The organism is Vreelandella neptunia (assembly GCF_034479615.1).
GTDB classification, from domain to species: Bacteria; Pseudomonadota; Gammaproteobacteria; order Pseudomonadales; family Halomonadaceae; genus Vreelandella; species Vreelandella neptunia.
On sequence record NZ_CP140255.1, the window covers coordinates 973,046 to 1,088,388 of the forward strand.

The 115,343-nt window shown below is 55.0% G+C and carries 104 protein-coding genes, 2 pseudogenes and 1 riboswitch (2 of these 107 running past the window's edge); of the genes and pseudogenes, 53 read left to right on the forward strand and 53 right to left on the reverse strand.

Annotated elements, in window-relative coordinates:
* Positions 1-1,555: the 3' portion of an ATP-binding protein gene (locus tag SR894_RS04455; protein WP_223287837.1), read on the forward strand. The gene continues 689 nt to the left of window position 1, outside the view; the window shows 1,555 of its 2,244 coding nt (coding positions 690-2,244); the start codon falls outside the window, past its left edge; it ends in the stop codon at positions 1,553-1,555.
* Here the strand turns inward: SR894_RS04455 and SR894_RS04460 are convergent.
* The 9 genes from SR894_RS04460 to SR894_RS04500 all read right to left on the reverse strand — a co-directional run bounded on the left by SR894_RS04460 (position 1,519) and on the right by SR894_RS04500 (position 12,560).
* Complete coding sequence (locus SR894_RS04460; protein ID WP_223287836.1) at positions 1,519-2,727, reverse strand: EAL domain-containing response regulator; 1,209 nt, start codon at positions 2,725-2,727, stop codon at positions 1,519-1,521. The genes SR894_RS04455 and SR894_RS04460 overlap by 37 nt on opposite strands.
* 143 nt (positions 2,728-2,870) lie before the next feature.
* A complete protein-coding gene (locus SR894_RS04465) occupies positions 2,871-4,547 on the reverse strand; it encodes a methyl-accepting chemotaxis protein (protein WP_223287835.1) in 1,677 nt (558 codons plus the stop codon).
* A 165-nt stretch (positions 4,548-4,712) separates the two neighbouring features.
* The gene (locus SR894_RS04470; protein ID WP_223287834.1) at positions 4,713-6,581 is read right to left on the reverse strand and encodes an ABC transporter ATP-binding protein; all 1,869 of its coding nucleotides are present in this window, start codon (positions 6,579-6,581) and stop codon (positions 4,713-4,715) included.
* A 128-nt stretch (positions 6,582-6,709) separates the two neighbouring features.
* Complete coding sequence (locus SR894_RS04475) at positions 6,710-8,317, reverse strand: gamma-glutamyltransferase family protein (RefSeq protein ID WP_223287833.1); 1,608 nt, start codon at positions 8,315-8,317, stop codon at positions 6,710-6,712.
* Position 8,318: 1 nt separating this feature from the next.
* Positions 8,319-9,815 carry a tripartite tricarboxylate transporter permease gene (locus SR894_RS04480; protein WP_223287832.1) on the reverse strand — a complete coding sequence of 499 codons (1,497 nt, stop codon included), beginning with the start codon at positions 9,813-9,815 and terminating at the stop codon, positions 8,319-8,321.
* A gap of 15 nt (positions 9,816-9,830) precedes the next feature.
* Complete coding sequence (locus SR894_RS04485) at positions 9,831-10,274, reverse strand: tripartite tricarboxylate transporter TctB family protein (RefSeq protein ID WP_244286517.1); 444 nt, start codon at positions 10,272-10,274, stop codon at positions 9,831-9,833.
* An 84-nt stretch (positions 10,275-10,358) separates the two neighbouring features.
* Positions 10,359-11,339, reverse strand: coding sequence for a Bug family tripartite tricarboxylate transporter substrate binding protein (locus SR894_RS04490; protein ID WP_166650358.1), 981 nt, complete (start codon positions 11,337-11,339; stop codon positions 10,359-10,361).
* Positions 11,340-11,463: 124 nt separating this feature from the next.
* Positions 11,464-11,994 carry a chromate transporter gene (locus SR894_RS04495; RefSeq protein WP_133731328.1) on the reverse strand — a complete coding sequence of 177 codons (531 nt, stop codon included), beginning with the start codon at positions 11,992-11,994 and terminating at the stop codon, positions 11,464-11,466.
* Positions 11,991-12,560: a chromate transporter gene (locus SR894_RS04500; protein ID WP_223287831.1), complete on the reverse strand. Its 570-nt coding sequence runs from the start codon at positions 12,558-12,560 to the stop codon at positions 11,991-11,993. Before SR894_RS04500 ends, SR894_RS04495 begins: the two co-directional genes overlap by 4 nt.
* A gap of 178 nt (positions 12,561-12,738) precedes the next feature.
* On the opposite strand from SR894_RS04500, the gene SR894_RS04505 reads away from it, so the two are divergent.
* On the forward strand, positions 12,739-13,443 hold the full coding sequence (locus SR894_RS04505) for a GntR family transcriptional regulator (RefSeq protein WP_223287830.1): 705 nt from the start codon (positions 12,739-12,741) through the stop codon (positions 13,441-13,443).
* Between the two features lie 75 nt (positions 13,444-13,518).
* Complete coding sequence (locus SR894_RS04510; protein WP_223287829.1) at positions 13,519-14,088, forward strand: DUF1415 domain-containing protein; 570 nt, start codon at positions 13,519-13,521, stop codon at positions 14,086-14,088.
* On the opposite strand, the gene SR894_RS04515 is transcribed toward SR894_RS04510, so the two are convergent.
* The 10 genes from SR894_RS04515 to SR894_RS04560 all read right to left on the reverse strand — a co-directional run bounded on the left by SR894_RS04515 (position 14,085) and on the right by SR894_RS04560 (position 26,462).
* Positions 14,085-15,740, reverse strand: coding sequence for a sensor domain-containing diguanylate cyclase (locus SR894_RS04515; protein ID WP_223287828.1), 1,656 nt, complete (start codon positions 15,738-15,740; stop codon positions 14,085-14,087). The two genes, SR894_RS04510 and SR894_RS04515, sit on opposite strands and share 4 nt — an antisense overlap.
* Positions 15,741-15,906: 166 nt before the next feature.
* Positions 15,907-17,568 (reverse strand): methyl-accepting chemotaxis protein, encoded by a 1,662-nt coding sequence (locus SR894_RS04520; protein ID WP_223287827.1) that lies wholly within the window; start codon positions 17,566-17,568, stop codon positions 15,907-15,909.
* Between the two features lie 230 nt (positions 17,569-17,798).
* Positions 17,799-18,293, reverse strand: a complete 495-nt coding sequence (locus SR894_RS04525) for a GNAT family N-acetyltransferase (protein WP_223287826.1) — start codon at positions 18,291-18,293, stop codon at positions 17,799-17,801.
* Between the two features lie 23 nt (positions 18,294-18,316).
* Positions 18,317-19,309 carry an LLM class flavin-dependent oxidoreductase gene (locus tag SR894_RS04530; RefSeq protein WP_223287825.1) on the reverse strand — a complete coding sequence of 331 codons (993 nt, stop codon included), beginning with the start codon at positions 19,307-19,309 and terminating at the stop codon, positions 18,317-18,319.
* A 138-nt stretch (positions 19,310-19,447) separates the two neighbouring features.
* On the reverse strand, positions 19,448-20,134 hold the full coding sequence (locus SR894_RS04535; RefSeq protein WP_133731320.1) for an SDR family oxidoreductase: 687 nt from the start codon (positions 20,132-20,134) through the stop codon (positions 19,448-19,450).
* Between the two features lie 131 nt (positions 20,135-20,265).
* On the reverse strand, positions 20,266-21,543 hold the full coding sequence (locus SR894_RS04540; RefSeq protein ID WP_223287824.1) for a nitrate regulatory protein: 1,278 nt from the start codon (positions 21,541-21,543) through the stop codon (positions 20,266-20,268).
* Between the two features lie 93 nt (positions 21,544-21,636).
* Positions 21,637-22,989: a NarK family nitrate/nitrite MFS transporter gene (locus SR894_RS04545; protein WP_223287823.1), complete on the reverse strand. Its 1,353-nt coding sequence runs from the start codon at positions 22,987-22,989 to the stop codon at positions 21,637-21,639.
* A gap of 342 nt (positions 22,990-23,331) precedes the next feature.
* On the reverse strand, positions 23,332-24,351 hold the full coding sequence (locus SR894_RS04550; protein ID WP_223287822.1) for a patatin-like phospholipase family protein: 1,020 nt from the start codon (positions 24,349-24,351) through the stop codon (positions 23,332-23,334).
* A 102-nt stretch (positions 24,352-24,453) separates the two neighbouring features.
* Entirely contained in the window at positions 24,454-25,572 is a 1,119-nt protein-coding gene (locus tag SR894_RS04555; RefSeq protein WP_223287821.1) for a CZB domain-containing protein, read from the reverse strand.
* 167 nt (positions 25,573-25,739) lie between these two features.
* Complete coding sequence (locus SR894_RS04560) at positions 25,740-26,462, reverse strand: murein L,D-transpeptidase catalytic domain family protein (protein ID WP_133731315.1); 723 nt, start codon at positions 26,460-26,462, stop codon at positions 25,740-25,742.
* Positions 26,463-26,568: 106 nt separating this feature from the next.
* On the opposite strand from SR894_RS04560, the gene SR894_RS04565 reads away from it, so the two are divergent.
* On the forward strand, positions 26,569-28,203 hold the full coding sequence (locus tag SR894_RS04565; protein WP_223287820.1) for a L,D-transpeptidase family protein: 1,635 nt from the start codon (positions 26,569-26,571) through the stop codon (positions 28,201-28,203).
* Positions 28,204-28,545: 342 nt separating this feature from the next.
* Here SR894_RS04565 and SR894_RS04570 read toward each other — a convergent pair whose 3' ends face one another.
* Positions 28,546-30,258: a peptidoglycan DD-metalloendopeptidase family protein gene (locus tag SR894_RS04570; protein WP_133731313.1), complete on the reverse strand. Its 1,713-nt coding sequence runs from the start codon at positions 30,256-30,258 to the stop codon at positions 28,546-28,548.
* Between the two features lie 419 nt (positions 30,259-30,677).
* Here SR894_RS04570 and SR894_RS04575 point away from each other — a divergent pair, with 419 nt between their 5' ends.
* Together SR894_RS04575 and SR894_RS04580 are read left to right on the forward strand one after the other, a co-directional pair.
* On the forward strand, positions 30,678-31,601 hold the full coding sequence (locus SR894_RS04575; RefSeq protein ID WP_133731312.1) for a LysR family transcriptional regulator: 924 nt from the start codon (positions 30,678-30,680) through the stop codon (positions 31,599-31,601).
* 88 nt (positions 31,602-31,689) lie between these two features.
* The gene (locus SR894_RS04580; RefSeq protein WP_133731311.1) at positions 31,690-32,700 is read left to right on the forward strand and encodes a glutathione S-transferase family protein; all 1,011 of its coding nucleotides are present in this window, start codon (positions 31,690-31,692) and stop codon (positions 32,698-32,700) included.
* Positions 32,701-32,834: 134 nt separating this feature from the next.
* On the opposite strand, the gene SR894_RS04585 is transcribed toward SR894_RS04580, so the two are convergent.
* Both SR894_RS04585 and SR894_RS04590 read right to left on the reverse strand, forming a co-directional pair.
* Entirely contained in the window at positions 32,835-33,266 is a 432-nt protein-coding gene (locus tag SR894_RS04585; protein WP_133731357.1) for a PRC-barrel domain-containing protein, read from the reverse strand.
* A 180-nt stretch (positions 33,267-33,446) separates the two neighbouring features.
* Positions 33,447-33,644, reverse strand: a complete 198-nt coding sequence (locus SR894_RS04590; protein WP_027959898.1) for a CsbD family protein — start codon at positions 33,642-33,644, stop codon at positions 33,447-33,449.
* A gap of 252 nt (positions 33,645-33,896) precedes the next feature.
* Between SR894_RS04590 and SR894_RS04595 the strand changes: the two genes are divergently transcribed.
* The 3 genes from SR894_RS04595 (at position 33,897) to nfi (ending at position 36,698) form a co-directional block, all read left to right on the forward strand.
* Entirely contained in the window at positions 33,897-34,088 is a 192-nt protein-coding gene (locus SR894_RS04595) for a hypothetical protein (RefSeq protein ID WP_133731310.1), read from the forward strand.
* Positions 34,089-34,176: 88 nt separating this feature from the next.
* Positions 34,177-35,892 (forward strand): DEAD/DEAH box helicase, encoded by a 1,716-nt coding sequence (locus tag SR894_RS04600; protein ID WP_223287819.1) that lies wholly within the window; start codon positions 34,177-34,179, stop codon positions 35,890-35,892.
* Positions 35,893-36,011: 119 nt separating this feature from the next.
* Positions 36,012-36,698, forward strand: coding sequence for a deoxyribonuclease V (nfi, locus tag SR894_RS04605; RefSeq protein ID WP_223287818.1), 687 nt, complete (start codon positions 36,012-36,014; stop codon positions 36,696-36,698).
* A 4-nt stretch (positions 36,699-36,702) separates the two neighbouring features.
* Here nfi and SR894_RS04610 read toward each other — a convergent pair whose 3' ends face one another.
* Positions 36,703-37,419 (reverse strand): glutamine amidotransferase, encoded by a 717-nt coding sequence (locus SR894_RS04610; protein WP_223287817.1) that lies wholly within the window; start codon positions 37,417-37,419, stop codon positions 36,703-36,705.
* A gap of 164 nt (positions 37,420-37,583) precedes the next feature.
* Here SR894_RS04610 and tpx point away from each other — a divergent pair, with 164 nt between their 5' ends.
* On the forward strand, positions 37,584-38,084 hold the full coding sequence (gene tpx / locus SR894_RS04615) for a thiol peroxidase (RefSeq protein ID WP_133731306.1): 501 nt from the start codon (positions 37,584-37,586) through the stop codon (positions 38,082-38,084).
* 9 nt (positions 38,085-38,093) lie between these two features.
* On the opposite strand, the gene SR894_RS04620 is transcribed toward tpx, so the two are convergent.
* Positions 38,094-38,774, reverse strand: coding sequence for a gamma-glutamyl-gamma-aminobutyrate hydrolase family protein (locus tag SR894_RS04620; RefSeq protein ID WP_133731305.1), 681 nt, complete (start codon positions 38,772-38,774; stop codon positions 38,094-38,096).
* A gap of 59 nt (positions 38,775-38,833) precedes the next feature.
* Entirely contained in the window at positions 38,834-39,844 is a 1,011-nt protein-coding gene (locus SR894_RS04625) for an amidoligase family protein (RefSeq protein WP_223287816.1), read from the reverse strand.
* A gap of 143 nt (positions 39,845-39,987) precedes the next feature.
* On the opposite strand from SR894_RS04625, the gene SR894_RS04630 reads away from it, so the two are divergent.
* Positions 39,988-42,522, forward strand: coding sequence for a mechanosensitive ion channel family protein (locus tag SR894_RS04630; protein ID WP_223287815.1), 2,535 nt, complete (start codon positions 39,988-39,990; stop codon positions 42,520-42,522).
* Here SR894_RS04630 and SR894_RS04635 read toward each other — a convergent pair.
* The gene (locus SR894_RS04635) at positions 42,439-42,870 is read right to left on the reverse strand and encodes a hypothetical protein (protein ID WP_133731302.1); all 432 of its coding nucleotides are present in this window, start codon (positions 42,868-42,870) and stop codon (positions 42,439-42,441) included. The genes SR894_RS04630 and SR894_RS04635 overlap by 84 nt on opposite strands.
* A 108-nt stretch (positions 42,871-42,978) precedes the next feature.
* On the reverse strand, positions 42,979-44,013 hold the full coding sequence (locus SR894_RS04640; RefSeq protein WP_133731301.1) for a J domain-containing protein: 1,035 nt from the start codon (positions 44,011-44,013) through the stop codon (positions 42,979-42,981).
* A gap of 114 nt (positions 44,014-44,127) precedes the next feature.
* On the opposite strand from SR894_RS04640, the gene SR894_RS04645 reads away from it, so the two are divergent.
* Complete coding sequence (locus tag SR894_RS04645) at positions 44,128-45,558, forward strand: hypothetical protein (protein ID WP_133731300.1); 1,431 nt, start codon at positions 44,128-44,130, stop codon at positions 45,556-45,558.
* Positions 45,559-45,723: 165 nt separating this feature from the next.
* Positions 45,724-46,413 carry a CBS domain-containing protein gene (locus SR894_RS04650; protein ID WP_133731299.1) on the forward strand — a complete coding sequence of 230 codons (690 nt, stop codon included), beginning with the start codon at positions 45,724-45,726 and terminating at the stop codon, positions 46,411-46,413.
* Positions 46,414-46,623: 210 nt separating this feature from the next.
* On the opposite strand, the gene SR894_RS04655 is transcribed toward SR894_RS04650, so the two are convergent.
* Entirely contained in the window at positions 46,624-47,748 is a 1,125-nt protein-coding gene (locus SR894_RS04655) for an aminotransferase class V-fold PLP-dependent enzyme (protein WP_133731298.1), read from the reverse strand.
* Between the two features lie 290 nt (positions 47,749-48,038).
* Between SR894_RS04655 and SR894_RS04660 the strand changes: the two genes are divergently transcribed.
* The 3 genes from SR894_RS04660 (at position 48,039) to SR894_RS04670 (ending at position 50,940) form a co-directional block, all read left to right on the forward strand.
* Positions 48,039-48,818 (forward strand): ThuA domain-containing protein, encoded by a 780-nt coding sequence (locus tag SR894_RS04660; protein WP_133731297.1) that lies wholly within the window; start codon positions 48,039-48,041, stop codon positions 48,816-48,818.
* Positions 48,815-49,864, forward strand: a complete 1,050-nt coding sequence (locus tag SR894_RS04665) for a Gfo/Idh/MocA family protein (protein WP_133731296.1) — start codon at positions 48,815-48,817, stop codon at positions 49,862-49,864. The genes SR894_RS04660 and SR894_RS04665 overlap by 4 nt, the downstream gene beginning before the upstream one ends.
* A gap of 74 nt (positions 49,865-49,938) precedes the next feature.
* Entirely contained in the window at positions 49,939-50,940 is a 1,002-nt protein-coding gene (locus SR894_RS04670) for a LacI family DNA-binding transcriptional regulator (RefSeq protein WP_133731295.1), read from the forward strand.
* Here SR894_RS04670 and cdd read toward each other — a convergent pair whose 3' ends face one another.
* From cdd to SR894_RS04705, 7 genes are all read right to left on the reverse strand, one after another.
* The gene (cdd, locus tag SR894_RS04675) at positions 50,941-51,348 is read right to left on the reverse strand and encodes a cytidine deaminase (RefSeq protein WP_133731294.1); all 408 of its coding nucleotides are present in this window, start codon (positions 51,346-51,348) and stop codon (positions 50,941-50,943) included.
* Positions 51,349-51,582: 234 nt separating this feature from the next.
* The gene (gene deoD, locus SR894_RS04680; protein ID WP_008957683.1) at positions 51,583-52,308 is read right to left on the reverse strand and encodes a purine-nucleoside phosphorylase; all 726 of its coding nucleotides are present in this window, start codon (positions 52,306-52,308) and stop codon (positions 51,583-51,585) included.
* A gap of 12 nt (positions 52,309-52,320) precedes the next feature.
* A complete protein-coding gene (locus SR894_RS04685; protein WP_133731293.1) occupies positions 52,321-53,565 on the reverse strand; it encodes a phosphopentomutase in 1,245 nt (414 codons plus the stop codon).
* Positions 53,562-54,908 carry a thymidine phosphorylase gene (gene deoA, locus SR894_RS04690; protein WP_133731292.1) on the reverse strand — a complete coding sequence of 449 codons (1,347 nt, stop codon included), beginning with the start codon at positions 54,906-54,908 and terminating at the stop codon, positions 53,562-53,564. The genes SR894_RS04685 and deoA overlap by 4 nt, the downstream gene beginning before the upstream one ends.
* Positions 54,908-55,702, reverse strand: coding sequence for a deoxyribose-phosphate aldolase (gene deoC / locus SR894_RS04695; RefSeq protein ID WP_133731291.1), 795 nt, complete (start codon positions 55,700-55,702; stop codon positions 54,908-54,910). The genes deoA and deoC overlap by 1 nt, the downstream gene beginning before the upstream one ends.
* A gap of 84 nt (positions 55,703-55,786) precedes the next feature.
* Entirely contained in the window at positions 55,787-57,070 is a 1,284-nt protein-coding gene (locus tag SR894_RS04700; RefSeq protein WP_071695605.1) for a NupC/NupG family nucleoside CNT transporter, read from the reverse strand.
* Between the two features lie 36 nt (positions 57,071-57,106).
* Entirely contained in the window at positions 57,107-57,952 is an 846-nt protein-coding gene (locus tag SR894_RS04705) for an outer membrane protein OmpK (RefSeq protein WP_133731290.1), read from the reverse strand.
* A gap of 376 nt (positions 57,953-58,328) precedes the next feature.
* Here SR894_RS04705 and SR894_RS04710 point away from each other — a divergent pair, with 376 nt between their 5' ends.
* The 6 genes from SR894_RS04710 to cyoE all read left to right on the forward strand — a co-directional run bounded on the left by SR894_RS04710 (position 58,329) and on the right by cyoE (position 64,319).
* Positions 58,329-59,105, forward strand: a complete 777-nt coding sequence (locus SR894_RS04710; RefSeq protein WP_133731289.1) for a DeoR/GlpR family DNA-binding transcription regulator — start codon at positions 58,329-58,331, stop codon at positions 59,103-59,105.
* Between the two features lie 358 nt (positions 59,106-59,463).
* Positions 59,464-60,489 (forward strand): ubiquinol oxidase subunit II, encoded by a 1,026-nt coding sequence (gene cyoA, locus SR894_RS04715; RefSeq protein WP_133731288.1) that lies wholly within the window; start codon positions 59,464-59,466, stop codon positions 60,487-60,489.
* Between the two features lie 3 nt (positions 60,490-60,492).
* The gene (gene cyoB / locus SR894_RS04720) at positions 60,493-62,487 is read left to right on the forward strand and encodes a cytochrome o ubiquinol oxidase subunit I (protein WP_133731287.1); all 1,995 of its coding nucleotides are present in this window, start codon (positions 60,493-60,495) and stop codon (positions 62,485-62,487) included.
* A complete protein-coding gene (gene cyoC / locus SR894_RS04725) occupies positions 62,487-63,107 on the forward strand; it encodes a cytochrome o ubiquinol oxidase subunit III (protein WP_223287814.1) in 621 nt (206 codons plus the stop codon). The genes cyoB and cyoC overlap by 1 nt, the downstream gene beginning before the upstream one ends.
* A 1-nt stretch (position 63,108) precedes the next feature.
* On the forward strand, positions 63,109-63,438 hold the full coding sequence (gene cyoD, locus SR894_RS04730) for a cytochrome o ubiquinol oxidase subunit IV (protein ID WP_133731285.1): 330 nt from the start codon (positions 63,109-63,111) through the stop codon (positions 63,436-63,438).
* Entirely contained in the window at positions 63,396-64,319 is a 924-nt protein-coding gene (gene cyoE, locus SR894_RS04735) for a heme o synthase (protein WP_133731284.1), read from the forward strand. Before cyoD ends, cyoE begins: the two co-directional genes overlap by 43 nt.
* 89 nt (positions 64,320-64,408) lie before the next feature.
* Here the strand turns inward: cyoE and pta are convergent, their stop codons facing one another.
* The gene (gene pta, locus SR894_RS04740) at positions 64,409-66,592 is read right to left on the reverse strand and encodes a phosphate acetyltransferase (RefSeq protein ID WP_133731283.1); all 2,184 of its coding nucleotides are present in this window, start codon (positions 66,590-66,592) and stop codon (positions 64,409-64,411) included.
* Positions 66,589-67,773 (reverse strand): acetate/propionate family kinase, encoded by a 1,185-nt coding sequence (locus SR894_RS04745; RefSeq protein WP_133731282.1) that lies wholly within the window; start codon positions 67,771-67,773, stop codon positions 66,589-66,591. Before SR894_RS04745 ends, pta begins: the two co-directional genes overlap by 4 nt.
* Before the next feature lie 191 nt (positions 67,774-67,964).
* Between SR894_RS04745 and SR894_RS04750 the strand changes: the two genes are divergently transcribed.
* The 4 genes from SR894_RS04750 to SR894_RS04765 all read left to right on the forward strand — a co-directional run bounded on the left by SR894_RS04750 (position 67,965) and on the right by SR894_RS04765 (position 71,585).
* The gene (locus SR894_RS04750; protein ID WP_133731281.1) at positions 67,965-68,885 is read left to right on the forward strand and encodes an EamA family transporter; all 921 of its coding nucleotides are present in this window, start codon (positions 67,965-67,967) and stop codon (positions 68,883-68,885) included.
* Positions 68,886-69,089: 204 nt separating this feature from the next.
* The gene (locus SR894_RS04755; RefSeq protein ID WP_133731280.1) at positions 69,090-70,151 is read left to right on the forward strand and encodes an HlyD family secretion protein; all 1,062 of its coding nucleotides are present in this window, start codon (positions 69,090-69,092) and stop codon (positions 70,149-70,151) included.
* Complete coding sequence (locus tag SR894_RS04760) at positions 70,141-71,265, forward strand: DUF2955 domain-containing protein (RefSeq protein ID WP_133731279.1); 1,125 nt, start codon at positions 70,141-70,143, stop codon at positions 71,263-71,265. The genes SR894_RS04755 and SR894_RS04760 overlap by 11 nt, the downstream gene beginning before the upstream one ends.
* Positions 71,266-71,399: 134 nt before the next feature.
* Positions 71,400-71,585 (forward strand): CsbD family protein, encoded by a 186-nt coding sequence (locus SR894_RS04765; protein ID WP_101145912.1) that lies wholly within the window; start codon positions 71,400-71,402, stop codon positions 71,583-71,585.
* A 220-nt stretch (positions 71,586-71,805) separates the two neighbouring features.
* On the opposite strand, the gene SR894_RS04770 is transcribed toward SR894_RS04765, so the two are convergent.
* The 3 genes from SR894_RS04770 to tenA form a co-directional block, all read right to left on the reverse strand.
* A complete protein-coding gene (locus SR894_RS04770) occupies positions 71,806-73,515 on the reverse strand; it encodes a hypothetical protein (protein WP_223287813.1) in 1,710 nt (569 codons plus the stop codon).
* A gap of 329 nt (positions 73,516-73,844) precedes the next feature.
* Positions 73,845-75,749, reverse strand: coding sequence for a phosphomethylpyrimidine synthase ThiC (thiC, locus tag SR894_RS04775; RefSeq protein ID WP_133731277.1), 1,905 nt, complete (start codon positions 75,747-75,749; stop codon positions 73,845-73,847).
* Between the two features lie 31 nt (positions 75,750-75,780).
* The gene (gene tenA, locus SR894_RS04780) at positions 75,781-76,464 is read right to left on the reverse strand and encodes a thiaminase II (protein WP_133731276.1); all 684 of its coding nucleotides are present in this window, start codon (positions 76,462-76,464) and stop codon (positions 75,781-75,783) included.
* A 78-nt stretch (positions 76,465-76,542) separates the two neighbouring features.
* A riboswitch (TPP riboswitch) is annotated at positions 76,543-76,704 on the reverse strand.
* Positions 76,705-77,002: 298 nt separating this feature from the next.
* On the opposite strand from tenA, the gene SR894_RS04785 reads away from it, so the two are divergent.
* Complete coding sequence (locus SR894_RS04785; protein ID WP_133731275.1) at positions 77,003-77,851, forward strand: sulfurtransferase; 849 nt, start codon at positions 77,003-77,005, stop codon at positions 77,849-77,851.
* 43 nt (positions 77,852-77,894) lie between these two features.
* Here SR894_RS04785 and SR894_RS04790 read toward each other — a convergent pair whose 3' ends face one another.
* Positions 77,895-78,131 carry a type II toxin-antitoxin system YoeB family toxin gene (locus SR894_RS04790; RefSeq protein WP_425348420.1) on the reverse strand — a complete coding sequence of 79 codons (237 nt, stop codon included), beginning with the start codon at positions 78,129-78,131 and terminating at the stop codon, positions 77,895-77,897.
* Between the two features lie 241 nt (positions 78,132-78,372).
* On the opposite strand from SR894_RS04790, the gene SR894_RS04795 reads away from it, so the two are divergent.
* Positions 78,373-78,978, forward strand: a complete 606-nt coding sequence (locus SR894_RS04795; RefSeq protein WP_133731274.1) for a porin family protein — start codon at positions 78,373-78,375, stop codon at positions 78,976-78,978.
* 245 nt (positions 78,979-79,223) lie between these two features.
* Positions 79,224-79,562 (forward strand): low molecular weight protein tyrosine phosphatase family protein, encoded by a 339-nt coding sequence (locus tag SR894_RS04800; protein ID WP_133731273.1) that lies wholly within the window; start codon positions 79,224-79,226, stop codon positions 79,560-79,562.
* 81 nt (positions 79,563-79,643) lie between these two features.
* Here the strand turns inward: SR894_RS04800 and SR894_RS04805 are convergent, their stop codons facing one another.
* The 4 genes from SR894_RS04805 to SR894_RS04820 are packed head-to-tail and all read right to left on the reverse strand — an operon-like array spanning position 79,644 to position 82,554.
* Entirely contained in the window at positions 79,644-80,315 is a 672-nt protein-coding gene (locus tag SR894_RS04805; RefSeq protein ID WP_133731272.1) for an MFS transporter permease, read from the reverse strand.
* Positions 80,312-81,271 carry an aldo/keto reductase gene (locus SR894_RS04810; protein WP_133731271.1) on the reverse strand — a complete coding sequence of 320 codons (960 nt, stop codon included), beginning with the start codon at positions 81,269-81,271 and terminating at the stop codon, positions 80,312-80,314. Before SR894_RS04810 ends, SR894_RS04805 begins: the two co-directional genes overlap by 4 nt.
* Positions 81,268-81,681, reverse strand: a complete 414-nt coding sequence (locus tag SR894_RS04815; protein WP_133731270.1) for a hypothetical protein — start codon at positions 81,679-81,681, stop codon at positions 81,268-81,270. Before SR894_RS04815 ends, SR894_RS04810 begins: the two co-directional genes overlap by 4 nt.
* Before the next feature lie 51 nt (positions 81,682-81,732).
* Positions 81,733-82,554: an aldo/keto reductase gene (locus SR894_RS04820; protein WP_133731269.1), complete on the reverse strand. Its 822-nt coding sequence runs from the start codon at positions 82,552-82,554 to the stop codon at positions 81,733-81,735.
* 209 nt (positions 82,555-82,763) lie between these two features.
* On the opposite strand from SR894_RS04820, the gene SR894_RS04825 reads away from it, so the two are divergent.
* The 8 genes from SR894_RS04825 to SR894_RS04860 all read left to right on the forward strand — a co-directional run bounded on the left by SR894_RS04825 (position 82,764) and on the right by SR894_RS04860 (position 89,861).
* Positions 82,764-83,051 (forward strand): hypothetical protein, encoded by a 288-nt coding sequence (locus SR894_RS04825; protein WP_133731268.1) that lies wholly within the window; start codon positions 82,764-82,766, stop codon positions 83,049-83,051.
* 172 nt (positions 83,052-83,223) lie between these two features.
* Positions 83,224-84,219, forward strand: coding sequence for a 3-oxoacyl-[acyl-carrier-protein] synthase III C-terminal domain-containing protein (locus SR894_RS04830; RefSeq protein WP_133731267.1), 996 nt, complete (start codon positions 83,224-83,226; stop codon positions 84,217-84,219).
* Positions 84,216-85,226 (forward strand): NAD-dependent epimerase/dehydratase family protein, encoded by a 1,011-nt coding sequence (locus tag SR894_RS04835; protein WP_133731266.1) that lies wholly within the window; start codon positions 84,216-84,218, stop codon positions 85,224-85,226. The genes SR894_RS04830 and SR894_RS04835 overlap by 4 nt, the downstream gene beginning before the upstream one ends.
* Positions 85,223-86,071 carry an MBL fold metallo-hydrolase gene (locus SR894_RS04840; protein WP_133731265.1) on the forward strand — a complete coding sequence of 283 codons (849 nt, stop codon included), beginning with the start codon at positions 85,223-85,225 and terminating at the stop codon, positions 86,069-86,071. The genes SR894_RS04835 and SR894_RS04840 overlap by 4 nt, the downstream gene beginning before the upstream one ends.
* Positions 85,998-87,320: a cell division protein FtsA gene (locus SR894_RS04845; RefSeq protein WP_166650356.1), complete on the forward strand. Its 1,323-nt coding sequence runs from the start codon at positions 85,998-86,000 to the stop codon at positions 87,318-87,320. The genes SR894_RS04840 and SR894_RS04845 overlap by 74 nt, the downstream gene beginning before the upstream one ends.
* Positions 87,313-88,473, forward strand: coding sequence for an ATP-grasp domain-containing protein (locus SR894_RS04850; RefSeq protein WP_133731263.1), 1,161 nt, complete (start codon positions 87,313-87,315; stop codon positions 88,471-88,473). Before SR894_RS04845 ends, SR894_RS04850 begins: the two co-directional genes overlap by 8 nt.
* Positions 88,473-89,486: an aromatic ring-hydroxylating oxygenase subunit alpha gene (locus tag SR894_RS04855; RefSeq protein ID WP_133731262.1), complete on the forward strand. Its 1,014-nt coding sequence runs from the start codon at positions 88,473-88,475 to the stop codon at positions 89,484-89,486. The genes SR894_RS04850 and SR894_RS04855 overlap by 1 nt, the downstream gene beginning before the upstream one ends.
* A gap of 210 nt (positions 89,487-89,696) precedes the next feature.
* Entirely contained in the window at positions 89,697-89,861 is a 165-nt protein-coding gene (locus SR894_RS04860) for a hypothetical protein (RefSeq protein WP_166650355.1), read from the forward strand.
* Positions 89,862-89,931: 70 nt separating this feature from the next.
* Here SR894_RS04860 and SR894_RS04865 read toward each other — a convergent pair whose 3' ends face one another.
* The gene (locus SR894_RS04865; RefSeq protein ID WP_133731261.1) at positions 89,932-90,312 is read right to left on the reverse strand and encodes a hypothetical protein; all 381 of its coding nucleotides are present in this window, start codon (positions 90,310-90,312) and stop codon (positions 89,932-89,934) included.
* A 160-nt stretch (positions 90,313-90,472) separates the two neighbouring features.
* Between SR894_RS04865 and SR894_RS04870 the strand changes: the two genes are divergently transcribed.
* The 5 genes and pseudogenes from SR894_RS04870 (at position 90,473) to SR894_RS04890 (ending at position 94,361) form a co-directional block, all read left to right on the forward strand.
* Positions 90,473-91,390: a LysR family transcriptional regulator gene (locus tag SR894_RS04870; protein WP_133731260.1), complete on the forward strand. Its 918-nt coding sequence runs from the start codon at positions 90,473-90,475 to the stop codon at positions 91,388-91,390.
* Between the two features lie 582 nt (positions 91,391-91,972).
* Positions 91,973-92,275 carry a VOC family protein gene (locus tag SR894_RS04875; protein ID WP_208862670.1) on the forward strand — a complete coding sequence of 101 codons (303 nt, stop codon included), beginning with the start codon at positions 91,973-91,975 and terminating at the stop codon, positions 92,273-92,275.
* 171 nt (positions 92,276-92,446) lie between these two features.
* Positions 92,447-92,632, forward strand: a pseudogene (locus SR894_RS04880) (aminoglycoside adenylyltransferase domain-containing protein); the annotation flags it as partial.
* A gap of 148 nt (positions 92,633-92,780) precedes the next feature.
* Positions 92,781-93,596, forward strand: a complete 816-nt coding sequence (locus tag SR894_RS04885) for a glutathione S-transferase family protein (protein ID WP_133731259.1) — start codon at positions 92,781-92,783, stop codon at positions 93,594-93,596.
* Between the two features lie 81 nt (positions 93,597-93,677).
* The gene (locus SR894_RS04890; RefSeq protein ID WP_133731258.1) at positions 93,678-94,361 is read left to right on the forward strand and encodes a DUF899 domain-containing protein; all 684 of its coding nucleotides are present in this window, start codon (positions 93,678-93,680) and stop codon (positions 94,359-94,361) included.
* A 125-nt stretch (positions 94,362-94,486) separates the two neighbouring features.
* On the opposite strand, the gene SR894_RS04895 is transcribed toward SR894_RS04890, so the two are convergent.
* Together SR894_RS04895 and SR894_RS04900 are read right to left on the reverse strand one after the other, a co-directional pair.
* A complete protein-coding gene (locus SR894_RS04895; RefSeq protein WP_208862668.1) occupies positions 94,487-94,618 on the reverse strand; it encodes a putative transporter small subunit in 132 nt (43 codons plus the stop codon).
* Between the two features lie 85 nt (positions 94,619-94,703).
* Positions 94,704-96,356 carry a sodium:solute symporter family protein gene (locus SR894_RS04900; RefSeq protein WP_133731257.1) on the reverse strand — a complete coding sequence of 551 codons (1,653 nt, stop codon included), beginning with the start codon at positions 96,354-96,356 and terminating at the stop codon, positions 94,704-94,706.
* A gap of 1,183 nt (positions 96,357-97,539) precedes the next feature.
* On the opposite strand from SR894_RS04900, the gene SR894_RS04905 reads away from it, so the two are divergent.
* Positions 97,540-99,255: a sensor domain-containing diguanylate cyclase gene (locus tag SR894_RS04905; RefSeq protein ID WP_133731256.1), complete on the forward strand. Its 1,716-nt coding sequence runs from the start codon at positions 97,540-97,542 to the stop codon at positions 99,253-99,255.
* 65 nt (positions 99,256-99,320) lie between these two features.
* Here SR894_RS04905 and SR894_RS04910 read toward each other — a convergent pair whose 3' ends face one another.
* Both SR894_RS04910 and SR894_RS04915 read right to left on the reverse strand, forming a co-directional pair.
* Complete coding sequence (locus SR894_RS04910; RefSeq protein WP_133731255.1) at positions 99,321-99,887, reverse strand: manganese efflux pump MntP; 567 nt, start codon at positions 99,885-99,887, stop codon at positions 99,321-99,323.
* Positions 99,888-100,123: 236 nt separating this feature from the next.
* Positions 100,124-100,348: a hypothetical protein gene (locus tag SR894_RS04915; protein WP_223287812.1), complete on the reverse strand. Its 225-nt coding sequence runs from the start codon at positions 100,346-100,348 to the stop codon at positions 100,124-100,126.
* A 45-nt stretch (positions 100,349-100,393) separates the two neighbouring features.
* Here SR894_RS04915 and SR894_RS04920 point away from each other — a divergent pair, with 45 nt between their 5' ends.
* Positions 100,394-100,723, forward strand: a complete 330-nt coding sequence (locus tag SR894_RS04920; protein WP_208862667.1) for a hypothetical protein — start codon at positions 100,394-100,396, stop codon at positions 100,721-100,723.
* Positions 100,645-101,673, forward strand: coding sequence for a GGDEF domain-containing protein (locus SR894_RS04925; RefSeq protein WP_208862666.1), 1,029 nt, complete (start codon positions 100,645-100,647; stop codon positions 101,671-101,673). Before SR894_RS04920 ends, SR894_RS04925 begins: the two co-directional genes overlap by 79 nt.
* A 61-nt stretch (positions 101,674-101,734) precedes the next feature.
* Here SR894_RS04925 and SR894_RS04930 read toward each other — a convergent pair whose 3' ends face one another.
* Complete coding sequence (locus SR894_RS04930) at positions 101,735-102,694, reverse strand: AraC family transcriptional regulator (protein WP_133731253.1); 960 nt, start codon at positions 102,692-102,694, stop codon at positions 101,735-101,737.
* A gap of 608 nt (positions 102,695-103,302) precedes the next feature.
* Between SR894_RS04930 and SR894_RS04935 the strand changes: the two genes are divergently transcribed.
* Positions 103,303-104,469: an efflux RND transporter periplasmic adaptor subunit gene (locus tag SR894_RS04935; protein WP_133731252.1), complete on the forward strand. Its 1,167-nt coding sequence runs from the start codon at positions 103,303-103,305 to the stop codon at positions 104,467-104,469.
* A 6-nt stretch (positions 104,470-104,475) separates the two neighbouring features.
* Complete coding sequence (locus tag SR894_RS04940) at positions 104,476-107,658, forward strand: efflux RND transporter permease subunit (protein WP_133731251.1); 3,183 nt, start codon at positions 104,476-104,478, stop codon at positions 107,656-107,658.
* Here the strand turns inward: SR894_RS04940 and SR894_RS04945 are convergent.
* Positions 107,631-108,590 (reverse strand): sodium-dependent bicarbonate transport family permease, encoded by a 960-nt coding sequence (locus tag SR894_RS04945; RefSeq protein ID WP_133731250.1) that lies wholly within the window; start codon positions 108,588-108,590, stop codon positions 107,631-107,633. The genes SR894_RS04940 and SR894_RS04945 overlap by 28 nt on opposite strands.
* A 108-nt stretch (positions 108,591-108,698) precedes the next feature.
* Between SR894_RS04945 and SR894_RS04950 the strand changes: the two genes are divergently transcribed.
* Together SR894_RS04950 and SR894_RS04955 are read left to right on the forward strand one after the other, a co-directional pair.
* Complete coding sequence (locus SR894_RS04950) at positions 108,699-109,721, forward strand: LysR family transcriptional regulator (protein ID WP_246638014.1); 1,023 nt, start codon at positions 108,699-108,701, stop codon at positions 109,719-109,721.
* 130 nt (positions 109,722-109,851) lie between these two features.
* Positions 109,852-110,322, forward strand: a complete 471-nt coding sequence (locus SR894_RS04955; RefSeq protein WP_133731249.1) for a GFA family protein — start codon at positions 109,852-109,854, stop codon at positions 110,320-110,322.
* Here SR894_RS04955 and SR894_RS04960 read toward each other — a convergent pair.
* A complete protein-coding gene (locus tag SR894_RS04960; protein ID WP_133731248.1) occupies positions 110,319-111,056 on the reverse strand; it encodes a CDP-alcohol phosphatidyltransferase family protein in 738 nt (245 codons plus the stop codon). The genes SR894_RS04955 and SR894_RS04960 overlap by 4 nt on opposite strands.
* Before the next feature lie 360 nt (positions 111,057-111,416).
* On the opposite strand from SR894_RS04960, the gene SR894_RS04965 reads away from it, so the two are divergent.
* From SR894_RS04965 to SR894_RS04980, 4 genes and pseudogenes are all read left to right on the forward strand, one after another.
* Complete coding sequence (locus SR894_RS04965; protein ID WP_133731247.1) at positions 111,417-112,436, forward strand: zinc-dependent alcohol dehydrogenase; 1,020 nt, start codon at positions 111,417-111,419, stop codon at positions 112,434-112,436.
* A 26-nt stretch (positions 112,437-112,462) separates the two neighbouring features.
* Positions 112,463-112,861: a 6-pyruvoyl trahydropterin synthase family protein gene (locus SR894_RS04970; RefSeq protein ID WP_133731246.1), complete on the forward strand. Its 399-nt coding sequence runs from the start codon at positions 112,463-112,465 to the stop codon at positions 112,859-112,861.
* Positions 112,858-114,810: a glycosyltransferase gene (locus tag SR894_RS04975; RefSeq protein ID WP_133731245.1), complete on the forward strand. Its 1,953-nt coding sequence runs from the start codon at positions 112,858-112,860 to the stop codon at positions 114,808-114,810. The genes SR894_RS04970 and SR894_RS04975 overlap by 4 nt, the downstream gene beginning before the upstream one ends.
* 4 nt (positions 114,811-114,814) lie before the next feature.
* Positions 114,815-115,343 (forward strand): annotated as a pseudogene (locus SR894_RS04980) (lysylphosphatidylglycerol synthase transmembrane domain-containing protein) (its annotated part continues 395 nt past the right edge of the window); the annotation flags it as partial.

A 115,343-nucleotide genomic window follows, 5' to 3' on the forward strand; every position in this document is an offset into this window, starting at 1 on the left:
AGCAGAGAAAGCGAGCCTGGCAAAATCTGAGTTTATGGCGGTGATGAGCCATGAAATTAGAACCCCGTTAAATGGCGTCGTAGGTATGGCGGATTTGTTAAGCGAGGAGGTTAAAACAACAAGTGCGAAGACTTATCTCGCGGCGCTTAAGCGCAGTGCAGAGAGCCTACGCGCGGTGATCAACGATATTCTCGACTACACCAAAATTGAGTCGGGTCGCCTCGACCTGAATATCCAGCCTTTTGATCTTCACCAATGCATCGACCAGCTTTGTGAAAGCTACGCTCTACGCGAACCGAAGGCGAAGGTCACCTTTAGTTATGCTATCGACCCGGCGCTGCCCCGCTATGTGTTGGGAGACATCGCGCGGCTGCGCCAAGTCATGATGAACTTAATCAATAATGCCTTGAAGTTCACGGAAGAGGGGTTCGTTAAGTGCCAGGTAAAACCTCTTGGAGACGATAATATTTTAGTGGAGGTGCACGATACTGGCTGTGGTATCACGGAAGCGGATCAAGCGCAGCTCTTCTCGGCGTTCTCGCAAGTGGATACCTCCATGGCGCGTCGTCACGAAGGCACCGGGCTTGGGCTCGCAATCTGTAAGCGCTTGGTCGATGCCATGCAGGGCGAGATAGGTGTTAATAGCCAGCAGGGGCTCGGTAGTCGTTTCTGGTTCACCGTCAGCCTACCGGAAACCGAACCTTTGACCATTTACCAAAGCGGTGAACACCCGCCAGCAATGACCCCCCATCACCATATCTTGGTGGTAGAAGATAATCCGCTAAATCAAACGGTGGCACGCGTCATGCTTGAGCGCCTTGGTCAGCAGGTGACGGTTGCAGATAACGGTCAGGAGGCGCTCGATCAGTTGAAAGCTGACCATGGTCGATTTGATTTGGTGTTAATGGATATGCAGATGCCCAAGCTGGATGGCACGGAAACTACCCAACGCTGGCGTGATTATGAAACTGTGCATCAACTGCCTAAGCTGCCCATAGTGGCGATGACCGCCAATGTGATGCCTGAGCACCGCGAGCGCTGCATGCAAAGCGGTATGGACGATATGATCCATAAGCCTTTTACCCGCGATGAGTTGCATCAGGTGATCTGCCGCTATCTCTCAAACGACGAAAGCGTTGATTCTGACAGCATTCGCGCTGCTGCTGCTCCTGCTAAAAAACCTGAATCGCTGGGCGATAGCGCTGGGGCAGTGCAAGTACTCGATAAGCGTCTCTGCGAAGAGCTGCAAAGTACCTTTGAACCCAAGGCACTGGATGCGCTGCTAACCACGTTTTTAAAACGGTTTGGTGAGCGTATCGCTCGCCTGAATGCCTACTGGCAGTTAGAGGATCGACAGGCCTTATGCCAAGAAGCCCATTCACTAAAAGGAGCCGCTTCCTCTCTAGGCTGTGCCGCGATTGCTGAGCAAGCAAGCCAATTGGAGCAAGCAGCGCTAAAAGCTCCACTTAGCGAATTGACCGTCTATCTGGAGCGTTTAGTTGCTCTTGAGGCCATTACTCAGCTGGCTTTGGAGCAAGAAAGTATGCTCGTTTGATGGGTTGTTGGTGCGGAAGGTGAGTATTCGCGCAACCAAGTGTTGAAAGCATCCGCGGTCAACGGATGAGCGATACAGTAGCCTTGTCCAACCGTGCATCCAGCTTCAACAAGCTGGGTGAACTGTGCCGATGTTTCGATGCCTTCGGCGACTACAGTCAGCCCCAGGCGTTTGCCTAAGTCGATAATCGACTCTGTTATTACCAGTGCTTCTTTGTCCTGATCGATCAGTGAGACAAAGCTGCGGTCAATTTTGAGCTCGCTGAAAGGCAACCGATAGAGCTGTGTCAGCGAAGAGTGACCGGTACCAAAATCATCTAGCGCCAGTTTGCAGCCCCGTTGTCGCAATGCTTTGAGCACGTAGCAAGCGTAACCCAAACACTCAACCTCCGCCGTTTCAGTGAGTTCCAGGGTGATCTTGCTAAGAACAGCATGATGCTCTTGGGTGAGTCGATCAAATGCTTCGAGTACGCCTTCTGCTTGAATAAAGGCCGCCGGTATATTAATTGAGACGTTTAAATCCCACCCTAGTGACAGCCATTGGGCTTGCTGCTTGATGGCAAGCTCAATAACGTACCAAGTGAGTGGAAGCATCAGGCCGTTTTGCTCTGCTAGAGGAATAAAACTGTCGGGGTATAGCACGCCGCGTTGAGGGTCTTGCCAGCGTACCAGCGCTTCAACGCCAATAACCTGACCGTGTTGTGTGCCTTGCTGGAGGTTTATTTGGGGTTGAAAAGCTAGAAATAGCTGTTGTTCACGTATGGCCTTCGCCAATTCATCGCCCGTAGGCGTTTTGGGCGCTTTTTTTAATGGCCCAAGGAATGTCGTTAGACCGGTGAGCAGCTTGGATTTAGATAGGAAACCGAGCATTTTCAAGCCTTTTGCTTCACCTGCTGCAAGAGCATGCGCGGCAGTTTCTTCCGTGCAACTACTAATTAATAAAATTGAAGCGTTTAAGCGTAAATCATACAGATATTCCAGAATATCAAGGCTGGTAAACTCACCTAGCCCGATATCAAGCAAGATCAGCTCGACATTGAGCAGGTCAGGTTGGCGCACCAGCTCGCCAAAACTACTTGCCGTCATCACCTGATAACCGTGTTGGCGTAATAGCATTCTGCCCAAGAGTTGGACGTTACAATCATCATCAATAATTAAAGCATCAGACAGCATACGCGTACCTTTGACGATTACGATGAGCGGCTGTGGTTAGACAAAGCGCTTGCTGAAATGGATACACATTATATAAGCCGGTAATAAAACTTCCTTGGGCTCAGCGTAAGTCCAAGGAAGCATAGAAAACTAAAGGAGGTTGCTTAGAACGACTCCCACTCAGGTTGCTGTGAGCTTGGCATACGACGCGGGGCAGCAGGCGTAGGCGAGGGCTTCTTCATCGTAGAGGCAAGAGCTGGTTTGACAAGAGCAGGTTGCTCACTAGCATTGCTGAGTTTGAATGCGCCCACTAGCACGCCCAGCCGGTCAGCTTGCTCCCTTAGCTCCGCCGCCGCAGCGCTGGACTCTTCCACCATGGAGGCATTGTGTTGGGTCATGCTATCCAGTTCGTTGACCGCGTCGTTGACTTGGCCAATACCCACACTCTGCTCCTTAGCTCCGGCGCTAATTTCAGCTATTACGTCGGCCACACGCTCGATGCTTTTTACCATCTCCTGCATGGTGGCTCCGGTTTGTTTCACTTGGTCAACGCCCGCCTTTGTGCGGCTTAACGACGTATTGATCAGAGTGGCAATGTTTTTGGATGCATCACTGGAGCGGCTGGCTAATATCCGAACCTCTTGGGCGACCACTGCAAAGCCTCGGCCATGCTCACCCGCGCGGGCGGCTTCTACCGACGCGTTCAGCGCCAGGATGTTGGTTTGAAAAGCGATGCTATCAATTAGGCTGACAATGTTACTGATTTCAGAGGAAGAGTCGTTGATCGTATCCATGGTCTGCTCAACGCTGTGCATGGAGTGCAAGCCCTGCTGAGCGAGGTCGCGGGTTGAAAGTGCCAGCTGGTCAGCTTGCTGGGCAGAGTCAGAGGCGTTGTTGACCACCGCCGCAATTTCCTCCATTGAAGCAGAGGTCTGCTGTAAATTCGCAGCAGCTTGTTCTGTGCGTGATGCAAGTTCTTGGCTGCCTTTAGCAATTTCATTTGAGGCATGCTGTAGGCTAACAGTACTGCTGCTAACTGACTGTAGCGTATCGTCAATACGTTTAATGAAAGCGTCAAACTGTTGTGCCAATTCACCAATTTCATCACGGCGTTGGCTCTCAATCCTCGCGGTTAAATCGCCATCACCTTCGGTGATCTCCTTAATACGCCCACTGATTTGACGGATAGCCCGCGACATCATTAGTGGCCCTAATAGTGCAATAAGGGTTGCCGCTATAAAAATGATTAAAGCAATGATGATAGTAGAGGTTTGCTGTACTTTGATTCTATCAACAACGGCTGCTTCTGCTTGATTAATGGCGGTCTCAGTATTCATGCCTGACACATCATATACATCGCGTAGTGCACTAAAATTAGAAAGTGATGAGCCGGAGAGTGTAGCGAATGCTGCCGCACTATTGCCGCTTTGATGCAGCTCAAATACACGTGTTGCCTCTTGTTGCCAATTGCTATACAAGGTTTCAAAGTTGTCTAGCTGCGTGGTTAATTCTGGGTAGTTCTGCATATATTCGGCATAGCGATGCATGCGATCGTAAGCCTGTTGTGAATTCTCTTCGAATTCGGCGATTAGCGCCGATGCGCGCTCTGTGCCTGGGTCTGCTAACAGGTACTCAATCTCAGCTACCCGAGCTTGGTACAGGTCTCTATCAGCATTGAGTACGGTGGAGCTAGCAGGAATATAATTTTTAATAAACGTGTCTAAGCGGCCCTTTACCATGTTAACGAGCAGCGCATCGGCTATGACAATAACCAGTAGCGCTAAGGCGACGCTGATAAATGCAAGAGCATACTTAAATTTTATCTGATGAAGGCGGTTCATATTGGCCACTCCTGTGGTGTATTACGATGAAAGAACCTTACCTTTAAAGGGTTAGCGGGAGCGACAATTTTGTAACGCTTGTGACGTTTGTTCACGTTCCAGATTTTAATTAGCGTTGTAACGATTTAATCATAATTGTAATAAGAATTGTTTATGTTTAAGTGGTTATTTATAACCTGCTGCTTGTAGTTGGAATAGTTTTGCATAACGGCCGGCCATGGCAAGGAGCTCTTCATGGGTGCCACGTTCAATAATATGTCCTTGATCAATAACTAGAATGAGATCAGCGCTGCGCACTGTGGAAAAACGATGGGAGATCAATATCGCCATTTTATCGCGGCTGTGTTCGCGAAAGCGGGCGAATATTTCGGCTTCTGCAGCTGCATCCATGGCGGCGGTGGGTTCATCCAGCACCAATATGTCAGCGTTTTCGCGCATATAAGCTCTTGAGAGGGCAATTTTTTGCCACTGGCCGCCGGAGAGCTCCTGGCCATTTTTAAACCAACGGCCAAGCTGGGTTTTGTAGCCGCTAGCCATGCGGGTAATAAACTCATCCGCCATACCGTGACGAGCGGCGTTCTGCCAACGTTCTTGGTCGTTAAAGGCATGGGTATCGCCGACGCCCAGGTTTTCGCCCACCTGCAACTGATAGCGCACGAAGTCCTGAAAAATCACGCCGGTGCGCTCACGTAGCGCCTGAGTGCTCCAATCCCGCAGATCGCTACCATCTAACAGAATTCGGCCTTGAGTTGGGTGATAGAGTCGCGTGAGTAGCTTGATCAGAGTGGTCTTGCCCGAGCCGTTTTCACCTACTAAAGCCAGGCTCTGTCCAGGGCAGAGGTGCAGCGATATATCGTGGAGAACCGGCTCTTGGAGAGAAGCGTCGCCGCCAGGGTAGGAGAAGCTAACGTGTTCAAAGCGTAGCCCGTCTCCGGGCAGTGCACCCTGAGTGAGTGTGCCGTTCTCTTCCTCCACTGGTTGTTCCAGATACTCATAAAGATTGGAGAGGTAAAGGTTGTCCTCATACATGCCGCTGATCGCGGTCAGGCTGGCGGAGAGCGCGGCCTGTCCCTGCTTGAAGACCATCAGGTACATGGTCATCTGGCCGAGGGTAAGCGCCCCGGCAATCGTTTCAATGACCACCCAGGCGTAGGCGGCATAAAAGGTTAAGGTGCCAAGCAAGCCGAGCAGAAACCCCCAGCTCTCTCTGCGCAGCGTTAAGCGCCTGTCCTCAGCAAACAGCTGGGTAAAAATATCCCGGTAGCGCTTAAGAAAGAGTCCTTCAAGGCCAAACAGCTTGACCTCTTTAATGCTGTCTTCCCGTGCCAGCACCGTCTCTAAATAGATCTGCATACGGGTTTGCGGTGAGCGCCAGCGAAACAGCCGAAAGGCATCGCCCGAGAATTTGGCCTCTGAAATAAATACCGGTAGGGCGCCTGCCACTAAAATCAGCAGCGCCCAAGGGGAGAACTGCACCAGCAGCACACCAAAGCTGCCCAGCGATATAGCGTTTTGCAGCAGGCCAAAGGTTTTATTCACCAGTGCAAGGGGGCGCGTAGACGCTTCACGCCGCGCTCGCGTGAGCTGGTCGTAAAGCTCTGAATCTTCAAACTGGCTAAGTGACAGTTGTCCCGCTTTCTCCAGAATCATCACATTGACCTTCTGTCCCAGCAGCGCACGCAGCAGTGACTGTTGGGCTGAGAGGCCGCGCTGGGCCAGGGCAATGAGCGCAATAATCACGGCTTCAATCCCCACCAGCGTTAGTACCGGTTTGATGGACGCTAGCAGGTCGGGATCTGAGGCTGCTTGATGAGACTCCATCGCACTTACGACCCCGTCCACAATCAGTTGGCCGACCCAGGCGGCCACGGCAGGCAGAACCCCCGCCACCAGCGTGCACAGTGCCAGCCCGAGCATCATCCAACGGGAGGTTTCCCAGACTAAGCCAAGTGCACGACGGCTATAGCGAAATACGCCAAAAAAGCCGCTTAGCGGTGAGGCGGGGGAGGTTTGAGAAGAGGGTGGCGGTGACATAGTGAAAAAGGCAAAACTCTAATAAAAAAGAGCAGCCATAATGCTGTGATTGAGAGGAGATAGCTAGCTAACAACCGCCGGTTGCCTTCAACGGCAACACGGCGGAGACGCAGTTCAGTGGTGAGCTGTTACCAGGGGAGCACAGCTCCATCGGTGCGTGGCTCGGTACCCCCTTGGAGTACACCGGTGTCAGGATCGCGAAGAATGATTTGGCCACGGCCAAAGCTGATTGAGTCGGCGACTTTGACGATGTCGTGGCCGCGGCGTGCCAGGGCAAGCGCTAAGTGGTTGGGGAAGTCGGCTTCCACTTCGATGGTTTTGCCTTTGGTCCATTTCCAACGTGGCATATCCAGCGCCGCCTGAGGATTCAGTTGATCCTCTAGCATCGCTGTTACCACCTGTACATGGCCTTGGGGCTGCATATAGCCGCCCATCACGCCAAACGGCCCAACGGCTTGGTTATCTTTAGTAATAAAGCCTGGGATGATGGTGTGATAGGTGCGCTTGCCGGGGGCTAGCGCATTGGGGTGCTGCGGGTCGAGGGAGAATGACCAGCCACGGTTTTGTAGACTTATGCCGGTGCCCGGCACTACGATGCCAGAGCCAAAGCCTTTAAAATTACTTTGAATCAGCGACACCATATTGCCATCGTTGTCAGCCGTTGCCAGGTACACCGTGCCGCCCTTAATAGGGTTACCGTGGACGGGATCAACGGCCTGTTCGCCAATCAGTTCGGCACGCGATTTCAAATAATCATCGTTTAGCATCTGTGCAATGCTGGGGCGCATAGCGTCGAGGTCGGTGATATGAGCAAAGCCATCAACGTAGGCAAGTTTGGTGGCTTCAATACGACGGTGCAGCGTTTCGACTCGATCTCGCCCCTCTTCGCCTAGATGTTCCAACATGCCTAGGGCTTGCAGCACAATCATACCGCTCCCGTTGGGAGGAATTTCCCAAATATCATGGCCTTTGTAGCGCACGCTAATCGGGTCGACCCACTCTGGCTGGTAAGCTGCTAGGTCTTCTTTGCGTAATAGGCCACCGTGTTCGCGGGAAAAGGCATCAATGGCCTCGGCCAGTTCGCCCTCATAGAATGCTTTGGCGCGGCTGTCAGCAATCGCTTTTAGGCTTTTCGCATGGCCTTCGGAGCGCCACAGCTCACCGGGCTCCGGCGCACGCCCTTCGGGAGCAAACGTATCAAACCAGGGTTTGAAAGAAGCCTCATCGTAAGCCGAGTAGGTGTTGAAGGCTTCTTTCCACATTTGATGAATGACGGGAGAAACCGGGAACCCTTCATCGGCCAGTGCAATCGCAGGCGCCAGCAACTCTGCGAACGGAAGTTTGCCGAAGCGCTCAGATAGCGCCGCCCAGGCAGCGGGCGCACCGGGTACCGTTACAGGAAGCATGCCGTGGTTGGGCATTGTGTCATGGCCGAGGGCTCTTAGCGCTTCAATGGTTGCCGCTTGTGGAGCAGGGCCACTAGCATTAAGGCCATGCAGTTTGCCCTCGACCCACACAATGGCAAAGGCGTCGCTGCCGATCCCATTTGAGGTGGGCTCCACCACCGTTAATGCAGCTGCCGTGGCAATGGCTGCATCAATCGCATTGCCACCTTGCTGCAAAATGCTAATACCTACCTGCGCAGCTAGCGGTTGTGAGGTGGCGACCATGCCGCGTTTACCGAACGTTGCCATCCGGCGCGAGGCGCTGGGGTAGTAGAGTGCATCTTGTTGCATATTAGAGTCCTTTTAAGCGCTGGATCTTGCGATCTTGATAGAGCGAAAACAGAATAGAGGCGACGGCTAACGCTAAGAAAAGTGCAGAGAGTGGTCGAGTTAAAAAGGTCATCCAGCTTTCATTAAGCTCAAGAGCTCGGAAGAGCTGTCGCTCCAGGTTATCGCCAAGTACTACGCCGAGTATCAGAGGCGTTAGCGGTACTTCAGCTTTCCAAAGCAGGTAGCCGATGATGCCGAAGATAAATAGCACCCAAATATCAAACAGGTTGTTATTCAGGGCATAAGCGCCAATGGCACACAGCATTAGCACAACAGGAACGAGGATCTGTTGAGGAATCAACGATATTTTGGCGAACCAGCGCACTAGCAGCAGGTTGCAAAGCACCATGACCACCGCACCGATCAGTAAGCTGGCATAAATAGCGCCCACCAGCACCGGGTTTTGCTCAAACATCATTGGCCCAGGCGTAATGCCGTGAAGAATCAACACGCCCATCATGATCGCCATAGGCAAATCGCCTGGTATGCCCAATGCCAGCGTGGGCACAAATGCACCACCAGCCACCGCGCTATTGGAGGCTTCAGACGCCACGATGCCGCTGGGCGTGCCAGTGCCAAACTTCTCTGGATGTTTTGAGAATTTCTTGGCTTGGTCGTAACTCAAGAAATTTGCCACGGTGCCACCCGTGCCGGGGAGTGCCCCCACTAAGCTGCCTATGAGTGAAGAACGCAGCGTGTTGAGCTTTTGTCCCGCCATATCTTTGATTATTTGGCCGTAGGGAATCGTTACATTGGTATCGATTTTTTTGGCTTCGCTACTCTCATCCTTCAATTTCTCAATATTTCCAAGTAGCTGTGAAAAAGCAAATATACCGATCATTACGGGAAGAATTTCGAAGCCAGACCCCATTGCCGGTAGGCCAAAATCAAAGCGAAGATTGCTGTTGCGGTCATAGCCAACAGTGGTAATCAAAAGCCCTAAAGCAGCGGCCATCAGGCCTTTGAGCAGAGCGCCGCTAGAGAGTCCTGCCACAAGTGTCAGAGCGAAAACAATCAAGGCGGTAATTTCCCAGGGGCGGAAATTCATACTGAAGCTAGCAATTAACGGTCCGAAAAAAACCAGTACTGCAACGCTTATCAAAGTGCCTAAAAAAGAGGCCGCCACACCAATGCCCAAGGCTCGGCCAGGCTCACCTCTCTGAGCCATCGGATAGCCGTCATATACGGTGGTGATTGAGGAGGGCGTGCCGGGGATCCCCAGCATAACGCCCGAGACGATCCCGCCTGAATAACCGCCTACAAACACACCAACCATCAGTGAAACGCCGCTTACCGGATCCATAGCAAAGGTAAAAGGGAAGACCACCAGGATGGCCGTAGTGACGGTAAAGCCTGGGATGCTACCGCCAATAATGCCAAACAAAACACCGATTACAATTAGGCCCATCACCGAGGGAGTACCGACCTCAGCGAGTGCTTGGAGAAAAAAATTGGTCATTATTTACTCCGCAGATTAGGGCAGCCAGACATTTAAGCCATAGCGGAACACCACAAATATCACGAGCGTCAGAGTGACGCTCAAGGTGAGATTAATGATCCATTTTCGCCGCGTATCTATACCCATAAGTAAAGCGAGTGAGGCGACTAAGAAGCTTATAGTGGTTGCGATATACCCCACTGCTGGGAGAAGTGCTGCATAAAGCCCAAACAGTAGAAACAGAGCGAGTATGGTGCGCCGGCTTTTAAACCACTCAGCAACAAGCTGCTTTGCGCTTGCTCGCTCAGGTGCTTTTACTAATAAGGAACGCACTAGTATCAGCAGTGAGAACGAACCGATCACTACCAACAAAATACGTGGGAAAAGTGCTGACCCATAAGGTTGCCAGCTGGTCGGTGGGGCAATGCTTCCTGACTCCACCCACATGACAGCCACAATCAAGAGCAGCGCCAGCGCCAAGGCGCGGTCTTTCGTTAGCATAAGCATTAGCGATGCCTCCGGTAGTTCTAGCCCCCGTACTTACGAGGGCTAGAGGGTGCGCCCTCAGTTCTGGAAATCGATGTTCTCGGCAGCGGCGGATAGTGCTGCTTCGTTTTCATCCAGAAACGTTTGGTAATCATCACCGGCCAGAAAGCGAACAACAGAGCCAAACTCATTTTCAATGCGGCTCTGTACTTCTTCATTTTCCAAGGCCTGTCCGTAAGCGTCAGCGATGGTATCTAGGACTTCTTGCGGAGTACCTTTGGGAGCAAAAATACCTCGGCTGGTGGAGTGATCCATCGCGATGCCTTGTTCTCGCAGGGTGGCTACATCTGGCATGCTATCAAGGCGCTCTGGATGAGCGATGCCGAGCGCGCGGAAGGTGCCATCTTCAAAAAAAGCACCGCCAGAAGGTAAATTGAACATTGCGAAATCAACTTCTTCCGCCATCAGAGCCGATACCTGTTCACCAGTATCTGGATAGCCGACTAGGCGTACGTCGGCCATATCAATGCCCGCCTCCTGGAAGAATTGGGCCCAGAAGAAGTGGTCAGTGGAGCTAGGAATCATACTGAAGCGCACTTGACCTGGGTTTTCGCTCACGTAATCAGCGATTTCATCAGCGCTCTGTACGGGGTGATTAGCATGGGCGGTTGGGATATTGATGGTTTGGGTAAGCAGCGCGATAGGTTCGAAAGCATCAAATGAGTAGTCGACGGTGCCCGCTAGCTTTGAAAGTGCAATGGTGTCGTGGCTACCGAGGAGTGTGTAGCCATCGGGTTCTGCGTCTTTTACATTGCGAGACCCAAGGGTAGCCCCTGCTCCTGCCATATTGACCGGAACGATGGATTCTCCCAGGTTCTTTTCTGCTTCCTGAGAAATCAACCGGAAGAGGATATCTGTTGCTCCGCCAGGCCCGTAAGGAATGATTAAGCGAATATCCTGCTCGGGATAGTCAGCTTGTGCGGTAGTGGCAATAGCCAAGCTAGACGCAAGTCCGATGGCTGCGAGGGTAGTGCTTAGAGTAAAAGTTGAACGCGTCATTCTTATACACCTTTATAGATTGAGGTTGGTGTTGTGGATTGCCGCCCTTAATGCAGCGGCGTAGTGAGCGCGTGATCCCTTTAACGGGTTATTGTTATCTAATAGATACATCTGCCAATGAGCGTTAGCCGAGAAAGACCCCCCCATAAACCAGGGCGCCCATAACCACAAAGGCGGGGTGCGTTTTGAAGCGAATCAGTGCAATAGCGGCGACTATGCCAATGATCAGGGTGTGAATCGTGCCGCTGGTGTTAAGGCTCTCGAGCAGAAACCCCAAGGTCAGCCAGGCCATCATCATGGCGATGACAGGGCGCACCCACTGGCTCATGCGCTTAACCCGGGGGGAATCTCGGTGACGGTATAGCAATCCTAGCGCGCCTAACATCAACAGCAGGGTGGGGATCACGGTAGCGGCCACAGCGATGAAAGCGCCGCCAATGCCTGCTACTTCATAGCCTACATAGCCAGCCATTTTGGTGGCGATAGGGCTAGGCAGCGCGTTACCCAAGGCTAATGTTTCCGCGAAGGTTTGCGCGGTCATCCAGCCATACCGGCCAACCACTTCGGCTTCGATTAGTGGGATAATGGCTGGGCCGCCGCCATAGCCGATAATGTTTGGGATAAAAAACGCCAGGAAGAGATCCCAATAAATCATGTCGTCCTCTCCGCTTTTTTGTTACCGGCAGGGCGCAGGAGAGCGGCAATTAGAATGGCGCCAATCACCCAGCCAGGGTGAATGCCAAGCCAGTAGATCAGCCCGGCGGCAATGATGGCCATGGCTATACTGACCAGCCAGCCAAGGGCAGCCTGGGATTTATCAAAAAAGTCCCAGGTGAGTTGCGCCATCATCACCATGACGACGGGCACTACCGCTTGGCCCATACCGCGAATCCATGCCACATCGCGGTAACGGCTGAAAATGCCTAACATGACAATCATCGCCACAATCATTGGTACGATGATGGCAATTACGGCAGCGATACAGCCGACGACTCCACCTACACGATAGCCAATATAGCCGGGCATCTTGGTGGCAATGGGGCCAGGTAAGGTATTGCCAATTGCCAGCACATCGGCAAACTCTTCATCGGTTAGCCAGTGGTAGCGGGTGACGACCTCGGCGCGCACTAAAGGAATCATGGCGGGCCCACCACCGAAACCAAAGATGCCGACGCGGAAAAAGGCCCAGAATAGTTGCCAGGAGACAGCGGGTGGTTTCATGAATGCATATCCCGCAAAGTCGACGAGGAGATCAGAAGCATACCCAGACCTTATTTATCGTTTGTAGGTTAAAAAATCGATTATCTTGTCTAAAATAGAATATAGGTAGTGCCCGACCCAACGTCAACACTCAAAACAGAATGGACAGCGGGAGCTAAGGTAAACAAAGGACATCGTGATGAATAATTCTCTACCTACGTCAGCCAAGTCACTAGGGCCAGTGGGGCCAGTGGGGCCAGCGGGTACCGCATCAAGTCGCGTGTTTGATCATTTACGCAAGGATTTGGTGGGCGGGCGTTTTGTGGCCGGTGAAAAGCTCGCTATCAATGCGCTCAAAGAGCGCTATCAAGTCGGCTTGAGCCCGCTACGAGAAGCGCTCAATAGATTGGCAGCTTATGGGTTGCTGGTGCAGGAGAATCAGCGCGGCTTTCGGGTGCCGAAGTTGTCGCGGGATGAGCTGGACGATATTACCCAAATGCGTCTGGAAATGGAGGGGATGGCGCTAGAGCGAGCTATTGCTAACGGTGACTCGCTTTGGGAGGCTGATTTGCTTGCCGCCGCGCATCGCCTGAAACGAGCCGATATAACCCTGGATAAAGGCGAAGAGTGGGAGCATCTGCATACACAGTTTCACCGTACCCTGGTGGCGCCGTGTGGGTCAGTCTGGTTATTGCGTTTTATTGAGCAGTTACACGACCAGTTCGATCGCTACCGCCGTTTGGGGCCCAAAATGCCGACGATACGTCAAGAGCTGGACGAGCAGCATCATCAGCTGGTGGAGCTGGCGCTACAGCGCGAGGCTAAAGCAGCGCGTGAATTAATGGACGACCATATCCATAAATCCTATGAAGTCGCTCTGAAGCGCTACCAAGAGCATGTGTAGTTGGGTATGAACAGTTGGTAAACTGCTGCGCACAGTGTGTCGGTCATCGCCGACCCAATAAGTAAAGAGGGTGCTATGCACGCAGATAACCAACACGCAGATTACCGAGTAGCCGCGCAAACGCTGAACTGGGTGCGCACCTTCATTGTCGCCCACGACATTTGCCCGTTCGCTCAACGTGAGCTAGCGCGTGACACCATCCGCGTTGAAGTAGTGCGCTCCAAGAAGATCGAAGTGGCACTTGAGGAGCTGATGGTGGAAGTCCAGTGGCTGGATGAGCATCCAGAAACAGAAACGACGCTGCTGGTATTCCCAACGCTCTTTAAAAGCTTTGATCACTACCTGGATTTTGTTGAGCTGGCAGAAAGCATTCTTGTCGACCAGGGGTACGAAGGGGTCTATCAGCTCGCCACTTTCCATCCCGATTACTGCTTCGACGGTGCTGAGCCCGATGACGCCTCTAATTATACCAATCGTTCTCCCTACGCCATGGTGCATCTGTTGCGCGAAGAGAGCGTCGAAAAGGCGATCGAGTTTTACGGCGATACCGACGCGATACCTGGGCGCAATATCGCTAAGTTAACGGCGATGGGCAGTGCCGCCGCGGAGCAGCAGTTGCAGCACTGTTTTGACGTAAGCGACTAAGGCTTGTGAATCACGAGCTGATGTTTACCTTTGCTTTTAGCCGCATACAGAGCGCTATCTGCAAGTTGTAGCACCGTTTCAATATGCAGGCCGTGGTGCGGCCACCAAGCGGCGCCCAAACTACAGCCCACGTGGGCGCGTTTATTTTCGGGTAATAAAATCGGTTGGGCGATAGCCGTAAGTAAACGCCTACTCACTTCGTGGGTAAGCATTTCCAGGTACTCCTGCTTGGTTTTGAGCACCATTACGAATTCATCACCACCCAGGCGCGCCACAACATCGCCACTGCGCAAGGCGTTTTTCAGGCGCTGGGTAATCTCAATAAGTAGCAGATCCCCTGCATGGTGGCCCAGTTCATCGTTGACCCGTTTGAAACCATCCAGATCGATATACATGACCACCATGCTTTGCTGGTTTCTTTCCGCTTCCGGAATGGCCAACTGCAGGTATTGATTAAGAAAGGCGCGATTAGGAAGCCCCGTTAGCGGGTCGGTATTGGCTAGATCCTCTAAACGGTTAATCGTTTGACGTTGATCCAGTAGTCGGCTAACCATGTTACGCATAGAGGTCGATAGACGTTTCATTTCTGGAGAGCCGTTTTCAAGAGGAATACAGTCGGCTTGCTCGCCATCCTGTATTTGATCGGCGGCGCTGGCTAAGCGGGTGAGGGGAGTTACCATTCGAGAGGCAATCATCCAACCAATCATTGCAAATAGCAGCGCCAGGAGAGTGCCGATGCCCATAATGGCTGTCTGCAGTTGCTCCACGGGGGCAAAGGCCGACGCAATGGGATTACGGGTAATCGCTATCCACCCCAATCCAGGAAAGTCCTCAAAGCCACTGCTGCGCGCATAGCCGGTGACAAATTGTTCGCCATTGGGCCAGGTTTCAATGGCCCATTGTGGCGATATATTGGTGGGGCCAGGTATGTGCCTAAGGCTGTCTAACGATTTTCCCATCAGCGCCTTTGGCCCTAGCAGTACGGTACCACCGGCTGAAAGGAGTAGTATTTCGTTATTTTGCCGCTTCTTCGCGGGCGAAAAAATGGATTGCTGGATATATTCGGCCCACTCCCAACTCAGGTGTACTGCCAGAACGCCCTGTAGTTCCTCGTTGCGGTCATATACCGGGGTCGCAATATCGACAAACTGGAGCTCTTCACCGCTAGGGTTAGGCAGCAGTTGAGCGAGTAGCACTGCCTCATGAACATCGCCTATCCAGAGCGACTCGCGTCCTTCAATAAACACGGGCCTTTGCGCGATTGAAACGCCTTCTAAAATTCCCCCAGTAGCTGCTTGAACAGTACCTTCGGGGTCAGTAAATCCGATCCACGACACAACGTTATAGTTGTCTTGTAAACGCTCCAGCTGTTCCCTCAGCGCGCTAGGGTTCGTATCAGTAGTGAGCGCCTGCATACCCAACAGTAGTTTTACCTCTTTTATGCGTGCGTCCATGTTGCGATCCAGCTTATCCACCATTTGGTAAGCTGCTTCTGAGGCGGCATTACCAATATTGGCTTCCATTTGCTGAGCCGACTCTCGCGACGCCACCCAGCCAAGTAGCAGAGTCGTGGCAAACACCAGTGTGGCAATCAAAGCGATAAACCGCGAGCGCAGCGAGAAGCGCGAGAACAACCAAGCATGCACAGACATAATTAGCCATCACCGATAAGGGGAGTTGCTTAATAGCGTATTGTGATTAGGTGAAGGAAAGTACCTTATCCTGGAGGCTTTTGCATTTAACTGATTGTGAATTTTTATTAACTTAAGCGGTGCTTCAATGAGAAAAGGGCCAGCATTGCTGGCCCAAATGGAGGAACTAAAACTCTTCCCAATCTGGCGTGGCACTAGGCAACTTTTTAGATGGATAAGAGTGAGCTGCTGCAAAGGCATGCTGTGAAGTAGTCACGGTGGGGATCGTACCCTTATTAGCTGCTCGCTTCAGTTTGAAGGTCGTGACTAACTCGGCCAAACGAGTAGCTTCATCCTGGAGTGAGGCTGACGCGGTGCTGGTTTCTTCAACCAGCGATACATTTTCCTGGGTCGCGGAGTCCATCTGGGATACCGCGGTGCTGACTTGGCTAATGCCCGACTCCTGCTCCTTTGCAGCTAGAGCAAGCTCTTGCATCATTTCCGTCACTTTGCGAATAGCTTCGTTGATATCTGCCATATCATGGCCATTTTTCGCTGCTTGCTCTGCGCCGACGACAATTCGCTGTGAGATATCTTCAATCATAGTGCGTATCTCTTTTGACGAGGTGGAGGTCTTTGTTGCTAATGAGCGCACTTCACTGGCGACCACCGCAAACCCCCTGCCATGTTCACCTGCACGAGCAGCTTCTACCGAGGCATTCAGTGCCAAAATATTGGTTTGAAAGGCGATAGAGTCAATCACCTGAACAATGTCATGGACTTTGTGCGAGGTTTCTTCTAATTCCCGCATCAGTAGGCTGGTGCGTTCAGATGCCTGCTTACCACTATTCGCCTGTTGCGCGGCGTCCTGGGTCAATTGCTGTGCTTGACTGGCAGTGTCAGCGTTCTGCCGCACAATTGATGAAATTTCATCCATACTTGCGGCGGTTTGCTGCAAAGCTGCGGCTTGTTGCTCTGTGCGTGAGGCGAGGTCTTGGCTGCCGCTAGCAATTTGCTTCGAGCTAGAGGCGACGGCCTCGCTACTTTGATTAAGCGTACCGATCATCTCTTCCAGGCGCTCCTGCATATCTTCCATGGCACTATAAAGACGGCCAATCTCGTTACGCCCTAGGACGTCGATATGACTTGTCAAATCTCCCTTTGCAATGTTTTCGCATATTCTGACGGCCCGCTGGAAAGGGTTAATAACAAGCCGATTAATTACTATTTGCACAACAACGTAGAGCACAATCGCGGTTAAGATGAGAACGCCTACGGTAATGCCAAAAATGACGCTTTCGCGCTGTGCTTCAGAGTGAACTTGGTTACCTCTACTCAGTGCATAATCATTAAAATGACTGATCGCAGTGCTAAAGCTGGAGAACTTCTGATTAATGGGGTCACGGTATTCATCCAGTGCCTCATAACGCTCATTGGCTAAATCACTTCGTAAGGTGTCAGTGACAATAAGGTTGTAACTATCGACAATTTCATCGATTAGTGGGCGACGATCAGAATCACTTGGGAGCTCAAGGCGAGTAAGTTCTGCGATACGTTGGTCGGAGTTCTCCAAACCCACCAGTGCTTCTCCTAGCGCACGCTCAGCATAGTTTTCGTTGCCATTGCGGTAGTGCTGTGACATACGCTCTAGCCTTACCCGTACTTCCATTAGGTTTGTTTCTGCACGGTTAGCAGCACTCGCTTGTTGAGCGCTGATCTCATTGATTTCTGCCAGCAGCTTTGCAGCTTCGCGTTCCGCCATGGCGCCCATGCCACCCAAAAGGATAAGCATGGCTAAAAGCACAATCAGTGCCCCAGCAATCACTCTCTTAACGGATATGTTTCGCATTGATACTTCTCCTAATACTCCCCGCACCTGAATTGGTGCTTAGGGGAGTTTTAAAAGGTATCAATTGACCGTTAACAACAGCGGCTTGATTAACTTATCTTTAGTTTGTGATATTAAAAAATGCTCAATCACGATAAAGTCGTATAGTTAAATGTTTTTTTTTAACTTGCTGTGGAATATCTTTGATAAACAGTTCTTTGGTAAAGATCTGTTTGGTAAGTGTATTGCCGCTAAAGCGCCTTATACATCACATAGGTGTCAACAAAGCCATGGCGCGCATGGCGGTAAGCGTTAGGCACGGTACCCACAATGCTAAAGCCAAGCTTTTGCCATAAGGCGACGGCCACTTCATTGGTGGCCACTACGGCGTTGTACTGCATGGCTAAAAACCCAAGTTCACGGGCCTGCTGCTGGGAGTGCTCACACATGGCACGCGCTACGCCTTTGCCCCGTGCGGCGGGGGTCACCATATAACCACAGTTACATATATGATCGCCGGGGCCAGCCGCGTTAGCTTTTAGGTAGTAAGCGCCCAGCAGTTGGCCATTTTCATCTTTGGCAACCACACTGGCGTTTGGCGTTTTACACCATAGATCGCGGGCGGCTTCAAAGCTGATATCCGGAGCAAACGCATAGGTCTCTTGCGCTGCAACAATGGCCTGGAAAGTAGGCCAGAAAGCAGCAAAATCGTCATCCGTTACTGGGGAAAACGTGAGTGTGGTCATAACTATCCTGTGCAGCTAAGCGCTTATCGGGCGACCTCAGCCACAATCTCGTAGCTCCGTAGACGGTCGGCGTGGTTGTAAAAATCGCTATTAATCATCAGTTCATCGGCACCCGTGCGTGCTTGGAACTCCTCAAGCTCTGCTTTAACCGTCTCTGGCCCGCCAATGATGGCCGCGCCTAAAAATTGGCTGACTTGGGCCTGTTCCATCGGCGACCAATCGAGCTGCTCAACCGGCGGCTGTGACTGAGTCGGCTTGCCGCGAATAAGGTTTAAAAACTTCTGCTGTGCTGTTGTGGCCAGGTAATGAGCCATCGCATCGCTCTCTGCGGCCATCACGGGTAGTCCGACCATGGCGTGGGGCTTATCCAGGTGCTCCGAGGGGCGGAAGTTATCACGGTATAAGCGCAGCGCTTCAAATAAATAGCCCGGCGCGAACTGAGCCGCAAACGCGAAGGGCAAGCCCAGTTTGGCTGCCAGCTGCGCGCTGTAACCGCTGGAACCGAGCAACCAAATAGGCACATGGGTGCCTTGGCCAGGCACTGCTTTCACGCGCTGTTGGGGCTCTGCATCGGCTAAGTAGCTGCGCAGCTCATTCAGCAGCTGTGGAAAATCATCGACCCCTGCGTGGGCGTTGCGGCGCATGGCCTGCATGGTGGCACCGTCTGAGCCAGGCGCACGGCCTAAGCCCAGATCAATACGACCAGGATAGAGCGTTTCCAGGGTGCCGAACTGCTCAGCAATCACTAGCGGCGGATGGTTAGGCAGCATAATCCCACCGCTGCCCACGCGGATGGTGGATGTTTGCCCCGCTATGTGGCCAATCAGAACAGCGGTGGCTGCACTGGCAATGCCGGCAATATTGTGGTGTTCGGCGAGCCAGTAACGGGTATAGCCTAGCCGCTCGATTAATTGCGCCAAGGCGACACTATCCCGGAAGGTCTCTGCGGCACTGCCGCCCTGGCGAATAGGCGCCAGATCGAGGACGGAAAGTGCCGTGGAAGCTAGTTGGCTCATGGGTCACCTGCAAATTAATTCGTGGGCGCGTAGCGTGAAAAATTACTTAGCGCGCTTGGTAATTACACGTTATGCGGCCAGTGTAGATGAATTGCAAGGTGTTGCCTGCTTAGGTGTACATTGGAGTAGTGCTAATCCTCACTCAAGCGGCGGTGTGGGGCGAATAAGGATTTCATTGACGTCTACATGGGCAGGCTGAGCAAGCGCATACACCACTGCATTGGCGATGTCGCGATCTTCGAGGGCATGGGCCGGCGGTTCATCAAAAAAGGGGGTGTCGACCATCCCTGGTTCAATCAGCGTCACGCGCATGCCAGTGCCACGGAGTTCTTCACGAAGGTTATAGCCGATGCCCGTTACCGCCCATTTGGTCGCGCTATACATAGAGCCTGGGATGGTCGTGCGGCCTGCCGCTGAGCCGGTGAGCAATACATGGCCTTTGCTGCGTTTAAGGGCGGGCAAACAAGCTTGAATAGTGAGGCCCACCCCATAGATATTGGTGAGAATCATCTCACGCCATGCTTCGTGGTCGGCTTCACTAAAGCCGCCGGGCGAGCCACCACGACCAGCGTTGGCAAAAATGCCATCCAGACGGCCAAAGGTTTCCAGTGCTTGCTCAACCATGGCCTGCTGCTGTTCCATATTGGTCACGTCCAGCCCGCAGGTCAGCACGTTTTCCGGCCCTAGCTCTTGCGCCAGTGCGGTGAGCTTGTCGCTAGAACGTGCAGCGAGTACTAACTTATAGCCTTCACGCGCGGCTGCACGGGCGGTGGCTGCGCCAATACCGCTAGATGCGCCGGTGATTAATAGCACGCGGTGTTGCATGGGGGTGCGCTCCTTGCTTGGTCAGTCAAGTGAGCTTTTAGCATGGCTAAGGTGACAGCATACTGCAAATATAGGCTTAACCAGCTTGATACTGTGCTGCTAACTGACGGCTAACGGGAACCCCATCTACTTTACGCTTTAGCATCTTTACGTTTTAGCATTGCGGAGAGATCGAGAATAGCTTGGGCCATATCCGCCATGCTTTTGCTTTGATCCATCGAGGTTTTACGCAGAAAGCGGTAGGCCTCCTCTTCGCTCATTTCCTGATGAGCCATGATCAGGCCCTTGGCGCGTTCAATCAGTTTGCGTTCTCTTAGCGCTTTGCGGGTATTTTCGAGTTCATCGCTAAGCCCCTGTAAGCGACTGGCCTGTGCCTGGGTGAGCTCAATCAGAGAGCGACCTAATGGTGAGGTTAAGGCGTTGGCGGTCAAATCACCTAACGGTTGCCCATCATTAAGCGCCAGCAGCTGTTCGCACGGAGCCGGTGCATACGTATAAGGCTGCGTTTTAGCTTTCTCTAAAGCATCCTCGGCTTGAGCAATTTTGCGGTGGCAAAGCACGCTCAGCTGTGAGATTAGCGCATCTTCCACCATTTTCATTGAGTCGATACGCAGAGTCGTCAATTCGTACCAAGTTTCACCCAGCTTGTCAGGTGTCTCTTTGGGCGGAGATTGCGTTGCCGACGAGCGCTGGCAGGCGATATCGCGCAGGTGGCAAATACCTGACAGCGTGCGCGGGGAAAGCTCCTTTTGCCATGCCTGCTGCGCTTCAGGTGTCGCAAACTCTACAAAGGTGTCAAAGCAGCGCTGCTGATCTGTCATTAGCTGGTTAAGCAGGGCACGGTGGGGCTCGTCGAAGTGACCATGGGTAAAACCAAAGGCGCCGCAGGCGCGCTCTTGGCCCGCCAACTCCTTGCCTTGCATCAAGTGGAAAATGGCTACTAGCGTACGGGTGATGTCGGGATCGATAGAGGTGTCAGCGGCCTCAAATACAATGGATAGCAGTCCGCTGGTCAGCTGGTTAAAGGCCTGAGTCGCCGCATCGGGCGTGATTGCAAAGGTGTCAATGGCTTGGCGAAGGGCGCCAAGTTCGTCAAGCGCATACCAAACGGCGGCGATCCGGCGCAGTAAGCGCGCGGCGGCCTGGGGACGGGCCTCCTCGCTGAGCGCTTCCAGCCGTTGGCGCATTAATGTTTCGGCTTGCTGGCTGTGCTGCCGGTAGGTATCGCGGCGGGTTTTGAAACGTTGCCCCTGGGAAACCAGGTAAATCGTCGATGCGCCCCGTTCACGCTGGAGCATATGAATAAAGCGACTGATGTCGCCAACAATATCGACGGTGGTGGCAAGGTGAGTAAGGTTGTCGATATCGCAACGAATGGCGGTTAAGAGCAGTTGCTGCGCTGAAGACATAGAAAGTTCCTTAGTGGCTTGCCACCTAAATGAATACACTCCCATACTGCTAAGTAGCTAGATGGGAGTGTACGCGAGTGTACTGGAAAGCGTTTAACGTAACGACAGAGCGCCCGCGCCTACATCATCACCTACTGCGTCGCTATACGCTTTAGCCTCTTCTGCTTCGGTAGCATCGCTAAAGCGTACCAGCAACACACATGAAGCCAGGATCAGTACCGTAAGGCCTAAATAGAACAGACCTTGCTGATAGGTCAGGCTTTCGCTGCGGAACAGAAAGGCAGCGCCTACAGCGCCCACGTTACCGCCAGCGCCAACAATCCCTGCGACAGCTCCCAAAGCTTTTTTGTTAATAAAGGGGACAACACCGTAGGTAGCGCCTTCAGCCATCTGCACAAATAGACTGAACACTAGCATGATGCCAATTGCGAGGCTCAAGACGTGCATCTGCGAGAACGCCACCAGCGCAATACCTTCGCAAACCAAGGCAATAAACAGCCAACGAACGCGTCCTTTTAGCCCCCCTTGCTTAGCGAAAAGATCCGAGAAGACGCCGCCAAGGGTACGCGCAAAAATGTTCATTAACCCGAACAAACCAGCGATCAGACCCGCTGTGGCCAGGGTAAGGTCAAATTTATCAAAGAAGTAGATGGCGGCGATATTGTTGATCGTCAGCTCCACGCCAAAGCAGAGACCATAGACAACGAACAGCGCCCAAACACGAATATCCTTGGCGGCGGCTAGAAAGCTTTGCGCGGCACCATTTTCGCCTGAAGCTTCAGGCAGTTCACCCCGTGCACGTAGATCGCTGAAATTACCGTTGGGCGCATCCTGGGTGAAGAACCAGTAGCCAATGCCGGTGAAGAACATCACTACGCCAGGCACCATCATCGCCAAGCGCCAGCCAAAGGCTTCATTAACGCCCAGCATCAGCATGCCAGAGAAGATCAGGGGCATCAGAATTTGCGTCGTGCCGCCACCCAAGTTGCCCCAACCCGCGCTGGTTGCATTGGCGGTGCCGACCACATTGGGGGCGAACATCATCGACGTGTGGTACTGGGTAATCACGAAGGAGGCGCCAATAGCTCCAATGGCCAGGCGCGCCAATAGAAAGGTTTCAAAACTGTCGGCCAAGCCAATGCCCATCACCGGGATAGCGCCCAGCAGCAGTAGCCCGGTATAGGTTTTACGCGGACCGATACGGTCACATAGCACGCCAATCGCTAGGCGCACAATCACCGTGATCGCCACCGAAGCAATAATCGTATTGCCGATTTGTGTTTGGGTTAGTGAAAGATCTTCACGAACGATCGCCATGAGGGGGGCGATGCCGAACCAGCCGAAGAAACAGATATGAAACGCGAACCATGAGAAGTGGAAAGCTCGCATCTGAGGGGTAGAGAAGTTAAATAACCGAATGCGGTTGGCTTTGTTGCGTATGTCCATGGGATGGCCTCACGGGGCATAAAACGAGTTGATCGCTACGCAACGCAAACGAGTTAGCGCGTTACGCAAACAATTGACGAGAACATGCCTTCATCGTTGAAGGTCAGGTTCGACGCACTCGTACCCAGCTGGGCCTGGTCCACGCCTACCACCACTGGTAGGAGTTATGCAGGTAGTTTGCCAATTGAATATTTATTTCTAAAAATCATCATCTTAATTTATTTTTGTTGTGAGTTTTAGCGACAAGTGATCAAGGCTATGCTGCATGATTGGGCATGCAGCGACTGTTTTGCGGCATCTTGGTGCTAGAGGGGTGTGATGCGTGAGCCGATCATGTAGCTATTATTCATGTAAATAGACGGCATCAATATCAAGGGTGGAGTGGTTACCGATGGCCTCAAAGTGCTCGCTTAGCCAGCGTTCAGCGGCGGCTTGGCCCTGTTCAAATAGATGGCATAGAAAAGGCCACTCGGAATTGGATTTACTCGAGACAGAGAGCCCCTCAAGCGCCTGCTCGCCGCTGATGCGGTGGAACAACGCCTGTTGGTAGCAGTTTTCGATGCCTTGTTCATCGAGGGCGTGCTTTAGCAGGGCTATCATGCGGATCTCTTTAATCAGTGCTGAATTAAAGGTTATCTCGTTGAGGCGGTTCATAATGGCCGAGGCTGAAGTGGGGACTTCGTTACGGCTGATCGGGTTGATTTGTATCAGCAGAATATCCCTTGCGCTGCACTCCTCCATGAGTGGGAATAGCGCCGGATTACCCATGTAGCCACCATCCCAATACGCTTCGCCGTCGATCTCCACCGCTTGGAACATAAAGGGCAAGCAAGCGGAGGCCATTACCGCGTCAACGCTCATCTCTTCACGGCGGAACACCCGCTGTTTCCCCGTGCGTACGTTAGTCGCCGCCACAAACAGCTTAAGTTGTTGGCATTGTCTCACTCGCTCAAAATCAATGTGATCGGCCACGATATCGCGCAGCGGATTTATGTTGAGCGGGTTGAGTTGATAGGGGGAGGCCACCCGGCTTAACAGATCCATCGCAATAAAACCGGGCGAGTGATCCAGGCTCCAGTTGCCGGTTAATATATCCATGGGGGAACGGCGGATAGGGCTGGCCATACCCGCACGACTCACTGCTTGCCAAAAATCGTGCAGCGCTTGCCGTGCGGTCTCTTTATCGCCTCTTGTTAGCGCATCGGCCATTACCACGCCATTCATTGCCCCGGCGCTGGTGCCGCTGATGCCCTCAATTTCAATTCGGTCATCTGCCAGCAGGCAGTCAATGACACCCCAGGTATAAGCCCCGTGGGCGCCGCCGCCTTGTAACGCGAGGTCTAGCTTTTTGACCTTTGCCATATGCTTTTCCCATTGCAGCTGGTGAGGAAATCGGTTCCAGTGACACCAGCATGGCATAGGCGGCGAGATAAGACGAAAGGCTATTTAGCGCACTGGGTTTATTTAAGGCGCACCCGCGAGCGGTGAGTGATGGTTGGTTGAGTATGGCGCCTCAAATATGGCGTGCTCCATGAGGTTGTCCAACTGCAGGGCGAGCTGCTGGCTGGCTTCTTCCATTACACCTAAGGCAGCCAGTTGGCCATTGCGGTCGCCCAAGCGGGCAAACTTCAGTGCTTCGGCACCGCTTTCGTGCATGCGGCGATGGGGTGCGGCCAGCGCTCGATAAGCATCGGTGCGAGCATAGCGTTGGTGGCCTTCACCGTGTTGATGCCAACGGCCCAAACGGCATTGGTGATGATCTTCTAGCAGGGTGTCTGTATTAGCAGACAGTAGCTGCTTATAAAGTCGGCATTTCCACACCGCATGATCAAGCTTAGCCGAGTGTAAAAAAGCAGCGGTGGCGCTGTGATGAATGACCTTATGCATATGCTGAGCCTGGTCAGCAAGCTGACCCACTGTCTGTTTAGCTGTTTGTGCCGAGCGGGCAATCTCATCGTCGGCCAAACGCTTTTTCAATACGGCTTGGGAGTGCTCTCTTACCTGGCTATTAATTTGCTCCATCAGAAGACTGAGCTGGTGGCTCAATTGGTGCATATTAAGTGCTAAGCGGTGAACGTCGTCAGCAATGGCTGCCAACCCTGGCGCTTCCTGGGCAGCGGCGTCAGCGCTACCCAGTAGACCTTGGCTATGGGCCGTTTCAAGCGCCGTGCTAACTGCTAACGCTTGGGCGTGGCCCGCATTACGTGCGAGGGCAACCTGCAATTGGCTTAGGGTATGTAAGGTTTTGGCTAGCACTAACGGGGGCAATGCTTCGGCATGCGCAGTGTCGAGGCAGCGCTGATCAAGGGTATTAACCGCTAGTTCAGCAGCGGCGATTAAATTACTAGTCTCCGTCAGGGTAGCGCGCTCTCCGGCAAGCTGGTCGGCGTATTCCTGAATGCCGCTGTTTAGCGCAGCCAGCATATCCGCGCCTCTCGCCTGAAGCATGCCAATGGATTGTGCTGGTTTCATCAGGCTTAACAGGCGGCAACTGGGGGTGGCAGCGTCAAGCTGAGTGCGTAACTCGGCAACTTCCTGCTCCAGGCGACGAATTTTTTGATACGGGTGAATAAAGGTGAACATGGCAGAGACACCTACGGCAGATAGCAATGCTTTGTGTTAATTTGTCACGAAGTATTGCAGAGGGTTCCCCTCTACGCTTGATCTAACGGCCGTAAATGATGAAATTGAGCTGTCAATTGCCTGCGAGACTGAGGTTGTTAACGCTCACCTTGACTAAAAGCCCCACATTAGCGCTGGGCAAGCTGTGCCGCGGCGGCCGTGCAGCCTAAAAATGCGGAAGTGGCCAGCCACTCGGCATCGGGATAATAAGCGAAAACGTACTGATCTTCTTTCAAGCTGTTTATTAGCGGGTACGTGACGTCTTCACGCACTGCTGGGCAGCCATGGCTGCGTCCGAGTCTTCCCGTTTGGGTGATAAAGGCATCGCTTACATAGTCAGCGCCGTGGATCACAATAGCGCGCTCAAACGCCAAGTCATTAACGTTAGGTTCAAGCCCCTCCAAGCGAAGCGAATAGCCGTTGCGGCCGTAATAGCTGTTCATGGTGCGAAATAGGCCGATGCTGGATTGGTGGCTGTCGGGGGTGTTGGAAAACGTCTCTGCTTGGGCGTCGCCGGAACCTTGGCCGTGGGAGACAAGCTCTTCGAAGAGTAACTTATGCTGGTGCAAATCAAATACCCACATGCGCGGCTCGGTAGACGGTAAGGAGTAATCGATCACCGCCAAGCGCTCGGCATTGGGTTCTGCGCAGTTAAGGGCTTGAGCGGCTAAACGCAGCGCATCGGGAGACGCCTGAGGGGCGAGCTGCTGCAGCTGATGGTGTAAAGGCAGTATGCCGCGGGGCGGCGTTGAATCAACTTGGGCAAAGAAACTGGCAGCGTGTAGCGGTAATGTAAATAATGTAAAAGGTAGAGAAAATAATAACGTGGCAACATTTAAACGCAGAGCCATAAAAGTCGATCCTTAAAGCAATATCAGTCATTATGAAGATTAGCCGACTAAGATAAAAAAACAGGGTCGGTGATGTGGAAGGCTATAGTAACGCAAGGAGAGGGCGATGAACGAGATACAGCCACTAAGACAATGGGCGATAGGGGTCGCTCTATGTCTCACGCTTACCCACAGCCCTTTAGGCATTAGCCATGCGTATGCGGATTCAGCGCCATTGCAACAGGCGCTGAATCAACAAGTAAGCGCGGTGGAAGCGCACCCGTTGCCCATTGCTGAATTTTACCAACTGCGCGATGGTCAGCCCGCTTGGCAGGCAGTCAGGGCGGTGGAATCACTGGTTGCCGCACTCAACAGCTTGGAAACCGACGGTTTAACGCCTGAGGATTACCATGCTGACAGGCTGCTTGATGAGTTTCAGCGCAGTCAGGCAAGCAGTGAATCCGCCCAGGCGGCGTTTGATATTAAAGCGACGCGGTCGCTACTGCTGGCGCTGGATCATCTAGAGCGCGGCAAGGTGAACCCGCGAGATGTCGAGCCCCAGTGGGATGCGCCACGCCCTGAACGTAGCTACTCTCTGATGCGCGTTGTGCATGCCGTCGATGATTATGCGCTTGATAACGCTATCGCGCTGGCCCGGCCTTCATCAGCGGCATATCAACAGTTGCGCGACGCTTTGAAGCAGCATTATCAACTGGTTAACTTGGGGAGCGTGCCCTACTTGGACGCGCGGGATGAGTCGCTTCGGCCTGGGGATGAAGACGACGATGTGAGCGTGCTGCGTCAACGGTTAGCGCTGTGGGGTGAGGCTGATTTACAGGTAGCTGACAGCAGTGCTTATCCCATGATTGGGGTACAGGCGGCGTCTAATCGGCGCATCTTTGACGCACCGCTGGAAGCCGCTGTGAGACGTTTTCAGCGCCGTCATCTGCTACAGGAGGATGGTGTGGTAGGCGAACAAACTCGCCTGGCGTTGAACACCTCGGTGGCGTCGCGAATCGATCAGCTGCGGGTCAATTTAGAACGCGCGCGGTGGATCCGTCCGATGCAGTCTTCCGAGCCACGGGTATGGGTTGATATTGCAGGCTACCGGATGCACTACGTGCGTCCTAACGGACAGCACTGGGATGCCCGTGTAGTGGTAGGAACGCCGCGTCGTGAGACGCCGATTATCCATTCCACGATCAGCCATTTAACCATTAATCCTTCCTGGACAATCCCACCGACGATTATGCGCGAGGATGTATTGCCCCAGGTGCGTGCCGATATCGACTACTTGGCGCGTAAAAATATCCAGGTGATTAGTCCCATGGGCGAACCGCTCGCTGCAGAGGAGATCGACTGGCAGCGCCCTGGCGGCGTTATGTTGCGCCAAGTGGCGGGTGCGGGTAATCCGCTAGGTCGCGTCGTGGTGCGGTTTCCCAACGATGACATGATCTATTTGCACGACACCCCTGCGCGTGGCTTGTTCCGGCGCGATCAGCGTGCACTCAGTTCAGGTTGTATTCGGGTTGAAGGTGTGGCTGAGCTGGCGCAAATGCTGCTGCAAGATACCGGCAGTCGTTACCAAATGAGTTCGCTGTTAAATGGGGGGAGTGATCGTAATGTGAACTTATCCCAGCGTATACCCATTGCACTGCATTACTTAACCGCGTGGCCGAATGCGGAAGGTGAAGTGGAGTTTAGGCCTGATATCTACCGCCGTGATGCAGCGCTACTGGCCGCCCTGCAGCGGCCAGTTTAGATAGGTGAAAATATCGTAAGGGTTCTTCGTCATTCAGTGTGGAATTATTTCTGACAGCCTGACAGTTAACCTGTGGGAGGGAGCTTTAGCTCGCGACCGTTTAGGCTGCCAGCCTGACAACATCGGGATACCTTCGGTACCCTTCGCCGAAGTGTCGGACTACCACTGTAAGCGGCCTCCCAGAACAGACAGTTGGCTTGGTGGTTTGTGTCTGAACCGTGAGAAATGTGCCGGTTAATACTAAATCCACTGTAGATGACGAATAACCATCGTAAGCCAATGCAAAACACCGCCTAGTGGCGGTGTTTTGCGTTTGAGTTTCCGGTGGCTATAAAGCGGTCGCTAGTCGTCGCTTTCCTGCTGATAATTAGCCACGCTAACCGGCCCTGTTTCGCCGCTTTCCAGTGTGGCTAATATTGGCGCTGCTTGGTTCTGGAACGCAATAAGCGTGTCGCCGCTCAAACTGGTGTTCTCGGGTAAGGGAACGGTCATCGCATTCACCGGCGAATTGTTAACGATGACTTCATAATGCAGATGTGGACCGGTGCTCCGGCCTGTGTTACCTGACAAGGCAATACGCTCTCCCATGGTCACGTGTTCACCTTGCTTCACCAGCGGGCGGGAGAGGTGCAGGTAGCGCGTCCGGTAGCCATTGTCATGACGGACGACAATATAGCGTCCTGCGGCGTGATGGTTACTGACGCGCTCAACAACACCATTGGCGGGAGCCGTTACCGGCGTGCCAATGGGCATAGCAAAGTCGGTGCCGTTATGGGGGCTAATGCGGCCAGTCACCGGGTGCTTCCGGCGTGGATTGAAACCTGAGCTTAACCGATAGCTGCCTTCAAACGGGTGGCGGGCAAAGGCGGGATCCAAACTTCCGCCCTCAGGGGTATAGAAATTATCGTCGTTGGCATTGCGCACTACGGTTAAGTCCATGCGTTCGCCGTCGTATTGCACCGCGAGTACGCGAGAATCAAGCGTTTCCCCATCGATCATGTCTGACTCGACTAGAACCTGGAAGCGATCACCGCGGCGGCTGTCACGCCGAAAATCGAGTTTCTTTTCGAGCAGCTTTGTTAGTTCCGTTACCGAGCCGCTGTTCAAGCCTGTTGCCTGGGCGGAGCGTGCAAAACTACCGCTGACGCTACCTGCATAGAGACGCTGAACAGGTTCGCCCTGGCGCTCTATAGTGGTAATGGCAAAGTGGTCTGCATCTTTCTCCAACAAAATGCCATCGCGGGTGTTTTTCATCATCCGCAGCGATAGCAAGCGCCCATCTTCATCTAACTGGTAATCGAAACTATGCCCGGCGCGCCAATTAGTTAACATGCGCTGGTCGGGTAAATCTTCCAGTAGGGCCATCACTTCGCTGTAGCCAAGGCCTAGTTCATTCTGCGCCAGTACGGCAAACGTTTCGCCGGATTCGACAATATGTGTTTCCCATTCAGGTACAAACGGCTCTTCTGCCGCCAGCTCTAATTCCAGGAAAGAGATATCATCAAATAGCTCAACCCCGTAGTCCTCATAAGAAGTGGCATCGGCTATTTCCACGGAGGAGGAGTCATCTACATCCAACATGCCACTGGATATCGTTCCCAGTACAATCGCCATATGCAGCGCGCCGTCATCAATACCGCTACTGGCTAGCGTTGTGGTGTTCAGTACTGCGGTATCGCTGCCCAAAACAGGTTGGTCTGCTATATCGGCTTCCGCACTAGATATATCGGCTTCCGCACTAGAAATGACGTCAAGATCAACGATCTCGGTTGCGGTGAGTTCACTGAGGGGGATATTTTCGCGGGTAGCGTCGAGGGCACGTGAGGCGCGGTCGATAGCTTCTGCCACCGGAGTGCGTTCCTGACGCAGGGAAGGAACACCCGGAGTAGAGTCGCTTGGAAGCGGTACCAGCACGCTTTCAAGCGGTGTGTTTATTTGATTTAAATCTTGGTATGTCGTCAATAATTTTTGTGTGCCCAGCACTGTGACCATTGTGGCCACGGGTAACAGTAATAATTTATGCGTACGGGGCAGCGAATGGAGGATTCGCAACATGGGTAAATGGACCGCCGAGTTCGTGATTAAAAGTAACTATAAAGTGAATAAACCCGGAAACCATACCCCATGAAGGCGGGAGTGCATAGACTGTATATCTATACATAAAATGTAATTAAATACAAAAATGGTAACAATAGATAGAGATTACTATTTATAAACACCGTTTGCTAACAAATGTAACCAATAGAGCGTGCTAACTAAATATTCTGAGTGCACTATAGACGAAAACTATGTTTTTAAAAACTCAAATATAACCTGTGTCGAATATTTTTCTGCCGCTAGCCGCTAATCTTAAGCATTTTACAAGCATGGGCGGAAGTGTTGGCTGTTTCCTGGCATCCTAGCCATGTTTTCGAACACAAGTTTTTTCGAACATTAAGCGCATTGTTTCGCTGTATTGCGTTGAGGAAATCGAAATGTCCCGGGTAACACTTTCACAATGGCAAATGCTGGCTGCCGTGGTTGACCACGGTGGGTTTGCGCGTGCGGCAGAGGCGGTACATAAAAGCCCCTCCACATTGAACCATGCCGTTCATAAGTTAGAAGAGCAGTTAGGTGTCCAGGTGTTGGAGCCCATTGGCCGACAAGTGCGTTTAACTGAAGCGGGCGAGCTGCTGCTTCGGCGTGCGCGTCAATTAATAGAGAGCGCGGCGTCACTGGAAGATGTCGCTACCCGGCTGGCCGCGGGCTTAGAAGCAGAAGTGGTGTTGGCAATCGATCAGGTGTTTCCTGCCGCCGCCCAAGCCAAAGCGTTAGAACGCTTTTCTGAGACATTCCCCCAAGTACGTGTTCAGTTACACGAAAGTGTGCTCAATGGTGGCATTGAAATGCTTTACGATGGCCGCGCAGACTTGGTGGTCTCCGGGATTGAGGCGCAGGGCTTCTTGGGCGAGCCGTTAGTAACCGTGCGTTTTGTTGCGGTGGCGCATCCCCAGCATGCGCTGCACCAGTTGGGTCGCTCGTTGGATCTGCGCGATTTGGCCCAGCATCGGCAGTTGGTAGTGCGTGATTCAGCACTGCGCCAATCAACTAACGCTGGCTGGTTAAAAGCTGAACAGCGCTGGACCGTCAGTCACCTAAACACCTCGCTGGATATGCTAAGGCGTGGTCTAGGCTTTGCCTGGATGCCGGAAACCCGCATTGCTGATGAGTTAAAAAGCGGTCAATTAAAGCCGCTGCCCCTGCCAGCGGGCGGTATTCGTGAAGTGCCGATTCAGATGATATTTCGCGACCGTGATCGGGCAGGGCCTGCGGCCCATGCGATGGCCGCCGCTCTGAAACAAGCTGTGGTAAGCGAGTGCGCGCTGCATGATTCGACTGACTCGAATGAAAGGCCGTAAAACATCCGCTTGAGCCTCCCTGAAGCGGGCGTATGCTGAAAAAAGTAACGCGATATAAGACCCCAAAAGACTTTTCAGGAGACGCCTCATGGGATTGCTTGTAAACGGCAAATGGCAAGATCAGTGGTATGACACCAAAAAACACGGCGGCGAGTTTGTACGCGAATCCGCTCAGTTACGCGATTGGGTGGGTGACCAGCCCGAAACAGAGGGTGACTGCTACCCAGCGGAAAAAGAGCGTTACCATTTATATGTCTCGCTCGCCTGCCCCTGGGCGCATCGAGCGCTGATTATGCGTAAGCTGAAAGGGCTGGAGCCAATGATCGGCACTTCCCATGTTAGCCCCTTAATGCTCGACCAAGGCTGGACGTACAACCAGGACGAAGGTGCCAGCGGCGACCCCATTAACGGCGTCGACTTTCACCACCAGCTGTATACCATGACCGACCCACACTATACCGGTCGTGTCACCGTGCCCGTGCTATGGGACAAGCAGCGCAGCGCCATCGTAAATAATGAGTCTGCGGATCTATTGCGTATGTTTAACCATGCGTTTGATGAGTTGACCGGCAATGATTTGGATTTTTACCCAGAAGACCTGCGTGGCGTCATTGATGATGTAAACGCCGATGTCTACGACCATATTAATAACGGTGTCTATAAATCAGGCTTTGCCACTGAGCAGGCGGTTTATGAGAAGCATGTGAAGGCACTGTTTGACGCGCTAGAGCGTATGGAAGCGCGTTTGGCCGAACATCGTTACCTAGCAGGAGAGTGGTTAACCGAAGCAGATATCCGTCTGTTTACGACGCTGATCCGTTTTGATGCGGTTTACTATGGTCATTTCAAATGCAACTTTAAGCGCATTGAGGATTATCCCAACCTTGCCAATTACGTGAGGGAAATCTATCAGTGGCCCGGGGTGGCTGAGACCGTCAATATGGATCACATCAAACGCCACTACTATTATAGCCACGACACAATTAACCCGACGCGGATTGTGCCAGCAGGTCCACTGCTCGATTTTCAGCGGCCCCATGACCGCGAGCGTTTGCCGGGCAAGGGTGTACGGCGTAAACAGGCTAGTAGAGAGGTATAAATAGGTCGGGTATCGCCAAGCGATGCCCATCAAATAAGCCCATCAAAAAAGGGCCGCCCAATTGGGTGGCCCTTTTTAATAGCGTTACGATTTTTGGCTAGCGCTAGGATATTCCTAAACGCTGCAAATTATCGTTAACCATTATCATCGATATCTAATGCTTCACGGGTACGCTGCCAAGCGCTTTCAGCACCTTCTTGTGTGGTTTGCCAAGCGTCGCGAGCGTTCGCTTTGGTCTGTTCCCACCACTCGTTGTTATAAGCGGGGAAACCTTCTACCTCTTCCTGGCTGGCTTCGACCATGATGCGATGTTCTGTATCACCGTCGGCTTCCGTTTCGGTTTCGAGGGTGAAGTAATCGGTATCTACAACGATCTCGCGACCACCGAGGCCCAATACTGAACCGCTTTCGATCACAATCGCGGTAATGCGCATCTCTTCATCAAACAGGATGTCATCGACGTCGCCAATCTCTTCACCGGAACCGCCAGCAAAATAGACTTCTGCATCGAGAATATCATCGGCAGAATACATGCCTTGGGGTTCGTTGGATGCATTGGCACTCATGGCGACGCTGCCCATTAAGGCCGTGCCGATAGCGGTTGTCAAAATCGTCTTTGTTAAAGTCGTCTTACGCATAGCATCTCTCCATGTGGCTACGATAGATGGTAGGCCGCCTATTGAGTGCGGATAAAATCGCCGACCTACTTAAAACGGAAACAGAGCATTGAAGGTGCAGTAAAAATGCTACTGCTTGTCAGCCCAGTCATCGGCTTGGCGCTCTGCTTCTTCGCGCTCAAGGCCATACTTTTGCTGAAGCTTGCCCACCAGCTGATCTTTCTTACCACCGATCTGATCCAATTCATCGTCGGTAAGCTCGCCCCAGCTAGAACGTGCTTTGCCCTTCATCTCTTTCCATTTGCCTTCGATTTGATCCCAGTTCATTGCGTCGCTCCTTGAGAATAGTGAACTTGATTAGGCACTTTCCAGGTTAGACCATATGTGCATGAGTGCAAGTCCTTGTTCCAATGTGGTGTAAGTTAAAAGTACTGGTCAGACGCCAAATGCAATGGTAGGATGCGCCCTCCTCGCATGTGTTGACCCCTCCATCACGACGGTAAGCGTTTAACTGCATAGTTATTAATGAGTAGATGTTGATAGTTATATGTAGTGTCGCTTGCGGGAACATCTCGCCAATTGCTAGATGTTCATTGCTGTGTAGATGGCGCGCCTCCAGTATTTCACCACACGGGTGAAATCGGCGCAGAAGGTCGCCACAACGGTTGGCCCGCTAATGCGTTGTTTGCCAACCGGATGCTAGGTGCGACCGGCGTCTCCGACTCCACTGATGGCTTTGACCGCTATGGCGGTGCCTGTTATCGACGATGACCACACGTTATGTCGTTGTACGATGACTGAGTCAGAGACGCTTATGATGTTTTTTGCCGGTACTTGCCGGCCTACCAAGGTGTGATTAATGACCTCGACTTCTGTCGCCTCGCCGAGCTTCGGCGATCTGGCTCTTTTGCCTGCCGTTCTGTCTGCTGTTGAATCACAGGGCTACCTAGTTCCCTCGCCGATTCAGGCGCAAACCATTCCTGCGCTGCTTGAAGGCCGCGATATGCTGGGCCAGGCCCAGACGGGTACCGGCAAAACCGCAGCGTTTGCATTACCGTTACTGTCACGTTTAGAACTAACTCGCCGCGAGCCGCAGGTGTTGGTAATGGCACCAACCCGCGAGCTTGCTCAGCAAGTAGCTGCCTCGTTTAGTAAGTATGGCCAAAACCTGAAAGGTCTCGAAGTGGCGACCCTATGCGGTGGTCAAGAGTACCGTGAGCAGTTGGGCGCCCTTAAGCGTGGTGCGCAAGTAGTAGTAGGCACCCCAGGCCGTATTATTGATCACCTGGATCGCGGTAGCCTGAAGCTTGATGGCCTCTCCGCCCTGGTGCTGGATGAAGCTGATGAAATGTTGCGCATGGGCTTTATCGACGACGTAAAACGCGTGGTCGCCGATACCCCGAAAGATGCTCAGCGCGTGTTCTTCTCGGCGACACTGCCGACTGAGATTGAGCGCATCGTTAACCGTTACTTGGTTAACCCTGTGAAAGTTGCGATTGAGTCGGGCACCACGACCGGCGAAAACATCGAACAGCGCATTGTCCGCGTTGACGGTGGCGCTAAGCTTGAAGCGCTTTCGCGCATTCTTGAAGTCGAGCCGGTTGATGGGGCCATCGTCTTTGTGCGTACCCGTGCAGCTTGTACCACGCTCGTTGAGCAGTTGACTGCTCGTGGCGTTAACGCCGCTGGCCTATCGGGTGATCTTGATCAGAGCCTGCGTGAGCGCACTATTACACGCTTGAAGCGCGGCAAAGTCGACGTGCTGATCGCTACCGATGTAGCTGCCCGTGGTCTTGACGTGTCGCGCATCACTCACGTTATCAACTACGATCTGCCTCAGGATGCAGAAGCTTACACGCACCGTATCGGTCGTACCGGTCGTGCGGGTCGTAGCGGTATCGCGATTACCTTTGCTGGCTTCCGTGAAGGCCGCAAAGTCGGCTGGATGGAGCAGGCGACTGGTCAGAAAATGACCGAAATGCCGCTGCCTGACGAAGCCGCTATTCGTGCCCACCGCGATGACGTCTTCTATCAGCGTGTCACTGCCTCCCTGACCAAGGGTGCAGAAGAGCAGCGTGCGCTGATTGAGCGTCTGATCGAAGAGGGCCATGACCCGATCGAGCTGACCTGTGCGTTTGCCGCGATGGCTCGCGCTGACGAAGCGCCTATCGGTCGCCTACAGGCGCCGCGCAAAGAGAAGCCCATGCGTGAAGGTGCGTCTGGTGGTAAACCGGGTGCACGCCGCGAACGCACTGGCGCGCCGACTGAAGGCATGACACGCTACCGCGTATCGGTTGGCCATAAAGATGGCGTCAAGCCTGGTCAACTAGTTGGTGCCCTCGCCAACGAAGGTGGCATTGAAGGCGCGCGTATCGGTCGTATCGATATTCGCAACGCTTTCTCTGTGGTCGAACTGCCGAGCGGCTTGCCCTCGACGATTCTGACCAAGATGGCCCGTGCCCGTGTGGCTGGCCGTCCGCTGGAAATCAGCGAAGACAGCGCACCGGCTGAGCGCGCCCCGCGCCGTCGTCGTGACGAAGGCGATGCGCCGGTTCGTCGTCGCGAACGCGCATAAGGATTAATCAGCTGCCGCCAAGCGGCAACTGAGGACATCTCAACGCCCCCGCACCTTTACTGGTGCGGGGGCGTTTTTTTGCTACCTTATTCATCATTAACCGTTTCAAGGAGGAAACCATGTCCTCACCACTACACGAATGGAGTTTGGCTCCGCGAGAGGCGAGGATGCTGCAGTCGCAACTGGCAAAGCGCTTGGAGCTAACTGATCGCCTGGCGCCGATAACGCATATCGCCGGGGTGGATATTGGGTTTGAAGAGGGCGGTGAAATCACCCGGGCAGCGGTGGTGGTATTGAAGTGGGATCCTGCCACTGCACCCGATTTAAGCGTGGTAGAGCAGGTGGTGCACCGCGAGCCCACCCGAATGCCGTACATCCCCGGTTTGCTTTCGTTTCGCGAAATCCCCGCCGCGCTAGGGGCGTTTGAAAAACTCAGCGTGATGCCGGAACTGGTGATGGTCGATGGCCAAGGGATTGCCCACCCACGCCGGTTAGGCGTGGCGGCCCACTTGGGGCTATGGCTGGATTTGCCCACCATCGGCATTGCCAAGTCACGCCTATATGGCCAACACGCTGAGGTGGGCGAGCAGCGTGGCGACTGGGAGCCGCTCTACGCGGGACAGGAAACCATTGGTGCCGTTTTGCGCTCCCGCACCAAGGTCAAACCCGTGTACGTATCGCCTGGTCACCGAATCACTTTAGAAACCTCGCTGACCTGGGTGCTGCGCTGCTTAGGGCGTACCAAGCTACCTGAGCCAACGCGCCTGGCGGATCGCTTAGCCTCGCGGCGCGATCAGCGGAGGTAGTCGGCTATAAAAACGCCAAAAAGCGCCGCAGTAGGCTCGAAGCATCGTGGCAGTCGGCAATGTTTGCCAGTAGGGTGTCCGGCTCTTCGCCTTGGTCGCGTAGGGCGACGCGTTGGCGTTCAAGGTAGGCACGCATCACCGGCGCAGTAAACTCGGGGTGAAACTGCACGCTCCACTGACGCGGGCCGTAGCGCAGCGCCTGATGGGCGTCGTGGCTGTTATGGGCCAGCACCGTGCAACCTTGAGGCGCCTGCATCACCGACTGGGCGTGGGTCAGGTGGGCGGCAAAGCTTTCCGGTAGTTGGCTAAACAGCGGGTCTTGTTGGCCTGCTTGAGTTAGCCGCACGGTGCGCGTGCCGGATTCACGGCCCGCCGGATGGTAGTCGCTCACGCCACCAAAAGCGGCGGCCATTAACTGGTGACCATAGCAAACGCCTAGCATCGGCGTGTCGCTTGCCAATGCCTCTTGCAGCCACGGCTTAAGCGCTTCGCTCCAGGGTTCGGCCTCGCTGACCATGCTGTGCGAGCCCGTAATCACAATACCCGCGAGTGTATTAAGCTCAGGAGCGCTGGGTTGCCGGGTTGCATCCCACACCTGTAATTCTAAATGCGCAGGTAGCGCAGTGCTAAGCTGCTTTATAAATAGCGTTTCAAAATCACCATGCTGGTCGGCAACTTCCGGAAAAGCGTCGCCGGTTTTAACGATTAATACGCAGGCCATATCACTCCCTCGGTAGGATGAAACGCAAACATTGAACAAAGGCCTTTCAGGAAGAGCGCAAAGGCGTGAAGATAGCCTACCATGGCTTCTCAGTTGGTAAGAACGAGTTGGTAAGAACGAGCTGGTAAGAACGCATCAATTATTAACGTCATAAGGAGACAATAATGCAACAGATTACCCGCGCAGGCGAACCGCTGGATGTGGCTGGCACTTTGCCCGCAAAAGGGCAGGCGGCACCTGAAATGACGCTGACCAACACCGATTTGCAAGACGTTACCCTCGACACGTACGCAGGCAAGCGTAAGGTGCTCAATATCATCCCCAGTGTGGATACGCCCACCTGTGCCATGTCCACGCGCCACTTCAACGAGCTGGCGTCTAACCTTGCTGATACCGTGGTATTGGTTGTCTCAGCGGACTTACCCTTTGCGGCCAAACGCTTTTGTGGCGCCGAAGGGTTGGATAACGTCGAAACACTGTCTACTTTCCGCCACCCCGAGTTTCGTGAAGCCTGGGGCGTGGCATTGTGCAACAACCCTATGGAAGGCCTTTGCGCCCGTGCAGTCGTCGTGCTGGATGCCGACAACCGGGTGCTGCACAGCGAGCTGGTGAGCGAGTTGAAGAACGAGCCTGATTACGAAGCTGCCTTAGCGGTGTTGGGCTAATTCGTACTGCTAGCCTCGCCGTTTAGCATGTCGTTTTGACGCCCTCACCAGCGCGCGAATCAAGCGCTGCTGGGGGCGATTGAAAATCAGCCACTCCGGATGCCACTGCACGCCAATCAAGAAGTCGTGCTCCCGTGACTCAATGCCCTGCACTAATCCATCTCTGTCGCGTGCAACGATTTCAATCCCTCTGCCCGCCTGATAAACGGCTTGATGATGCAGGCTGTTAACTCGGCACCAGGTAACCCCTAGCAGGCGGTGCAGCTTACTCGCTCCCACGATATCAACGGTTTTGCGCGGCAGAACGGTGCGTCGCCGTTTTAGCCCTTCATGGGTGGTGTAGATATCCGGATCCAGAGTGCCACCAAGATGCACATTGATTAATTGCGCCCCCCGGCAAATACCCAGCACCGGTGTATGTAGAGGAATAAAGCGTTCAAGTAGGGCTAGCTCTAGCTCATCCCGTGCGGGGTCTAAACGAACATCCAACTGCACTTCGCCCCCGTATAGGTGGGCCTGGATATCGTCGCCGCCGCCAATGATCAAGCCGTCCAGACTTTCCGGCTGCGGGCGCGAAGGTGATAAACGCAACGGTTTGCCGCCATGCCGCCAGACGGCGAACCAATCAAACCACCACGCTAAGTGGCTTTTTTTGTCAGAGGTAGTAATTCCGATAAGCGGCCGAGTCATGCGGGTAGTTACTCACTGTGACAGAAAATGAAAGATGCAACATTGGGCGCTTTAAAAAATTAGCGCTTACGACGAAGCCAACGAACCAGCTTCTCTTTTACACGGGTCAGCATCGGTCGGTTATGGTCGGCGATATACTTACCGCAGCGAGCAAGCAACACCTCAGAATTAGCGGCAAGTTTCTCAACTTCCACCCAGCGATTCCACTCGGTCACTGAGCCCCACCCCGGCTGGGAAAGCTGAGCATTGGGTAAGCGGTAGTGAAAGGTGGGGCGCGGCTTGGTAAGCTGCGTATGCAGCAATTCATGAGAGTGGTCGGGGCGTAGATAGGCAAATAGCGGCAGCATATCCAGCTCGCGATTGCGCGTCGGATTGTGGTGCAAGTAGTCGTCAATCAGTGTATCCAGATCAGGCGAATAGCGGCTATCCAGTACTTTTAGCGCATAAGCTTTATGGAATGGATTGGCATGGGGCAGCATCTCACGGGTAATATCGACTTTGATTTCGTCGCGCAGCCAGCCAGCCAGTAGCAGGTAAGCGCGCAGCATGGCGAGTAAGTAGTCAACGTCAAAGCGCTCCGCTTCAGGGTTTAGGTGCAACCCAAACCCATACAACAGGCTGGCATCGGTGCCCTTAGCGCCATGCTTACGCAGTGCTTCAAATAGCGCGTCTAAATCTTCCAGCTCATTCCAAGGTATCGGTGGGCAAACAATTTCGGTAGGTACCAGGCCGGTGACCATATCACCAATCAGTTCGCGGGTTTTTTGGTGAAACTCGATTCGCCGTTGATGCTGATGTCGGGCCCACTCGCTATCTTCTGCGTGAAGGTCATCGACCAGCGACTTGTCGGGGTGCGCGTACTGGGTGTCCAGCTCAATCCCAAATTCACCCCAACGGGTATCTTCAACTAGTAGCCGATGGGGGCTTACCACGTTAAGCTCCCCGCCAAACAGCTCACGTACGATCATCGCCGTGTCTCGGGGCGGCAGGCCAGCGAATTCAATTTCGACGCCAACTTGCCGGATTTTCCCGTGGCTATTTAAGCGATTAGGTGGAGCTTGAAGCGTCATCTCGGCATCCTTGAGGTGAACGTTTAAGCCACCAGCCTATCATAGTCACGCGTTGAGACTGAGCGTATCAGTGGTTTCAGTAAACCGTAGCGGCGGCAAACGATATGCAGGACGCCATCAAAGCTAATTTTCAGGAGTGAGGCGTGCGACAGCACTGGTTAATTAAATCGTTCATAGGTTTTGTCTTGCTTGTCTTGGCAAGCCTAGCAGTGACGAGCATGGCAATAACCCAGGCTCAGGCGCAAACGGTGTCGCTACCCGGGCTGAGCAGCAGTTCCGAAGAGCAAACGGCCGAGGTCAGTGGCGAAGAGTTTCAGCAGTCGCTAAATGACGTCATCACCATGCTCGAAAATGAGCAGCAGCGCACCGAGTTGCTTAAATCGCTACGTGAGTTGCAGGTCACTGCCGGCGCTGCCAGCGAAGATGAAGGGGTCGTGCATCAAGGGCTGCTGGGCGCACTCGCCGATACGTTAAGTGACTTGGGGGATCAGGCCCAATCCGGCGACTCGCCAGTTGATCAGTGGTCACGTCAATTGGTTCAGGGCGTAGAGGATATGCGCGCGCTTAACGATGATGCCGACCAGGGCGAGGCGGTGCGGGCAGTTGCCGAGGGCGCCGTGCTGGCCTTTATTTGGGGCGTGCTGCTGGTAGTAATGATTGCCTTTGGACGTATGGTGGCCACTCGACGGGAGTGGCCGCTGGATCTACCCAGGGATCCAAAGGGCTGGTTGATGGCGGTGCACTTCTTGCGCCGTATGTTGCCCTGGGCATTGTCGTTTGCCATTACGTTGGGTATCGGACAAGTGCTGCCCGATAGCCCTGGGCGAACGCTGGTACTGGTGGTGGCCTACATTTGCGTGTGTGGTCGTGCGCTCTCGGTGGTGTTTGAAACGGTCATCGCGTTCTTTAGCCGTGGCCACCGTTTTACCGCGGTTCAACTGCTTCAACAGCGCGCGCTGCGCGGGCTGTTTGTGATTGGTGCCTTGATTGCACTTGGCGATGCGGTCAACTCCTCACGCTTGGTCGAAATGCTCGGCAGCGAGCTATCGAGCCTAGTGTCGGTGCTTTCCAATATGCTCGCGGCGCTGCTCGCGGCGCGGTTTATTATCAAATTCAAACGGCCCGTACGTCATTTGATTTGCAACCGGCCGTTTAAGCAGCGCCGTGATGCCAGTACTGCCGTCGAGATGATTCGCTCGCTGGGGGGGCTATGGCACATACCCGCGCTGCTACTGGTGAGTGGTTCGCTGCTGGCGATTTTTATTACTGTCGGTGATGTGGGCACCGCGCTGGCGCGCTCGATTATTTCCGCCAGCCTGCTGGTGCTAACGCTGGTGGTCACTGGATTGTTGCGCCGCCAAGCGGAACGGATGGGCAAGCGTCGCCACCGACACCGCCAGAGCCAGTACCGTAAACGTTTGGAGCGTTTCGGCTTTGTTCTCGCGCATATTTTCGCATGGATGGTGTTTGCCGAGCTCTCGATGCAAGTGTGGGGCAGTTCGTTCTTTGGCCTGGGTCAGCAAGCAGTCGCTAGTGCCCGTATTGGGCAAGCGCTAGTCAGTCTTGGCGCCACAGTGTTGTTGGCGTGGCTGGTGTGGATTTTTGCGGACACTGCTATTCAGCGGGCGCTTACATCGTCGGCACGCTCACGCGGGCGACGGGTCAATCAGGCTCGAGCGCAAACTATTACGCCGATGATTCGTAACGTGATTTTCGTCACAATCCTGATTATTGCCGTTATCGCCGGGTTGGCCAATTTGGGCGTCAACGTTACACCATTGCTGGCCGGTGCCGGTGTGATCGGTTTGGCGATTGGCTTTGGTGCGCAAACGTTAGTGCAGGATTTGATTACCGGTATTTTTATTTTGATCGAAGATTCGCTAGCGGTAGATGACTTTGTACAGATCAATAACCATATGGGCACGGTCGAGGGGCTGACGTTGCGCACCGTGCGGCTGCGCGATTTGGATGGGATTGTGCATATCATCACCTTCAGTCGTATTCAGTCGATTCATAACATGTCCCGCCAGTTCGGCATTGCGCTGATGCGTATCCGCATTCCGTTTGATATGAAAATCGACGATGCGATTACGCTGATGCAGGAGACCGCCCAGGAACTGCGCCGCGACCCGATGATGCGCCACTACATCTGGTCGCCGCTGGAAATGCAGGGCGTTCAGGGCTTTGAAGATGGCTGCCCCATTTTACGCATGCGCTTTCGCACCGCGCCGGAGATGCAGTGGGATGTCTCGCGGGCGTTTAACCTATTGCTGAAGCAGCGTATGGAAGCACAAGAGATTGACCTGGGCGTGCCGCGTCTGAGTGTCAGTATGGAAGCGCGTGCCGAAGACCGCATGGAGGCCACCGCGGGTACTTCGTTCTCTTTAGAAGAGGGCTCGCAAGAGCAAGCCGGGCAAGAAAATGGCTCGTCTGAGAATGAGCAGGGCAAGGGGGAGGTGACGCAAACAGGTGATGCAAACCCCGAAGATCATAAGAAACCTGCACCGCCGAAGCCCGCACCGCGCCCGACAAAAGCCGAGATTCGCCAGGATGAGCAGACGCGTAAGCATGATGAGACGGCTAATCGTGCTGCGTCACATCGGCAAAAGCCCCAGGCACAGGGCAAGCCCCAGAGCGATTCCTATGCCAGCACCGGCGGCGAATACGGCGATGAGTAGCCATGGCCCGCGTAAACGACGCCAGCGGTTATACAGTGAGACCGCGTGGCTAACGCGGTCGACCAGTTCGTCGTGACGGGAAATGGCGTGATCCGGAGGCAGCGAAAAGTCGTTGGCGACATCGCCCTGCCAGTGGGCACCGTGGCTGAGTCCCAGGCGCGCTCGTAGCTTGCCGATATCGCTGACGGTGTCATGCAGCGTGTCGTAGGTTTCGCGGCGTTCGGCAACCGTGAAAACCGCCTCGGCATCCTGACGTAGCGCGCTATGCTGGCAGCTAGCAACGGCTTGGCTTATTTCTTGTTCGTTGGCCTCGGGGGAAACCGCGAGGCGCTGGTACAAATCGCGCATAGGGGGCTATTGTTTCTCTTGGGACTTGTTGCTCATAGGACTTGATTCTCATAGGGCTTGATTCTCGTGGCCCAGCGCATAGCGCGAAACCTCTAGCTTTACATGCTCTTAGTAAGTTTGCATCAAATAATCATAGGCGTTTTTAATACGCTGAAATCGCGCTGAAGCCAAGGCGACCTGTTGTTCGCTTTCCGAATAGAAGCGATCCGGATGGTGGAGCTGCGCCATCCGCCGATAAGCGTGGCGAACCTCTATCCGGGTAGCTCCTGGGGTGAGACCCAGCACCGAAAGCGCACGCGTGGTGCGGTCGGGTGGTGGCGGTGAAGCGCGCTGTTGGCGATGCTGTTGACGAGAGTCTTGCTGGCGAGAACGTTGCTGAGAAGAGTGATCGCGAGAGCGGCGTTGTTCGCGTTCGGCCTGTTCGCGCTGCTGTTGCTGCCTTTGCCGTTCCTGCTCCTGTTGGCGTGTCTGTTCCCGCTGGCGCTGCTGTTCCTGTTCTCGCGCCTGGCGAGCCTGCTCCTGGCGCTGCTGCTTCTCCTGCTGTTTTTGCTGCTTCTGTTTGTGGCGCTGCTCTTTCTTTCGCTGCTGTTGTTCGGCCCGTGCGTTGGCCTGTTGGTGCTGCTGCTCAGCGGCTTCAGCCTCGCGTGCTTTGCGAGCATGGTAATCTGGATCGTGAGTTTGCCAGTAGACATCGCGGCTAGGGTCTTCGGGGTTGCCAAGCGGGGTGCCGGTGAGTTCCTTAAACAGGGTGTTTAAGGTCATCGGTGTAACGCCGAGCAAATCAGCCAAAAAGCGCAAAATATAGTGGTTGGCCAGCGACAGCTCGCCGTCATCGGTGGCGACGGTAATGGCTTGATGAATAACGCTCAGGCTACGTTCTGTGCCGCACTCTTTGCGAACGACCTCTGCGGCTAGTTGGATCGCCTGCAGGTCTTGGCTATGGGCAATGCTCATCACCGGGCCAAGCTCATGCCCGTGGCGAAACTGCGCGGTCACCTGGGCCAAACGGCGCCGCCGCTGACCTTCCGAGACGTGTTGGCGGTGCACCAGCACCCAGGCCAACAGCAGCAGGGTTGCCGTATCCACTTGGCTGCGGCTCTTTAACAGCAGCAGCTCAAAGGGTGAAAAACGGGCAATGGACATTTCCTAGCTCCACAGATGAAGAGGTGAACACAGGGCGGTGGCTTTATGCGGCACCATGATCATTTTAGCCATGGTATATCATCACGTTAGGCAAAGGAGTAGGAGATTGATGAGTTGATCAACGTTGAGCGTAAAAACAGCTTTCAGCTGCGTCTTACCCGGCGACTCAAGGAAGAGACATCGCATAACCTTGACGTCTATCTTTTTGTGCCTGGCGATTTGGGTTTAAGCACCCAGCTTATCTCAGAAGAAGCCTTTTATCATGCTGCTATTAATGTCTCGCGCACCTACTACAGTGACGAGTACCTCCTGCCGCTGGTGCATAGTCGACTGGCCAGTCGTAATCGGCTCGGCAGCGACTCGTATCGATTGAGTCTGAGCCTCTATGCCTACCAATACGTGGAAGCGATGGAGCGCACTACCCGGTCAATGCTAGTGAGTGCCAATAAACTGCGCCATGCTCGCCAAGAGGAGCGGGAAGAGAACAGTGAGGTACAGGAGAGTGCCGCCGGCCTGCGCGATCAACTGCATGAAATGATCGACCTAAGCGACGGTATTCTTAAGCGGTTGAGACGGCACCAGCCCGATGATGAAAGCTTTAATAAGTATTTTGCCAATATTGATAACTACCTCTCCTGGTTTACCGAACAGCAGTTGCTGGCGCTGGTGGCACACATGCCCCGTGGCGGTGAGTTTACCGATATTCGTCGACGCTTTATTAGCGTATGTCACCGTGAGGGGGAGTATCGACGGGAACAGCAGTACAACGCCGAACGGGTCATGGCCGACCCGACGCGAATGTCGAATAAAATGCGTTTACTTCGGCGCCTGATTGAGCACCCGATTACCCTGAAACAGGAGGCGTTGGAGCTGGGGGGCGGCGAGCAGAAAGCGGTTAAAGCGCTAGCCACGGCAGTGGTAATGGCTTTTGTGTCGTTAGGTGTGCTGCAGTTGCGTAATGCGTTGGGAGATATCACCGCACTGTTCGTATTAGCCATGGCGCTGCTCTACGCCATGCGTGAGGTGTTTAAGGATGATTTACGCAATACCCTTTGGCGCTGGTTGCGTAAAGGCCGCCCCAAGTGGCGCCGCCAGTATTTAGACCCCACTCGCAATGCCGTTGTGGGACGCCAATTGGAGTGGTTTGACTACAAGCGCTTTGCATCGCTGGGCGAAGATATTCAAAAGATGCGCCGCCGAACGGTAGCTCAGCGAGAAGAAGTGGTGCTGCACTACCGTTCAAGCTCACGTATGTCGCCCACGCGTTTTTTAAGCGGCTACGAGCATACCCGCGAAACACTCAATCTGGATATCTCCATGCTGACGCGGTTAATGAGTAAGGGCAAGCATCATATCTACCGTTTAAAAGATGGCCAAGCGGTGCGTGAGGGCGTCGAGCGCCGCCATCTGTTCAACTTGGTGATTAGGGAGACAGGGAGTGAGGATACGCCCTACCTCGCCCGTTGGAAGGTGGTCGTTAGCCGCTCGGGTATTGTCGATGTTGAGAAAGTCGAAGAGAGTAGTGTGGTGAAGGAGCAAAAATAAGAAAGGGGCAAATAAACTGCGCCAGATCAACGCAGCCTCAATGCGTTCTTTGATATCGCCTCTCGGCATGGGCAAATTTCCAGCAGCGAACTAGTCTCAAAGTACAGGCAGACTAACCTGCATCTGCGGCTCAGTCTTTAAAGGTTGAGCGTAAGGAGGAGAACCATGCAAGCTATCGATATTATGACGCCCAAAGTGGTGAGTGTGGGGCCTGACACTGAAGTGCGAGAAATTGCCCAGCTGTTGCTCAGTCACCGTATCAGTGCGGTTCCCGTAGTGGATGAGGCTCACCAGGTGATTGGCATTGTCAGTGAAGGCGATTTAATGCGCCGGGTAAAAGGCGACGGTGACCATCGCGACTCCTGGTGGTTATCGCTGTTTACCGGCGGCAAGGATGCTGGGGACTATGTTAAGTCCCATGGCCGTAAAGCCCACGAGGTCATGACCCCGAATCCAATGACCGTCGAAGAGAACACGCCGCTGCATACCATTGCGCGCATGTTGGAAAAACACCATATCAAGCGGGTGCCTGTGTTGCGTGAAGGTAAACTGGTGGGCATCGTGAGCCGTGCAAACCTGCTACAAGGTATTGCCAATGCGGCGGTGGCGCCGACCCAGTCACCCACGGATGATCGGCAAATTCGCGAGGCTATTCTCAACGAGGTTGAGCATAATACCGGCGTACAGGTTGAAGGTATTAGCGTGATTGTGGATGGCGGTACTGTGGAGGTCTGGGGGCTGGTCGAATCCCTTGAACAGAAGCAGGCGGTAACCGTTGCTGCGGAAAACGTGCCTGGGGTCACCCAAGTCGAAAACCACCTGGGCATGATGCCGCGAGGCGTAGGCTATATGTAGCCTTTTACAGCGCATCCCCAACGGTCTGATCAACCCTATGCGGGGGCGCTGTAGACCCATCCATGGGCGCTAAATTCGCCATCCCTGGCCGAATAACCCCCGCTACGGGTTGATGCAGACCTTAGCAAATAGGTGTTGATGGGTTTGGCATTAATCTGGCCCGCTACTAAAATAGCGGGCTTTTCCTTCCTTACTCTCTTAAGCTCTGTCTTAAACCACTGCTTTAATCGCCTGCTCCAAGCTGTTTACGCTGCGCTCTGTGTGATGCAGTTTATCGAGGCCAAATAGACCTATGCGGAAGGTTTGGAAGTTATCGCCTTCATCGCACATTAGCGGTACGCCGCCCGCCACTTGTACGCCCGCTTGGGCAAGTTTGCCCACCAAGCTGCTATCGTCGCTATAACATACCACCACACCCGGGGCTTCAAAGCCTTCCGCAGCAACGCTCACAAAACCGTGGCGATTAAGCATGGCGCGGACTTCCCGGCCAATCGCTTGCTGCTCCTCTTTTACCTTGGCAAAGCCATAAGCGCGGGTCTCCTGCATGATATCCCGTAACTGCCGCAGTGCATCGGTAGGCATGGTGGCGTGGTAGGCGTGCCCGCCATTTTCATAGGCCTGCATAATGCTGTGCCACTTGCCCAAATCGCAGGCAAAACTGTTGCTCTGGGTCTCGCTCAAACGCTGGGTGGCACGCTCTGAGAGCATCACCATGGCGCAGCAGGGCGAGCCGCTCCAGCCTTTCTGCGGTGCGCTGACCACCACATCAATGCCTAGCGCCTGCATATCCACCCACAGGGTGCCCGCCGCAATAGCGTCCAGCACGAACAGACCACCTACCTCATGAGTTGCTTCGGCAAGCGCCTGAATATAGTCGTCCGGGAGCAGCAAGCCAGCGGAGGTCTCCACTTGCGGGGCAAACACTACGGCAGGTTTCTCGCTACGAATTTGCGCCACGGCCTCATCAATGGGCACCGGCTGAAAAGGCGAACGCGGGTCATTGGCCTTCAGACGCCTTGCTTTCAGCACTGAGTGCTGGTCGGTTAAGCGACCCATCTCAATAATTTGCGTCCAGCGGTAGCTGAACCAGCCGTTGCGAATAACCATGGTTTTCTGGTCAACGGCAAACTGGCGCGCCACCGCTTCCATGCCAAAGGTGCCGCTGCCGGGCACAATCACCGCTGCATGGGCGTTGTACACCTCTTTCAGCGTGGCGGAAATATCCCGCATTACACCTTGAAACTGCTGCGACATGTGATTCAGTGAGCGGTCTGTGTAGACCACCGAGTATTCAAGCAGACCCTCGGGGTCGACGTTTGGCAGTAAACCAGCCATGGCGTTCTCCTGTTTTTAGAAACAGCCTGTCGTTAGGAACAGCCTGTTGTTAGAAGCAAATAATTAAACACGCATCGTTAGCCACGCTAAAGCGTGAGGTAGCGTTTCAGAATACGGATAACCTCGGCGCGATGCCAATAGTGATGGCCTCCACAGTAGAGGCGAGGGCGGCGACTAAAGTTGCATGTAAGTAAACGTTTACGTCATTAAGGTAAACGTTTACTTTATGTATTGGGTGTCACTTTTAAGCCGCTTTTACGCTGTTAGGCCGTCATGGCTAAGGAGAAAATATGACTATTAACGTCACCGTGTGGGGTGAAAACGTTCACGAGCAAACCAATGAAGTTGTAGCCAGAATTTATCCAGAAGGTATGCATCACTGCATCGCAGAAGGTTTAAACGAAGCGAAGGGTATCCACGCCAACGCGGTTACCTTGCAAGATCCCGAGCAGGGTTTAAGTGAAGATACTCTCGAAAATACCGATGTGCTGCTGTGGTGGGGCCACGCCGCCCACGGCGATGTGCTTGAAGAGACCGTCGACCGAGTTCAGGCGCGTGTGTTACAGGGGATGGGGCTAATAGTGCTGCACTCTGGGCACTACGCAAAGATCTTCAAACGCCTGATGGGCACGACCTGCTCACTCAAGTGGCGGGAAGCGGGAGAGCGCGAGCGGCTATGGGTCGTTAACCCTGGTCACCCTATCGTTCAGGGCCTGGGCGACTATATCGAATTGCCGCATACCGAAATGTACGGCGAGCCGTTTGCGGTACCCAACCCCGATGAAGTGATCTTTATCAGCGCCTTTGAGGGCGGTGAGGTATTCCGCTCAGGGCTGACCTACAAACGCGGCAATGGCAAGATTTTTTACTTCCGCCCTGGTCACGAAACCTACCCAATCTACTACGACGCACAGGTGAAAACGGTACTGAAGAACGCTGTGAAATGGGCGCGCCCGGAAGGCTCTCGCTGGATCGACAGTTGCCCTAATATTCCTGCTGACCAGGCACCCAACCCGGTGGAAATCAAAGGCGAAGGGCTGCATAAACCCGGCGAGGAGGGCTTCAAATGATCCGTTTAGCGATAATTGGCGCTGGCAGTATGGCTGGTGAGCACGCCAAGCACTTTAGCCGGATCGAGGGAGTGGAAGTGGTGGCGGTGTGCGATATGGAGCTGGCCAAGGCCCGCGACTTTGCTGGCCGTCACGGTATTGCAGATGCGTATGACGACCTGGGGGTCATGCTAGCGCGGACGGATATTCAAGCTGTGAGCAACGTCACGCCGGATGGCGTTCATAAGCTAACGTCACTGGCCGCGATCGCCGCAGGCAAGCACATTCTGTGCGAAAAGCCGCTGGCGACGAATGCAGATGATGCTCATGAAATGGCCCAAGCGGCGCAGGCCGCCAAGGTCATCAATATGGTCAATTTTAGCTATCGCGATGCCCCGGCCATTCAGCACGCTCGTGCGCTGATTACCGCTGGGGCGATTGGTCAGGTTCGCCATGTAGATGCCAGCTATCGGCAAAGTTGGTTGGTCAGCAATGAGTGGGGACGCTGGGATCAGGAGAGTCAGTGGCTATGGCGGCTTTCGGAATCCCATGGCAGCAAAGGCGTGTTGGGCGATGTGGGCGTGCATATTGTCGATTTCGCCAGCTTTCCGGTGGGCGATATTAGCCGCGTAAACTGCGAACTGACCTGTTTTGAAAAAGCTCCGAATAACCGCATCGGCGATTATCTACTGGATGCCAACGATACCGCGCTAATGCGAGTGACTTTTGCCAATGGGGCCAAGGGCACCATTCAAGCCACCCGTTGGGCGACCGGACACCATAACTCGCTAACCCTGAGCGTGCACGGCGATAAAGGTGCTATTCGCGTCGATTTAGACGCCTCAAAAGACGACGTGCAGGTGTGTTTGGACGATGACGTTCACCCAGCGCGTTGGAGCACAGTGAAGGCACCGCCAACGCCCAGTATCTATCAGCGGTTTGTGGAAAGCATCCGCAGTGGTGAAAACGACCAGCCGGACTTTGCCCGAGGGGCAGCGATCCAAACTGTGCTTGATGCCTGCGTTATCTCCAGTCAGGAAGACCGCAGTCTGGAAATTGCAGTGTAATCAGCGTCGCAACGCCGGGCGTTTTTCGGCACACTGGAGGCATTCCAGGTGAAAAATAGGGCGGGAAATAGCCGGTGAGAGATTCGGTGATAAAGAGCAATCAAAGCGCCCAAACGGCCACCATCCGAGAAATTGCCCGGCGGGCCGAAGTATCGATTGCCTCGGTCAGCCGGGCCCTGAACGGCAAACCAGGGCTCAGTGACGCCCTGCGTGAGAAAATTTTGGCGATTAGCCAAGAAGTGGCCTACCAGCCCAGCGCCGCGGCTCGTCAGCTAATAAGCGGTAAAACGGCGGTGGTAGGCATCTCTCTCGGCCGTCAGGATATCGAGCTGCGTCCTTACTATATCTTGCTCTACCAGCACCTTACCGTTGCCCTTCATCAGCAGGGTATGGTGCCGGTGTTCTTTAATCACCAGCAAACCGCCGAATTACCCGAACGCGCGGGGGCTGCTATTTTGCTTGGTGAAGCCCCAGACGATGAGCGCCCGGCGCTGCTTAAGGCCGCTGCGATTCCTTTTGTACGCATAGGTGACGCCGGGGAAGGCTTTTCTGTCGCCCCGGATGATAGGCAGGGTCTGTATGAGATGACCCACCACCTCATTACTCACGGGCGCCAACGGCTGGCCTTTATGGGCGGCGAGCTAGAGGTGCCGCGTCCCCATAGCCGCTTGGAGGGCTACCGGCGGGCATTGGCAGAGGCGGGGCTCGCCGAACGCTTGATCAGCCTACCGCACCGCTTGGCGTCAGACTCCCTTAACAGCTATCGCTATCTAAATCGCTATTTAGACGAAGAGGGCGCCCAACCACTGCCTTTTGATGCGCTGGTATGCGCCACCGACGAACTAGCGTTGGGCTGTGTGGCCGCGCTGGAAGACCGCGGGATTGAAGTGCCTTTTCAGGTCGCGGTAACAGGCTTTGATGACCTGCCCACCCTCGCCACTGGGCTCACCACCGTACGGCAGGATATTGCCGAGATAGCCGAGACGAGCATGGCACTACTGGCAGAAGCGAGGGCGGGGGAAGCGTCCCGGCACGTATCGCTGCCGGTGACGCTGGTGGTGCGCGAAACTGGGTAGTTAACGCGGTGGCAATTGCTCAGGCCCGAAGGCGTCGGGCAGCAGCGTTTCCATGGTGTAGGTTTTCATCAATTCGCCGCTGCCGGAAAGCACCTTGATCTGCGTGTCTGGCGTGGCGAACTCACGAATTCGCTGACGGCAATCGCCGCAGGGCGTGCACAGGTGATCAGCTGGGCCCATGACGTAGACGGTCTCCAACTGGCGTTGGCCTGCAGTCACCATGGCGGAAATGGCCGAGGCTTCAGCACACAGGCCTTTGTAGTGCGCCACTTCCACGTTGGTGCCGGCAAACTGCTGACCATCGGGGGTCACCATCACCGATGCCACCGGATGATTAGAGTAGGGCACATAGGCGTTAGCCCGGGCGCTGAATAACTTCTGAACGATCTCTTCCGATACCTGTTCCATCATTTTTCCTTTTGGTTCTTCGTCATCTCCCACCGGTGCAACTATCAGGCTGGAAGCTAATTGTGGGAGGCCGCTTCCAGCGGGCGAAGGGTGCCGAAGGTACCCCGGTGTTGTCAGGCTGGCAGCCTAAGCGGTCGCGAGCTAAAGCTACCTCCCACGGGTGCAACTATCAGGCTGGTAGAGATAATTCCATACTGAGCGAAGAAGAACCTTGCTTTAGGCCATGTCAGCGCTTCAAGCGCGGGCAGCGTCGTCGCGTAGAACGGTGTCCAGTGCTATAAGCATCATGTCGTCAAAGGTAGTTTGACGGTCGGCGCTGGAGAGCGAGTCGCCTTTCAGGATGTGATCCGACACGGTGCAGATGGTCATGGCGCGGGCGCCAAACTCAGCGGCGACGCCATAAAGGCCAGCGGCTTCCATCTCAACACCGACAATGCCGTAACGCTTGAGCATTTCCGCCATTTCGGTTTGCGGATTGTAAAACAGGTCCGCTGAGAAAATGTTGCCCACTTTGACCGGCACGTTCTTAGCCTTGGCGGCGGCCACAGCGTGCTGGGTGAGCTCAAAGTCAGCAATCGCGGCGAAGTCATGGTCGTTAAAGCGCATGCGATTGACCTTGGAGTCGGTGCTGGCGCCCATGCCGATGACCACATCGCGCACGTTGACATCGTCGCGCACCGCGCCGCAGGAGCCCACGCGAATCAGTGATTTAACGCCGTAGTCGGTGATCAGCTCTTTGGCGTAGATGGAGACCGACGGAATGCCCATGCCGTGGCCCATCACGGAAATCTCGCGGCCTTTGTAGGTGCCGGTATAACCGAACATATTGCGTACATCGTTGACCTGGCGAACGTTCTCCAGGTAGGTGTCGGCGATATATTTGGCGCGCAGCGGGTCGCCGGGCATCAGTACGGTATCGGCAAAATCACCGGGGGCAGCGTTAATATGCGGGGTAGCCATCAAATATCTCCTTTAAGCGGCTTCAGGAAGAAAGCTTTTGCCATCGGCCATGGCCGGGAGCAGGAAAAAGTCGGCCAGGGTTTGGCCAATGTCGGCAAAAGTGCCGCGCTCGCCCAGCGGGCCGGGGGAGAAGCCGGGGCCGTGTACCAGAATGGGGATGTACTCGCGGGTGTGCTCGGTGCCGTGCCAGCTGGGGTCGCAGCCGTGATCGGCGGTGAGAATCAGCAGGTCATCTTCGCTTAGCGCAGCCAGCAGCTTAGGCAGCTTGGCGTCGAAATCTTCCAGTGCGGCGGCATAGCCCGCCACGTCGCGGCGATGGCCATAGACCGAGTCAAAATCGACAAAGTTGGTCATGATCATGGCGCGCTCGCCTTCGTCGCGTTGGTTGGTGCGCTCGATCTCTTTGAGCGTGGCGTCCATCAATGCATCGTGACCGCTGGCTTTTACCTTGTGGGTAATGCCGCAGTGGGCGTAGATATCGGCAATTTTACCAATCGAGACCACTTCGCCGCCGGCATCATCAAGCTTTTGCAGCACGGTGGGAGAGGGCGGCTCAACGCTGAAGTCGCGACGGTTGCCGGTGCGGGCGAAGGTGTTGCTGTCGTCGCCAATAAACGGACGCGCAATGACGCGGCCAATGTTATAAGGCTCCAGCAGCTCACGGACGGTTTCGCACAGCTTATAAAGCCGCTCCAGGCCGAAATGCTCTTCGTGGGCAGCAATCTGGAACACCGAATCCGCCGAGGTATAAACGATGGGTTTGCCAGTAGCGATGTGCTCTTCACCCAGGCGGGCGATGATCTCGGTGCCTGACGCGTGGCAGTTGCCAATCACCCCAGTGAGGTCGGCTTCTTGCACGATGGCGTCGAGCAGCTCAAGGGGGAAACTATCGGTTTTATCCAGAAAGTAGCCCCACTCGAAGCGTACCGGAACGCCGGCAATTTCCCAGTGGCCGGAGGGGGTATCTTTGCCGCTGGAAATTTCTTTGGCATGGGCGTACGCGCCTTCCAGGTTTTCCGGCAGTGTGACGCCTTCGGCAACGCTTCCCGTGGCATCGCGGTGGGCGTGAAATAGCCCCAGCTTGGCCATGTTGGGCAGCTTGAGCGGGCCTGAGCGGTTGGCGTTATCCGCTTCGCCACGGGCGCAGGCGGCGGCGATATGACCCAAGGTGTCGGAGCCTTCATCGCCAAAGGTGGCGGCATCCGGGGCGGCGCCAATCCCAAAGGAGTCAAGTACCAGGACAATCGCGCGGCTCATAAGGCTTCTCCACGGAAAGTGTCTTGTAGCAGGGTATCGGCGCTGGCGGTACCTTCGCCAATCGTAAACGCCGCGCGCAACTGCTCGGCGGCACGGTCGGCGGCGGCTTCACTGCGGGCGTGTACCATGGCAATGGGGCGCTGGCTATCCACGCTCTCGCCGATTTCGACGATAGCCGTAAAGCCGACGCTGTGATCGACGCTGGCGTCGTTACGCAGGCGGCCGCCGCCCAGTTCCACCACGCTCATGCCCACCGCGCGGGTGTCGATACGCTGGACGACACCTGGTTTTTCGGCATACACGGGCTTAATCACCTCGGCTTTGGCCAAGTAGTGCTCCGAGCGCTCAATAAAGTCGCTGGGGCCGCCGAGTTCGCGCACCATGCGGGCGAATACTTCAGCGGCCGCGCCAGAAGTTAGCGCCTTCTCAAGCTGAGTAAGCGCTTCTTCACGTGAGCCTGCGAGTTTGCCCGCAATCAGCATTTCCACTGCCAGTTCTCGGGTAACTTGCATTACGCGGCTGTTGGGGCGGTCGCCGCGCAGCAGCGCCAGGGTCTCGACGATTTCAACGGCGTTACCGGCGCAGGGGGCAAGCGGCTGGCTCATGTCGGTAAGCAGAGCAGTCGTGGGCGTACCCGCTTGGGTGGCCACATTGGCGATACTTTTAGCCAGCTCGCGGGATTTTTCCGGCGTGGGCATAAAGGCGCCGCTGCCGACTTTAACGTCCATTACCAGCGCATCCAGTCCGGAGGCCAGTTTCTTGCCTAGAATAGAGGCGGTAATCAGCGGAATCGATTCCACAGTGGCGGTCACATCACGCACGCCGTAGATGCGCTTGTCGGCGGGGGCGAGATCACCCGTTTGGCCAATAATCGCCACACCGGTGGATTTCACGACGTCGCGGAAACGCTCCGGGGCAGGATAGGGGTCGTAGCCGGGGATTGATTCGAGTTTATCCAGGGTGCCGCCAGTGTGACCTAAGCCGCGACCGGAAATCATCGGTACAAAGGCACCACAGGCGGCCACCCAGGGGCCCAGCACCAGCGAGACCAAATCGCCTACGCCGCCGGTGGAGTGCTTATCGACAATCGGGCCGGGCAGGTTGAGGTCGCTCCACTGCATTACGTGGCCGGAGTCGCGGGTCGCGGTGGTCAGCGCAACGACTTCTTCACGGCTCATGCCGTTGAGAAATACTGCCATGGTGAAGGCGCCAATCTGAGCGTCGCTGATGCGATCATCTGCAATGCCCTGCACAAAGGCTTTAATCTCTTCCGCGGGCAGCGGCTGGTTGTCACGCTTTAGGCGAATCAGTTCCTGGGGGAGTAGGGTGTGTTTGGCAGACATTAGTAACCTCCGTCAGTGGTGGCAGCGTTGGTGTTGCCGGTCAGCGTCGCCAGCAGATTACCCAGCAGGCTAGAGGCACCAAAGCGGAAGTGAGCTGGGGTTACCCAGCCTGGGCCCATGATATCGTTGGCAAGAGCCAAATATTCCGCTGCGTCTTCGGCGGTTTTAACGCCACCTGCTGCTTTAAAACCAACGTCTTGGCCACTGGCCTTGATGGCTTTGAGCATAATTTCAGCGGCTTCCAGCGTAGCGTTAACCGCCACTTTACCTGTCGATGTTTTAATGAAATCCGCGCCGCCTTCAATAGCCAGTTCGCTGGCGCGTTTGATCAGCGCAGGCTCTTTGAGTTCGCCGGACTCAATGATCACTTTGAGCAGTGCTTGGCCAGCGCAGGCGGCTTTGCACATTTCAACCAGCTCAAGGCCGGTCTCTTCGTCGCCTGCCATCAGCGCGCGGTAGGGAAAGACCACATCGACTTCGTGGGCACCGGATGCAACGGCGTCACGGGTTTCCCGAGCAGCGCCCATGATGTCATCACCACCATCTGGAAAATTGGTGACCGTGGCGATCTTGACCTGGTCATTGAGTGTGTGAGCAGTGAGCGCACGCTGGGCCGTGACAATAAACTGGGGGTAGACACAGACTGCAGCCGGGGTGCCAAAGGGTGTCTTCACCTGCTGGCAGAGCGCTTCAATGGTGCTGTCAGTATCGCTGTCGTTCAGGCTCGTCAGATCCATGAGGGTAAGCGCTTGGCGGGCGGCTTGGACGATATGGGGGGAAGCAGTCGCAGTCATGGAATTCTCACAAATCAGTAAAAGATAAAAACGGGCACTGCGGATAAAGCCGCAGTGCCCGTCACCTTCAGTAAGCCCGCTGCATTAAGCAGTGGCGTTACTTAGGGCGATAAAGAAGCCAGCAATCGAGGCCGACATCAAGTTGGACAGTGTACCGGCCAACACGGCTTTGACGCCAAAACGAGCAATCTCTTTGCGGCGGGTAGGGGCAATGCTACCCAGACCACCCAGCAGAATCGCAATGGAAGATAGGTTCGCAAAGCCACACAGCGCAAAAGAGAGGATCGCCATGGTGTGCGGTGTCATCATTTGACCCGTCGCAGCCACCACCTGTTCCCCATCAATGTAGGGCGCAAGGTTGATATAGGCGACGAATTCGTTGACCACTAATTTTTGGCCGATGAAGGACCCAGCCAGAGTAGCCTCTTCCCAAGGTACACCCAAGAGGAAGGCCAGCGGGGCAAACAGCCAGCCCAAGATCAGCTCCAGACTCAGCGAGTCAAAGCCCACCCAGCCGCCAACGCCGCCTAGAATGCCGTTAACTAACGCAATCAGGGCGATAAAGGCGAGTAGCATGGCGCCCACGTTGGCAGCCAGCATTAGACCCGAGGTGGCACCCGATGCCGCCGCATCCAAGACGTTGGCAGGTTTATCTTCCTGGGCTTCAATCTCTTCTTCCACCTTGGTAACGCTGTCGCTGTCGGTAACGTCCTGGGTTTCCGGCATGATCAGCTTGGCGAACAGCAACCCGCCCGGCGCCGCCATAAAGGAGGCTGCCACCAAGTACTCCATGGGAATACCCAGCGCGGCGTAGCCCGCCAATACTGAACCGGCGACCGACGCCAGACCACCACACATAACGGCAAACAGCTGCGAAGGCGTCATGCGGGCGATAAACGGACGCACCACCAACGGTGCTTCGGTTTGGCCGACGAAAATATTGGCGGTTGCGGAAAGCGACTCCGTGCGTGAGGTGCCCAAGGCTTTCTGCAGAGCGCCGCCCAGAATACGAATCACCCACTGCATAATGCCGATGTAGTAGAGCACGGCGATCAGCGAGGAGAAGAAGATAATGACGGGGAGTACTTTGATCGCAAATACAAAGCCGACATTATCCACATCGGCTAAGCCGCCGAACAGAAAGCCGATACCATCGTTGGCATACACCAAAATTTGGCTAACGCCGGAGGAGATGGCCTGTAGTACCGCTTGGCCAAACGGCACATAGAGTACAAAGGCACCAATCCCCGCTTGAATAGCAAAGGCGCCCAGCACGGTACGCAGCCGGATAGATTTACGGTCGTAGGAGAAGATCAGGGCAATGGCCACCAGAGTGACCATGCCCACCAAGCTCATAAGGAGTGTCATAAGGAGATCCTTCGAGTCCGCGAGTAAGAAGCGCGTTTATAGTAAGTTGAGCTTGACGGAGTAGATCATCGCGTTCTGATAATCGTTGGGGGTGCCCAACTTATTCTCAGAGTAGCGGTACTGAATGCCGGTGGTGATCAAATCGCTCGGATGCCACCATAGGCTCAGTGCACCGTTGGTGCCCACACTACCTGCCGTGTCGCCCACGTAGTTCTGCTCCAGGTATTCATCGTCACGGCCAAACGTCTGTTCGTGCCAGTTGGTGACGCTGAAGTTCTGGTTGAGCGCGTTGAAATCATAACCCGCGACCCAGCCTGCCATATAGCCGTTCATGCCGGTATAGCTATTACTTTGCACCCGCGCCGCGCCAATAAAGGGTTTAAACCATAGGCCGTTATCAAAGGTGGTACGGTAACCCAAACCCAGAATCTGATCCTGCTCGCGGCTGTTATAACCGTAATCGCGGAAGTCATACAGGTGGGCGTAAATCGATAGCGGGCTATCACCCAGGTAAATGTGAGAGGTCACTTTACCCGCGGTGCGGAAGTTGTCTTTACCACCGCTGGACTCATCGAACTGGTCGTTGGTGGGGTTCTCGAAATCAAAGAAGCCGTAGAACTCGCCCCAGCTAAAGCCAGCGCCGCCTTCGATTTCGAGAAACATAAAGTCGCTTTTCGCCGCGTTGGACGCGGTGCGCGCCTCGGTGCCGTTTGACCAATCCAGGTAGTTAACTGAAACGTTGGCGAATGACCATAGCCGATCAAGGGGATGCGGCTGAGCAGCCTCGTCTGCCATTAGCGGCGTAGTCAGCATTGCCCCTAATACGCCAGCGCCAAGCGCGATCTTAGACGAAGGGGTGCGAGAGTGTGTACGAGCAGTCATGAGAGCCTCAACAAGGGTTGTCGCGGAGCCACTTAGGTGTGGCTATCCGAGGTTATAGTCGTGCGGGCTGGCGTTAATGTTAAAATTATAACATTCAGTGTTATTTTTCTAACGTTGATTTGCAAGTATTGTCACATCAACGCTATTTAAATGTCATATCTCTCACGGGAATCAGGCAGAGACTGGATGGTTCAAGGGTTGTGATAGCCGTGGAGACATGGCCATAGAGACATCGCATGATGATATAGCAGTGGAAATTCCGCCGTTGCTCACGCAGCATAGAAATGAACGCTGACTATTTATGAAGGCAGCATCGCCAAGACATCGACACGATATTTACGTTTAGCTTCACACAACAAGAGGGGTTTGCAAGGAGATGCCCACTACCAATGGCCGAAGCGCGCTGCGCCTTGCCAAACTTCAGGAAGCGCTTGCCAGTGGCGGCACTCTGCACCTGCGCGATGCCGCAGAGTTGTGCGATGTTTCAGAAATGACTATCCGCCGCGATCTGAGTACCCAGAAGACCACTATTAGCCTGCTGGGGGGGCGGTTAGTGATGGCAAATTACCCAGGCGTAACCCCTATTTATGACTTGAATGAACAGCAGGCCAGCCACTATCAAGCCAAGCATCGGCTCTGCCAACGAGCCTTAGCTTATATACAAGAGGGCGATACGCTGTTTATTGACTGTGGCTCAACGCTAATGCCGCTGCTGAGCCAGTTGAGTCATTTTCATGAGCTAACGGTAGTCACCTATGCGCTTAACGTTGCTAATGCCGTTGCCGCGCTACCCAACGTGCGTTTGGTACTATTGGGCGGGCTGTTTTATGCCGCCTCTCAATCTTTTGGCAGCGATAATATGGCCGCCGCTGTCGAACGGCTAGGCATTAATAAAGCGCTGATCTCCGCTGCAGGGGTGGATTTAGAGCGCGGAGTAAGTTGCTTTCACTTTCACGAAGTGGCCCCTAAACAGGCTGCCATTGCCACCGCCATACAGCGGCTGTTGGTGGTAGATGCCAGCAAGTTCGGTGTGGTTCGGCCTGCCTATTTCGCCGCACTGGACGATTTTGATGTGGTGGTCACCGACGAAGAGGGCGCACCGCAACTATTAGATGGCCATGGAAGTGATGTGCCAAAAGTGACGGTAGCCTAAGAGAGTGGGGCGTTGTTGATGGTAGTCAATGCCTTGGGTGCGGCAATGCGCCACTTCTTTCATGATCTCGATCAATAGAAAATACTTTAGTCTTAGTTGATCTAATCTTTCGTGATTGGGCCAGCTTGGCTCGTCGCCAATTCCCATCCGGCGACGCATATTTTTCCCGGAGCAATGACGCTCACTGCGATACGCATTGTTTTTAGCAACGTTTTTAGCTGTGTGCTTACGAGCATGTTTTGGGAAGAGTATGGGGTGGTAGTTAGCCTGCTATTTATATAAATGGCGTGGCTGGCTAGTTTCTAATCAACCTGTTGTTTTTAAAACCTTACTTTTAAAACCTGGACGAGATCACACCATGCAACGAAGCTCTCTTTGGCGCAGGCGAGGCACCTTGGTGCTCCTTGCGCTGTGTCTGTTTCTAGCAGGCTGTAGTTCAGCGCTGCTAGACCCAAAAGGCCAGGTTGGCGCTGAACAGCGAACGCTGATTCTGACCGCCTTTGGCCTCATGTTGATTGTGGTTATTCCTGTTATTGTCATGACGCTGCTGTTTGGCTGGCGCTACCGGCGCAGTAATAGCGTAGCTAATTACATGCCTGACTGGGCGCACTCCAATGTGATCGAGGCAGTGGTGTGGATCGTACCCTGTGCGATTATCGCTGTACTCGCCCTGTTGACCTGGAAAACCTCCCATAGCCTTGACCCTCACAAGCCGCTGGAAAGCGACGTGGCGCCGATCGAAATACAGGCCGTAGCGCTGGATTGGAAGTGGTTGTTTATCTACCCCGAGCAGGGCATTGCCAGCGTTAATGAAGTGGCCTTCCCTGTGGATACCCCGGTGCGCTTTCGGGTGAGCTCCGGCTCGGTGATGAATGCCTTCTTTATCCCTCACCTTGGCAGTCAGATCTACGCCATGGCGGGTATGGATAACGATGTTCATCTTATCGCCGATGAAACGGGTAGCTACCCTGGCCGCTCCACCAACTACAGTGGCGCAGGCTTCTCCGGCATGACCTTTGACGCCAAGGTGACCACGCCCGCCGATTTTGATGCCTGGGTGGAAACGGTGCGCGGCGCCCCACAAACGCTGACCTACCCCGAAGGTTATGAAGCGTTGGCTGAACCCAGCGAATCGAATCCGGTGGAGTACTTCTCGGCCGTTTCGCCGTCGCTGTATGAAAGCATTTTGAAAAGCTTCCACACCGGCGGTGAACACTCTATGGGCGGCGACCACCAGCTGAGCGGCGATCATGCTGACTCGCACGATGGTGAAAGCGCTCACGCTACCGATCACGCGGCCGAATCAGGTCATGTCACCAACAACCATGCTAGTCAGGATCATGCCATGCGCAGCCACTCCTCTAGCGTAGAAGCGGGAGGTTAAGCCGTGTTTGGAAAACTCAGTTTAGAGTCAATTCCCTATCATGAGCCGATCATCATGGTCGTCGCAGCCTTTATGGCCATTGGCGGGATCGCACTGTTTGGTTTGATAACTTACTACCGTAAATGGGGCTGGCTGTGGAACGAGTGGTTTACCTCCGTTGACCATAAAAAGCTCGGCATTATGTATTTCATTGTTGCCCTGGTCATGCTGCTGCGTGGCTTCTCGGATGCGATAATGATGCGTACCCAGTTGGCTATGGCCGCCGGGGATGCAGCGGGCTATTTGCCCCCTGAACACTACGACCAGATCTTTACCGCCCACGGCGTTATTATGATCTTCTTTGTCGCCATGCCCATGGTCATCGGCCTGATGAACCTGGTGGTGCCGCTGCAAATTGGCGCCCGCGACGTCGCCTTCCCTTTCCTGAATAACTTAAGTTTTTGGCTGTTTGCCGTAGCGGCGATACTGGTCAATATCTCGCTGGTGGTGGGCGAATTCGCCAAAACCGGCTGGCTTGCCTATGCGCCTTTATCGGGGATCGAGTTTAGTCCCGGGGTGGGGGTCGATTACTGGATATGGGCGTTGCAGATATCCGGGATAGGTACGACGCTCACCGGTATCAACTTCTTCGTGACCATTATTAAAATGCGCACCAAGGGCATGACGATGTTCCGCATGCCGATCTTCACCTGGACATCGCTGTGCGCCAACGTGCTGATCATCGCTTCCTTCCCGATTTTAACCGCGACCATCGCACTGCTCACCCTGGATCGCTATTTGGGTATGCACTTCTTTACCAATGATTTTGGCGGCAACATGATGATGTACGTCAATCTCATCTGGGCCTGGGGCCACCCGGAAGTCTATATCCTGATTCTGCCCGCCTTTGGCGTGTTCTCTGAAGTTATTTCGACCTTTGCCCGTAAGCGCCTGTTCGGCTACGCCACCATGGTGTGGGCGACCATCGCGATCACCTTGCTGTCGTTTATTGTTTGGCTACACCACTTTTTCACCATGGGGGCAGGGGCCAACGTCAACGCCTTCTTCGGCATTATGACGATGATCATCGCCATTCCTACCGGGGTGAAAGTCTTCAACTGGCTGTTCACCATGTTCCGCGGCAGCCTCGAGCTCACTTCGCCGGTGCTGTGGACGCTGGGCTTTATTATCACCTTTACCCTGGGCGGTATGACCGGCGTCATGCTGGCGGTGCCCGCAGCCAACTTTGTGCTGCATAACAGCCTATTCGTTATCGCTCACTTCCATAACGTCATTATTGGCGGTGTGGTGTTCGGCATGATGGCGGGCCTGACCTTCTGGTTCCCCAAAGCGTTCGGTTTCACGTTGAGCGAGAAGTGGGGCAAGCGTTCGTTCTGGTGCTGGTTTATCGGCTTCTACGTCGCCTTTATGCCGCTTTACGTGCTGGCCTTCTTTGGCGCCGTGCGCCGCATGCAGTCCTACGCCAACCCCGAATGGCAGCCGTGGATGATTCTGGCTTGGGTAGGCGCGGTGATCATCATGATGGGTATTGTCTGCACAGTTATTCAGTTCTGGGTCAGCATCCGTGACCGTAAACAAAACGCGGATGTCACTGGCGACCCCTGGGATGGCCGTACCCTGGAGTGGTCAACCTCCTCCCCTGCGCCGTTCTACAACTTTGCGCGTTTGCCGGAAGTGGGCGACATCGACAGCTTCTGGTCGCAGAAACAGCGCGGCGAAGAGCAGCTTGAAGAAGCCCCCTATACCGATATTCACATGCCGCGTAACACGGTGGCAGGTCCGGTGATTAGCCTGTTCGCACTAGTGATTGGTTTCGCGCTGGTATGGCATATCTGGTGGTTAGCGGGTGTAGGTGCCGTAGGTGTATTTGTGAGCTTTATGGCACGGGTATTTAACGACGATATCGATTACTACGTTCCCGCCGCAGAAGTTGAGCGCATCGAACGTGAGCATCAGCTCAAATGTGAACAAAAACTAGGCGTGGAGGCGCAAGCGTAATGTCGACTGATACGCTAAATCATAGCTCACACCACCCGGTAGAGCACGAGGAAGAGCATCACGATGCCACGGGCACGAAATTGTTCGGGTTCTGGGTCTACTTAATGAGCGATTTGGTGATCTTCGGATCACTCTTCGCCACCTACGCCGTGTTGATCAAGGGCACGGCAGCAGGCCCCTCAGCGGCGGAAATTTTCGAGCTGCCGTTTGTATTGGTCGAAACGTTTCTGCTGTTGTTCAGTAGTTTTACTTTCGGCATGGGTGTGCTGGCGATGAACGCCGAACGCCTTGGTCAGGTAAAAGCGTGGCTCGCCGTGACTTTCCTACTGGGAGCGGGGTTCGTGGGCATGGAGATCTACGAATTTCAGCATCTGATTCATGAAGGCTATGGGCCGGATAAAAGCGCATTTTTGTCGTCGTTCTTCACTCTGGTGGGCACCCACGGGCTACACGTGACCTTTGGTTTGATCTGGATTTTGGTGATGCTGGTACAGCTGTACACCAAAGGGTTGAACGATATGACCCGGCCGAGGATTTTGTGCCTAAGTCTGTTCTGGCACTTCCTGGATATTGTCTGGATCTGTGTCTTCTCATTCGTCTATCTGATGGGAGTGCTGTGAGATGAGTCATTCTTCGTCTAGTTCACCCAATGCCCATGGCAGCGTTAAGTCGTATGTGACAGGACTGGTATTGTCGCTGATACTGACCATCATCCCCTTTGCGGTAGTGATGAGTGGCGCACTCAGCACACTGGCTACCGTCATCGTGGTCGTGGTGACCGCTGTGCTGCAGATATTGGTACAGCTGGTTATGTTCATGCATATGAATACCAAAGCCGACGAGGGCTGGAATCTGATGTCCTTCGTCTTCACACTGACGATTCTCGTCTTAGTGGTAGGAGGCTCGCTGTGGATCATGCAGCATCTGCATCTCAACATGATGATCGGCTGATTTCAGCACCTAGCCGCTGGCGGGATCTGCTTGAGCTGACCAAACCGGGCATTATCGGGGGCAACCTGATTGCTACTCTAGGCGGCTATTTCCTGGCCGCCCAGGGGCAGTTCGAGTGGCTCAGCTTTGTCGCGGTCATGGTGGGGATTGCATTAATCATTGCGTCGGGCTGTGCGTGTAACAACGTCATTGACCGGGATATTGATGCATTGATGGCGCGTACGCGCCATCGCCCCCTGGTCAGAGGCAGCATTTCCATCACCCAAGCGCTGGGCGTTTCGGCGCTGCTGGGTGTGTCGGGGGTGGTGTGTCTGGCGCTGGGCACCAACGGGCTAACCGTTGCCTTGGCAGTCACTGGCTGGGGCGTGTATGTAGGGCTTTATAGCCTCTATATGAAACGCCGCTCAGAGTACGGCACTTTGGTAGGCAGCCTCTCCGGCGCGATGCCGCCGGTGGTGGGCTACTGCGCCGTGACGGGGCAGTTCGACAGCGGTGCCATTATGCTGCTGGTGATTTTCTGCCTGTGGCAGATGCCGCACTCCTATGCCATTGCTATTTTCCGCTACGCCGATTACCGCCGCGCCTCGATTCCGGTGCTGCCGGTGGTGCGCGGGGTCAAAATGGCCAAACACCATATTCTTGGCTACATCGTGGCGTTTATTCCCGCTTCGCTGGCGCTAGGTCTGGCCAGCCAGGCGGGCGCGGGGTATCTGTGCGTGGCGCTGACTATGGGCGGTTACTGGCTCTACTTGGCACTGCGCGGCTACCGTTTAGACGACGATGTGCGCTGGGCCAAAAAGGTGTTTGGCGTCTCTATCCTTACCATCACCGCGATGAGTTTAGTCATGGTGTTGGAATCGATGGTGCCGATGTGGGTCTAGCCCTCTCATACCGTTAAGCCGTTAATAAAACGCCCCAAGCAGACAACTGCTTGGGGTGTTTTTATTGGCTAGGGAAAAGTTTCTGTAACTCAGCTTTCCCGCTGGCTGGCCTGAATAGCCGTCAACGCAATGGTATAAACGATATCGTCGACCAGCGCGCCTCGGGAAAGGTCGTTCACCGGCTTGTTCAACCCCTGCAGCATGGGGCCAACGCTTACTACGCGGGCGCTACGCTGCACCGCTTTGTAGGTGGTATTGCCGGTGTTGAGGTCGGGGAACACAAACACGGTGGCTTTACCTGCCACCGGCGAGTCGGGCGCTTTCTGCTTGCCCACGCTCTCGATGGCGGCGGCGTCGTACTGTAGCGGGCCGTCGATGGCCAGGTGCGGCGCGCGTTCTTTAGCAATGCGGGTGGCTTCGCGGACTTTATCTACATCCGCACCGGTGCCGGAGTCACCGGTGGAGTAGCTGATCATGGCGACGCGTGGCTCAATACCGAAGGCTTCAGCGGAGCGGGCGCTTTGCAGGGCGATTTCCGCCAGGGTTTCAGCGTCCGGGTCGGGATTAACCGCGCAGTCGCCGTAGACCACCACCTGCTCGGGCAGCAGCATAAAGAAGATCGACGAGACTTGGTTATACTCCGGCGCGGTTTTAATCAACTGAAAGGCGGGCCGCACGGTGTTGGCGGTGGTGTGTACGGCGCCGGAAACCAGCCCGTCGACTTCATCCAGCTGCAGCATCATGGTGCCGAGCACTACGTTGTCTTGCAGCTGCGCTTCGGCGGTTAGCTCGTTGAGCTTGCCACGACGACGCTCGACCATCGGGCCAATATAGCGCGCGCGGCTGCTTTCGGGATCGATGATCGTCAGCGCTTTGGGCAGCGTGAGTCCGCGGTTACGCGCTACGTTTTCGATATCGTCACGCTTACCCAGCAGCACGCAGTCGGCAATGCCGCGGCGCTGGCAGATAATGGCCGCTTCTACGGTACGTGGCTCATCACCCTCTGGTAGCACCACGCGCTTTTTAGCCAATTGAGCGAGTTTAACCAACTGATGGCGAAACGCTGAAGGCGAAAGGCGGCGGGTATAACCGCTGCTCAGGTGGGCTTTCAACCACTCAAGATCTATATGGGCGGCGACGTAACGAGCCACCTGTTCGGCGCGCTCGAAATCGTCCATAGGGATTTCGCTGCTTAACTGGCTGAGGTTCTGTGCCGTGGTCAGGCTGTCGGTCTCTACCGCCAATACCGGTAGGCCCGTTTTGAGCGCGGGGCGGCACATTTCAATCATGCTGTCGTTAGGCATAAAGCCGTTGGTCAGCAGTACGCCCGCTAGCTGAATACCGTTCATGGTCGCTAGCGCTGAGGCCAGTACCACATCGTCGCGGTCACCTGAGGCGACTACCAAGCTGCCAGGAGTGAAAATATGCAGGGCGTTGGCAGCACTGCGTGCGCAGAGGCTGGTGGAGAGCACCCGGCGGCTGGCTGCCTCGCCTTCGTTCAGCAGCTTGGCGTTAAGCGCTCGGGCCACATCCAGGGTGCGCAAGGCGCTAAGGGTTTTGCTGTAAGGCACCACGCCAATCAGATGGAATTTATCGGTTGCCAGGGCAGGGGAGTACTGGCGTAGCTCAGTGAGTACCGACTCTTCCAGCTGCGGTTTGAAGGTGCCCGGCGCGGCAGAAAGATCGTCTTCCTGAGCGTAAGGCAGGTTCTTCATGCGCATCAAAATGCCGCCCAGGGTGCGGCTGGAGCTAACTCCGCCAAAGCTGCGTGCGTGCATATCAAGCTGTTCGGCCAGTGCCTGGGGCTCGTTTAAGTCACCAGATCCGACAAGAATAATCCGCGCATTCAGCGCGTTGGCGAGTTGGGCATTGGTTTGAGTCGCATAGGTGGTGTGCTGGGTGGGCACCACGCCCTCTACCACGACAAGGTCTAAGGTGCTGCCATCGCGGTGGGCCTGCTGGACAACCTGCTCATAGAGCTCAACGGCGTTTTCCATTAGCTCATCGGTTTGGTCGTCGCGCAGCAAGCGCTCCAGCCGCGCCTGGGAAATCGGCGACGGCGGGCGTTGGTTTAGGGCCCGGGAGACCAACGCGGTGGAACGATCCAAACCTGGGCCGTTCAGCTCGTTCTGCATAAACGGCTTTAAAAATCCGGCTTTCAGGCCGATGGTATCCAGCGCTTGAATTAAACCCAGACAGGCGGAGGTAAGCCCGACGCCCTGGCTGGTAGGCACTAACAGAATCGCTTGTGGCTGATCGGGGTGGGGAGTCATACACGTGTCTCTAAGCAGTGACGGGTTTCCAGGGCTATGCGACCCTCTTCATCGGTAGGGATCACCCACACCTGGGGGCCTTCATGACCAGCGCTATCCAGCTTGCCCTCTTTGCCGCGAATAGTCGTTTCGTTAGCATCTTTATCCAACGCAAAGCCGAAGTGGGGCATAAGTGACAGCACATGAAGGCGCACAATAGGCGAGTTCTCGCCGATGCCACCGGTAAAAATAACCCCGTCTAATTGGGGTAGTGCGCAGGAGAGCGCCGCTAACGATTTGGCGATACGGTAACAGAACACCTCCATGGCTAACTGTGCGGTGGCGTGCCCTTGTTCAGCCGCCTCCTCAATTTCGCGCATGTCGTTGGTTAAGCCTGAAAGGCCCAGTAGGCCGCTCTCTTTATTGAGCACGTTGTCGATTTTGTCTAACGACCAGCCCAGTTGGCGGTGTAGATGGGCGTGCAGGCCGGGGTCGACGTCGCCACTGCGGGTGCCCATCACCAAGCCTTCCAGTGGGGTAAGGCCCATGCTGGTATCCTGGCTTTGATTGTTCCAAACCGCGCTGGTGGAGCAACCATTGCCCAAGTGGGCGGTCAGCCAGCCGCCTGCGCCACGGCTACTCAGTTCGCCCGCCCGCTGGCTAACGTAAGCGTGGCTGGTGCCATGAAAGCCGTAGCGGCGAATGCCATGCTCAACGTAGAGGCTTTCTGGCAGGGCGTAACGGTAGGCACGCGGCGGCATGGTTTGGTGGAAAGCGGTATCGAACACGGCCACTTGGGGCAGTTCAGGAAAGACGTTTTGGGTCGCAGCAATGCCGGCCAAATTCGCGGGGTTATGCAGGGGGGCAAGCGCTGCGGTAGTTTGGATAGCGGCGATGACGCTGTCGTCAATGAGTGCAGCCTGGGTGAAATGCTCGCCTCCATGCACGATGCGATGGCCCACTGCCACGGGTAATCGGCCCTCCATACGCTCAAGTATGGCATTCAGTGCTTGGGTATGGTCAGCACCAGGAAGTGGCTGAGTAAAACGTTCACCGGTACTGTTTTTGCCCTTTAAGCCAGCCTCATCGCTACCCAGGCGCTCAGCTATGCCTTCAAGACGTGGTGCCTGAGGGTCTGAGTCAATCAACGCGTATTTAATAGAGGAGGAACCGCAGTTAATTACCAGCACCGGTGCATTCATAAAAACCTTTTCGCTAGGAGGTTAGTGAGCAAAGAGATAGACTTTAGTTTAACATGCTGCGCTGCGGAAAAGCAGCGCCTGGAATTCGTTAGCCTACTATGTAACTGCGAGGCATGCTGAGCTATCGATGGCTACACGCCCGATCTTCGCCTTACTCTTTCTTAACTCCCTTAATGAGCCGTTCTGTTCTTATGTCAGCGTCCCCTTTGCCTAAACTACTGCCGCGCCATTTGGCCATTCTGTTAATGATGACCGTGGCCACTATGTTCGCCGCCAATCATGTCTCGGCGCGGCTTGCGTTTGATAATGGCACCGGGCTGTTACTGGCGGTATTAACCCGCTCGGGGGTGGCCTGCCTGATTTTAGTGGCATTAGTCATCGTACAGAGAAAGCGACTGTGGCTGCCCGCAGGCTCTTGGCCGTGGCAACTCGCCGTGGGGCTGTTGATCGCGATCCAGAGCGTTAGTCTCTACTCGGCGGTGGCCAGACTGCCGGTGGTGATCGCACTGCTATTGGTCAATACCTTTCCTATTCAGCTGGCGCTGCTCAGTTGGGCGTTGGGCGGCCCGCGTCCTACTCTGCGTAGCTGTCTGATTATGGGCACGATTTTAATCGGCTTACTGGTGGTGCTGGATATTCCCTCATGGATTGCCAGCGCCGATGGCATGGGGCCGGGGTGGATAGCAGGCATTGGTTTTGGATTAATGGCGGCCTTCGTATTTGCCTGCGCGCTGTGGGTTACCGAGCACCGCCTTGCAGGAGTGGGCAGCACCCTGCGCAGCCTGTTGACCATGCAGACCGTGTTTATTGTCATGATCATTGGCGGCATCGCCGGTGTGGTGCCAGGGGGTATGAGCCTGCCGGATAACAGTACCGGCTGGCTAGGGCTGACGCTGCTTGGTCTGCTGTATGGCTCGGCGTTTTCGACGCTGTTTATTTTTGTGCCGCGACTCGATATGGCACGCAACGCACCGGTGATGAATATCGAGCCGGTTGCCTCCCTGGTGCTGGGTTACTTTGTGTTGGGGCAAATGCTTAGCCCCGGCCAGTTGGTAGGTGGGGCAGTCGTGGTTGGCGGCATTGTCGTGCTGAGTTTATCCAAGGGGCGGTAAATATCACCGTGAGATTTATTCGATATAAAGCCCTGTAGCTAAAAATTGGCTATGGGGTTTTTATTTTCATCATTACAACACCTATATTGTTAGCGCGCTAATTAATTGTTAGACTAAAGTCCCCTATGCGATTCCCTACACGATACGTGCCCGTTGAGAGGCGCTGGCCAGGTAGTTGCCTGGTGGCTAACAAGTGAGCTCTGCATGACCCCTGATCAAACATTTGCCCGCTGGGTGAAGGTAGCCCTTGCTGCCTTTGTACTGCTTTTTATCTATTTTCTGTTAGCCGATAGCTTTATGCCCATGACGCCGGAGGCGAGGGTGATGCGGCCGGTAACGCGTATAGCGCCCGAACTCAGCGGCCCAGTGAGTGAGGTGCTGGTGAGTGATCATCAACATGTGGCCAAAGGTGACGTGCTGTTTCAGATAGACCCGGCGCCGTTTCGCTTAGCCGTTGAGCAGGCGGAGCTTAACCGCGAACAGGCCGGGCGAGAGAATGCCCAGCTGGAAGCAGAGCTAACCTCTGCACAAGCGGAGCTGGCGTCTGCTGAGGCGACGGCTGCCGAGCGGCGGGGTGAACTGCAGCGTGCTGAAACTCTTGTGGCGCAGCAGAGCGTATCGCGCCAACAGTACGAACAGCAGGTGGCCGCTGAGCGCACCGCTCAGGCTAGCGTAGCAGCAGCCAGGGCTAAAATCGTCAGCCTGGAAGTGCAGTTGGGCGATGCTGGCGAGACAAATCTGCGTTTGCGTCAAGCAGGCAATGCGCTCTCCCAGGCGCAGCTGGATCTTGCCCGTACTCAGGTGCGCGCCGCGCAAGCCGGTCGTGTTGCCAATCTGCAGCTAGAGGTGGGTGACTACGTTCAGGCGGGGCAGCCAGCAGTAGCGATAGTGACCGATGGGATGGATATTATTGCCGATTTTCGTGAAAAGAGCCTTCGCCATGCGGCCCCTGGTGATTCAGCGCAGGTAGTGTTTGATGCCTGGCCGGGACAAGTATTTGATGCGCAAGTAATCAACATGGATGCCGGTGTTCGCGAAGGCCAGCTGGCCGCCGATGGTCAACTGGCCGATATTCCCACCACCGACCGTTGGGTGCGCGATGCCCAGCGTATGCGCGTACACCTAGCGTTAACTCAGCCAATCGAGAATTTGTTACCCAGCGGCGCCCGCGCCACGGTGCAGCTTCAGCCTGGCGATGCTGCTTTGGCCAAGCCTTTTGCATGGTTACAGGCGCATCTCATCAGCTGGCTGCACTATGTTTATTAACAGCCCGTATATTAAGCGCATGTTGTTGACCCCGTTTAAAGGTTGGTGGGGGAGGCGCGGTGAGGCTAATGTCAAGGGAACTGCTCGCCCGGCGTTAACCCAAAACGGCCTGCGTCAGTGCCTGCGGGTAGCTGGCGGCGGCACGTTGGGGTTTGTGGTCAGCCAACTGATGGGCTGGAACTACGGGGTGTTTTTTACCGTTTTTCCAATGTTCTTGCTGGGCATGGTGCCGATTCTTAATGGCCATATTATTCGCCAGTTTTTAGCCAACGTATCGCTTAACGTGCTTGAAGTCAGCCTGGTGGTGGGGCTGCTTAAACATATGCCGCCAGTGATGACCCTGGTGGTGATGGGCATGTTTCTGTTTCGCTTTAACCTGATGGCGAAAGGCCCCCTGTTTCTGTTTGGCGCAAACGGCGTGCTGACGCTCAGCATCCTGCTCCACTTTGCCAGCTACCCCAATGTAGACTTGAGCGATTTACTGGCCTGTAATCTCGTCGCCAGTGGTTTGGCGGTGTTTATTGCCATGCTGATGCATACGCTGTTTCCTGACGTGGAAGCCCGCAAACCGCCGCCCAGAGCCACCAAAACATCCTCGCAAATTCGTCATGAAACCTTAATCGGTGGATTAACCGCCACGCTCTCGTTTGTGGTGTTTCAGGTGTTCGACTTGCAGGGGTCGCTCTCGGCGCAGATGGCTACCATCCTGGTGCTATTTACGCTGGGATACTCTGGCGCGAAAGTATCAGCCGGTAAGCGAGCTATAGGAACGCTGCTGGGGTGTAATTTGGCACTACTAATGCAGCTACTCCTGTATACCCAGAGTCACCATTTTTTGCTGGTGGTGATGCTCTACTGGCTGGGGCTAATACTCTTCGCTCGGGAGCATATTCATGAAGGGGGCGGATCAGGGATTGGCTTTGGTGGGCTTACCACCTTGGGAATTCTGTTCGGCCAGTCGCTAGGCCCGCAGCAGGATCTGGTTTACAGCGCGCTCTATCGCTTCTCTTCCATGAGTGTGGCACTGATCCTTACGCTGCTGGCTATGGCTTGCCTGCACTTCGTCTTGAACCGCTGGGCACCAACGCGTTTACCCGCGATCAACCCCAAATAAACCCGCCATAAATTAAGTAGCGCAACTTTTTTAATAAAGGCTACTCTGATGAATGTGTCGATGTGTGATCAGCAGTGCCATTCGCACCTTTCACATACGGCGTTTTCCCTACTAACGGATTAGAGGTGTTCGTCATGACAACTGGTAAAGATGATAAAGCTAAAGGAACGGCCAACAAAGCAGCAGGTAAAGTGAAAGAAGCCGCGGGCAAGGCAACCGGTAGCACCAAAACTGAAGCCAAAGGTAAGGCCCAGCAGGCGAAAGGCGAACTGCAAAAAGGCAAAGGCGACGCCAAGGAGAGCCAGAAAAAACAGCGCTAATCATGTAACACAGATACCAACAGGGGGCTTCGGCCCCCTGTTGGCGTTTGAATGGCTTTGAACTGTTGTTTTGCTCTGTATGTATGGCTTGCTATTAGCTTTATTGAGGGTTTGTTAATGCCAGCTTCTGCCTTTTGCAGATAGTGTCTAATGCGATGCTATGAGCGAAAACCCCACTACCAGAGGTAGCGGGGTTTTCAAATGACAGAACAGCTAGGTATCAGTTTAATTCCAGCGAGAAACTCATTTCGATGCCTGCGTCATCCACTCTGAACCAGTACTCCATGTTCTTGTAGACGTCGCCATATTGCTTGAGCATTTCAATATCGAACTCTGACGCATCATTTGCTGGCATCTGCTCCATCACTTTAACCATTGATTGATAAAACTCGCCTGTCATGTGGCCATGAAGCAGCAGGTCACGCTCTGAAGCAGGAGCTTCCAGCTCTTTCTGTAGTACCGACGAATCGCTGATGCCTGCACTCAGTGCAATAGCCGTGTCCGACATGGCGACGTAGAGCTCCGGTGTGTCTGGTGGCAGCATCGTACTCTCGACTTGCTTGGCTTCTCCGCCGGGTTCCAGTCCAAGCGCCCCTAACTCAGGCGCGAAGGAACTTGCTGTAGATAGCAGTGTTAGCGGGTTTTGTGAGGCGAGTGTGAGGATGCCGGTCGCAAAGGGTTCGCCGTTTTTCATTGTCAGGCTGTTAATACGCGCGTTGAAGCCAGACAGCGATGGGCCCATCATCATCATGATCGGATTATTGATCGCTAGGTTAGCCTCGTTCCAGGCGCTGTTTAGTTCCTGCAGCTCATCACAGCTGAAGGGGTTTTCGCGCACTTGCTGAGCATATTTCTGTACGGTCTGAACTAGTACCGGCAGGTTCAGGCCCAAACCAATGCTGGCCATGCCCTCTGTATTGCCAAGACCTGGAACCTGAGTGATCAGGGCACGGAGGTCGCTGACAATCTCCTCATCGGTCTCCAGAATGAGATTCATTTCCATATTTTCGAGATCGTTCTCGCGCGTCCCCATAACAACGCCGGGGAAACGGCTGGTAATACGGTCGATGTCTGCCTGGCAGCTGGACAGATCCAATTGCTCAGTATCAGTCGCTTCCAGCATTGCCTGAGTCCCTGTATGAGTGGGGTTACTCAACTCATTAAGCAGACGTGCAAACGAGAGCTGGCCAGCACCGTAAGGGGTGAAGCCATGGCGCTGTTCAAGTTCTGCCAGCGAGCCGGTATCTCCGATGCTACTTTCGGGCAGCGTGTTACCCAGCACCTGCGTGAGCAGCTCGTCGCTGGCATCCTGTGGCACCATCGATAGCACTAGTTGTTGATCTTCGATAGCGAGGATCGCCTTGACCGGAGCCTCAGGCGTCAACACCCAGTAGTTGGTGCCGTTGGTGGAGGCCTCGTTTGGAGTGATATCGGCCTTGGTCAGGATACGCTGCAGCGTTTCGCGAAAAGCATCTTCATCGTGCAACTGTATGCGCATAACAGGCAAAATACCTAGCCCGTAAATAGCGATTTGGGGGCTTATTTTCAGGCCCAGTGCATGGACATCATCCAGAGTTTCAACATCGAGTAGTTCTTCACCCGTTGCGATTAACAACGTCATCATCGAGCGAAGGGCTTCATCATCGACATCGGCCAGCGAGGCGCGCAATTCATCTAGATCAGACTCAAGGTTAGCTATGGGCTGCGTGCGCTGATAAAGATCAAAGACATCTTGTTCCGGAAATGAGTCGCGCGAGGCCATAAAGTAAGGAGAGTCAGCCGGAATATATTTCAGTATGGGGGCTGCGTTATTTTTCGGCGCTTCCTCCTGTGTGGCTGCTGACGTTGATTCGTTATCATCACTGCAGCCGGTTAACAGGCCTGCGCTGAGCAGAGCCGCGGTTACCGCCAAGGAAAGTTTGGTTTTCATCTGGAATCAGTTCTTTGAATGGTGTTGGTTTTAAATAGAACGCTATGAACAGAGCGCGACGTAAATGATAATCATACACGAGCAATGTATAATTAATCTACTTGAGCGATAAATACTTTTAGAGAAAATTCAGTAAATGGTTATTTGTACTTAGAAGCCTGATCGCGCCAACAGTTGAGGTCGCTGAACGGGAGCTCTATAAGGAATTGCAAAGCCAGAGAAACATGCAGTGTCTGATCCGTTGCAAGTAGATATGTAAAGTGGCCCTTGAGTTTTGCTAAGACTCAAGAGCCACATATAGTCACGACACTGTTCAGTAAGTCGCTATTTTAAACTTCCTGATATAGCTCACTGCCTTTGTTGCGGAACTTCTCTGCCTGCTCTTCCATGCCTTTCATCACCGCTTCCTGATCACCGTTGAGGCCGTGCTCATTGGCGTAGTCACGCACCTCCTGGCTGATCTTCATGGAGCAGAACTTTGGCCCGCACATGGAGCAGAAGTGGGCCACCTTGGCGGAGTCTTTGGGCAGGGTTTCGTCGTGGTATTCCCGGGCGGTATCCGGGTCTAGCCCCAAGTTGAACTGGTCTTCCCAACGGAACTCGAACCGCGCCTTGGAAAGGGCATTGTCGCGCCGCTGTGCGGCAGGGTGGCCTTTGGCCAAGTCCGCCGCGTGGGCAGCAATCTTGTAGGTGATGATGCCGGTTTTGACATCGTCTTTATTGGGCAGGCCCAGATGTTCCTTGGGCGTGACGTAGCAGAGCATGGCGCAGCCAAACCAGCCAATCATTGCTGCGCCAATGCCTGAGGTAATGTGGTCGTAGCCGGGGGCGATATCCGTCACCAGCGGGCCGAGGGTGTAGAAGGGCGCCTCGTCGCAGTACTCCAACTGTTTATCCATGTTCTCTTTCACCAGGTGCATGGGCACGTGGCCGGGGCCTTCGATCATTACCTGCACGTCGTGCTTCCAGGCGATATGGGTCAGCTCGCCGAGGGTTTTCAGCTCCGCCATTTGCGCTTCGTCGTTGGCATCCGCCACCGAGCCAGGGCGCAGGCCATCGCCGAGGGAGAACGCCACGTCGTACTGCTTGCAGATCTCGCAGATCTCCTCGAAGTGGGTATACAGGAAGCTCTCCTGGTGATGGTACAAACACCACTTGGCCATGATCGAGCCGCCGCGGCTAACAATACCGGTGACCCGCTTGGCGGTGAGCGGCACATAGCGCAGCAGTACGCCCGCGTGAATGGTGAAGTAGTCCACGCCCTGTTCGGCCTGCTCGATCAGCGTATCGCGGAAGACTTCCCAGGTGAGGTCTTCGGCCACGCCTTTAACCTTTTCCAGCGCCTGATAAATAGGCACCGTACCAATGGGCACCGGCGAGTTGCGCAGAATCCACTCGCGGGTTTCGTGGATGTTCTGCCCAGTGGAGAGATCCATAATGGTGTCCGCGCCCCAGCGGATGCCCCAGGTCATCTTATCCACCTCTTCTTCAATTGAAGACGTCACCGCGGAATTGCCCAGGTTGCCGTTAATCTTGACCAGAAAGTTACGGCCAATAATCATCGGCTCGCTTTCCGGGTGGTTGATGTTATTGGGAATAATCGCCCGTCCGCGGGCCACTTCATGGCGCACGAACTCTGGCGTAATTTCTTCCGGTAGGCTGGCGCCAAAGCTCTGGCCGGGGTGCTGGTGGCCCAGAATACGCTCTACTTCTGCCGTACCTAACGCCTGGCGACGTTGGTTTTCGCGGATGGCAATAAACTCCATTTCCGGGGTGATAATGCCTTGGCGGGCGTAGTGCAGCTGAGTCACGTTTTTACCCGCTTTCGCGCGACGTGGGGTGCGGGTTAAATCAAAGCGCAGTTGGGCAAGGGTGGGGTCATTGGCGCGGCGGTTGCCGTAATCTGACGTGGGCCCGGTTAGGAATTCGGTGTCGTCGCGCTCTTCAATCCAGGCCCGGCGTAGGGCGGGTAAGCCTTTGCGTAAATCGTTGATAGCCTCTGGGTCGGTGTAGGGGCCAGAAGTGTCATACACCAGCAGTGGCGGGTTCTCTTCATCAATGCCGGTGGTTTTGGTAGGTGAAAGCGAAATTTCCCGGAACGGCACGCGAATATCGGGTCGTGAGCCTTCCACGTAAACCTTGCGCGAGCCGGGCAGTGGCGCAATGGCGGCGGCATCGACCTGGGCGGTTTCGGCTAAAAAGTGACTGGTTCTATTGTTGACGGACTTAGTCATTACGGTCTCCATAGTTTGTTGTTGTGCTGTATTAAGCTGTCAGGTCTTGGTCTATCAGCGCTAAGCCCATCTGCCAGAAATCGATTTCCAGGCGGGTGGCATCGCGGAAGATCTTGCTGAGTTCGGCGAAGCGGGCGGGGGGGACATCGGCTAAGCGGGTATTGAGCCATTCAAGCTCTGCCTGCATGGCGGCCTGAAACTCCTCGCCTTCGTACATGGCAATCCAGGCGTCAAAAGGGTTTTGGCTACCGCGTAGGGTAGAGGGCTGGGCGTTCAACCAGTTGGCGATTTCGCCATAGCCCACTAGGCAGGGGGCCAACGCTACGTGCAGATCGAGCAGATCGCCGCGGTTGCCGGTATCCAATACATAGCGGGTGTAGGCCAGGGTGGCCCTGGCTTCGGGGAGCGCTTCCAGCTCCTGCTCGGAAATCCCCCACTCTTGGCAAAAGCCCACGTGCAGGCCCAACTCCACATCCACAATGGCTTTTAAGCCTTCATGGGCCTGGCGAAGGTCGGCAAGGGTGGGGCTTTTATAGGCAGCCAGCGCGTAGGCGCGAGCGAAGTGAATCAAAAACAGGTAGTCCTGTTTTAAATAGTGGCGAAACGACGCCTCAGGCAGCGTGGCAGTGCCCAATTGGCGCACAAAATCGTGCTCAATATAGGCGCGCCAATCTTCATGAGAGGCGGTGGTGAGATCAGTAAAGCGGTAGCCCATGACTTCTCCGGTGGTAATGATCCGGAGGGTGGGCGAAAAAGATCGAGGAAATGGCGTGAAAGGTGGCGTGAAATGAAGCCGTGGCCATCGCTTGATCCCTACGCCGGTACCCGCGCTGCGACTTGTGTAAGTAGCAGTGCATTAGCCGGATCAGGTTCAGCGGGACCAGCGCTTGGCAGCATTAATTGCTACGCCCTGCGCCATCTCAGCCGGATATCACCGGCACCCCGTCAAGCTGTTCGTGGGTGGAGTGTAGGAGGCGGGTGGGGGAGATGCAAGGGGGGACTGCCGAATTAGGCTTTGCTTGGTTGTGAAAGAGTGGAGTAGAGTCAAGCTAGAGTTGATAGAACTTCAATGGAAGAGCCGCCACCACTGGAGAAAAAGGCGATATGAACACGGCTCCCGATCCGCTCGACACGCCCGGCGCTCTGCCGTTCGTCGATCAGCATGCTGTGGATTATGTGGGCAGCGTCAACTTGCTGGTGGCGCCTGTCCGCGATCGTGTACTGTTACCTCTCGACCTAGACCGGAGAACGCCATGTCTTCCCCCCTTGTGACCACCGACTGGCTGCAGGACAACCTGGATAACGAACATTTGGTACTGATCGACGCTAGCATCGCCAATGTCGTTGGCAAGGAGCCGATCGTTTATGACCGTCCGATGTTGATCCCGGGAAGTTTCCGGATCGACCTGGAAGGAACGCTTTGCGATACCGGAGCTTCTCAAATTCACGCCTTCCCGACGGAAGAGCAGTTCACTGCGGAGATCCGTAGATTGGGCATCGAGCCCGAGAGCCTGGTGGTGTTGTACGACGATCAGGGGATCTACTCGGCACCACGCGCCTGGTGGATTCTGCGGGCTATGGGCCTCAAACAGGTGTTTGTTCTGGATGGCGGCCTGCCGCTGTGGTTGGCCGAAGGGCGGGAGGTCGATTCTGCTTCGGTGGCAGATGCGGCCAAGCATGGCAGCGTGGTTGGCAAACTCGACCACACTCTGGTTCGAGATGCTGTCTATGTTTTCCAGCATCTGGAGGACGAGCGAGTAACTGTCATCGATGCGCGATCACAGGCACGTTTCCTGGCGCAAGCGCCAGAACCCAGACCTGGTGTGCGCGGTGGCCACATCCCCAACTCCCTTAACCTACCGTTTACAGAGGTGCTGGAGGGCTATCGGTTCAAGCCAGCCAGCCAGCTGGCGTCAACGTTTGCCCGCCTCGCTCCCTCCCTTCAGCCCAGCAACGGGCACCAACTGGTGTTTTCCTGTGGTTCTGGCATCACCGCCTGCATCATCCTACTGGCGGCCGAGCTGGCCGGGTATACTCAGCTGTCGCTGTACGATGGTTCTTGGGCCGAATGGGGCAGCAGTGAATCGTTGCGTGTGGCGTAGCGGACATGATCCCACTATGACAGGAATGGGCAGTTCCTAACAATCACAGGCACGGTACGTCTACTCCATAGGGGCTTCGTCTCCATGGCGCAGCCGCAGGTGCTGTCTGCGTTAAATCAGTAGTGGTACCTAAGTTGAGCAATAAGCAAAGCTTCATCCGTGACTTGTAAACCATTCGGGGTTCTTCGTTGATTCGCCGAGACGAGTAACCGGCGAGGCTGTGTTTGAGAGGCGCTGGTTTGCCGACCCCTTCAAACGGCTCTCGCTGGGTCTCTTTGATGAACTTTTTTCAGCTCTGAGTCGATTATCGAAGCGCCTCTACTTTCCCGGTAGAGGCGCTTTTGTAACAAAAACTTACCTATCGCAATCGAATCCTCCTTGTTATCGAACAGTGTTTTTCCTATATTTGATACGTGTGAATCAAACGACTGTCACATTATGTGAACCAAGGCAGGATCGCCTTTCAATACCATGACGATTCATAGAATCTTTCATAGCAAGTCGTCACAAGGAGAAGACACGTGAAACTCAGAACCCTACTTACCGCCTCGTTTGCCTCTACCGCGCTGCTCGCCGCGGCACCGTCGGCATTCGCCGCACCCAATGCTGATGGACTCTATCTGGGCATCGGTACCGGTTTCAGCTCGCTGGAGAATGACGACGACGAAGTCGACAATTTCATCTCCGATGGCGCTGAAGATTTTGATCTGGATGATGACGAAGACAACGTCTTCAAAGGTTTCGTCGGCTACGAAATCAATCCTTATTTCGCTACCGAAATCTTCTATGCCGATCTGGGTCGTACGCGCCTAGAGGGTAACAGCGGCGCCAATACCGATTTGGAATCCAACGCCTACGGGGCGAGCTTGGTCGGTCAATTGCCCGTCACCTCCTGGTTTACCGCTTTCGCCAAGGCCGGTGTGGCCAAGTGGGAAACCGACGTCGACGGTAACCTTGGCGGTGCTAGCGTTGATCTTGAAGATCAGGACGGCACTGACCCGGTCTACGGTGTCGGCGCGCAGTTCAACTTCGACCCCTTCCTGGTTCGTGCTGAATACGAGCGCTACGACTTTGACAGCGACTACAGGATCGACACCTTTACCGCGTCAGCCGGTATCCGCTTCTAACCGTCAATCTGTTTTGCCATGTACGATATCAGCGCCGGGGCTTGCCCCGGCGCTGTCGTTTTATCTCACGCAACTCTCCCATACTTCCAGGCGGTACGCTGTCAGCGCGTTAAGGCGCTGGGCTAGCTTCGGCTCATAATCATGATCGGCCGCGTTACGATGCAACTTGCACTGATCGTGCTGTTATGGATGCCAACGTCTCTGGCAAATTGTCGCTGGAACATACAGTAAACAAGGGAGCATCTATGAACCTTCTATTCATATGCAGCGAAAACAGGCTGCGCAGTCCGACGGCGGAAAGTGTCTTTGCCGCTTATCCCGGCATCCAGGCAATCGGCGCTGGTACAGGGGTACATGCTCAAACGCCCGTTTCCCGGGGTTTGATTGAGTGGGCGGATATCGTCCTGGTGATGGAAAAGCACCACCAGGATGAGGTCGCCAGGACGTACAAGGACGTGTTGAAGGAGAAGCTGCTGGTCTGCCTGGATATTCCTGATCACTATGAGTTCATGGAGCCGGAACTCATCAACTTGCTCAAGGAAAGGGTGCCAGAGTATGTACGATTATCGACGGTTGAAAAGTAGCCAAGTTAACTACAGTGACAACGATCCAGACCCATAGGGTAGTCCTCGTGCCTCAGTGTCGAAAGTACTGGTGCTGAGTCGCTATCGCTTGGACGCAATGCTCTTCCAAACAAGCCCAACCAGCGCAATCACCAGTACGGCGAACAGCACAGCGGCACCCGTCGACTCTAGAACCTGCAACGTCAGTCCAGACACGACCAGCCAGAGCGCTGGAATAATGACGGCGATCCAGAGGGCGAAGCCCCGCAACATAATAAGCATCAGGCCCAGCGTGGTCACCGCCGTGGGGTCGGCATGAATGCCGAACACTTCTGCCTGGTACCAGGAGCCGCCGCTCAGGGGCGCCATCAGCGGCATGATGATCAGGCCGAAGAGGGTGATGGCGGTGCCCATAACGACGGGTAGGCTGGTGCGGCTCGAAGTTTTATCCATTCCCCAGCCCGTTAACGCCATCACTACCAACAGAACGGTCTGGACGATGAAAGCGTATCCAACATAGCCCCCCGCCCAGTTAAGTTCTGCATAGCGCTGAATGAAAAACGCGACGGCGACGAAGGCCCAGAGTGGGGCGGGTAGCAGGCGGGCGAGTCGCGTGCGGTATCTCAGCGCCAGAAAAAGGGTGGTGGCGCCCATTGCAAAGGTCAGCAGGTGCAGCGGCCAGAAGGTTTCGCCCATTCGCTCCAGTAAGCGAAAGTAAACCTCCGCTGTGAAGGGAATAAAGTCCTGTAGCTGGTAGCTTGTCCACGCGTTCATAGCGACTCGATATAGGCGGCCATCCGTTGCCGGGCATTGGCCGAAGGCATTGGGTCGTGGCCAGCGCGCATATTCTCGCGCAGGTGCTCTACCTGGGTGGTGGCGGGTATCGCGCAAGTTACGGCTGGGTGGCTGACGATAAATTTCAGCAGAAAGTCCGCCCAGGTTGTGCAGCCACATTCCTCGTTGGCCCACTCGGGCAATGGCGCGTCACGCCGTTTGAGGTTCTGGATCAGGCTGCCGCCATCGTAAGGGCGGTTGGCGATCACGCCGATGCCCCGTTCTTCTGCCAGGGGCAGTAGCCGGTTTTCAGCCTCGCGGTGGGTGATGTTGTAGGTCAGCTGAACGAAGTCGATATCCTCTGACGTCATGATCTGCTCGATCTCGCGGTGGCGGCGACTGTGGGAGGTAGTGATACCGACATGGCGGATGATGCCTTCGGCTTTCATCTCCTGCAGCGCTGCTAAGTGCTCCCGCCAGTCGGTCAGATTATGCACCTGTACCAGGTCGAAGTGTTCCACCTTCCAGCGCTCTTTCAGCTCGGCCACCTGTTCACCGGCAGAACCACCGGCGGGGCTCCAGACTTTCTCTGCGGAAAACAGACTTTCGGGCGTGCCGAGCTGTTGCAGGGCATAGCCCATCACATCCGGCGCCGAGCCATACATGGGCGAAGAGTCTATGAGGCCGCCGCCATACTCGAAGAATGCCTTAACCACCTCGGTACGCGCATCGAGCAGCTCAGGGTCGCTGCCAACGTTGAACGTGCGCCAGGTGCCCATGCCAATCACGGGCAGCGTTTTGTCCGTGCCCGCAAAAGTCTTGTGGCGCATCCCTCCCGTGTTGGCAAAAAGCGATGCGGTGGGGAGCGCCATGGCGGCGAGCGTGGCGCCGATGAGCGTAAGGCTTTGTCTGCGCGTGATGCCATGCTTGATGCGATGCCTGATGTGATAGTTCATAGCGGTCGCTCCTTCAGGTTTTGTTGAATCGGCACCGTGGCAGCCAACACCAGCACAAAGCAGGTCAGTACAAATACCTTATTCACAAACCAGTTGGTGCGCCAGATCGACCACTCAGGGTCGGCGAGAAAACGGGCGAAAAGCGTGCCGATGATGAGGATTTCAATGACGGACATGCCCACCGCCAAGGCACGCGTATAGCGAGGCCGTTCGAGCAGCGCCCAGCCTAGCCAGACGTGCGCTAATGGCCATAGATCCCAATAGATATAGCGTGCCCAGGGCTCGCCGTATGCCAGCGCGTAACCAACGGGAAACAGGTATTTGATGAACAGCGTCCACGCGGCAAGGATAAACAGCAGGTGGGCGAGGAAGCTAATCCAGGCGTTGGGTTGTCGGGCGTGCAGTGACATGGCAGCGCTCCTGTCCTAGTCCGTTAATCCTGATCCGTTAATGGCGCGTCCTCACACCATCTGCAAAGAGTGCTTGCGCGTTGGTGGAGGATAGGCGGCGTCGATCTGTGCCAAGTCATCGTCGTCGAGTCTGACGTTACCTGCATCAAAGTTCTGTTTGAGGTGATCCAGATTCACAGCCTTAGGAATTGCTATCACACCGGGGTGGCGCAGTGCCCAGGCGAGGGCGACTTGCGCGGTGGTGGCGCTGTGTTTGTCGGCTATGTGTTGGAGTGTGGCATCATGCAGTAGCGCGCCGCCTTGCCCGATCGGGCAATAGGCCATGAGCGGCATGTTGTGTTGTGCTTGCCAGGGCAGCAGGTCGTATTCAATGCCCCGTGCTTCGGGGTTGTAGAGCACCTGATTGGTGGCGCAAGCGGGCGCGTCGAACTCTGCCAAGTCGTCAATGTCAAAGTTAGACACGCCCCAGCGCATGATCTTGCCCTGCTCGCGCAGCCGTTCGAATGCTTCCACTGTTTCGCTCAGCGGGTACTGGCCGCGCCAGTGCAGCAGGTACAGGTCGATAGTGTCGGTGCCCAACCGGCGCAGGCTGCGCTCGCAGGCGGCTTGAACACCCTGGGTACTGGCGTTGTGTGGGTAGACCTTGCTGACCAGATACACCTCATCGCGCCGACCGTGGATTGCTTGGCCAACGACATCTTCAGCACCGCCCTCGGCATACATCTCGGCGGTATCGATCAGCGTCATGCCCAGATCCAGGCCTTCACGCAGCGCCCTGACCTCAGCCTGCCGCTGCCCGGCATTCTCGCCCATATGCCAAGTGCCCTGGCCTATACGGGGTACGCTTTCTCCACCTAGCTCAATCATCTGCATACCGCTGTCTCCTCCTGTATTGACTGCTGTGATACTGGCTCTGACTTCCCCTCGCCATTGCAGTTCATGGATCAAAACCAGCACCTTATGCAAACCTACTATCGCTATTGATAGAGCGTTGTGCAGCTTGAGGAAGTGCTGTTTGTTACCCTACTTCTCGGCGGTTTTGTCACCGGAGATAAGCGTCGTTAAATGCGTATTGGAGTCCCATGTTTAGGATCGAACTCACAGCGTTAGTTACTGGTTTAGCAAGTATTGTAATTGCTTTGCTCATCCATTTTGCCTGGAGTTTGTTTCCAGAAATAATGCGCGCCTACCTTCTCGGTGGCGAGCCAGGGGCGATAGTTGTTGGATTAGGTGTTTTAGTTGGGATGGTAGGAAGTATGCTGTTTGTTATAAACCTGTTTCACAGGCAGTTTACGCTGTGGTGGGTTAGGTTGTTAGCAGTGTTGGTTCTCTACCTGGGTTTAGCCACAGTTGGTGCAATCGGAATTTAACAAACGTAAGCAGCAGACATCTATCCGCAAACAACGAGTTTCTTTTAGCGTGTGATCGGATCTCCTTTACAGGCTCCGCCAGGTTAACCATAAAATGAACATCATCTAATTTCTAATTGATTGATATTAAGCTTTATTAGAGTATGAGAGCGAATCGGTTAGAATTGGACATATGATTAGCAACTTCACGATTGCCGGGTGGGGCAGTTATCGCCCCCGTATCCTGCTAACTTCGCGCAGCCTGGACGAGCGCCAAGGTCATCCGCCTGGCTGGACTGAACGCCAGTTTGGCATTGCCGCGCGCCATGTCGCGAGCGGGGATGAGACAACCTCGATGATGGCGACAGAGGCCGCTCGCGAGGCGATGAACCGCGCAGGCTGGGGCAATACACCGCCCGACGTCATCATCGGCGGTTGTGGCGTTATGGAGCAACCGATTCCGTCTACAGCCGCTTTAGTCCAGAACCGTCTCGGCTTTAGCCAGTCCGGCGTGCCTAGCTTTGACGTTAACCAGACCTGTTTATCCTTTATGGTGGCACTGGATATCGCCGCCATGGGAATTGCCTGCGGGCGCTGGCGGCGCGCGCTTGTCTTTGCGAGCGATATCGCGTCGGCAGGGCTTAACCCTGAGGAGCCGAAAACGCGCTCCATCTTTGGCGATGGCGCGGCAGCGCTGGCGATTGAAGCGACGTCAGACCCTACCTGCGGAATGCGTTCAAGCGTTTCGGTTACCCATGGTGCTCACCACGCGCTAGCGCAGCTTCGCGCGGGCGGCACAAAGTTGCGCATTGCTGAAGGTTACCAGGCGCTGGTGGCCGGTTCCTATTTCGAGATGGACGCCTTTGGCATCTTCAAGGCCGCTGCCAAAGCGTTGCCTGGCGTCATCGAGCGTGCACTCACACAGGCGGAAATAAGCAAGGATGATCTTGCCTGCGTAATTTGCCACCAGGCCAGTGCACCTGGGGTCGAGCATATCAAGCGGCTTTTCGCACCCAATAGTGACCGCGTGGTCAATATTTTCCCAACGACCGGTAACCAAATCGCCGCCTCAATCCCGTCCGTGCTCGCCCACGCACTTACGACGGGTGTCGCCAAGCCGGGTGACTATATCCTGCTGCTGGGTACCGCTGCTGGGATCAGTGCCAGTGCTATGGTGCTCAAGCTATGAGTCAACGGCGCATCCTTATCACCGGGGCGACCGGCGGGCTGGGCATGGCGCTGGTGCGCGAGGCGCTAAAGCGCGGGCATGCTGTGCGAGCCACAGGGCGTTCGCAGGCGGCGGGAGACGCGCTAACGTCACTCGGCGCGCAGTTCGTTAGGGTGGATCTTACTCACCCAGAAGCTGAGCTTTGCGAGCTCCTGAAGGATGTCGATAGCGTGATTCATGCCGCCGCCTTATCGGCCAGTTGGGGCCCACGGCGAGCATTTGAGATCCACAATATTCAACTGACCGAACGCCTGCTTGAAGCGGCCAGCCGCTCGGGCGTTAGGCGTTTCGTGTTTGTGTCTTCGCCGTCGATTTTTGCTGCGTATCATGACCGGATAGCTATCGGCGAATATGACGCCCCCGCGCTTCAGCCACTTAACCACTACGCACGTACCAAGCTCGCGGCGGAACGCAGCGTGCTTGCACAGCGGGAAGACGCCATGGCCTGCTGCGCTATTCGCCCGCGTGCACTGGTGGGGCCGGGCGACCGGGTGATCCTGCCCAAGCTGGCCGAACTGGCGGGGCGCGAGCGGATGCCGCTTCCGCGTGGCGGCCGGGCGCTGATTGAGTTGACCGATCTGCGCGACGCCGCGTGGGCCATCTGCGCCGCTGAGGAGCGGGCGGTTGGGCTTGCCGGAAAGGCGATCAATATATCGGGAGGTAGCCCCATTAGGGTACGCGAAGTGGCTGGTAAGCTCGCCGATGCGTTAGGCAAAACACCGCAGCTTGTCTCACTGCCGGTTGGCTTGGCGCGTGCTATTGCTGTGCTCAGTGAAAACGCTGCGCTGCTGATGCGCTCCGCCCGCGAGCCGATGCTGACACGCTACAAGCTGGCGACGCTGGCCTACTCTCAGACCTTTGATCTCGAGCCTGCTCAACGATTACTCGGCTACCGACCCCAGCATGATGCGCTGGCAACCCTACTGGCCGAAGCGCGGCAGCTTGCCACGGGGGAAAAGCAGCCATGATCCGCGTCGGATTCCGTTGGCTTGAGCGCGGTTTATGCCGCCATCCAGAGATCGCCACTCTCTCCGGTGGGAGCCTATGTGCGGTTGATTTTCCCGCCATGGTGGGGGTGATTGATCACCCGACGCGGGGTATTTTGTTGTTCGATACTGGCTATGATCCTGCTTTTATTGATGCAACCGAGACGTTTCCCGAGCGGTTCTATCGCTGGACAACGCCGGTCAACATCGATGCGCAGCAGGCGTGGAGCGCCTGGCTCGCTACCCATGGGATTGAAGACAGCGCGATTGTTGGCACCATTATCTCGCATTTTCATGGCGACCACGTCGCGGGAATGACCCACCTTGCCCAGCGGCCGGTCTACTGCGCCCGTGCGGGCCTATCCGAATTGCGTCGGCCGGGTCGCTTTGGCCGCGTGCGCCAGGGCATGCTGCCTGCACTGGTTCCCCAGGCGGCCGATGCCAATGCTCGCTTTTTCGAAGATGCGCCAGCAGTGGCGCTACCCAGTGGATTTGCGCCCTTTAGCGAAGGTCGTGACATCCTGGGCGATGGCAGCCTGATCGCCGTCGAACTGCCCGGCCATTGCGTCGGCCACTGGGGGCTGGCACTGCGCACCACCGACGATCGCCAAGTCTTGCTGGCTGCCGATGCGGTGTGGCTTGGCGAGTCAATCACGCAGCGCCGGCCACCGCCGCGGCTTACTACCGCGCTTCTCGGCGATACCCGGCGTTATCGCGCAACGCTAAACCTGTTGAGCGAGGCGGCGTGCTGCAATGGCGACTTGGTCATCCTACCTTCGCATTGCGCTGCCAGTGCCAAGCGCTTTGGCGGCCATGATGCGAACTGACCGGGTCTTAGCCGCGTGGCTACGAACGCGGCGTGCGCTGAGCATGTCGCCGGTGCAACTGGCTGCGCGACGAGCCAATATGTGGCGCAAGCTGCAGCCTGTCATTGCCCGTACGCCCGCACTGGCAAACTATGCTGGTCGTGATCTGGCTGAGTTTCCGGTCACTGACATCGCGGATCTTCGTGCTGATTACGGTGCCTGGAACAGCCTAGGCATGAGCGATGAGGAACTGCGCGGGTTGGCCGCCGCCGCAGAGCAAGGGGCTGCCGTTGGCGAATTGTCGGCAGGCTGGTCGACCGGAACGGGAGGCGGTGCGCGAGGGCTCTTTCTCGCCAGCCCCGCCGAGCGTGCCGACTACATCGGCCAGAGTCTTGCCCGACTGCTACCGGCGCGTGCCTTGCTCAAGCGCCAGCGACTCGCCCTGCATTTGCGCGCCAGTAATGCGCTCTACAGCGATGTGGGGCGAGGGCGGTTTACGTTTGCCCATTTCCCCCTCGAAGCGTCGATTGAACAGAGCGTTGCAGAACTGGCACAATTCGAGCCGACGATCCTGATCGCCCCTCCCCATCGGCTGGCAGCCTTTGCCCAAGCATGGGCGCATTTCCCATCGCTGCAATACCTGTTTTGCGGCAGCGAACCGGCCGGTGAAGCTGAGTGCCACTTCTTTACTAAGCGGTTGGGAGTAAGGCCACGCCAAATATACCAAGCGACCGAAGGGTTTCTGGCCGCTGAGTGTGCGAACGGCCGGCTGCATCTCAACGACCATGCGTTGGCTATCGAGCTTGAGCCGGTTCCCGGCACGCCCGGCTATCGACCGATCATTACCGATCTTCGCCGCACCAGCCAACCGATTGTCCGTGTTCGCGGCGACGATTATCTAGAGCTCGACGCTTGTTCCTGCCCGTGCGGTTTTGCGGGTCGCGTCATCCATGCGCCACAAGGCCGGGTGAGCGATATCTGGCGTTTTGAGGGTCGCGCCGTCACTCCGCCCCAAGTGGTAGCCGCGCTTGAGGCGGAGCTGGGGGGTGACAAGATCTGGCAGGCTGAAGCGGGGCCTGAGCGCGTCGTGCTGCATTTGTCGCCGCCTTGCCCAGATGCTAATTCCACCCCGATTTCCACCCCAAGCGCAACGACTGCTGCACGGGCATTGAGCCAGGCATGCGATTTGCCGGTGCCGGTTGAGGTCGTTCATGATCTAAGCGCGTGGAGCGGCCCCAAGCGCCGTAAGGTGGTGTGGCGCGATGGCTAGACGCGTGCTTATCACCGGCGCCCGGGCGGTTGCCGCGCTGGATATTGCCCGGGATTTCGCCGCGGCCGGATGGGAGCCGCATCTGGCTGACAGCGTACCGGTGCGTATGGCGCGCTGGTCGAAAGCACCTGCGCGGGTTCACCGCTATCCCGCGCCCCGTCAGCAGGGCGCAGCCTTCCGCGCGCGTATTGTCGAGCTAGTCGATACCTTCGGTTTCGAGCAAGTGGTGCCGACCTGTGAGGAGGTTTTCCATCTTGCAGCGCCCGCCCTTCATCGCCGATTGGGTGAGCGCCTGTTTGTGCCTAACCTTGCCACGTTGCGCCAACTGCACGACAAGTTCGCCTTTGCACGCCACTGCGGCGAATGGGGCCTACCTGTGCCGGAAAGACACCCGATAGATTGCGTAGAAGGGCTGGAACGCTTCGCTAGCAGAAGTCGCGAGTGGGTGTTCAAGCCGCGCTTCAGCCGATTTGGTGATAGCGCACTGGTCGCCCCTGACCGGCGTGTGTTGGCCGCTATTACACCCAGCCCCGACGCACCCTGGATGGCACAGGCGCGTATCCACGGCGAAGAAGTCTGCTTTCATGGCGTGGCGCATCGGGGAGAGTTGGTTGCCTTTGCTGCCTACCGTTCCAGCTGGCGCCTGGGCGGGGGAGCTGGCTATGCTTTCGAACCTGCCGCTGATCAGCATCGCGAAGCGCTACGCAAAATAGCTGCTCGCCTGGCGCAGTGTGCCGTCATTCACGGGCAGTTCGCCTGCGATGCAATGTTCGATGAAGCTGGCGCTGCCTACTTGCTTGAGTGCAATCCGCGCGCGACCAGCGGTGTACATCTGCTCACTGGGGTCGGTCATCTTGCCCATGCAATCGGTGACGGGATTGCCGCACCTGAGGCCGCGCCACGCACTCTTTATCTTGGCCCGGCGATGGTCGTATTTGGCCTGCCGCAGGCGGTGCGAGGTGCGCGTGTGCGCGATTGGTGGCGCTGCTTTGCTACCGGGCGCGATGTGGTGTCTCGGCCTGGCGATCGCTGGCCTTTGCTTGGTGCGCTTTGCGACGCCGCTTCCTTCTCCCTGACGGGGTTCAAACACAATATCTCGACTAATGCCGCCGCCACTTACGATCTCGAGTGGAATGGTGAGGAGCTGCCTTAATGACATTTCCCCAGTCAGTCCGCGATGCCTGGCACCTGGTTGCCTTATCGAAAGACCTGAAACGCGGCAAAGCGCAAAAAGTCATGTGCTGCGATACACCGATTGCACTCTTTCGCAGTGAAGAGGGGATTGGTGCCTTGGTCGATCGTTGCCCGCACCGCAATTACCCACTTTCTGAAGGGCGTGTGCACAAGGGGGCACTCGAGTGCCCTTACCACGGCTGGCGCTTCGCAAGCGATGGAACCTGTGCCGAAGTGCCCGGTTGTCTGGTCGATACGGCCCATGATCAAAAACTGAAGGCCGATGCACTGCGCGTGGTTGAACGGCACGGCGGGATATTTGTGACGCTTTCTGACGCGGCACCGCCCGAGCCTGTATTACCGCCTGATTTTGGCAACCCTGAACTTGATCATTTCTGGTGGCAACAAGGCACCTGGGTGGGGCGTGCCTACGATGCGGTTGAAAACGTTATGGATCCGTTCCACACCAATCATCTGCATCATGGTTTTATCCGCCGACGGGATCGACGCTTGCCAGTGGAGCTGATTGTTACCAGCCACGGCGACGGGATCGATATGGCCATCGAGCAAACCCAGCCTGACTATGGTCTGATGTCGCGCTTTTTGGAGCGCGACCGCTCGCGCAGTGTATCGCGCTATTATCCGCCCACTACGGTTCAAGCGCGGTGGGAAGGTGAGACCAAGCTAACCCTGTGTGTCACCGCCATTTTCACACCAGCGACAGGAAGTAGTTTCACGCCTTTCGCACGCTTTTCGACGCCCAAGGGGGTGTCGCCAGGCTGGCTCAAACAGGCGGCCATTCGGTTGTTCCTGGCCCCAGTGGTCTCGCAGGATCGTCGTGCACTAGAGCGCCAACACGAAGTGATGACTCACTTCGGTCAGCCTAAATTCATCTCTGGGCCTGGCGATATTCTCAAAACCCGATTGCATCGGCTCTGGATAGGCGAGCAGTTAGAGCCTGGCACTGACCCCGCTGTTAAGGTAAAGCTTTAGCTTAATTAATCCACGCACCGCTTGCCTCTGCGCGGGCTTGTATTTGTTGCCTGACGCGGGCGACCAGCTTGGATGGGCGTTAAGCTAACGAGTCGCTCTCCGCTAATTTGGTATTTACGTTAAATTATACTTATAAAAATCCCGGTTTTTTAAAGCTCTGGTCAGGTAAAGTTTACTTTGACTGCCATGAGCCATAACCGGGAGGGAAGCATGTATCGAGTATCAAGTCTGTATGAGCATGCCCAGGGGCCCATCGATACAGCCGGGCGTGTTATCGCAACGCCTGTAGCCATTACATTTGATGCTGCTGCGACGGTCGTGGCGATTCCTCTCTTCGCACTCTTTATGGTGTCTTATGGTTTGACCGAACCATGAGCAAGCAAAGCGTCTTAACGAGCGCACAGGGGAAGTTTAAAAACAGTTGCCTATAGAGTCAGACTAATGCCTAGGCTTTTTCTGAAAAGTCGGCGTGCGCAGGCCAGGCAAGGTCACAATCTACAAAAAAGAGTCGGATGCGCGTGCATGAAGAGGTTGGCGGGGCCCACTTTTCAGGTAGCACTGAGTTCAACTGCTCAAGCGTAATAGCATCGTCAGCGAGACCATAATTGTTGGATACGTCGTATCTCGACTGAATGACTAGGCGCCGAGCCTCGTGCTGATCAAGCCGTACACGCTCAAGATTAATGCCTCCCCGGCCATCGCAGTATCTGGAAGGGATGCTTTCCTTGAGCGAGTCGTCAGCACTTCCTTTCGGCATGTCATCGTTATCGCTGCGGGGTAACGAGTCGTGGCGTTGGAAGTTCTGCTCTTTTGTTGAGTTCAGCATTTTCCTGACCTCCATTGCGTTGTCACTGGTGTCGGGATGATTGCGTGGTCTCATAGGTTCAGGTTCATGCTAGTCTTGTTCTAAACTGCAAGGTATTCCATAGAAGTGAGCATTAACTTTGCAAAAACGAACAGGCAAGAGTCTCAGGTAACCTTCTGCCATGACACAGAAAACAAGAAGTCACTTGGCGTGGAATGACTTTGAGGTCGTTCTGGCAATCGCGAACGCAGGGTCGCTGTCGGGTGCTTCACGCGCTCTGGGCGTCAGTCACGCCACGGTTTTCCGACGGCTGGGTGATATCGAACAGAGTCTGGGTGTTTCTCTTTTTGAAAGAAGCCGAACCGGCTACCGGCCAACGCTTGCTGGAGAAGAACTCGCCGGCACCGCCAGAATAATGGATGAAGCCGCCTTGGACGCCGAACGTAAAGTCGCCGGGCGCGACTTGGAGCCGAGTGGGGAAATTTGGACTACCACAACGGACTCTTTGTTGATGGGACTGCTCTCGCCTCTATTCACGCAGTTTCAGCATACATATCCAGGCATCTTGCTGGATGTCGCCGTATCCAACCAGTTGTTCAACCTGACACGCAGAGAAGCTGACGTCGCCATCCGTCCCTCCAACGCTCCCCCTGAAAATCTGATTGGGCGACCGCTGACCGCTATTGGACAAGCTGTCTACGGACACCGAAGCCTAAATTTGACACCAGTGGCTTCCATCAAGAGCCTTGCTCGCCAACCCTGGATTGGTGCCGGATCACGATTGCAGGACTCAGCACTGGATCAGTGGATGGATAAGCACGCGCTGAAAACGGCCTGTGTCTACCGTGTGGATACCCTGGTCAATATACTCAGCGCTGTTCGCTCCGGTATGGGGTTGGCCGTTCTGCCCTGTTATCTTGCCGACGAAGACCCAGACATTATCCAGCTCACTAATCCCATCCCCGAGCTGGAGTATGGCTTGTGGTTTCTGATGCACCCGGATCTACGTGGTGTAGTTAGGATTCATGCGTTTATGGACTTTCTAACCGAAGCTGTTCGTGCACAGAAACAACGACTAGCCGGGCCATTATTAGGCTAGCTTGGTTCGCTACTATGGCGCAGTAAGCTGTTACTGGATTTGTGCTTAGATAACAATGTCGCCTAAACAAGCGTGTGGTTTCAGCACGGAGTAAAGGAAACTCATGGATCCTATTTCAACGTCATACACCGCAACAATTGCTTCGCGTCTATTTGAGGTCGTCATTGACGGTACACGGCAACAAATGCGCCTCGAAATTGGCCAGCCTATTCAGGACGTTGAGACTGCCGATGCCCTGTTCGCATACTAATCAACGAGAGCCAAGTATTTATTCGACATACATGTGGAGTAGATTCCTACCAAGCGCTGGCTTTAGCAATCAACCAGCTGTCTGGCTTTGGACTCCACCAAGTAGCATCTGGGTGTCAAATATTGGAGTTTCTTGGCCAGTCCATAAAGATCGAAACATTGCTGCAAATTACCCAACAAGGCAACGTACCAGATGCCCTGACGGGCATAGGTGAGCTCAAGCATCGTTCAGATAGTTGAGGGGAGTATGCAATTCATCGTAAACATTGATGTAGAGGACATTAGGAAAGCAATTACCTTCTACGAACACGGGCTCGGCTTGCAGCTCATTCGATGGTACGGTTGCAGAAATGGGGGGGAGGGCCTGCCTCCATTTACCTGATTGAGCATGCGAGCGTTGCTGCCCCAGACACCTCTCTCCAACGTGATTTCAAGCGGCACTGGACGCCAGTACATCTGGATTTCATTGTTGAAAATCTTGACGCAGCAGTCGAACAGGCAGTTTCGGTGGGTGCTGTCCAGGAAGGAGGAATCAAGTCTTTTGATTGGGGGATACTTGCGACGATGAGCGATCCATTTGGCAATGGTTTCTGCCTAATGGCCTTTGCTGAAGGCGGCTACGATCATGCTGAATAATCCCCTGTAAATGGCTACAACCGTCTCGCGTTTCATTGGGCGTCACGAGTTCGACTGAACCCTGTTTCTAGGACGTTAAGATCAAATGCTGACAAGCATAGTAATCCCAAATGAAGCAAAACAGGCTCAGTCCGCCTCGGGCGTAACTTATATACGGTGAGTGGTTGCGTGATGAGCTCGAGGCAGGGCTCATCCCGAAACCTGCCTACGTTGCTGTCAGAGACAGCAGGCGACGAACGCAATGTGGTCTTAACCTTGTCTCGCATGTGGCTAACGGCAGCAACGGGTGAAATTGCTTCAAAAGATGTCGCGGCTGAATGGGCAAAAGGCCAACTAGCAAAGGAACACGCAGCTTTATAGGACTACGCTAAGCAAGGTTACCTCGGAAATATTGAGGATCGCTGGGACGAGAAGCAGTGGGAGTTCAAAGCGCTCACCTGCTGTCTGCGAAAATCTATTGAGGCGTGTCTTGGTATCTGGCAGCGAGAAGGTTCTGACGATCAGAATGAATATTGCTGAAAACAACTCACTCGTCGTGCCGGTTATAGCAGATAGTGCCAACAAGAAAATACATCGGAGCTTGTCGATTTCGCTCACTCTCGAACGACTAGGTAATAGTTTGACCATTCGAGTGCAGCCCAGTTTTGGGGCAGCAGCTTTCGTGAGGGAATTGATGATGATTACTATGTATGGATTTGGGAAAGTAACGCCACAGGTAATTGGGATTACAAGGGATTTACGTGTGCTATGGGCGTTGGAAGAGTGCGACTTGCCTCATCAGGTTCACGGGCTCGATGACTTTGCTGGGGAACTACATGGCGCTGATTATTTGGCAATCAACCCATTTGGTAAAGTGCCAGCTATCGATCATAACGGCGTTATTATTTTTGAATCAGGCACCATTGTTATTTACTTGGCGGAGCAGTCAGGAAGACTTCTGCCGACGAGCGAACCAAAGCGTATCAAAGCCCTGCAATGGACGTTTGATGCACTGGATACGGTTGAACCACCCATGACCCAAATTGCGGTGATTGACTTATTTGAAGCAGATGCAGAGTGGGCAAAATTGCGACGTCCAGCGCTCGTAGAGATGGCTAAGGACTACCTTGAGGTCATCAATGATGTGCTCATCGGCAAGCATTATTTGCTTGGCGACCAGTTCACCTATCCAGACATTTTGATGGTTGCTGCATTAAGTCAGGTACAGCATACAAAACTTCTCGATATGTTCCCTAATGTGACGGCCTACTTAACGCGCTGCCATGATCGGCCTGCGTGGCATAAATGCCTTGATGCGTATAATCGCCGCTTGGCCGTGTAAGTAGTCTTTACCGTCTTGGTGAAGATGGTTAGTGCTGGTGCGACTCGAAGTCGCTCATGAGACACATAGGAGAGTGAGGTAATGGCAACCACTAAACAGCCGCTACCAAGTATCGTATCTTCAGAAGAGTGGAAATCAGCGCTGGATAAGCTTCTTATAAAAGAGAAAGAGCTGACCCGAGCACGCGATGCTTTGAGTGCGGAGCGTAGAAAGCTACCCATGGTGAAAGTAGCAAAAAGCTACGAATTCCATGGCGACGGAGGCCCCATATCTTTCCTTGAATTGTTCGGTGGGCGTCGGCAACTCATTGTTTATCATTTTATGTACGCGCCTGATTGGAAAGCGGGGTGTGACGGGTGCTCGTGGGTTGCCGATGCCATGACTCACCCGGCCCATTTACATGCTCGTGATACTTCGCTGGTAATGGTTTCACGGGCTCCTCTAGAGAAAATCAACCAGTACAAAACACGTATGGGGTGGACGATTCCCTGGTACTCGTCGTTTGAGAGTGACTTTAACTATGATTTTGGGGTGACGACAGCGGATAGAGAAAGGCACGGAGCCAGTGTGTTTCTCCGCGACGGAAACGACATATATCGCACCTATTTTACCGGGGCGCGTGGGGTCGAATATTTAGGTAGCTTCTGGACGTACTTGGATTTAACACCTTATGGTCGCCAGGAAACGTGGGAGGATTCTCCGGAAGGCTGGCCTCAGACGAAGCCATATGAATGGAACCGCCGCCATGATGAGTATGATGTTTAAGAATACTGGCGCTCGCCAAGAGGACAGGGGGCGGTTAGACCATCCTCGTTAAACCACGGCAATCCTTTGCCGCGTCCAGACTTCTTCCAATTGGCACCGTTACTATCCGTCTATTAACAGCTGTTTCAAACCAGCTCACGCTTCTCGCGCTTAGCCACGCGAATATCTTTGACGGTGGCAATGCCAATCACCGCGAAGATGACAAGTGAGATCAGCGGCCAGATCAGTACATATACCGCCAATATAAAGGTTTGCATATGCTCTCCTATTGTCTCGCTGGTGCGTGATGGCGCACCAGTTGATGAAGTGATTTCGGCTTATTTCAAAGAGCTTTCACAGGGCTTAGGCCTGGGGAGCAGGTTTGGCCGGGTCGTAGTTGATTACTTTCTGATCGATCTGCGAGAAGTCGAACTTGTTTGAACTCATCAGGCTGATTGCGATGCAAACGATGGTGCTGACGCCGTAGGCCATCAGTGAGGCCAGCAGCACTGTGTAGTCGCGCAGGAAGCCAATGCTGAAGTAGGCCAGCACGATGGCGCTGAGTGCGCCGAAGATCACACCGACTCTACGCCCACAGAATCCGAAGGCCATCAAGCCGAGCACCACACCACCACCTACGGCGGCAAGTAATTCGAATAGCCCGCCGACCATGCCGATCAAGGGCAGGAGCTCAAATCGTGCGACGCAGAACATCACCAGGCCCGCGATCACCGCCGAGGTGAAGGCCGTATTAGTAACGCGATCCCAGAAACAGCTGGCGATGACCGGGAACACAATTGCGCCCCAGAGTGCGCCAACAAAGACCAGCATGATCAGAATATCCATGGAGAAGCTGGCGAGAATCACCCCAATCAGTGTCGCGACGACCATGGTCAGCCTGCCGATAAATAGCATCTTGGTGGGATTAGGTTTGTTTTTAGCGATGTTCTTGCCATATACATCGGCCATCACAATCGCTGACATGGCGGAGAGATCCGAGTCGGCGGTAGAAGAGAGCGAACCGATGACCAGAATAAAGAACAGCCCGATAAACACCGGCGAGAGGTACATGGAAACCATCTGCGGAATCAGGTTATTCATGTCGCCACCGATGGGCTCCATGCCAGTCATCAACGCCATCAAACCAATCATGCCCAGGCCGATAACGATCGCACCGTAACCAATGGTGGCGGTGATAAAGGTCGGCTTGATGTGGTCTTCACGCACGGCGAATAGCCGCTGGGAAATAGTCTGGTTGCCAATGGCGTAGGCCAGCACCGCCACAAAGAAGGGCGCACCTTGGTTGAGGATAGCGTCCATTGAGAACAGATTCGCCTGTTCGGGCGTCAGTAGACTCATGCCGTCGGACAGCGTTTGCGGGCCGCCAAGGGCGAACATCACCGCTGGAATTATCAGAATCGCGACCGCCATCATTGCCATTAGCTGAGCAAAGTCAGTGAGTACCGAGGCGCGGAAACCCGACCACAGCGTGTAGCCGAGTACCCCAACCCCAGCGATGATCACCCCGGCCTGGAAGGAGAGTGGCGAGAGTACCGAGACTAGTGCGCCGGAAGCCGTGAAGTTGACCATCAGACTGATGATGCTGCCCAGAATGTTGGAGGAGGCAAGAATCAGCTGGCTGGAAGAACCATGGCGGGCATGGATAAGCTCACCCAGGGTGTGTGCATTGGGCGCCAGTTTGCGAAAGCGGCGGCCAAAGGGGTAGATGAACAGAATCATCAGCGCACCCCACAGCCCGTAATGCAAAGGGCCAGAAATGCCGTAGGTATAACCCGAGGTGGCGGCGCCGTAGAACGAGGCTGCCCAGATCCAGGTGGCGGTCATGCTGGCAGCGCCAAGACCAAAGCCGATCTGATGATTGGACACCATAAAGGCGTCGGTATTTTCCTTTTTCTTCTTAATCAGCAGGGTCAGCAGGTAAGTGCCGCCGTAAAAAAACGCCAACAAGGCGAGCACAGTCACGGTCGAGAATTGATAGAAACTTTCTTCGTTCATTGAATACCCATAGGCTTTGCAGTCTTAGCGTCCTAAATAGCAACCAGCATTCCATTACGGAAGTGGCCACCAGAGGACGTAAGCAAAAAACAGATCAACTTCCTGTTATGTCTGTAGCGAGATGAGATCGCGGTTGGCGATCAGGTAGTGCAAGTGTCAGGCGTTGGAAACGCCTTAAATAGGGAGGCAGATGGACTTCCACAGTGAATCGCAACAAAGCGCTCGGGGAGTCGATCCGGAGGGCTACCCTACTCCCTTAAGCGCGAACAGTACAGGTTGAAGCCCGGCACGCTGGGAATCAGCAGGCGGGGCAGCTACGCCGTGCCCTGAAAAGGCCATAGGTATGCTTAGCATTAGCACATGGCGACAGGCAGCCCACTCGGAGAGAGAGGGTTGCTCCTTTTAACTGGAGTGCTGTTAATTGCCAGGTTAAAGCTATGGCACAACAGCCTATGACATCTCAGCTTAAAGCAGCGCTTCTTCGCCCAGCCAAGCAGCGAGGTGTTTGGGTCGTGGCAATCAATCAACTCCGTAGGTGATGAAGTACTGGAACACAGCACCCTGGATGGGAATGCAAGATGCCCTGGATTTCGTTAATAGCCGCAATGACTCAATGCGACGCCAAGAATTACTGGTGCTGGGCTTAATACTTGAATTCAGGGCCTGAAATCGACAGGTGAGTTGGCCGGGAAGTGCATGCTGTTCAGCTATAACAGCGACTCCAGACGCGCTGAGATTGACCCAGATAACCACTCCTCTGCGCAAGCACTGTAAAAGCTTGGGTTTTCACAAGAGGGCTTGCTAAGGCAGCGCTGGTAAATCGATGGTGTTGTCTCAGATTCCGCACTATATGGAAGGCTTGTAAGTGATGAGCCCCCGCCAAAATCGGCCTAATTAATGTTCTCTCTTAGGCTCTGTCTGCTTAGGCTCTGTCTGAAAAATCGACGAAAAGACGGAGTTTTCGTGGTGTGAATGAGTACTTTGAGCCGGTTTTTAACGCCGTATGATCGAGCGCAGCCAGTTTTCAGACAGAGCGCCTAGGCAAGATCGGGTGTTCGGGTACTCCAAGGTCGGCTATTATTGCATTAAAAGACATAGTACTTAGGGCTTTGTCAGCCCAGAGGTGTTTAAGCAAAAAAGCCTCGTTAAACCCACTGACGCGTTTTGATGGTGGCGATCGCCCATGAGCTTGCCCTTTTCTGACAATGACCTGCTAAAAGCCTCGCTTGAAGCCATCTCGGATGCCGTACTGATCACAGATGCTCGATTGGATCTGCCCGGCCCCACGATCGTTTATGCTAATCCTGCTTTTTGCGAACTGAGCGGCTATACCGCCGCCGAACTTGAGGGCCAGACGCCTCGTATACTCCATGGCCCTGACACTGATCGTGAACTGTTAGAGAGGCTAAAAAACCAGCTTCGGGCCGCCGAGACGTTCCGCGGAGAGACAGTGAACTACCGCAAGGATGGCACTGCCTTTCGGATGCAATGGTCGATTCGACCTTATCCCGACGATGCAGAGCCAGCATATTTTATCGCGGTACAGCGCGATGTCACTGCTTTACGTGACCTTGAACAGCATCGCCGACAACTGCAAAGGTTGGTCGATATACAGACTCGGGTGGGTACCGCTGGCCTAGATTTGCAAACCCTGCGCGAGCAAGTAGCGCAAATCGGGCTCGTCGTCACCGGTGCTGATGGCGCCGCAGTGGAAGAGGCCATGGGGGAGGAAATGATCTATACCGCAACGGCAGGGACAGCGCTGAGCTCTGTTGGCATGCGGCTACCGGTGAGTGCTAGCCTTTCGGGCGTTTGTTACCGTACTCAAAAGCCAATCCATTGTCGCGATACCCATATCGAGCCACGCGTAGCTCGCGAGGCCGCCGATCGGGTAGGTTTTCGCTCGGGCCTGTTAGTACCCTTAATCTACGCAGATCAATGTTTTGGCGTACTTAAAGTTTACGCTGCACGCGTCAACGCTTTCAGTGAAAGCGATATGGAAGTGCTCAGTATGGCCAGCCAAGTGTTGGCTTCGTCACTCGCCGATGCCCGGCTGTTTAAAGGCGAGCGCGACCGGCGCCGTCTGCTGGTGGACTCTTTGCCGATACTCATTGCGTTCATCGACCAAAAGGTGCGCTACCGCGAAATCAACGCCACCTACACCCGCTGGTATGATCGCCCCGCCGATCAAATTTTGGGCAGGCCGGTGGCCGACGTCATGGGTCAGGCGGCATACAATAATATTCGCCCGTATATACTAGCGGCGCTGGCCGGCGAGCACGTTACTTTCGAGAGCCTTTTCCCGCACCCGAACGGCCGGGTCATCCCGGTGGTGGTGGACTACACGCCGGAGCGCGGAGCCCAGGGGGATATTAAAGGGTTCTATGCCTTGGTGCGGGATATTAGCGACCTCAAGCGTGCTGAGCGGGATCACTTAACCGGTACTCTCAATCGGCGCGGCTTCGACGAACGCTTGGAGGTGGTGTGCGCCACCGCCAAGCGTTATAGACGGCCAGTAGCGCTGATTTTCCTGGATATCGACCACTTTAAGAGCATCAATGATCGCTACGGCCACTCGGTGGGCGACAGCGTTCTCACTGCTGTATCGCACGAGCTGTGCGAAGCAGTTCGTGAAAGCGATGTTGTTTGCCGCTGGGGTGGTGAGGAGTTTGCCATCCTAGCGCCAGAAACGACGCTGGACGAGGCTGAGAAACTGGCTGAGCGCCTACGCAAGACGCTTGCCGATCGCCAACATCCCGCCGTTGGCCATGTGACGGCGAGCTTCGGCGTCGCTGAATTGGCGGGTGAAGAGAACGAAATTGACTTTATTCAGCGCGCTGACAAGGCACTCTATGCAGCCAAGACCGCAGGCCGAAACAGGGTCGAGTGGGCCAATTAACCAGCTCAACCGCTTAACAAGGAGGGCCTCCAGTTTTGAAAGGGTTCACGACTATAGGCTGATAGTTAAGCATTAAAAAAAGCTGTGTGCTCCGCCAATACTGCCAAACCAATTCCGATTAGCACAACACCACCGATAAGCTCCGCCCAGTGGCCAACAAACTTACCGAGCTTATGACCAAGCAGTGTGCCGATGGAGGCCATGACGGTGGTGGCGAGGCCGATAGCCAAGCTGGTGGCGATGATACTGGCATCGATAAAGGCAAGGCTAGCACCGACGGCCATGGCATCAATGCTGGTAGCAGTGGCGGTTAGGATTAATAGCCAGAGTGTTTGTTTACGGTGCTCTATCTTGTGCTCTTTCTTGAGCCCGGTATAAATCATATGCGAGCCAATCACCGACAACAGGGTAAAGGCTACCCAGTGATCCCAGGCCTGCACATACTGTTGCGATACCATTCCAGCCGCCCAGCCGAGTAAAGGCGTGATGGCTTCGATTACGCCGAATACCAAGCCAATACCGATAGCATGGCGAAATCGGGGCTTTTGCAGCTCAGCACCTTTGCTGATGGAGGCGGCGAAAGCATCCGCTGACATGGAAACAGCTAGGAATAGTAGGGTGATGGGTGTCATGAAATATGCATGCTCTCGCTGAATAAGTACCGCGTATATAAACCCAAGGCTACGGTGATAAAAAAACATGTCTGAGGGTAAATGTAGGGCGTTTAATAGAGCGAATCCTAGCATGCTTTAATGCTTAAGAAAGCTAAGAGATTAAAAATAAAGTTTGTATTAGTGAACTAATATAGTCTTGGCTAAAAGTCTTTATATTGGCTTATTTTGTTGTTTTTTTAATTTTTAATAGTTTTTTATTTGTCTTTTTTACGTGGGGCTTTAGTTGTTTTAAAGCTGATAGTTGATAATGGCAATGTGTTAGAGCAGCCATTTAGCCGCTGCATTGAACCTATGCGTTGGAGAAACCATGCTTGGCCATTCAGCACTCGTGCTAAGGTGTGTCGCAATGGATTTCTGATGATTTGCGTCAGCATGCTGAGCATGACTATCACAGGGATTAAAAGTGAAAAGTCGCGCATGGCGTACGTCTCCCTTGATCCTTTCTGCTATTGGGAGCCAAAGCAATGTCGAAAAATATACGCTTAGCGGCGTTTATTCGCGCTGAAATAGAACCGATTCTTCAGGATTGGGAAGAGTTCGCCAAAACCATCCTTCATGCTAACCATATGGATACGTCCGGTCTGCGCGACCACGCCAGAAACATGCTTCTGGTGATTGCTGACGATATTGATTCCGACCAAAACGAGTTCGAACAGACCGCAAAATCAAAAGGCTGTGGGCCTGACGATGGTAACGAGCCCTGCGCGCGAGCGTCATGTCGCTCTGGACTAAAGCGCATCCCGCGGTTACCGGCCCTCAGCTTGAAGATATTACCCGGTTTCATGAAGCGATAGATCAGGCCGTTGCCGAATCGCTGGAGCACTATGCGACCATCAAAGAGATGGAAACCCGGCTGTTCGGCGCCATTCTGGTTGCCTCGCCGGATCCGATTTATGTGTTGGATCTCAACGGTAGATTTACGTATGCCAACAAGGCCACTGCCGATCTTTTCGCTATCAAGCCAGAGGAGATCATAGGAAAGTCCAACTTTGACCTCGAATTTCCGTTTGCCTCAGAGTTCCAGCGCAACTTGGAGAAGGTGATTGCTGAGCAGTCCAGTTTCCGAGGTAAGTTCGTTCATACCTTTGCTTCAGACCAGGGTGAAAGGTTCGAGTATCTACTTGCGCCCGTGTTGGACGAGCATTTAAATACCGAAGCAACCGTTTGTATGCTCCGAGATATTACCGAGCAGGCACTCGCTGAAGAGAAAATATGGCATAACGCTCACCACGATCTTCTCACCGGGCTGCCGAATCGGCGTTTATTCCTGGATCGTCTGGAGCAGGAAATTAAGCATGCCAAACGCAGTAGCCAGCCTCTTACGCTACTTTTCATGGATCTTGATGGCTTTAAGAAAGTCAATGATTCACTTGGTCATGAAACGGGGGATCGGTTACTTTCAGCGGTTGCTGGACGTCTAACTGAATGTGTCCGGGAAAGCGATACGGTGGCTCGTTTAGGTGGGGATGAATTTACCGTCATGCTTACCGGTACTGAACACCATGAGGATGTTGAACGTGTAGCCCAGAGCATTGTGGATACACTAGCGTTGCCTTTTTACTTGGCGCCCAAACCTGTCCTGGTTTCTGTCAGCATTGGAATTGCATCGTATCCCCAGGGCGCATGCTCCCCAGGTGCGCTGCTAGAAGCGGCGGATCAGGCCATGTATAGAGCCAAGAAATTCGGCTCAAACCAGATGTGTTTTTACGATTCCTTTGATAAGACAGACGCAGCTTTGTTCTAAATTTTCTTTGTCTACTAAGGCGTTTCTGCCCGGTTGCAACTGCTGCAGATCACGCTGTTGTTTAGGCGGGCTGGGGTACCGCGTGTTGCCCTCTCAATTGGCTGACGTCAGCGCGAGGTGGCGCGCCGAACATGCGGCTATATTCGCGGCTAAAGTGTGAAGGGCTTTCGTAACCCACACGATAGCTGGCGGTGGCCGCTTCCAGTCCTTCTGCCAGCATCAGCCGCCGGGCCTCATGTAGGCGAAGCTTCTTTTGATACTGCAGAGGCGACATGCGAGTGACTTGGCGGAAGCTGTGATAAAGCGTCGACTCGCTCATATTGGCGGCATCTGCCAGATCACGGATCTTAAGCGGTTGGGCGTAGCGCTCTTTAAGGGCGTAAATCACCCGCGCAATCCGATTCGCCTGAGAGTCCGAGGCGGCAAACCGGCGCATTTGAGGCCCCATTTCTCCCATCAGTGCCCGGTAGATTAGCTCGCGCCTAGCTAGGGGCGAAAGTATTGGAATATCTTCCGGTGAGTCGAGTAGGCTCAGCAGCCGATAAAGCGCGCCCTGCATTCGCGTATTCATGGGCGCAGAGCAAAGTCCGCAGTCCATATCGGGGCAGATAGCATCCTGGCCCGCTGCCGGTGCCTTGTCGCCCAGTTCCAGTATCAGCCCGGCGACCTCTTGAGGATCTACTGAAACCTTCACCGCCAGATAGGGCTGCTCTGGAGTGGCATGATCTATCCTGCCCACCACCGGCAGATGCACGGCGCTTGCCATGTAGCTTAGGCTGCTGTAAGCGATCTCCTTATCACCCAATTGGACGGTCTTGCTGCCCTGAATGACAAAGCATAGGCACGGCTCATATACGGCACAGTGAAAGCTAGTCGCGGAATCTGCGCGTATCAGTTGAACCTCAGCAATCGCTGTGTCCTGAAGCTCTTCCAAGAGTGCCCAACGGCGGGCGACTTTGCTCAATTGTTGCGGCAGGCTGTCGCTCAAATGAGTGACCTGCTCAGGCACGATATCGTTCAAAGGCTCTCCTCCCTAACAGCTCGCAGTATATGCCTTCGTTTCGTGGAGCGAAGGCTTTTTCAGTGCGTTTTGCAGGATTGGGCAAGCACTGCGCAGGAACCGGCAACCCGCGCCGTGTGTCATTAAACGGTCATTATGCTTAAACACTGAAGCAGGGCGGTCTTTTGATCACCTTACCTAGCTGAGTCGTCCACTTCCACGACAGAATTAGGCAATCTTGCTGCAGAAACCCGCTACCCCCACCGCCTTTGCGCGCCCTATTGTAAGCAGCATCTGGTAGACAGTCAGCGCGCTGCTCGGTATGGCCAATCTATTTAACCCTCCCTAATGACAACACCTACTGTTGATCGGTTGCTTTCAATTGCGTTCGAGATTCCAGGGTGATGTCGAATTTGGCGCTGCTGAACCGTCTAGTTAAACGCCAATCGCCAACGTGAGGCGAAAATTATATAACCAATGTGGCTATCGGTTTCCGGTAGCCATTGGAGCAATTCATCATGGGAAACCTGTCTCAAAGAGTACTCGCTGCAAGTACTCTTTTTCCAAATACTCTCTCTCGAAGAGCTATCTCTCGAGAAGATGCCCCTAGAAGAAGGGGGGCTCACACCATGCTTTCGGCAAGCAGTCGGGGAATCCTCCTGGGACTGCTAATAGCGGCTTTGCTTACCGGTTGCGAAGCCAAGAGCGAGGAAGCAGCAGCGGCTGCGCCACCACCCCCGCCAGAAGTGGAGGTGGTGAGTATGGTGGCTCAGCCGATAGTGCTGAGTGAGTCTTTCACCGGGCGGGTGGAAGCCGCGGAAACGGTTGAACTAAGGTCGCGAGTCAGCGGCTATATCCAGGAAGTCGCCTTCGAGGAGGGAGAGCTGGTAGAGCAGGGAGATCTGCTGTTCTTGATCGATCCACGTCCATACCAGGCCCGTGTTAACGCCGCCCAAGCGGATCTTGCCCAGGCCAGGAGCCAGCAGGCTCAGGCTGGCAGTGAAGCTGAACGCGCCCGGGTGTTGCTAGGGCGTCAGGCCATTTCCCAGGAAGTGCATGACCAGCGTCAATCAGCCCTGAGTAACGCTCGTGCAATGGTCGATGCCGCCGAGGCAGCGTTGCAGACCGCCGAGCTTGATCTTGAATACACCCGCATTACAGCGCCGGTCAGTGGCCGCGTCGGTCGGGCGATGGTCACTCGCGGTAACTTAGCCAACGCCGACCAGAGTCTATTGACCACGCTGGTCACCATCGATCCGATTCATGTCTACTTCGAAGCGGACGAGCAGGCTGCGTTTGCCAGCCATGCATTACTGAGTGGAGAGGAGCCGAACAGTCTGCAGATCGAACTGGGTGGTGACGCCACGCGGCAGTTCACTGGCACCCTGGACTTTATCGACAATCGCTTGAACCCCAATACGGGCACCCTGCAATTCCGGGCGGTGCTGGCCAACCCTGATGGCCGCATTCGGCCAGGTGAGTTTGCGCGGGTCGAAATGCCGGTCGCTCGGTTGGCGCAAGCGCTACTGGTGGATGGCAAGGCGATCCTGACCGACCAGGATCGCCGCTACGTCTATGTAGTGGATGATAACAACCTGGCCCAGCGGCGTCAGGTCAACACAGGGCGCCAGGTGGATGAGCGCACGGTCATCAGCGAAGGGGTCGCTGCCGGCGACCGGGTGATCGTCAACGGGGTGCAAAAAGTCTTTATGCCGGGCATGGAAGTGAGCCCTCAAACGGTGCCAGCAGCACCGGCGGCTGATGCTCAACCCGCCATTGCTGCCAGAGAGGACTAATCTGCCATGAATTTTTCGCGTTTCTTCGTTGACCGACCAATTTTTGCGGCGGTGCTGTCGATTATTATTCTGGCGGTGGGGCTGATCTCCATTCCCAACCTGCCCATCAGCGAGTACCCGGACGTGGTGCCGCCCTCCGTGGTGGTGCGCACGGTTTACCCCGGCGCCAACCCGAAGGAGATCGCCGAGACCGTGGCGACGCCGTTGGAAGAAGCCATCAATGGTGTCGAGGACATGATGTACCTCAAGTCCGTCGCGGGCTCTGATGGCGTGCTGCAAATGACCGTTACCTTCCGCCCTGGTACCGATGCTGAGCAGGCTGCCGTCCGGGTGCAGAACCGGGTCAGTCAGGCCGAGGCCCGGCTGCCGGAAGCCGTGCGTCGTCAAGGCGTTACCACCCAGAAACAGTCGCCTACGTTTCTGATGGTCGTTCACCTGACCTCTCCCAGCGGCGAATACGACACCCTCTACCTACGCAACTATGTGCGGCTGAATGTCCGCGATCGTCTGGCCCGGCTCGAAGGGATCGGGGACGCGCAAATCTTCGGTGGGGGTGACTACGCCATGCGGGCGTGGCTCGATCCTGATCGGATAGCCGCCCGTGGCCTGACGGCCAGTGATGTGGTCGGCGCCATGCGCGAACAGAACGTGCAGGTCTCCGCCGGGCAGTTGGGGGCCGAACCCATTGAGGATAGTGACTTTCTCACCCTGATCAATGCCCAAGGGCGGCTGGAAACGGTGGAGGAGTTTGGTGACATCGTGCTAAAGCGCGGCGAGAGCGGCGAGATACTCAGGCTTGCAGATGTGGCCCGGCTGGAAATGGGCGCCGGGGACTATACGCTGCGCTCGCAGTTGGATAGCAACAACGCGGTGGGTGTGGGGATCTTCCAGGCACCGGGTGCCAATGCGCTGGAGATTCGCGAGCAGGTCGTCGCCACCATGGACGAGCTGTCCGAGCAGTTCCCGGAAGGCGTGGAGTATGAAGCGGTCTACGACACCACGATTTTCGTCAATGACTCTATAAAGTCAGTAATAGCCACTCTGCTGGAAGCCGTGCTGCTGGTAGTACTGGTGGTCACGCTATTTCTGCAGACCTGGCGTGCCTCCATTATTCCGCTGCTGGCGGTGCCGGTATCGGTGATCGGCACCTTTGGCGCGCTCTACCTGCTGGGTTACTCCATCAACACGCTCACTCTGTTTGGGCTGGTGCTGGCCATCGGTATCGTGGTGGATGACGCCATCGTGGTGGTGGAAAACGTGGAACGCAATATCGAGGAGGGCTTAAAACCCCAGGCTGCTGCTCATCAGGCCATGCGGGAAGTATCAGGCCCTATCATCGCCGTGGGGCTGGTGCTGTGTGCGGTGTTTATTCCCATGGCCTTCCTGTCGGGGGTGACCGGTCAATTCTATAGCCAGTTCGCGGTGACGATTGCCATCTCCACGGTGATCTCCACCATCAACTCGCTGACCCTGTCGCCGGCGCTGGCCGCAATGCTGCTCAAGCCCCATGACGCGCCCAAAGATCGACTCACCCGCGTGATCGATACGCTGTTCGGCTGGATTTTCCGGCCCTTCAACCGTTTCTTTAACGCCAGCTCCAACAAGTACCAGGGCGGCGTGGCCCGCTCCCTGAAGCATCGTGGCGCGGTGTTTGTGGTCTACGCGCTGTTGCTGCTGGGAACCGGGGTGATGTTCAAGGCGGTGCCACCTGGGTTTATTCCTGTGCAGGACAAGCTTTACCTGATTGCCGGGGTCATCCTGCCGGAAGGGGCGTCTCTGGAGCGAACCGACCAGATGCTTCAGGACGTGGTGGACATCGCCATGGAGACCGAGGGCGTGGAGCACGCCATTGCCTTTCCCGGTCTGAACGCGCTGCAGTTCACTAACACCTCCAACACCGGGGTGGCGTTTCTTACCCTCAGCGCCTTTGGTGAGCGCAGCCTTAGCGCTGCGGAAATAAATGCGCGAATAAACCAGGGCATTGGCGGCTTGAAAGAGGGCTTTGCGTTCTCCTTCATGCCACCCCCTATTCTGGGGCTAGGCAATGGGTCGGGCTTCCAGCTGTTCATCGAGGATCGCGGCAATCTTGGCTATGGGGCGCTGCAGCAGGCGGTGAACCAACTCCAGGGGGCGATTGCGCAAACGCCGGGAATGGGTTTTCCGATCAGTAGCTACCAGGCCAACGTGCCGCAGCTGGATGCCGAGGTGGATCGGCTGAGGGCCAAAGCCCAGGGTGTGCCGTTGACCGAACTGTTCGACACCCTGCAAACCTACCTTGGCTCGACCTATGTGAATGACTTCAACCGCTTTGGCCGCACCTGGCAGGTGATCGCCCAGGCGGACGCCCCCTTCCGGGCCAGCGTGGAGGACATCGCCCGCCTGCGCACCCGCAACGACCAGGGGGAAATGGTACCCATCGGCACGATGGTGAACATCACGCAAACCTTCGGGCCAGACCCGGTGCTGCGCTACAACGGCTACCCGGCGGCAGACCTGGCCGGCGAATTTGACCCCCGCGTACTTTCTTCCGCCCAGGCGATGGACGCCATCAACGCTCTGGCGGAAGAGGTGCTGCCCCCGGGCATGGCGCTGGAGTGGACCGACCTGAGCTATCAACAATCCACCCAGGGTAATGCGGCGCTGGTGGTCTTCCCGCTGTCGATCCTGCTGGTATTCCTAGTGTTGGCGGCCCTTTACGAGAGTTGGGCGCTACCGCTGGCGGTAATTCTGATCGTGCCCATGTCGATGCTCGCGGCGCTGATCGGTGTCTGGTTTGGCGGGGGTGATAACAACATCTTCGTGCAGGTGGGGCTGGTGGTGCTGATTGGCCTGGCCTGTAAGAACGCCATCCTGATTGTGGAGTTCGCCCGGGAGCTGGAACTGCAGGGCAAGGGAGTAGTGGAAGCGGCCCTGGAGGCCTGCCGGCTGCGGCTGCGGCCGATCATCATGACCTCGATCGCCTTCACGGCGGCGGTGCTGCCTTCGGTAGTTGCCACCGGCGCAGGCGCCGAGGTACGGGCGGCGCTGGGAACTGCGGTGTTTGCCGGCATGATTGGCGTCACCCTGTTTGGCTTGTTCCTCACGCCGGTGTTCTACGTGGCGCTGCGTAAACTGTCTGGCCCATTGGTCAGCCATCACAGCGCTACGTTGGATACTTCATCTCACCCTACCAGCCATGCCCAAAGTTGATGATAGAGCGGAATGCCGATTAGCACGTTAAAGGGGAAGGTAAGTCCTAATGACGCCAACATGGCCAGGCCAATGTTGGCGTCTGGGATAGCGGCGCGAATGGCAACGGGGGCGGCAATGTAAGAGGCACTGGCGGTAAGACTCGCCAGAATAACCGCCGAACCAGCGGGTAGCCCCAGCCAGTAAGCCATTCCTAGGCCGAAGCAAGAGAGCACGATAGGTGCCGTTAGCGCGAATATAATCAGACGGCTGTGCCCCCACCGCAGGCTGCGCAGTGTTTCTGCCGCGACCAGGCCCATCTCCAACAGGAACAGCGCCAGAATGCCATGGAAGGCTTTGGTATACAGGCCAGTCACCGACTCACCCGCATCGGGGCCGTATAGCCAGCCAATAAGGACACCGCCCACCAACAGGATCACGCCGCGATTGGTCAGAGTTTCGTGCCACAGTCCGGAAGTTTTGATCGGCTCCGATGTTGTGTCAGCGGCCTTTTGACGGCTGAAGCGCCGGTAGAGCAACAGGCCCAGCATGATGGCCGGTAGTTCGAGCAGTACCAGGTAAAGTGTCACCTGGCCACCGGTTATTAGGCTATGCGCTTCGGTATACGCCAGCGCCACGGCGAACGTACCGGCGCTAACGGAGCCGTAGTGGGCCGCAAGGCTGGCACTGTCGGCAATGGATAGCCTCACCAAATAGTGAACCACCGGAAAGATAATCAGTGGAATGATGATCCCCAGCAGAGTGACACCCGCTAACTCGACCAGCAGCGATATGCTCAAACTACCATGCAGCGCCATGCCACCTTTAAGGCCAATGGTCAGCATCAGCAGCAGGCTCAATATGTCATAAGCGGCTTTGGGAATACTGAGATCGGAGCGCACCACACCGGCAACCACACCTAGTACAAAAAACATCACCACAATATCCGGCACGGCCAATCTCCTTGATGGGTTTTAAAGCGGCTACTTTAGCGATTCAAAGAGATTGATGAAAACAAATAAACTTTATACAGTCATAGGTGATTATCTATGGTGCTGGTTATGAAAGTACGACAACTCACTTTTCGCTTGCTACAGGTCTATGCCGACGTGGTTCGCACAGGCTCACTGACGGCCACGGCAAATCGACTCCACCTGACCCAACCCACGGTGTCACAGCAGCTAAAGCGCTTGAGAGAGATTGTCGGTGAACCAATTGTGCGCCACGAGGAAGGGCGCTTGGTGCCCACTGAGGTCGGCCAGGCGCTTTATCAACTCAGTCAGGACTTGCTTAGCCGTGCCGATGTGTTTAGTCAGTACCTGGAAGAGTACAACCGCGGAGGGCGCGGGCACTTCAGCATCGGCTTGGTGAACACCGCACAATATGTACTGCCACGGCTATTAGGGCCGTTTGGTCAGGCTAATCCCCAGGTAGATGTCACGGTGGAGATAGGTAATCGCCAACAGATGCTCAATCGTTTTGAGCGCCATGAGGACGATATCTACGTATTTAGCCACCCGCCCATTGATGACGATGTATTAGCCGCCCCTTTTCTGAGTAATCCACTGGTAGTGGTAGGGCCGCAGCATTGCCGTTGGGCAAGCGTAGAAGGTCTCAGCATGGACGCACTCAAAGAGGAGCGATTTTTGCTGCGCGAACCGGGCTCTGCAACTCGGCATACCTTTGATGCCTGGCTCTACAGTGCGGGTATTGAGCTACGCTCTACCCAGCAGATCGCCAGTAATGAGGCGATTCGGCTAGCGGTGGCGTCAAACATGGGCCTAGCGGTGCTGTCTCGCCACGTTGTTGCGGATTCGCCCAATGGCGTTCAAGAGCTGCCGTTGCAGGGCTTTCCGCTGAAAAGTCGTTGGCACTTTGTGGTCAGACGGCAACGCCGCTTACCCCCCGCCGCCATTCGTTTTTTGAGCTATGTACAAGGTTCGCTGGCCCAAGCGTTTGACGAGCCTGAAGGTAAGATGGCCGTGGCTGAATTGCTTCAGGCTTTAGAGACTGAACGCTTAGGCATTGACTTAAAACCAGCGTCAATTATCCCCGTTGAAAGCGGTCTAGATCCTATGCGCTAAGCTAAGATATTAAGAGAGGGCTTGAGAGAGAACTTAAGAGCGTACTTAAGAGAGAGCTTAAGACTGCACTCGGTTTATGCAGCCGCGTTTCAATACTCATTTTGAGTAACCGCTGCAAAGGGAGGTAACTATGCTGCTCAAAGGATCATGCCACTGTCAGGCGGTGTCGTTCAGTGTGAAGTCTCACCATCCCTATCCTTTCAATCGCTGTTACTGCTCTGTGTGCCGCAAAACGGCCGGCGGTGGAGGTTACGCCATCAACCTCAGCGGAGAAAGCAAAACGCTCAATGTAAGTGGTGATGAGCATATCTCCATCTATCGTGCAGTCATCAACGGCGTGCAAAGCACGGGAGAGCGGCATTTCTGCAAGCACTGCGCCACCTCACTGTGGGTTTACGACCCCGATTGGCCCGAGCTGGTGCACCCCTTCGCCTCGGCGATTGATTCGGACTTACCGACCCCACCCCGGAAAACGCACATGATGCTGGGAAGCCGGGCCGACTGGGTCGAGGTTAATGCTCAGTTTCAAGACAAATGCTTCGATGAGTACCCGGATGAAAGCCTGGCCGAGTGGCATCAGCGCCTGGGGTTAGAGCGTTAATGCCTCTTGCTCTGTTTGGCATTTCGGTATAGCCACCATACATCAAACCCAAACGAATAGATTAAAGAGGTCAGCGCACTAATGGCCAAAAGGCTGGCCACAAGATGCGAGGTCAGTGGCGTTAGCGCCAATAGCAGCGCCACTACCTGCCAGACACATACGGCCTTACGACGAAGACTTTCGAACAGCGGTTCTGAAAGCCAGGGGAACGGCCAACTGGCGGCCACAAATAGATAGCGCATGCCGCCAATCATCAGCACCCAAAGACCTAAAGACTCCAACCTCAGCAATCCCGCGCAAAGCAGCAATATCAGCAGGGCATCCAACTCCATATCAAAGCGAGCACCGAACCGGGTGTGGCTTTGCGTGCGCCTGGCAATCCAGCCGTCAACGCCATCCAGCAGTAGGGCGATCACCGCGATCGCCAACCACTGCCAAATGGCTCCTACAAAGGCATTGGCGGCGAGCGCACCTGCCACTATTGCAACCAAAACCGCACGAACCAACGTAACTCGGTTAGCCCAACCCAGAGCGCCGTAGGGCCAGAAGATGATGACCAAGGTGGAAATAAACGTATAGAAGGCAAAGGACACCCACCAATTAGCCGGGGTGGCCATTAAGAGTGGTAAGCCTTTGCCTACGGCAATTAGCAGCAAGCCGCCTAGCAGTAGTTCTAAAGCGCCATAGAGACGTTTAGGCAGGGTGTACGAAGAAGCGTTGGAAAAAAGCGGCATGGTGGCTCACGAAGCGGCGTCGCTGTCCGCAGTTGAAATAAATGATGCAACTATTTTTATATGTACCATTCTTGTAGAAGAAGGTAGGGTTGTCCATAAGATCAAGAAATAGACGGGTTAGTTTCAATTGTTCCAAATGGTTAATCGAATATTTTCTTTTCACCCGCTACGCTGAAGATGGTGAACCATTGAAAACTGTTCTGCCTAGGGCCATGCAAAGCATGGTCACATATTACGCTAGGGGGCTGAGTCACACGGCGTGTCTCTTATTCCTAACTTGCAGCGCAATGGTGCCAAGCCACATTCAACGGAATGAAAAAGAGCCCGGTTCAAGTGGGCTCGTAACGAAAAGGAACGCTCATGTCGGCGCCTAACGATGTTGGCAATGCCCCTAATGCCGCTAAAAAAACCTGGGCCACAGCCTTTTGGGTGGCTAACCCAGCACAAGGCGAGCTGCGGCGAGAACCACTTGACTCTCCTGCTCAGGATGAGGTGCGTGTACGTACCTTGTACAGCGGTATCAGTCGCGGCACCGAATCGTTGGTGTTCAATGGTCGCGTCCCTGAGAGCGAATTTTCGCGCATGCGTGCGCCCTTTCAGGCGGGCGAGTTTCCTGCTCCGGTCAAGTACGGCTACTGCAGTGTTGGCCGCGTTGAACAAGGGCCAGACGCGCTGTTAAATAAAACCGTTTTTTGCCTGTTTCCCCATCAGGATCACTACATCGTGCCTGCTTCGGCAGTGCTGGAAGTGCCTACCAACGTGCCCGCTAAACGCGCTGTATTAGCTGCCAATATGGAAACGGCTATTAACGGCGTGTGGGACGCCGAGCCGATGCTGGGTGAGCGAATCAGTGTGATTGGCGCCGGTGTGGTGGGCGCGTTGGTGGCGTATCTATGCGCTCAGGTGCCCGGCGTTACCGTCCAGTTGGTCGATATCAACCCAGAGCGTCGCCAACTGGCCGAACAGTTAGGCGTGGCATTCTGCACTCCCGAACAAGCTCTCCATGATCAAGATTGCGTGATTCACGCCAGCGGCCAGTCTGCCGGCTTGCGCCAAGCACTGGCGTTAGTGGGCAGCGAAGGTCGCATTATCGAAATGAGCTGGTTTGGCGAGGGGGATATTGCGATACCGTTAGGCGGTGCTTTTCACTCCCAGCGGTTAACGCTTAAGGCTAGCCAGGTAGGCCAGCTGCCACCCAGGCTACGTCCCCGCTGGGACTACCAGCGCCGACTTCAATTAGCGCTGAACCTGCTGGCAGACGAGCGATTGGAGGCGCTGATCAGCGGTGAAAGCGATTTTGATCAGCTGCCCACGCTGGCCCCTAAGCTGTTTGGCCGCGGTAGCGCTGAGCTCTGCCACCGCCTGCGCTACTCCTCATAACCTACTTACTTATCATTGGAGTTTTTATGTTCCGTTTATGTGTTCGTGACCACTTTATGATTGCCCATAGCTTTAATGGTGAGATCTTTGGCCCTGCCCAGCGTACCCACGGGGCTACCTATGTTGTCGATGTAGTTTTTCAGCGCCCCGAGCTGGATGAGGACGGCCTGGTGATCGATATCGGCCTTGCCAGCGAAACGGTAAAATTGGTACTGGCGGGTTATAACTTCTGTAATTTGGATGAAGTGCCTGAATTTGCCGGTAAAAACACCACCACCGAGTTTATGGCCAAGGTGATCTTTGACCAGCTCGCCAAGGCGATTGGTGAGGGCAAAATGGGCATCACCGCCAAAGGGATTACCCATATGGAGATTAAGCTACATGAATCCCATGTGGCCTGGGCCAGCTACGAAGGCGCGCTATGAGTAAGCGGTTTACCCTTGTCGTTGCTGGTGACCCTGCTCAGCGCACCGGCGGCTATATCTATGATGCACAAATTGTCTCGGCCTTACGTAACCAGGGATGGGAAATTGACGTCGTCGGCTTGGCAGGCACGTTTCCTGATGCGGATGCCGAGGCGGCAGAAGCGCTCACTCAGGCCCTAGCGTTGCTTCCCGATCAGGCGGAGGTGGTGATTGATGGCCTGGCCATGGGAGCGCTGCCGGAGGTGGTGGCCCAGCATGCCCAGCGGCTGCAAATCACAGCGTTGCTGCACCACCCCTTAGGCGATGAACTGGGCCTTAACGATGCCGATCAGCAGCGCTTTCATCGCAGTGAGTTAAACGCGCTTGCCCACGTGGCGCGGATTATCGTCACCAGTCACTTTACCGCTCGGCGCTTACTGGAGCTGGCGGCCCACTATGAAATGCCACTCATTCCCCGTGTCACTGTGGTCGAACCGGGCGTTGTTCAGGCGCCGATCAGCCCCGCAGCAGAATCGGCTGAGACACTACGTTTGCTATGTGTGGCAACGCTAACGCCGCGCAAAGGACAGGATATTCTTGTTCAAGCGTTGTCGGGCGTTGCCGGTGATCACTGGCAGTGCGACTGCTACGGCGGCGCGCGGGATGCCGCCTTCACCCAGCGCGTTCAGCAACTGATTGATCAAAACGGCTTGCAGGGCAGCGTACACCTCCACGGCGAGTGCGATAGCGAGACCCTGGAATCGGCCTATCGCAGCGCCCACGCGCTGGTACTGCCCTCCTGGTATGAAGGCTACGGCATGGTGGTCACCGAAGCCCTGGCTCACGGCCTGCCGGTAATTACCACCACCGGTGGTGCGCTTCGCGATACCTTGCCAGCAGGCGCCGGTTTGAGCGTTGAACCGGGTGACGTTGATGCGCTGCAAGGTGCTCTAAGCCGTTTTTGCCATGACGACGAGCTACGCCACCAACTGCGCCAGGGAGCCGCCCAGGCCCGGGAAGCGTTAAGCGACTGGCAAGAAGCGGGAGCAAAGTTTGCTGCGGCGTTAACTGCGCCCGACGATTCTCCAAATTTACGCCCAGGCAGCCAGTTTGCGTCCGACTGGCTGACGCTGCGAGAGGCGGCTGATATCGATTCCCGTAGCCAGTCCTTGGCTGAGCTTGCCGCGGAGTGGCTGAACGCGCGTACGCAGGCGCCGCTGATAGCGGATCTTGGCTGCGGCCGGGGTAGTAATATGCGCTTTCTGGCGCCGCGCTTGAGTGGCCACCAGCGCTGGAAACTGATCGATCACGACGCCATTTTGTTAGCCCAGGCGCGCCAGCGTGCTGCCGGATTAAGCAATAGCCAAGGGCAGCCCGTGGCCGTTGAGACGCACTGCGTATCGTTGGAACCGCTTGCTGAGGTGCCGCTCGACGGCGCGCACCTCGTCACCGCATCGGCGCTGCTGGATCTGGTCTCCAAGCAGTGGATCGATGCTTTGGTGGCTCGCATTGCCGGGCAGCAACAGGCGTTGTTGATAGCGCTAAGCGTGACCGGTGAGTGGCACTTTATTGACCCTCAAGGCGCGCCGGTGCTGGATGACGAAGACCGCTGGCTGCTGGCGATGTTTATGGCTCACCAGCAGCGTGATAAAGGTTTGGGTGATGCGCTGGGTGGACAGGCGCACGGGGCATTAGTTGCTGCGTTAGAGCATGCTGATTACCGCATTGAACAAGCTGAAACACCGTGGCAGCTTGCTGCGGGTAGTCAACAACAGCAGCCGTTAATGATGGCGCTACTCGAAGGCTGGGCTGAAGCCGCCACCGAGCAAGCTCCGGAAGCGGCGGCGCGCATTGCCATCTGGCTACAGCAGCGTCAGCAAGCGGTGGCTAATGGCGAGCTGGGTATTTGGGTGGCGCACCGCGATCTGTTTGCCACGCGCCTGCTTTCCACGCCCAGGGTAGAGGCCTAAGCCAATGGGGCCTGTTAAGGGAATTTTCACTCGGCTAAGTGCTTGTTCTAAAAAGCTGGCGTGGGGAAACCCATGGCTTCGCCGCGTGGTGATTAGCATAGCGTTGCTGAGTGCGGTGGCGCTGTGGGTGGAGCCCCAGGCGATTGTGGCTGAGGTTCAGCGCTTCTCCGCTGAGTGGGTCGTGCTGGCGTTAGCCATCAGCACGCTACAGATCATGCTTTGTGCCTGGCGTTGGCAGTTTACCGCGGGGCTTATTGATGTACCGCTGCGGTTTGTATACGCGCTACGGGAGTACTACCTGGCTCTGCTGGTCAATCAACTGTTGCCCGGCGGTGTATTAGGCGACGCCGGGCGGGCGCACCGCCATGCCACCCAAGCGCAGTCTAGGGGGCGCGCCTGGCGAGCGGTAATTATCGAGCGCGCCTCAGGGCAGGTCGCCGTGGTGGTGTTAACACTAACCGCGCTGCTGTTCTCACCGCTCTGGCATGCCGCGCTGGGTGAGTCAGTGATCACAGCGGTGGGGTTAAGCGCAT

Coding starts and splice junctions, on each gene's coding strand:
- SR894_RS04465 (WP_223287835.1), bottom strand. CDS start 4,547: ATGAACCGCCTTCATCAGATAAAATTTAAGTATGCTCTTGCATTTATC.
- SR894_RS04925 (WP_208862666.1), top strand. CDS start 100,645: ATGTCGCTCTGGACTAAAGCGCATCCCGCGGTTACCGGCCCTCAGCTT.
- SR894_RS04480 (WP_223287832.1), bottom strand. CDS start 9,815: ATGACCAATTTTTTTCTCCAAGCACTCGCTGAGGTCGGTACTCCCTCG.
- cyoC (WP_223287814.1), top strand. CDS start 62,487: ATGTCGACTGATACGCTAAATCATAGCTCACACCACCCGGTAGAGCAC.
- SR894_RS04550 (WP_223287822.1), bottom strand. CDS start 24,351: ATGGCAAAGGTCAAAAAGCTAGACCTCGCGTTACAAGGCGGCGGCGCC.
- SR894_RS04620 (WP_133731305.1), bottom strand. CDS start 38,774: ATGACTCGGCCGCTTATCGGAATTACTACCTCTGACAAAAAAAGCCAC.
- deoC (WP_133731291.1), bottom strand. CDS start 55,702: ATGACTGCGACTGCTTCCCCCCATATCGTCCAAGCCGCCCGCCAAGCG.
- SR894_RS04960 (WP_133731248.1), bottom strand. CDS start 111,056: ATGCCGCTTTTTTCCAACGCTTCTTCGTACACCCTGCCTAAACGTCTC.
- SR894_RS04470 (WP_223287834.1), bottom strand. CDS start 6,581: ATGTCACCGCCACCCTCTTCTCAAACCTCCCCCGCCTCACCGCTAAGC.
- SR894_RS04760 (WP_133731279.1), top strand. CDS start 70,141: ATGTTTATTAACAGCCCGTATATTAAGCGCATGTTGTTGACCCCGTTT.
- SR894_RS04855 (WP_133731262.1), top strand. CDS start 88,473: ATGACATTTCCCCAGTCAGTCCGCGATGCCTGGCACCTGGTTGCCTTA.
- SR894_RS04895 (WP_208862668.1), bottom strand. CDS start 94,618: ATGCAAACCTTTATATTGGCGGTATATGTACTGATCTGGCCGCTGATC.
- pta (WP_133731283.1), bottom strand. CDS start 66,592: ATGACTCCCCACCCCGATCAGCCACAAGCGATTCTGTTAGTGCCTACC.
- SR894_RS04460 (WP_223287836.1), bottom strand. CDS start 2,727: ATGCTGTCTGATGCTTTAATTATTGATGATGATTGTAACGTCCAACTC.
- SR894_RS04815 (WP_133731270.1), bottom strand. CDS start 81,681: ATGTCACTGCACGCCCGACAACCCAACGCCTGGATTAGCTTCCTCGCC.
- SR894_RS04520 (WP_223287827.1), bottom strand. CDS start 17,568: ATGCGAAACATATCCGTTAAGAGAGTGATTGCTGGGGCACTGATTGTG.
- SR894_RS04755 (WP_133731280.1), top strand. CDS start 69,090: ATGACCCCTGATCAAACATTTGCCCGCTGGGTGAAGGTAGCCCTTGCT.
- SR894_RS04900 (WP_133731257.1), bottom strand. CDS start 96,356: ATGAACGAAGAAAGTTTCTATCAATTCTCGACCGTGACTGTGCTCGCC.
- SR894_RS04590 (WP_027959898.1), bottom strand. CDS start 33,644: ATGAACTGGGATCAAATCGAAGGCAAATGGAAAGAGATGAAGGGCAAA.
- SR894_RS04640 (WP_133731301.1), bottom strand. CDS start 44,013: ATGTCCATTGCCCGTTTTTCACCCTTTGAGCTGCTGCTGTTAAAGAGC.
- SR894_RS04710 (WP_133731289.1), top strand. CDS start 58,329: ATGCCCACTACCAATGGCCGAAGCGCGCTGCGCCTTGCCAAACTTCAG.
- SR894_RS04970 (WP_133731246.1), top strand. CDS start 112,463: ATGTTCCGTTTATGTGTTCGTGACCACTTTATGATTGCCCATAGCTTT.
- SR894_RS04950 (WP_246638014.1), top strand. CDS start 108,699: ATGAAAGTACGACAACTCACTTTTCGCTTGCTACAGGTCTATGCCGAC.
- SR894_RS04765 (WP_101145912.1), top strand. CDS start 71,400: ATGACAACTGGTAAAGATGATAAAGCTAAAGGAACGGCCAACAAAGCA.
- SR894_RS04750 (WP_133731281.1), top strand. CDS start 67,965: ATGTCAGCGTCCCCTTTGCCTAAACTACTGCCGCGCCATTTGGCCATT.
- SR894_RS04555 (WP_223287821.1), bottom strand. CDS start 25,572: ATGTTCACCTTTATTCACCCGTATCAAAAAATTCGTCGCCTGGAGCAG.
- SR894_RS04560 (WP_133731315.1), bottom strand. CDS start 26,462: ATGGCTCTGCGTTTAAATGTTGCCACGTTATTATTTTCTCTACCTTTT.
- SR894_RS04700 (WP_071695605.1), bottom strand. CDS start 57,070: ATGACACTCCTTATGAGCTTGGTGGGCATGGTCACTCTGGTGGCCATT.
- SR894_RS04885 (WP_133731259.1), top strand. CDS start 92,781: ATGAATATTGCTGAAAACAACTCACTCGTCGTGCCGGTTATAGCAGAT.
- SR894_RS04905 (WP_133731256.1), top strand. CDS start 97,540: ATGAGCTTGCCCTTTTCTGACAATGACCTGCTAAAAGCCTCGCTTGAA.
- SR894_RS04965 (WP_133731247.1), top strand. CDS start 111,417: ATGTCGGCGCCTAACGATGTTGGCAATGCCCCTAATGCCGCTAAAAAA.
- SR894_RS04505 (WP_223287830.1), top strand. CDS start 12,739: ATGAATAATTCTCTACCTACGTCAGCCAAGTCACTAGGGCCAGTGGGG.
- SR894_RS04810 (WP_133731271.1), bottom strand. CDS start 81,271: ATGAACTATCACATCAGGCATCGCATCAAGCATGGCATCACGCGCAGA.
- SR894_RS04635 (WP_133731302.1), bottom strand. CDS start 42,870: ATGCGCGATTTGTACCAGCGCCTCGCGGTTTCCCCCGAGGCCAACGAA.
- SR894_RS04870 (WP_133731260.1), top strand. CDS start 90,473: ATGACACAGAAAACAAGAAGTCACTTGGCGTGGAATGACTTTGAGGTC.
- cdd (WP_133731294.1), bottom strand. CDS start 51,348: ATGGAACAGGTATCGGAAGAGATCGTTCAGAAGTTATTCAGCGCCCGG.
- SR894_RS04570 (WP_133731313.1), bottom strand. CDS start 30,258: ATGTTGCGAATCCTCCATTCGCTGCCCCGTACGCATAAATTATTACTG.
- SR894_RS04820 (WP_133731269.1), bottom strand. CDS start 82,554: ATGCAGATGATTGAGCTAGGTGGAGAAAGCGTACCCCGTATAGGCCAG.
- SR894_RS04665 (WP_133731296.1), top strand. CDS start 48,815: ATGATCCGTTTAGCGATAATTGGCGCTGGCAGTATGGCTGGTGAGCAC.
- SR894_RS04580 (WP_133731311.1), top strand. CDS start 31,690: ATGGGATTGCTTGTAAACGGCAAATGGCAAGATCAGTGGTATGACACC.
- SR894_RS04535 (WP_133731320.1), bottom strand. CDS start 20,134: ATGCAACACCGCGTGCTATTAATCACCGGCGCATCTAGCGGTATTGGC.
- SR894_RS04745 (WP_133731282.1), bottom strand. CDS start 67,773: ATGAATGCACCGGTGCTGGTAATTAACTGCGGTTCCTCCTCTATTAAA.
- SR894_RS04500 (WP_223287831.1), bottom strand. CDS start 12,560: ATGAAACCACCCGCTGTCTCCTGGCAACTATTCTGGGCCTTTTTCCGC.
- cyoD (WP_133731285.1), top strand. CDS start 63,109: ATGAGTCATTCTTCGTCTAGTTCACCCAATGCCCATGGCAGCGTTAAG.
- deoD (WP_008957683.1), bottom strand. CDS start 52,308: ATGGCTACCCCGCATATTAACGCTGCCCCCGGTGATTTTGCCGATACC.
- SR894_RS04585 (WP_133731357.1), bottom strand. CDS start 33,266: ATGAGTGCCAATGCATCCAACGAACCCCAAGGCATGTATTCTGCCGAT.
- SR894_RS04825 (WP_133731268.1), top strand. CDS start 82,764: ATGTTTAGGATCGAACTCACAGCGTTAGTTACTGGTTTAGCAAGTATT.
- SR894_RS04515 (WP_223287828.1), bottom strand. CDS start 15,740: ATGTCTGTGCATGCTTGGTTGTTCTCGCGCTTCTCGCTGCGCTCGCGG.
- SR894_RS04705 (WP_133731290.1), bottom strand. CDS start 57,952: ATGACTGCTCGTACACACTCTCGCACCCCTTCGTCTAAGATCGCGCTT.
- SR894_RS04575 (WP_133731312.1), top strand. CDS start 30,678: ATGTCCCGGGTAACACTTTCACAATGGCAAATGCTGGCTGCCGTGGTT.
- SR894_RS04600 (WP_223287819.1), top strand. CDS start 34,177: ATGACCTCGACTTCTGTCGCCTCGCCGAGCTTCGGCGATCTGGCTCTT.
- tenA (WP_133731276.1), bottom strand. CDS start 76,464: ATGGGCTACCGCTTTACTGATCTCACCACCGCCTCTCATGAAGATTGG.
- SR894_RS04490 (WP_166650358.1), bottom strand. CDS start 11,339: ATGACGCGTTCAACTTTTACTCTAAGCACTACCCTCGCAGCCATCGGA.
- SR894_RS04800 (WP_133731273.1), top strand. CDS start 79,224: ATGAACCTTCTATTCATATGCAGCGAAAACAGGCTGCGCAGTCCGACG.
- SR894_RS04510 (WP_223287829.1), top strand. CDS start 13,519: ATGCACGCAGATAACCAACACGCAGATTACCGAGTAGCCGCGCAAACG.
- tpx (WP_133731306.1), top strand. CDS start 37,584: ATGCAACAGATTACCCGCGCAGGCGAACCGCTGGATGTGGCTGGCACT.
- SR894_RS04530 (WP_223287825.1), bottom strand. CDS start 19,309: ATGAGCCAACTAGCTTCCACGGCACTTTCCGTCCTCGATCTGGCGCCT.
- SR894_RS04850 (WP_133731263.1), top strand. CDS start 87,313: ATGGCTAGACGCGTGCTTATCACCGGCGCCCGGGCGGTTGCCGCGCTG.
- cyoA (WP_133731288.1), top strand. CDS start 59,464: ATGCAACGAAGCTCTCTTTGGCGCAGGCGAGGCACCTTGGTGCTCCTT.
- SR894_RS04940 (WP_133731251.1), top strand. CDS start 104,476: ATGAATTTTTCGCGTTTCTTCGTTGACCGACCAATTTTTGCGGCGGTG.
- SR894_RS04910 (WP_133731255.1), bottom strand. CDS start 99,887: ATGACACCCATCACCCTACTATTCCTAGCTGTTTCCATGTCAGCGGAT.
- thiC (WP_133731277.1), bottom strand. CDS start 75,749: ATGACTAAGTCCGTCAACAATAGAACCAGTCACTTTTTAGCCGAAACC.
- SR894_RS04565 (WP_223287820.1), top strand. CDS start 26,569: ATGAACGAGATACAGCCACTAAGACAATGGGCGATAGGGGTCGCTCTA.
- SR894_RS04840 (WP_133731265.1), top strand. CDS start 85,223: ATGATCCGCGTCGGATTCCGTTGGCTTGAGCGCGGTTTATGCCGCCAT.
- SR894_RS04935 (WP_133731252.1), top strand. CDS start 103,303: ATGCTTTCGGCAAGCAGTCGGGGAATCCTCCTGGGACTGCTAATAGCG.
- SR894_RS04890 (WP_133731258.1), top strand. CDS start 93,678: ATGGCAACCACTAAACAGCCGCTACCAAGTATCGTATCTTCAGAAGAG.
- SR894_RS04955 (WP_133731249.1), top strand. CDS start 109,852: ATGCTGCTCAAAGGATCATGCCACTGTCAGGCGGTGTCGTTCAGTGTG.
- deoA (WP_133731292.1), bottom strand. CDS start 54,908: ATGTCTGCCAAACACACCCTACTCCCCCAGGAACTGATTCGCCTAAAG.
- SR894_RS04920 (WP_208862667.1), top strand. CDS start 100,394: ATGTCGAAAAATATACGCTTAGCGGCGTTTATTCGCGCTGAAATAGAA.
- SR894_RS04660 (WP_133731297.1), top strand. CDS start 48,039: ATGACTATTAACGTCACCGTGTGGGGTGAAAACGTTCACGAGCAAACC.
- SR894_RS04650 (WP_133731299.1), top strand. CDS start 45,724: ATGCAAGCTATCGATATTATGACGCCCAAAGTGGTGAGTGTGGGGCCT.
- SR894_RS04545 (WP_223287823.1), bottom strand. CDS start 22,989: ATGGACATACGCAACAAAGCCAACCGCATTCGGTTATTTAACTTCTCT.
- SR894_RS04655 (WP_133731298.1), bottom strand. CDS start 47,748: ATGGCTGGTTTACTGCCAAACGTCGACCCCGAGGGTCTGCTTGAATAC.
- SR894_RS04770 (WP_223287813.1), bottom strand. CDS start 73,515: ATGAAAACCAAACTTTCCTTGGCGGTAACCGCGGCTCTGCTCAGCGCA.
- SR894_RS04525 (WP_223287826.1), bottom strand. CDS start 18,293: ATGACCACACTCACGTTTTCCCCAGTAACGGATGACGATTTTGCTGCT.
- SR894_RS04685 (WP_133731293.1), bottom strand. CDS start 53,565: ATGAGCCGCGCGATTGTCCTGGTACTTGACTCCTTTGGGATTGGCGCC.
- SR894_RS04610 (WP_223287817.1), bottom strand. CDS start 37,419: ATGGCCTGCGTATTAATCGTTAAAACCGGCGACGCTTTTCCGGAAGTT.
- SR894_RS04865 (WP_133731261.1), bottom strand. CDS start 90,312: ATGCTGAACTCAACAAAAGAGCAGAACTTCCAACGCCACGACTCGTTA.
- SR894_RS04835 (WP_133731266.1), top strand. CDS start 84,216: ATGAGTCAACGGCGCATCCTTATCACCGGGGCGACCGGCGGGCTGGGC.
- SR894_RS04785 (WP_133731275.1), top strand. CDS start 77,003: ATGTCTTCCCCCCTTGTGACCACCGACTGGCTGCAGGACAACCTGGAT.
- SR894_RS04805 (WP_133731272.1), bottom strand. CDS start 80,315: ATGAACGCGTGGACAAGCTACCAGCTACAGGACTTTATTCCCTTCACA.
- SR894_RS04830 (WP_133731267.1), top strand. CDS start 83,224: ATGATTAGCAACTTCACGATTGCCGGGTGGGGCAGTTATCGCCCCCGT.
- SR894_RS04625 (WP_223287816.1), bottom strand. CDS start 39,844: ATGACGCTTCAAGCTCCACCTAATCGCTTAAATAGCCACGGGAAAATC.
- nfi (WP_223287818.1), top strand. CDS start 36,012: ATGTCCTCACCACTACACGAATGGAGTTTGGCTCCGCGAGAGGCGAGG.
- SR894_RS04495 (WP_133731328.1), bottom strand. CDS start 11,994: ATGATTTATTGGGATCTCTTCCTGGCGTTTTTTATCCCAAACATTATC.
- SR894_RS04975 (WP_133731245.1), top strand. CDS start 112,858: ATGAGTAAGCGGTTTACCCTTGTCGTTGCTGGTGACCCTGCTCAGCGC.
- SR894_RS04875 (WP_208862670.1), top strand. CDS start 91,973: ATGGTACGGTTGCAGAAATGGGGGGGAGGGCCTGCCTCCATTTACCTG.
- SR894_RS04860 (WP_166650355.1), top strand. CDS start 89,697: ATGTATCGAGTATCAAGTCTGTATGAGCATGCCCAGGGGCCCATCGAT.
- SR894_RS04540 (WP_223287824.1), bottom strand. CDS start 21,543: ATGTCTTCAGCGCAGCAACTGCTCTTAACCGCCATTCGTTGCGATATC.
- SR894_RS04845 (WP_166650356.1), top strand. CDS start 85,998: ATGGCGACTTGGTCATCCTACCTTCGCATTGCGCTGCCAGTGCCAAGC.
- SR894_RS04915 (WP_223287812.1), bottom strand. CDS start 100,348: ATGCGCGACTTTTCACTTTTAATCCCTGTGATAGTCATGCTCAGCATG.
- SR894_RS04475 (WP_223287833.1), bottom strand. CDS start 8,317: ATGCAACAAGATGCACTCTACTACCCCAGCGCCTCGCGCCGGATGGCA.